Origin of the sequence: Roseateles flavus, from assembly GCF_039872765.1 — a bacterium.
GTDB classification, from domain to species: domain Bacteria; phylum Pseudomonadota; class Gammaproteobacteria; order Burkholderiales; family Burkholderiaceae_C; genus Roseateles_B; species Roseateles_B flavus.
Genome location: NZ_JBDPZC010000006.1, coordinates 111,024 through 223,214, shown reverse-complemented (window position 1 = coordinate 223,214; position 112,191 = coordinate 111,024). Strand labels below are relative to the sequence as shown.

Sequence of the window (112,191 nt, the reverse complement as noted above, 5' to 3'; positions counted from 1 at the left end):
TCCAGGTGGAAGGGGCCTTCCTCCAGCGAGACCATGCGGGCGTCGGTCCAGTCGGTGATGTAGACCTTGTGGTCGCGCAGCAGGGACTTCACCGTGTCACGCAGCAGGGTGCTGTGGTGGCCGGACAGGGGAGCGACCACTAGCACCGTCGGCTGGGTCTTCATCTTGGCCAGGACGGTCAGGTCGTCGGTGTAGCGCTTGAAGCGCAGCAGGCGGCAGAAGGGCTTCTCCAGCGGGACCAGCTCCTGCACGGCGACCTCGACGCCGTCGACGTCCACGCCGCGGATGTCGAACTCGGGCTTCTCATAGTCCTTGGCCAGGCGGTGCATCAGGTCCAGGCCGGCCGAGAAGCGGGCGGCCATGGGCGAATGTGCGAAGGGCGACAGCGGATGGCTGTAGAGCTTGGCGGCGGCGCTGGCGAACTCCGAGAACGGGCTCATCAGGGCGCGTTGGGTTTCGTAAAGCTGGTACAGCATGTGGGACCCCTTCCATGGCTGGCCGGCACCGCAGGATGCGTGGGCTCGGCGTGGTAGCTTGGATGCCTGTGAAGCATCTTGCCTTGTTTTGTGCGTTGCAGCATTGTAGGGACGCAATGCTGACGGGCAGCTTGGTGAAATACCCCGCACAAACCCGGACTTTGGGCCATGACGGCCGTCACAGGGTCGACAAAAAGGCGCCGCCGGTGACCCGGACGGCGCCTTGGCGCAGGCTGGTGACGGGGATCAGCCCTTGATCACGGCGGCCATTGCTGCTGCCACGGCCTTCAGGTTGCCCGGGTTCAGGGCGGCCACGCAGATGCGGCCAGAGTCCACGCCGTAGATGCCGAATTCGCCGCGCAGGCGCTGCATCTGGGTGGCATTGAGGCCGGAGTAGCTGAACATGCCCTTCTGGCGGGTCACGAAGCTGAGGTCCTGCTCGACGCCGGCTGCCTTCAGCTCCGTCACCAGGGCCTCCCGCATGGCGCGGATGCGAGTGCGCATGCCCGCCAGCTCTTCCTCCCACAGGCTGCGCAGGGCGGGGGTGGACAGCACGGTGGCCACGACCTGGGCACCATGAGTCGGCGGATTGCTGTAATTGGTGCGGATGACGATCTTCAGCTGGCTCAGCACGCGGCCGGCTTCTTCGCTGCTGGCGCAGACCACGCTCAGCGCGCCCACGCGCTCACCGTACAGCGAGAAGCTCTTGGAGAAGCTGGTGGAGACGAAGAAGTCCAGGCCGGCGGCCAGGAACTGCTGAATCACGGCGCCGTCCTCGGCGATGCCTTCGCCGAAGCCCTGGTAGGCCATGTCCAGGAAGGGCACCAGGCCGCGGGCCTTGACCACCTCAACCACCTGGGTCCACTGGGCCGGCGTCAGGTCATAGCCGGTGGGGTTGTGGCAGCAGGCGTGCAGCACGACCACGGTGCCGGCCTTGGCCTCCTGCAGATCGGCCAGCATGGCCTCGGCCTTGATGCCGCGGTTCTCGGCGTCGTAGTAGGCATAGGTGCCGACCTGGAAGCCGGCATTGGTGAACAGGGCGCGGTGGTTCTCCCAGCTGGGATCGGAGATCAGCACGCGGGCCGAGGGGTTCAGGCGCTTCAGGAAGTCGGCGCCGATCTTCAGGCCGCCGGTGCCGCCCAGGGCCTGCACCGTGGCGACGCGCTTGCCCTTCACCACCTCGGAATCCGCACCGAAGACCAGGCCCTGCACGGCGAGGTCGTAGGCGGCGATGCCGTCGATGGGCAGATAGCCGCGCGCCTTGGGCGCCTCCAGCATCTGGCGCTCGGCTTCAGCCACGCAGCGCAGCAGGGGCAGCTTGCCGTTCTCGTCGTAGTAGACGCCGACGCCGAGATTCACCTTCTTCGGGTTGGTGTCGGCATTGAATTGCTCGTTGAGACCCAGGATGGGGTCGCGGGGGGCCATTTCGACGGCGGCGAACAGGGACATGGGGCTTTCCTGACAGGACGGTGGCATGAGGCTCGCGGGTGCTTCGCTGCGAGCGGAAGCGGTCTGCGCTACGCTGTCGGGTTCGAGGCGCTGCCAGACCCTGGAATTCTAGGGGCCGCGGGCGTCCAATCTCAGGGAATCCCCGATGTCCAGCTCCGCCATTGCCCCCGACGCCCCCGAGGAAAACGACGACTTGCCCAAGGGTGAATTCGTCACATTCGAAGGCTCGCCGTTCCAGCTCTTCCAGCCTTTCCCGCCAGGCGGGGACCAGCCCACGGCGATCGCACAACTGGTCGAAGGCATACACGATGGCCTCAGTTTCCAGACCCTGCTCGGGGTGACAGGGTCGGGCAAGACCTTCACGATGGCCAATGTGATCGCCCGCCTGGGGCGGCCGGCCATCGTCTTCGCCCACAACAAGACCCTGGCGGCCCAGCTCTACAGCGAGATGCGGGAGTTCTTCCCCAGGAACGCCGTCGAGTACTTCGTCAGCTACTACGACTACTACCAGCCCGAGGCCTATGTGCCCCAGCGCGACCTTTTCATCGAGAAGGACAGCGCGATCAACGAGCAGATCGAGCAGCTGCGCCTGTCCTGCACCAAGAGTCTGCTCGAGCGGCGGGACGTGGTGATCGTGGCCTCGGTCTCGGCGATCTACGGCATCGGCAACCCCAGCGACTACCACCAGATGGTCATGACGCTGCGCGTGGGGGACACCATGGGCCAGCGTGACGTCATCGCCCAGTTGATCCGCATGCAGTACCAGCGCAACGAGATGGAGTTCCAGCGCGGGCACTTCCGTGTGCGCGGCGACACCATCGACGTCTTCCCGGCCGAGCATTCCGAGCTGGCGCTGCGCATCGAGCTCTTCGATGACGAGGTCGAGACCCTGCAGCTCTTCGACCCGCTCACCGGCCAGATCCGGCAGAAGATCCCGCGTTTCACCGTCTACCCCTCCAGCCATTACGTGACGCCCCGCGAGCGGGTGCTGGCTGCGGTGGAGACCATCAAGGAGGAGCTGCGCGAGCGCGTGGGGCAGTTCATTGCCGACGGCAAGCTGGTGGAGGCTCAGCGCATCGAGCAGCGCACCCGCTTCGACCTGGAGATGCTCACCGAGGTGGGCCATTGCAAGGGCATCGAGAACTACACGCGGCATCTGTCCCAGGCCGCGCCGGGGGAGCCGCCGCCCACGCTGGTCGACTACCTGCCGCCCGACGCCATCATGTTCGTCGACGAGAGCCACGTGACCCTGGGCCAGTTCGGCGGCATGTACAACGGCGACCGTGCACGCAAGACCACGCTGGTGGAGTTCGGCTTCCGCCTGCCCTCGGCCCTGGACAACCGCCCGCTGAAGTTCCAGGAATTCGAGCGCAAGATGCGCCAGGCCGTCTTTGTGTCCGCCACGCCGGCGGACTACGAGAAGCAGCATGCCGGCCAGGTGGTCGAGCAGGTGGTGCGCCCCACGGGCCTGGTGGACCCCATCGTCGAGGTGCGCCCCGCGACCCATCAGGTGGATGACGTGCTGCAGGAGATTCGCGACCGGGTCGACGTCGGCGAGCGGGTGCTGATCACCACCCTGACCAAGCGCATGGCGGAGCAGCTCACCGACTACCTCAGCGACAACGGCGTCAAGGTCCGCTACATGCACTCGGACGTGGACACCGTGGAGCGCGTGGAGATCCTGCGCGACCTGCGCCTGGGCGCCTTCGACGTGCTGGTGGGCATCAACCTGCTGCGGGAAGGCCTGGACATCCCCGAGGTGTCCCTCGTGGCCATCCTGGATGCCGACAAGGAAGGCTTTCTGCGCTCCGAGCGCAGCCTGATCCAGACCATCGGCCGTGCGGCACGCAACCTGAACGGCAAGGCCATCCTGTATGCGGACAGGATCACCGACTCCATGCGCCGGGCCATCGACGAGACCGAGCGCCGCCGCGCCAAGCAGGTGGCCTTCAACACCGAGCACGGCATCGTGCCGCGAGGCGTGCGCAAGCGCATCCGCGACCTCATCGACGGTGTCTACTCCGACAAGGGCGGCAAGGACGACCAGAAGCTGGGCATGGTGGAGGAGCTCGAGGAACTGAGCGAGAAGGATCTCAGTAAGCGCATCACCCAGCTGGAGAAACAGATGCTGGAGCACGCCCGCAACCTCGAGTTCGAGAAGGCCGCCCGCGTGCGCGACCAGCTGGCGCAGCTGCGCGAACAGGTCTTTGGCGGGGCCCACCACGACAACGTCGTGCCCATCGACACCGGGCGCAAATGAAGGCGGGGCAGCAGCGAGGGCTGTCAGTGCTGATGGTCTGCACAGGCAACATCTGCCGCTCGCCGACGGCCGAGGGCGTGCTGCAGCACCATCTGCAGGCGCTGGGCCTGGCGCACAGGGTGCGGGTGGATTCGGCCGGCATCCAGGCTTGGCACACGGGTGAGGCCCCCGATCCGCGCAGTCAGGCTCACGCCAGTCGGCGCGGCTACGATCTCTCCGCTCAGCGCGCCCGGGCCGTGCAGGCGCTTGATTTCGAGCAAGCCGACCTCATCCTGGCCATGGACCGCGGCCACCTCCGGGCGCTGCAACAGCGTTGCCCGACGGGCCAGCGGCACAAGCTGGAGCTGCTGCTGGACCATGCGCCGGGCCTTGGCGGGCAGGACGTGCCGGACCCGTACTACGGGGGCGCTGACGCCTTTGAGGCAGTGCTGGACCTGGTCGAGGCAGCCTGCGAGCCTTTGGCCAGGGCGCTGGCTGAACGGCTGCCACAAGGCTGCTGAGCACAGGGCCAGGGCACTGAAAGCCCTTCAAAGCCAGGGCTTTTCTGCTGCAGTGCAGCGACCGGCGGATGAAGCTCCCGATAATTGAGTAAAATGCTCGGAAATAGGCCAGGGTTAACCCAGAATTCCTTTGGGTTCTGCCTGGTGTCCGAGCAGGCTCATGGTCGAAAGGCCGAAGGAGAGTTGCATGCGTCTTACCACCAAAGGTCGTTTCGCCGTCACCGCGATGATTGACTTGGCTCTGCGTGAAAACAGCGGCCCGGTCGCCTTGGCGGCCATCAGTCAGCGGCAGCAGATTTCCCTCTCCTACCTGGAGCAGCTGTTCGGGAAGCTGCGCCGGCATGAGCTGGTCGAGAGCACCCGCGGCCCCGGCGGCGGCTATTCCCTCGGTCGCAAGTCCGACGAGATCACCGTGGCGGACATCATCGTCGCCGTGGACGAACCCATCGATGCCACCGGCTGCGGTGGCAAGGAAAACTGTATGGGAGAGGACACCGGCCGCTGCATCACGCACGAGCTCTGGACCAGCCTCAACGCCAAGATGATCGAGTACCTGGATTCCGTCTCGCTGCGCAAGCTGGTGGACGACCAGCTCGCCAAGGGCGTGACCATCGAGGAAGCGCCGATCAAGCGTGCCATCTCCTCGGCGCCCGTGGTGAAGCCCATCCGCATCACCGCCCCGAATTCCGTCTTCGCCCTGGGCAACAGCGCCCTGACGAAGTAAGCCATTTCCCGAAATTTCCTGCTAGCCAGCCCCCGTCGCCAGCCCCTCACCATGGACATGACCCCTCATTTCCCCATCTATCTGGACTATGGCGCGACCACCCCGGTCGATCCGCGCGTCGTGGACGCCATGATCCCCTGGTTGCGCGAGCATTTCGGCAATGCCGCCTCGCGCAGTCATGCCTGGGGTTGGGAAGCCGAGGCGGCCAATGAGAAGGCCCGCGAGCAGGTCGCGGCCCTGATCGGCGCCGACCCTCGCGAGATCGTCTGGACCTCCGGCGCGACGGAGTCCAACAACCTCGCGCTGAAGGGCGCCGCCCACTTCTACCAGTCCCGCGGCAAGCACATCATCACCGTGAAGACCGAGCACAAGGCCGTGCTGGATGTGTGCCGCGAGCTGGAGCGCCAGGGTTTCGAGGTGACGTACCTCGATGTCCAGGAAAATGGCCTGGTCGACCTGGAGGCCTTCAAGGCCGCCCTGCGCCCGGACACCATCCTGGCCTCGGTCATGTTCGTCAACAACGAGATCGGCGTGATCCAGGACATCCCCACGCTCGGCGCCCTGTGCCGTGAGCGGGGCGTGATCTTCCACGTCGACGCCGCGCAGGCCACCGGCAAGGTGGACATCGACCTGGCCACGCTCCCCGTGGACCTGATGAGCCTGGCTTCGCACAAGACCTACGGTCCCAAGGGCATCGGCGCCCTTTATGTGCGCCGCAAGCCGCGCATCCGTATCGAGGCGCAGATGCACGGTGGCGGGCATGAGCGCGGCATGCGCTCCGGCACCTTGCCCACGCACCAGATCGTGGGCATGGGCGAGGCCTTCCGCATCGCCAAGGAAGAGATGGGCGCCGAGCGCGAGCGCATTCGCGGCTTGCAGCAACGCCTGCTGCGCGGCCTGTCGGACGTCGAACAAGTGTTCGTCAACGGCGATCTCGAGCGCCGTGTGCCGCACAACCTGAACATGTCCTTCAATTTCGTGGAGGGTGAGTCCTTGATCATGGGCATCAAGGGCATCGCCGTGTCCTCGGGCTCGGCCTGCACTTCGGCCAGCCTCGAGCCCAGCTATGTGCTGCGCGCTCTGGGTCGCAGCGACGAGCTGGCCCATTCCTCCCTGCGCATGACCTTCGGCCGCTTCACGACCGAGGCGGACATCGACTACGCCATCGACACCATCCGCCAGAACGTGGCCAAGCTGCGCGAACTCTCGCCGCTGTGGGAGATGTACCAGGACGGCGTGGACCTCAGCACCATCCAGTGGGCCGCCCACTGAGCGCTGCACCGAGGCAGTTCCAGACATACAGATCGTTGGAGAGATACCATGGCATACAGCGAAAAGGTCGTTGACCACTACGAAAACCCCCGCAACGTCGGCTCCTTCGAGAAGGGCGATGACACCGTGGGCACCGGCATGGTGGGCGCACCTGCCTGCGGCGACGTGATGAAGCTGCAGATCAAGGTCAACCCGGCCACGGGCCTGATCGAGGACGCCAAGTTCAAGACCTACGGCTGCGGCTCCGCCATTGCCTCCAGCTCCCTGGTGACCGAGTGGGTCAAGGGAAAGAGCCTGGACCAGGCCCTGTCCATCAAGAACACGCAGATCGCCGAGGAACTGGCGCTGCCGCCGGTGAAGATCCATTGCTCCATCCTGGCCGAGGACGCCATCAAGGCAGCCGTGGACGACTACCGCGCCAAGCACGGCAACTGAGCAAGGACGAGCGACGATGGCAGTCACCCTGACCGAAGCCGCCGCACGCCATGTGACGCGCTACATCTCCAAGCGTGGCAAGGGCGTGGGCGTGCGACTGGGCGTCAAGACCACGGGCTGCTCGGGCCTGGCCTACAAGCTGGAATATGCCGACGAGATCGCCCCTGAAGACGTGATCTTCGAGGGCCACGGCGTGAAGGTGCTGGTCGATCCCAAGAGCCTGCCCTACCTTGACGGCACGGAGCTGGACTTTGTGCGCGAGGGCCTCAACGAAGGCTTCAAGTTCCGCAACCCGCGCGAGAAGGATCGCTGCGGCTGCGGTGAATCCTTCCGGGTCTGAGCACCCGGGCAGGTTGGCAAGGGCGCGGGCGATCTCGCGCCTTTTGTGCTTCAGGTGCCAGGCACGGCGCGGGCTGCTGGCAGGGCTGATGGAAGGAATGGATGCATGAATCTCGCTGACGACGATTTCGCGCTGTTCGGCCTTGTGCCGCGCTTTGCGCAGTCCCGCGATGAGATCGAGTCGCGCTGGAAGGCCTTGGCCGCCCAGGTCCACCCGGACCGCTATGCCAGCGAAGGCGCGGCCGCCCAGCGCCGCGCCATGCAGTGGGCGCTGAGGGTCAACGAGGCCCATCAGCGCCTGCGCGATCCGCTCAAGCGTGCCGCCTATCTCTGCGAACTGCGCGGCGCAGCCCTGAAGGAACATGAGAACACCCGCATGCCGGCCAGCTTCCTGATGGAGCAGATGGCATGGCGTGAGGCCCTCGATGAAGCCCAGACGCTGGAGGCCGTGCAGTCCCTGGATGCCGAGGTCGCGGATCGCGAGACCGAGCTGCTGCGCGAGGCGGGCCGCCTGCTGGACGAGCAGGGCGATGCCGAGGCCGCCGCCCACTGCGTGCGTGCCCTGATGTTCGTCGCCCGCTTCCGCTCCGATATCGACCGCCGGCTCGAAGCCCTGGAACAATACTGAGTCGGCCCTCGCCCCCGTGCCTCACGTGCATTGCTGTCCACAACAAGAACAAACCTGATCCCCTGACCTCCATGGCCCTGCTGCAGATCTCCGAACCCGGCGCCTCGCCCAATCCGCACGAGCGTCGCATCGCCGTGGGCATCGACCTCGGTACCACGCATTCCCTGGTGGCCGCCGTGCGCCACGGCGTGGCGGAGTGCCTGCCAGATGACGAAGGGCGCGTGATCCTGCCCTCGGCCGTGCGCTACCTCGAAGGCGGCCGCCGCCAGATCGGTGCGGCGGCCTTGGCGGCACAGGCGGAGGATCCGCTCAACACCATCGTCTCGGTGAAGCGTTTCATGGGCCGCGGCGTCCAGGACGTCCAGGGCCGCGAGAAGCTCCCCTACCAGTTCGAGGACACGCCGGGCATGCTCAGCCTGCTGACGCGCGAAGGTCCCAAGACGCCGGTGGAGGTGTCCGCCGAGATCCTTGCCACCTTGCGCTACCGGGCCGAGGACACGTTTGCGGACGACCTCTTCGGCGCCGTGATCACCGTCCCCGCCTATTTCGACGACGCCCAGCGTCAGGCCACCAAGGACGCCGCACAGCTGGCCGGCCTCAAGGTGCTGCGCCTGATCAACGAGCCCACCGCGGCCGCCATCGCCTACGGCCTGGACAACGGCGCCGAGGGCCTCTATGCGGTCTATGACCTGGGCGGCGGCACCTTCGACATTTCCCTGCTGCGCCTGACCCGCGGCGTCTTCGAGGTGGTGGCCACGGGCGGCGATGCAGCTCTGGGCGGCGACGACTTCGACCATGCGCTGGCCGACTGGGCTCTGGCCCAGGCAGGCTTCAAACTCAGCACCCCCCATGACAAGCGTGCCGTGCTGGTGGCCGCGCGAGCGGCCAAGGAGCAGCTCTCTGCCGAGACCCAGGTGCAGCTGCAGGCCACCCTCGACGCGGGCCAACTGGACGTGGCGGTGAGCCGCGAGCAGTTCCAGTCCCTCACCAAGCCTCTGGTCGACCGCACCCTGGCTTCCGTGCGCCGCGTGCTGCGCGACGCCCGCGTCAAGCCGGATGAAGTGCAGGGCACGGTGATGGTGGGCGGTTCCACCCGCATGCCGGCGGTGCGCGCCGCGGTGAGCCAGCTCTTCGGTCGCGAGGTGCTGACCAACCTGAACCCGGACGAGGTCGTGGCCCTCGGTGCGGCCGTGCAGGCCAACCAGCTGGCCGGCAACTCTGCCGATGGCGAGATCCTGCTGCTGGACGTGATTCCCCTGTCCCTGGGTCTCGAGACCATGGGCGGCCTGGTGGAGCGCGTGATCGAGCGCAACGCCACCATCCCCATCGCCAAGGCCCAGGACTTCACGACCTTCAAGGACGGCCAGACCGCCATGGCCATCCACGTGCTGCAGGGCGAGCGCGAGCTGGTGAGCGAGTGCCGCTCGCTGGCGCGCTTCGAGCTGCGCGGCATCCCGCCGATGGCAGCTGGTGCGGCGCGCATCCGCGTCAGTTTCCAGGTGGATGCCGACGGCCTGCTGAGCGTCTCGGCCAAGGAGCTGGGCTCCGGCGTGGAGGCGGCCGTGCAGGTCAAGCCCAGCTATGGCTTGGCGGACGAGCAGATCGCCCAGATGCTCAAGGACGGCTTCGCCAGCGCCGAGGCCGACATGCAGGCCCGCAGCCTGCGCGAGGCCCAGGTGGAGGCCGAGCGCATGCACCTGGCGACGCTGTCCGCGCTGGCGGCAGACGGTGACCTGCTCCATGCGGGCGAGCGTGTCGAGATCGAGGCCCTGCTCGCGGCCCTTCAGACCCTGGCGGCCGGTGACGATGCCGCGGCCATCACCGAGGGCGTGGAGCGGCTCGCCAAGGGCACCGAGGCCTTTGCGGCCGCCCGCATGAACCGTGGCATCCAGCAGGCCCTGGCCGGCCGCAGCATCGACCAGATGTGAGTGCTGCGCCTGCCCCCTGAACAGAACATCGAGAGACCGTCATGCCCATCATCAAGATCCTGCCCCATGCCGAGTACTGCCCCGAGGGCGCCGAGGTGAGCGCGCCTGCGGGCACGTCCATCTGCGAGGCCCTGCTGGACAACGGCATCGAGATCGAACATGCCTGCGACCAGGTCTGCGCCTGCACCACCTGCCATGTGATCGTGCGTGAGGGCTTTGCCTCGCTGTCCGAGATGGAGGAGGGCGAGGAGGACATGCTGGACCGTGCCTGGGGTCTGGAACCCAATTCGCGACTGTCCTGCCAGGCCATCCTGGGCCAGAAGGACGTGTCGGTCGAGATTCCCAAGTACTCGATCAACCACGCCAAGGAAAAGCACTGAGCATGCGGGTCCTGGGCTTTGAATCCTCCTGCGACGAGACCGGGGTGGCCCTGGTCGAGCTCCCTCCGGCCGGGCAGCCTGGCATGCCGAAGCTGCTGGCCCAGGCGCTGCACAGCCAGATCGCCATGCATCAGGCCTATGGCGGCGTGGTGCCTGAGCTGGCCTCGCGGGACCATATCCGCCGCGTGCTGCCGTTGAGCCGCGAGGTCCTGGCGCAGGCCCAGCTGGGCCTGCAGGACGTGGACGTGATCGCCTACACCGAGGGGCCAGGTCTTGCTGGGGCTCTGCTGGTGGGGGCGGGCGTGGCCGTGTCGCTGGCCGCGGCGCTGGGCAAGCCCGCCGTGGGCGTGCATCACCTGGAGGGCCACCTGCTGTCGCCCTTTCTCTCGGCCGATCCGCCGGAGTTCCCTTTCGTCGCACTGCTGGTTTCGGGCGGGCATACCCAGCTGATGCGGGTGGACGAAGTCGGCCAGTACGAAATCCTGGGCGAGACGATCGACGACGCCGCGGGGGAAGCCTTCGACAAGAGCGCGAAGCTGCTCGGGCTGCCCTATCCCGGCGGTCCGCATCTCTCGAAGCTGGCGGAGCAGGGCAGGGCGGATGCCTTTGAGCTGCCGCGCCCCCTGCTGCACAGCGGCAAGCCGGACTTCAGCTTCGCCGGTCTCAAGACCGCCGTGCTGACACAGGTCAAGAAGCTGGGCGACGCCCCCAGCGAGCAGCAGCGCGCCGATCTGGCGGCCAGCACGCAGGCCGCCATCGTCGAGGTGCTGGTGAAGAAGTCGCTGCTGGCGCTGCGGAACACCGGCCTCAAGCGCCTGGTGGTGGCGGGCGGCGTGGGTGCCAACGCCTTGTTGCGGACCGAGCTGAATACGGCCTGCGTGAAGCGCGGCGTGCGGGTGCATTACCCGGAGCTGAGCCTGTGCACCGACAACGGCGCCATGATCGCCATGGCCGCCGCCATGCGGCTGCAGCGCGGCACGGCTCGCCTGCGCGAGGACGGCGGCTTCGGCGTGCGGCCACGCTGGGACTTGTCGGCTGCCTGAGCCTGGGGCCCGGCAGCCGCGCTCATCCCCGCATCAGCTGACCGTCAGGCGGGCACCGCCCTTGGCCTGGCGCTTGGCCAGGGTCAGCGTCAGCACGCCATGCTCCATGCGTGCGCTGGAGTCTGACTCGCTGATCTCCTGCGGCAGGCTGAAGCTGCGCGAGAAGCGGGACACCGAACGCTCACGGTACAGCACGCGCTCGCCGTCCTTCTTCTCCTCATCCTTGTTCTGTTCGGCCTCGACACTGATGCGACGACCATCCACGGTGATCTTCACCGCTTCCTTGGGCACACCCGGCATCTCGAGCTTCACGGTGTAGGCACTGTCGGTTTCGCTGACGTCCAGCGCGGGGCTGCGCAGCGCCTGACTCAGTTCGCGAGCGTCCTGGCCGAAGACATTGCCGAAGCTGTCGTCGAACAGGCGTTCCAGGCTGCGGGACAGGTCATGGGCTTGGCGGGAAGTGGGCACGAGAAACATAGGGCCTCCTGATGGCTGGGTTCAAGGTTCGGGGGCTGTCCCCATGCAGCCAACTTATGAGTCCTGGCCGTGCTTTCAAGGGCCTGGCGCGTTGCGCACAACGATTTTTTGAGCTGCGGCAGCAAAGGCTGGCGAAGCCCTTGAAAAGGCAGGAATGGCGCTCACATGCGCCAGCTTAGCCATGATGAAAGCGGCGGCATGCAAGGGCCGCCAATGCCTGCCAGGGTGCATGGGCACGCGTTCGTGGCCTCGCGGCGACTTCTGAATGTTTGAAGCTGCAAGCCTTGCCAGATCGGGCAGTGCTTGCGGCAACAAGAGGCACGCACGGCGCTTCGAGGTGCATGGGAACGCAGGCATAGGCATTGCCCGAGGAGGGCGTCGGCAGTCGCCGATTCCCTCAACTTCACAGGAGTACGACCATGCCCACGCAAACCCCGAACCCCTCAGGCCAGCGCAATGACGCGGGCGCTTCGCGAGGCCAGGACCCGCAGCGCAAGCAGGACGACCAGCGCGGCCACCAGGCCAGCCGTGACGAAGAGAGCAGCCGTCGCCAGGAAAGCCCCAGCCGTGACAAGGGCGTGACGCGCGACGACGCCAATCGCCAGCGCTGATCCCGCACAGGCCGCGGCCCGGCACTTGGCGGCCTGCGGCCTTTTGGCCTTCTTCTTGCCTGCGATTCCATGTGCCATAGGTCCTCTTGCGCTTCTTGACCCATCCCCGACGCCTTGAAGTCGCGGACCTGTCGCTCGAACAGTGCGTCATCGACCCAAGGGGCGTCGGCGCGTTGCGGGCGGCCGAGTTTTTCTGAGGCGGGCTTCCCGTCCGATCGGAGCAATGATGCCGAGCGCGTCCGCCCCGGCTTGGCCGACCTCACCCGCGGCGCCTGAGCCGCCACGGCGCTGGAAGCTGGGGCGCAACGGCTCCCTGCGGCCCCTCCAGCTGCTCGCGGGCTGTGCGCTGCCTTGCGCCCTCGGCCTGGTGGCCGGCCTCGGCTTCGCGGCCTATGGCAGCCCTTGGCCCCTGGTCTTTGCCCTGCTGCAGACGGTAGCGATGGCCCTGGCCTTTGCGCAGCATGCGCGCCATGGAGCGGATCGTGCAGTGCTGACGCTGCGGCATGGCTGGCTGGAGGTGGCCAAGAGACGCGGGTCGCGACTGAGCGTCGTCAACCTGCCACTGGCCTGCTTGGGAATGCAGGTGGATGCGCGAGGCTTGCGCCTCGAATGCGGCACGGCGAGGGTCCGGATCCAGGGCTATGCGACACCGGCCGCCTGTGCGGCGGTGCTGCGCGAGCTGGAGCAGGCCCGCAGTGCCGCCGCGAACGTCGCCTCACGGGGTCAGAGCAGGGCGCCTGCAGGCCCGCAGCGCCGGCCCGTTTCCCCGGCGCTCTAGAAAGCCCCCTGGGCCTCGCCGCGCCGAGCACCGCACCGCCTGCTCCAGGGCCGAGGCGCGGGTGGCCGGCTCGCTCTTCGCGTTGTTCGCTGGCTTCCACGGCTGGGTGCCAAAGTGGACGGGGTTGACGGACTGCGCGCGGCATGGCCAGGGTCACTTCAGGGGCTCACTGCTGAGCTTCAGTGCAGTTCTGCGCGGCGCCCCCGCCCTGCTGTGCCCCTGGGGAGGGGCGGAGCGGCTGCCGTGAGCGCCGCCGTCACCGGCCCCTGGCGTGGCTTCGAGACGCTGCCCGTGCCGGACGCACCGGTCGTGCGGGTGCCGGGCTCGCCGCTGATGCACGGGCGGGTGGCTGGCTTGCCCCTGCTCAAGTGCGCTATACTCCGGCGGTTTCGCGTCTTCCCTTTGCCTTTTGTGGAAGAGGAGAGGCGGAATCTCAGCACGGCATGGGTAGGTTTCACCTGTGTCCGCAAGTCCAGAACCGGAAACCGTCTGCGTGGGTCTGTCCTGCCAGCGGCTTCCCCTTTGAAGGAACGCATCATGGCAGTCGCCGATCTGAACAAGGCCGAAATCGTCAAGGCCAACGCACGCAGCGCCAACGACACGGGCTCCCCCGAAGTCCAAGTGGCCCTGCTGACCGCTCGCATCAACGAGCTGACCCCCCACTTCAAGACCCACGCCAAGGACCACCACGGCCGTCGCGGTCTGCTGAAGATGGTCAACCAGCGCAAGAGCCTGCTGGCCTACCTGAAGAACAAGGACGCGGCTCGCTACACCGCCCTGATCCAGAAGCTGGGCCTGCGCAAGTAATTCGCCCATGACACCAAAGAGCCTGTCTGGACTTTCAAGCCAGCACAGGCTCTTTGTTTTTTGTTGTTCGCTGTTGGAGTCGAGCTGACGTGGCGGATGTGTCATTCCAAGGCGGTTTGCAGGGCTGAAGCCCTGAGCAAATCACCCTGGAATGGCATCGCGCCAGACTCAGCCCCACTCCCGGTTTCGCAGTGCGCCGCAAGCACTGTTTTGTAATCCAGGAGATGCACATGAGCATGTTCAACAAGGTCACCAAGACCTTCCAATGGGGCCCCCACACCGTCACCATGGAGACCGGCGAGATCGCCCGTCAATCCACCGGTGCCGTGCTGGTGAACATCGATGACACCGTGGTGCTGGCCACGGTCGTCGCCAAGAACGAACCCAAGCCCGGCCAGGACTTCTTCCCCCTGACCGTCGACTACATCGAGAAGACCTACGCCGCCGGCAAGATCCCCGGCAGCTTCTTCAAGCGTGAAGGCCGCCCCAGCGAGCTGGAGACCCTGACCAGCCGCCTGATCGACCGCCCCATCCGCCCGCTGTTCCCCGAAGGCTTCTTCAATGAAGTGCAAGTCGTGGTGCACGTGGTGTCCTTGAACCCCGAAGTCCAGGCCGACATCGCCGCCATGATCGCCACCAGCGCTGCGCTGGCCGTCTCCGGCATCCCCTTCAATGGCCCCATCGGTGCCGCCCGCGTGGGCTACATCAACGGCGAGTACGTGCTGAACCCGGGCAAGACCCAGCTGACCGAGTCCAAGATGGACCTGGTGGTGGCTGGCACCGAAGCCGCCGTGCTGATGGTCGAGTCCGAAGCCGACCAGCTCAGCGAAGACATCATGCTGGGCGCTGTGGTCTACGGCCACCAGCAAGGCCAGATCGCCATCAACGCGATCCACGAGCTGGTGAAGGAAGCCGGCAAGCCCGTGTGGAACTGGACCGCGCCCGCCAAGGACGAGCCCTTCATCGCCAAGGTCACCGGCCTGGCTGAAGAGGCCCTGCGTGCCGCCTACCAGATCCGTTCCAAGCAGGCCCGTACCCAGGCCTGCCGCGAGGCCTATGCCAAGGTCAAGGACGCCCTGACCGCTGAAGGCGTGGCCTTCGACAGCGTCGAAGTGGACGGCCTGCTGTTCGAGATCGAAGCCCGCATCGTGCGCAGCCAGATCCTGGCCGGCGAGCCCCGCATCGACGGTCGCGACACCCGTACCGTGCGCCCCATCGAGATCCGCTCCGGCGTGCTGCCGCGTGCTCACGGCTCCTCGCTGTTCACCCGTGGTGAGACGCAGGCCCTGGTCGCAGCCACCCTGGGCACCGAGCGTGATTCCCAGACCATCGACGCGCTGGCCGGCGAGTACAGCGAGCGCTTCATGCTGCACTACAACATGCCCCCGTTCGCCACCGGCGAGACCGGCCGCGTGGGCAGCCCCAAGCGCCGCGAGATCGGCCATGGCCGTCTGGCCAAGCGCGCCCTGGTGGCCGTGCTGCCGACCAAGGAAGAGTTCCCGTACTCCATCCGCGTGGTCTCCGAGATCACCGAGTCCAACGGCTCCTCCTCGATGGCTTCCGTTTGCGGCGGCTGCCTGTCGCTGATGGACGCCGGCGTGCCCCTGAAGGCCCACGTGGCCGGCATCGCCATGGGCCTGATCAAGGACGGCAACCGCTTCGCCGTGCTGACGGACATCCTGGGTGACGAAGATCACCTGGGCGACATGGACTTCAAGGTGGCCGGCACGACCGGTGGCATCACCGCCCTGCAGATGGACATCAAGATCCAGGGCATCACCAAGGAAATCATGCAGGTCGCGCTGGCTCAGGCCAAGGAAGCCCGCCTGCACATCCTGGGTGCCATGGTCGACGCCGTCGGCGGCGCCAAGACCGAGGTGTCGCAGTTCGCTCCGCGTCTGTACACCATGAAGATCAACCCCGAGAAGATCCGCGACGTGATCGGCAAGGGCGGCGCCACCATCCGTGCGCTGACCGAAGAGACCGGCACCCAGATCGACATCGGCGAAGACGGCACCATCACCATCGCCTCCACCGACGCCGACCGCGCTGCCGCTGCCAAGAAGCGCATCGAGGAAATCACCGCCGAAGTGGAAGTGGGCAAGGTCTACGAAGGCCCCATCACCAAGATCCTGGACTTCGGTGCCCTGGTGAACCTGCTGCCCGGCAAGGACGGCCTGCTGCACATCAGCCAGATCGCCCACCAGCGCGTCGAGAAGGTCACGGACTTCCTGAAGGAAGGCCAAGTGGTCAAGGTCAAGGTCCTGGAGACCGACGAAAAGGGCCGCATCAAGCTGTCGATGAAGGCCCTGATCGACCGCGATGCTGCTCCTGCCGCCGAGCCCGCTGGCGAGTAATTGCCAGCCGGACGACGTCCTCCTGCATTGATCGAGCCCAGCGGCATGCGCGCCATCGCCATCAGCCAGCCCGGCGGACCCGAGGTCCTGCAGCTGCAGACCCTGCCCGAGCCTCAGGCCGGGGCAGGGGAGTGCCTCATCGCGGTCGAGGCCTATGGCATCAACCGCCCTGATGTGCTGCAGCGCAAGGGTGCCTATCCGCCGCCGGTGGGTGCCAGCCCCTTGCCGGGGCTGGAGGTGGCGGGCCGCATCGTTTCGGGTGACGAGGCGGCGCTGGCCGCTGCGGGCCTGCGCGTGGGCGATGCCGTCTGCGCGCTGGTGGCCGGTGGCGGCTATGCCGAGCGCTGTGTGGCGCCCGTCGAGCAATGCCTGCCTGTGCCTGAGGGCTGGAGCATGGCCGAGGCGGCCAGCCTGCCGGAGACCTTCTTCACCGTGTGGAGCAATGTCTTCGAGCGGGCCTCGCTGAAGGCCGGCGAAAGCATCCTCGTCCATGGCGGCAGCAGCGGCATCGGCGTTACCGCCATCCAGCTGGCCAAGGCCTTCGGTGCCCGCGTCCTCGTGACCGTGGGCAGCTCGGCCAAGGCCCAGGCCTGCCTGCAGCTGGGTGCGGACGTCGCCATCAACTACCGCGAGCAGGACTTCGTCGCGGAGGTGAAGGCGGCCACGCAGGGGCGGGGTGTGGACGTCATCCTGGACATGGTCGCGGGTGATTACGTGGCCCGCGGCGTGCAGTGCCTGGCCGATGATGGCCGCATGGTCATCATCGCGGTGCAGGGCGGGGTCAAGGCTGAGTTCGATGCGGGTCAGGTCTTGCGTCGCCGCTTGACGATCAGCGGCTCGACCCTGCGTCCGCGCTCTCTGGCCTTCAAGGCGGGCATCGCCCGTGCCTTGAAGGAGCGGGTGTGGCCCCTGCTGGCCTCGCGCACGATTGCGCCGGTCATCTATCAACAACTGCCTGCCGACCAGGCGGCGCAAGCCCATGCCCTGATGGAATCGGGCGAGCATGTGGGCAAGATCGTCCTGGTCTGGTGAGTTTCACGAGGTTATTCATGCGCAAGAAGCTGGTCGTTGGCAACTGGAAGATGCATGGCAGCCGGGCCTCGAACGCCCTGTTGCTGAGCGGCCTGAAGGAAGCCGGCCCCTGGACGGCCGATGTGGCCGTGTGCGTGCCATTCCCCTACATCACCGAGACGGCCCTGGCCCTGACGGGCACGCAGATCGCCTACGGTTCGCAGGACTGCTCGGCGCATGAGCAGGGGGCCTACACGGGCGAGGTGTCCTCGGCCATGCTGGCAGACGTCGGCTGCCGCTACGCCATCGTCGGGCACTCCGAGCGCCGCGCCTATCACCAGGAAAGCGACCAGCTGGTGGCTGACAAGGCCAAGGCGGCGCTGGCCCACGGCATCACGCCCATCGTGTGCGTGGGCGAGACCCTGGCCGAGCGCGAAGCCGGCCAGACCGAGCATGTGGTCAAGCGCCAGCTGGCCGCGGTGATCCACACGCTGACGCACTGCATCGGCGAGATCGTGCTGGCCTACGAACCGGTGTGGGCCATCGGCACGGGCCTCACGGCCACGCCCGAGCAGGCGCAGGCCGTACATGCGGTGCTGCGCCAGCAGCTGCGCGCCGCCACGCAGAAGGCGGATGCCATGCGCATCCTCTACGGTGGCAGCGTCAAGGCCGACAATGCCGCGCAGCTGTTCGCCCAGGCGGACATCGATGGCGGCCTGATCGGCGGTGCCGCCCTGAAGGCGGCGGACTTCTCGGCCATCTGCCGCGCGGCGGGCTGAGGCTCAAGAGTGCTTTTCCTGTGCGCCTGCCCATGAGGGGCTGGGCGGCTGATTCGATTTGGAGATACGAATGCAAGTCCTGATGAACCTGATCCTCGTGGTCCAGCTGCTGAGCGCGCTGGTCATGATCGGCCTGGTGCTGGTGCAGCACGGCAAGGGCGCCGACATGGGCGCCTCCTTCGGCAGCGGTGCCTCCGGCAGCCTGTTCGGTGCTACCGGCAGCGCCAACTTCCTGTCGCGCAGCACGGCCATCTGCGCCACGCTGTTCTTCGTCTGCACCCTGGGTCTGGCCTATTTCGGCAGCCACCGTGACGCCGCCATGCCCCAGGACAGCCTGCTGGAGCGTGCCGCTCCCGCCAGCGCGCCTGCGCCGGCCCCCGCCGCTTCTGGCGCTGCAGCCATTCCCGAGGCCCCTGTGGCTGCCCAGCCGGCGGCATCTGCAGCCAGCCACTGAGCCCCAGTCGTGAAGGCCCGGCAGGGCAGGGAGGCAAGACCTGTCCCTCTGCCTGCCGGGAGGCGGGTGGAAAGTCTGTCGCAGATCAATCCGCCTGCATCGCAAAAATCCGCTGTTTCTCTCTGAAGGGCGAATTTTTCGGTATAGAATTCGAGGCTGTCTGGAACGCAATTCCTCACGCTACCAGACAGCAAAAACCGCCGACGTGGTGAAATTGGTAGACACGCTATCTTGAGGGGGTAGTGGCGAAAGCTGTGCGAGTTCGAGTCTCGCCGTCGGCACCAAATTCCTCAATCGAGGTCGTGCGTTAACATCCCCGGGTTGGAGCCCGATGGTGTGCAAGCGATCCTGGTTGAAGCGCCCTGTGGCAGGGGTGGTCGCAAGATCGAACCTGCTAAGGGACAAGCCGGGCGCGGTCCGTGAGCGATTTCCTATCGCCAGCGGCGCGCCCGTTGCTTTTGTCGACTCTGTCGATGCCCTTCGGCCTGGAGGCCGCGAGCATCGGCGCAACCGAGAGCAAAGCTGTGAGTCTGGAACAGTACCTCCCCGTCATCCTCTTCATTCTGGTCGGCGCAGTGGTGGGTATAGCGCCCCAGATCCTGGGCTACCTCCTCGGACCCAACCGGCCGGATCAGGCCAAGAACTCCCCCTACGAATGCGGCTTCGAGGCCTTTGAAGACGCGCGCATGAAGTTCGATGTGCGCTACTACCTCGTGGCCATTCTCTTCATCCTGTTCGATCTGGAAATCGCCTTCCTCTTCCCCTGGGCCGTGACCCTGCGTGAAATCGGGGCGACAGGTTTCTGGGCGATGATGGTTTTCCTGGGCATCCTGGTCGTGGGCTTTGCCTACGAGTGGAAGAAGGGCGCTCTCGATTGGGAGTGACTTGGCCCCTCGTCCAGCGCTCGGCGCTGGGCGGTCCTCCGAGGGGACGCCAGCCTGCGGCTGGCAAGCGGTCCGGCTTGACGACTTGTTGAGTCTGGTCCGGCGCTCGGCCCGAAGGCGGGCAGACAGAATGAAAGCAGCGTGCTATGGGTATTGAAGGCGTTTTGAAGGAAGGCTTCGTCACCACCTCGGTCGACAAGCTGATCAACTGGTCCAAGACCGGTTCTCTGTGGCCCATGACCTTCGGTCTGGCCTGCTGTGCGGTCGAGATGATGCACGCCGGTGCGGCGCGCTATGACATCGACCGCTTTGGCATGCTGTTCCGCCCGAGCCCGCGTCAGTCCGACCTGATGATCGTGGCCGGCACGCTGTGCAACAAGATGGCGCCGGCCCTGCGCAAGGTCTACGACCAGATGGCCGAGCCGCGCTGGGTCCTGTCCATGGGCTCGTGCGCCAATGGCGGCGGCTACTACCACTACAGCTATTCCGTCGTGCGCGGCTGCGACCGCATCGTGCCGGTGGACGTCTACGTGCCGGGCTGTCCGCCCACCGCCGAGGCGCTGCTGTACGGCATCCTGCAGCTGCAGGCCAAGATCCGCCGCGAAAACACCATCGCACGCTGAAGAGGGCAGGGCTCCATGACCATGAAACTCGACACCCTGCAGGCCACCCTGGAAAAGGTGCTGGGCGAGCAGATCCTCGACCTCAAGCGCGAGTTCGGTGAGATCACCATCCGCGTCGCGCCCGAGCACTACGCCGCCGTCGCCAAGACCCTGCGTGACCACTCCGAGCTGCGCTTCGAGCAGCTGATCGACCTCTGCGGCGTGGACTACAGCAGCTACGGCGAAGGCGCCTACGAAGGGCCGCGCTTCGCCGCCGTCTCGCACCTGCTGTCGGTGGCCAAGAACTGGCGCCTGCGCCTCAAGGTGCTGGCCGCCAACGACGACTTCCCCTGCGTCGCCTCGGTCACGCCGATCTGGAACTCGGCCAACTGGTTCGAGCGCGAAGCCTTCGACATGTACGGCATCATCTTCGAAGGCCACGAGGACCTGCGCCGCATCCTGACGGACTACGGCTTCATCGGCCACCCCATGCGCAAGGACTTCCCGACCACCGGGCATGTCGAGATGCGCTACGACGCCGAGCAGAAGCGCGTCATCTACCAGCCGGTGACCATCGAGCCGCGTGAGATCACGCCGCGCGTGATCCGTGAAGACAACTACGGCGGGATCTAATCCAAATGGCCGACATCAAGAACTACACCCTCAACTTCGGTCCCCAACACCCGGCCGCGCACGGTGTGCTGCGTCTGGTGCTGGAACTCGACGGTGAAGTGATCCAGCGCGCCGACCCGCACATCGGCCTGCTGCACCGCGCCACCGAGAAGCTGGCCGAGAGCAAGACCTACATCCAGTCGCTGCCCTACATGGACCGCCTCGACTACGTGTCGATGATGGCCAACGAGCACGCCTACTGCCTGGCCATCGAGAAGATGCTGGGGCTGGAGGTGCCGGAGCGCGCGCAGTACATCCGCGTGATGTTCGCCGAGCTGACCCGCATCCTGAACCACCTGCTCTGGCTGGGCTGTCACGGCCTGGACTGCGGTGCGATGAACATCCTCATCTACTGCTTCCGCGAGCGTGAGGACATCTTCGACATGTACGAGGCGGTGTCGGGCGCACGCATGCACGCGGCCTACTTCCGTCCGGGCGGCGTCTACCGCGATCTGCCGGACACCATGCCGCAGTACAAGGTCAGCAAGATCAAGAACGCCAAGACGATTGCCGAGCTCAACAAGAACCGCCAGGGTTCGCTGCTCGACTTCATCGAGGACTTCTGCAAGCGCTTCCCCAAGAACGTCGACGACTACGAGACCCTGCTGACCGACAACCGGATCTGGAAGCAGCGTACTGTGGGCATCGGCGTGGTGACGCCTGAACGTGCCCTGAACATGGGCTTCACCGGCGCCATGCTGCGTGGTTCGGGCATCCCCTGGGACCTCCGCAAGAGCCAGCCCTACGATGTCTACGCCAAGATGGACTTCGACATCCCCGTGGGCACCAACGGTGACACCTACGACCGCTACGTGGTGCGCGTCGAGGAAATGCGCCAGTCCTGCCGCATCGTCGAGCAGTGCGTGAAGTGGCTGCGTGCCAATCCCGGCCCCGTCATCACGGACAACCACAAGGTGGCCCCGCCCGCCCGCGTGGACATGAAGTCCAACATGGAAGAGCTGATCCACCACTTCAAGCTCTTCACCGAAGGCTTCCGCGTGCCTGAGGGCGAGGCCTATGCGGCCGTCGAGCACCCCAAGGGTGAGTTCGGTATCTACATCGTCAGCGATGGCGCCAACAAGCCCTACCGCCTGAAGATCCGTGCCCCGGGCTTCGCCCACCTGGCCGGCCTGGACGAAATGTCCCGTGGCCACATGATTGCCGACGCCGTCGCCGTGATCGGCACCATGGACATCGTTTTCGGTGAGATTGACCGATGAGCAGCACTCCCTACCAGCTCAGCGACGCCACCCGCGCTCGCTTCGACCGCGAGGTCGCCAAGTACCCCGCCGAGCAGCGCCAGTCCGCCGTGATGGCTTGCCTGGCCATCGTGCAGCAGGAGCAGGGCCATGTGTCCCGCGAGAGCGAGGACGCCATCGCCGAGTACCTGGGCATGCCCGCGATCGCGGTGTACGAGGTCACGACCTTCTACAACATGTACAACCAGCGCCCGGTCGGCAAGTTCAAGCTGAACGTGTGCACCAACCTGCCTTGCCAGCTGCGCAATGGCCAGCAAGCGCTGGACCATCTGCTGACCAAGCTGGGCGTGGAAGAGGGCGGCACCACTGCTGACGGCGTCTTCACCGTGCAGAAGTGCGAGTGCCTGGGCGCCTGCGCAGATGCACCGGTGATGCTGGTGAACGACCGCCAGATGTGCAGCTTCATGAGCCATGAGCGCCTCGACGAACTCGTCGACACGCTGAAGGCCCACGCCAAGAACTGAGGGCAAGCATGCTGGATCTCTCCAAGTTTCAAAGCAAGGGCGTCGAGACCTGCTTCCATAGCCGCCACCTCGGCCCGCAGATCTACGCCGACCTGAACGGCAGCAACTGGTCGATCAAGGACTACGAAGCCCGTGGCGGCTACGCAGCGCTGCGCAAGATCCTGGGCAAGGACGGCGGTGAAGGCCTGACCCCCGACCAGGTCATCGCCGAGGTCAAGACCTCCGGCCTTCGCGGCCGTGGCGGCGCCGGTTTCCCGACGGGCCTGAAGTGGAGCTTCATGCCCCGCCAGTTCCCGGGCCAGAAGTACCTCGTCTGCAACTCCGACGAAGGCGAGCCGGGCACCTGCAAGGACCGCGACATCCTCATGTACAACCCGCACATCGTCATCGAAGGGATGGCGATCGCGGCGTATGCCATGGGCATCAAGGTCGGCTACAACTATATCCACGGCGAGATCTTCGAGGTCTACGAGCGCTTCGAGGCGGCCCTGGAAGAGGCCCGTGCCGCCGGCCTGCTGGGTGACAACATCCTCGGCTCGAACTTCTCGTTCCAGCTGCACGCCCACCACGGCTTCGGCGCCTACATCTGCGGCGAAGAGACGGCGTTGCTGGAATCGCTGGAAGGCAAGAAAGGCCAGCCGCGCTTCAAGCCGCCGTTCCCGGCCAGCTTCGGCCTGTACGGCAAGCCCACGACCATCAACAACACCGAGACCTTCGCGGCGGTGCCCTGGATCATCCGCAACGGTGGCCAGCCCTACCTCGAGATCGGCAAGCCCAACAACGGCGGCACCAAGATCTTCTCGGTCTCGGGCGACGTCAACAAGCCCGGCAACTACGAGATCCCGCTGGGCACGCCCTTCGAGAAGCTGCTCGAGCTCGCCGGCGGCGTGCGCACCGGCCGCAAGCTCAAGGCCGTGATCCCGGGCGGCTCGTCCGCCCCGGTGCTGCCGGCCGAGGTGATGATGCAGTGCACGATGGACTATGACTCCATCGCCAAGGCCGGCTCCATGCTGGGCTCGGGCGCTGTCATCGTGATGGACGACTCGCGTGACATGGTGACCAGCCTGCTGCGCCTGTCTTACTTCTACGCTCACGAGTCCTGTGGCCAGTGCACGCCCTGCCGCGAAGGCACGGGCTGGATGCACCGCGTGATCGAGCGCATCGCCCACGGCCAGGGCCGCATGGAAGACATCGACCTGCTGAACTCGGTCGCTGACAACATCCAGGGCCGCACGATCTGCGCCCTGGGCGACGCCGCCGCGATGCCGGTGCGCGCCATGATCAAGCACTTCAAGCACGAGTTCGTGCAGAAGATCGAACAGGCACAACGGGCCGGCGCCAAAGCCGCCTGAACGCCAGGACACGAACCATGGTTGAAATCGAACTCGACGGCAAGAAGGTAGAGGTCCAGGAAGGCAGCATGGTCATGCATGCTGCTGAAAAGGCCGGCACCTACATCCCGCATTTCTGCTACCACAAGAAGCTCTCCATCGCGGCCAACTGCCGCATGTGCCTCGTGGACGTGGAAAAGGCCCCGAAGCCCATGCCCGCCTGCGCGACCCCGGTCACGCAGGGCATGATCGTCCGCACCAAGAGCGAGAAAGCCATCAAGGCCCAGCAGGGCGTGATGGAGTTCCTGCTGATCAACCACCCGCTGGATTGCCCGATCTGCGACCAGGGCGGGGAGTGCCAGCTGCAGGATCTGGCCGTGGGCTACGGTGGCAGCAAGAGCCGCTACACCGAAGAGAAGCGCGTGGTCTTCCACAAGAACGTGGGCCCGCTGGTCTCGATGGAAGAAATGAGCCGGTGCATCCATTGCACCCGCTGCGTGCGCTTCGGCCAGGAGATCGCCGGCAAGATGGAACTGGGCATGGCCCACCGCGGCGAGCACAGCGAGATCCAGACCTTCGTGGGCCGCACCGTCGACTCCGAGCTCTCGGGCAACATGATCGACGTCTGCCCGGTCGGCGCGCTGACCAGCAAGCCCTTCCGCTACAGCGCCCGCACCTGGGAGCTGTCGCGCCGCAAGAGCGTGTCGCCGCATGACTCCACCGGCGCCAACCTGATCGTCCAGGTCAAGAACAACCAGGTCATGCGCGTCGTGCCCCTGGAGAACGAGGACGTCAACGAGTGCTGGATCGCCGACCGCGACCGCTTCTCCTACGAGGCCCTCAACAGCGAGCAGCGCCTGACCCAGCCCATGATCAAGCAGGGCGGCCAGTGGAAGGCCGTCGACTGGACCGTGGCCCTGGAGTACGTGGCCAACGGCCTGAAGTCCATCAAGGACACGCACGGCGCCAGCAGCATCGCGGCGCTGGGCTCGGCCCACAGCACGGTGGAAGAACTCTTCCTGCTGGGCCAGCTGGTGCGCGGCCTGGGCAGCCAGAGCATCGATCACCGCGTGCGCCACGCCGCCTTTGACAACGGTGCAGGCGAAGGCAAGGCCCGCTGGCTGGGCAGCTCGATCGCCGCGCTGACCTCGCTGGACCGCGCCTTCGTGATCGGCTCCTTCCTGCGCAAGGACCACCCGCTGTTCGCGCAGCGCCTGCGCCAGGCTGCCCGCCACGGCGCCCAGATCTCGTCCCTGCATGGCTCGGCTGACGACTGGCTGCTGCCCGTCGCGAACCGCATCACGGCCGCCCCGTCGGCCTGGGTCCAGGAGCTGGCCAATGTGGCCGCCGCCGTCGCCGCTGCCAAGGGTGTGAGCGCCCCGGCCGCCGGCAGTGCCACCGCCCAAGCGCAAGCCATCGCCAGCAGCCTGCTGGGTGGCACGCGCAAGGCCGTGCTGCTGGGCAATGCCGCCGCCGAGCATCCGCAGGCCGCCAGCCTGCTGAGCCTGGCCAACTGGATCGCCCACGAGACCGGCGCCGCCGTTGGCTATCTGAGCGCCGCCGCCAACACGGTGGGTGCCCAGCTGGTCCGCGCGGTGCCGGGGCAGGGCGGTGCCAACGCTGGTGAGCTGCTCTCCAGCAAGCCCGCCAAGGCCCTGATCCTGCTGAACGTCGATCCGTCCCTGGACAGCGCCAACCCCGCCGCCGCCGTGAAGGCCGTCAACGCCGCCGAGATGGTCGTGGTGATGAGCCCCTTCAAGGCCGGCATGGACTACGCCGACGTGCTGCTGCCCACGGCCCCCTTCACCGAGACCTCGGGCTCCTTCGTCAATGCCGAGGGTCGCCTGCAGAGCTTCGTGGGCGTGGCCAAGGCCCTGGGCGAAACCCGTCCGGGCTGGAAGATCCTGCGCGTGCTGGGCAGCCTGCTGGGCCTGCAGGGCTTCGGCCAGGAGAGCTCCGAGCAGGTGCGCAACGAGGCCCTGGGCGTCGATGCCGACCTGAGCAGCCGCCTGGACAACCGCTCGACCGCCGCCGTGCAGTTCGGCACGGCTGCAGCCATCGAGCGCCTGGCAGACGTGCCCATCTACGCCACCGACGCGCTGGTGCGCCACGCCACTTCGCTGCAGCTGACGACCGACGCCAAGAACGCCGCCGTGGCTCATGTGAGCCAGGCGCTGTGGACCCAGCTGGGTCTGGGCGAGGGCGCCGAGGTGCAGGTGAGCCAGGACGGCGCCGGTTCGGCCCGTCTGAAGGCTCGCCTGGACGCCACGCTGCCCGCCAACGTGGTGCGCGTGCCCGCCGGCCTGCCGGAAACCGCCGCCCTGGGTGCCGCATTCGGCAGCCTGACCCTTGCCAAGGTGTGACGCGATGATCGAAAGCCTCTACCAATCCGGCGCCTCCCTGCTGGGCGCACTCTGGCCCGTGGTCTGGAGCCTGCTCAAGATCATCGCGGTCGTTGCTCCGCTGATGCTCTGCGTGGCCTATCTGACTCTGTGGGAACGCAAGGCCATCGGCTGGTCGCAGATCCGTCCGGGCCCCAACCGCGTGGGTCCCTACGGCCTGCTGACCCCGATCGCCGACGCGGTGAAGCTGATCTTCAAGGAGATCATCCTCCCCAGCGCTGCCAACCGCGGGCTCTTCTTCCTCGGCCCGATCATGACCATCATGCCGGCCCTGGCCGCCTGGGCTGTCGTGCCCTTCGGCCCAGACGCGGCGGTGGCCAACGTCAACGCTGGCCTGCTGTTCCTGATGGCCATCACCTCGCTCGAGGTCTACGGCGTGATCATCGCCGGCTGGGCCTCCAACTCGAAGTACGCATTCCTGGGCGCGCTGCGCGCCTCGGCCCAGATGGTGTCCTATGAAATCGCCATGGGCTTCGCGCTCGTGGTGGTGCTCATGGTCACCGGCAGCATGAACATGACGGACATCGTCACCTCGCAGGAGAAGGGCACCTTCGCCGCGATGGGCGTGAACTTCCTGTCCTGGAACTGGCTGCCCCTGCTGCCCATCTTCGTCGTGTACTTCATCTCGGGCCTGGCCGAGACCAACCGCCACCCCTTCGACGTGGTGGAAGGCGAATCGGAAATCGTGGCCGGCCACATGATCGAGTACTCGGGCATGTCCTTCGCGATGTTCTTCCTGGCCGAGTACGCCAACATGATCCTGGTGTCGGCCCTGGCCGTCGTCATGTTCCTGGGCGGCTGGAGCGCACCGATCTCCTTCAGCCTGCTGGGCATGGAGACGCCGCAGTTCATCCAGAACACCATGGCCTTCTGGAACTGGGCCTGGCTGTTCGGCAAGACCTTCTTCGTCGTCACGATGTTCCTGTGGGTGCGCGCCACCTTCCCGCGCTTCCGCTATGACCAGATCATGCGTCTGGGCTGGAAGATCTTCATTCCCGTGACCTTGATCTGGCTGGTCGTCGTCGGCCTGTGGATCCAGTCGCCGCTGAACATCTGGAAGTAAGCCGCCATGGTCAAACACTTCATCAAGAGCTTCATGCTCACCGAGCTGCTGAAGGGCATGGCCCTGACCGGCCGACATTTCCTCTCGCGCAACATCACCGTCCAGTTCCCGGAAGAGAAGACCCCGCTGTCGCCCCGCTTCCGCGGCCTGCACGCGCTGCGTCGCTACGAGAACGGCGAAGAGCGCTGCATCGCCTGCAAGCTCTGCGAGGCCGTGTGCCCGGCGATGGCCATCACCATCGAGTCCGATGTGCGTGAAGACGGCAGCCGCCGCACCACGCGCTACGACATCGACCTGACCAAGTGCATCTTCTGCGGCTTCTGCGAAGAGAGCTGCCCGGTCGATTCCATCGTCGAGACCGACATCTTCGAATACCACGGCGAAAAGCGCGGAGACCTGTACTTCACCAAGGACATGCTGCTGGCCGTGGGCGACCGCTACGAGAAGCAGATCGCAGCCAACAAGGAGGCCGACGCAAAATTCCGTTGACCCCTCGCCCAGGGCGGGTACGCCCTGGGCGGTCCCCCGAGGGGACGCCGAAGACAGCAGGCACGAGGCCTCCTGTCTTCAGCACGTGGCCGCCAGAGCACTGATCTGGAGCGGCCCGCCGGGCGGCCTCAAGACGACACCTCGGGTCAACGAATTTGTGGGAACACCATGGACATCACCACCGCACTGTTCTACCTCTTCTCAGCCGTGCTGCTGGGTTCAGCCTTCCGTGTGATCACGGCCAAGAGCACCGTGCATTCGGCGCTCTTCCTGATCCTGGCCTTCTTCAACGCCTCCTGCATCTGGATGCTGCTGAAGGCCGAGTTCCTGGCGATCACGCTGGTGCTGGTCTACATCGGCGCCGTGATGGTGCTGTTCCTGTTCGTCGTGATGATGCTCGACATCAATTCAGACCAGGTGCGGCAGGGTTTCTGGAAGCACATGCCGCTGGCCCTGCTGGTCGGTGCGCTGATCGCGCTGGAGATGGCCGCCGTGCTGATGCCGGGCTTCAACCTGCGCGCCGCACCCGAGCTGAGCGCCGAGGCCGCGAAGCTGGGCAACACCAAGATGCTGGGCATCCAGATCTACACCAACTACCTGTACCCGCTGCAGATCGCCGCCGTGCTGCTGCTGGTGGCCATCATCGCCGCCATCGCGCTGACACTGCGCCGCCGCAAGGACAGCCGTGCCCAGGATCCGTCCGAGCAGGTGAAGGTCCAGAAGGCCGACCGCCTGCGCATCGTGAAGGTGCAGGCCACGGTCGAAGCCCCGTCCGCAGCAAGCGCCGCTGAAGTCGCGGCCGACAACAAGGGAGCCGCATGATGGCAGCGCTGACTCTGGGCCATTTCCTGACGCTGGGCGCGATCCTGTTCGCGCTGTCGGTGATCGGCATCTTCCTGAACCGCAAGAACCTGATCGTGCTGCTGATGGCCATCGAGCTGATGCTGCTGGCGGTCAACCTGAACTTCGTGGCCTTCTCCCACTACCTGGGTGACATGGCCGGCCAGGTCTTCGTGTTCTTCATCCTGACCGTGGCGGCCGCCGAGTCCGCCATCGGCCTGGCCATCCTCGTCGTGCTGTTCCGCAATCGCGCCAGCATCAATGTGGAAGAACTCGACGCCCTGCAAGGCTGATCGGACACAAGGCACGGGATAACAAGATGTCTGCACAACTCTCTCAGAACATGCTGCTGGCGGTGCCCATGGCACCCCTGGTCGGAGCCGTCGTGGCCGGCCTGTTCGGCAAGCAAGTGGGCCGCAAGGGCGCGCACACGATCACCATCCTCGGGGTGGCGATCGCCCTGGCGATCTCGGTGATGACGCTGTTCAGCGTGCTGGACGGCGCGCGCTTCAACCAGACCATCTACGAATGGATGGTGCTGGGCGGCCTCAAGATGGAAGTCGGCTTCCTGGTCGACGGCCTGACGGCCATGATGATGGTCGTGGTGACCTTCGTGTCGCTGATGGTGCACATCTACACCATCGGCTACATGGAGGAGGACCCCGGCTACCAGCGCTTCTTCGCCTACATCTCGCTGTTCACCTTCTCCATGCTGATGCTCGTCATGAGCAACAACATGCTGCAGCTGTTCTTCGGCTGGGAGGCGGTGGGCCTGGTGTCTTACCTGCTGATCGGCTTCTGGTACACCAAGCCGACGGCCATCTTCGCCAACATGAAGGCCTTCCTGGTGAACCGGGTCGGTGACTTCGGCTTCATCCTGGGCATCGGCCTGCTGGTGGCCTATGGCGGCTCGCTGAACTACACCGAGACCTTCGCCAAGGCAAACGAGCTCGCGCAGATCAAGTTCCCGGCCCCGCTGTGGGGCAGCGACTGGATGATGCTGACGGTGGCCTGCATCTGCCTGTTCATCGGCGCGATGGGCAAGTCGGCGCAGTTCCCGCTGCATGTGTGGCTGCCGGATTCGATGGAAGGCCCGACCCCCATCTCCGCGCTGATCCACGCCGCCACCATGGTGACGGCCGGCATCTTCATGGTCTCGCGCATGAGCCCGCTGTTCGAGCTCTCTGATACCGCGCTGAACTTCATCCTGGTGATCGGTGCCATCACGGCCCTGTTCATGGGCTTCCTGGGCATCATCCAGAACGACATCAAGCGCGTCGTGGCCTACTCCACGCTCTCGCAGCTGGGCTACATGACGGTCGCCCTGGGCGCCTCGGCCTACTCGGTCGCGGTGTTCCACCTGATGACGCACGCCTTCTTCAAGGCCCTGCTGTTCCTCGGCGCCGGCTCGGTGATCATCGGCATGCACCATGACCAGGACATCCGCAACATGGGCGGCCTGCGCAAGTACATGCCCATCACCTGGATCACCTCGCTGCTGGGCTCGCTGGCCCTGATCGGCACGCCGTTCTTCTCGGGCTTCTACTCGAAGGACTCCATCATCGAGGCCGTGCACGCCAGCCACCTGCCGGCCGCGCACTTCGCCTACGCCGCGGTGATCATCGGCGTCTTCGTGACGGCCTTCTACAGCTTCCGGATGTACTTCCTGGTCTTCCACGGCAAGGAAAACTTCCACCACAAGCCCTTCCCGGGCGAGCACGACCACCACGATGACCACGGCGAGCACCACGAGCCGCATGAGTCGCCCTGGGTCGTGACCGCACCGCTGGTGCTGCTGGCCATCCCGTCCGTGCTGGTCGGCTTCTACACGATCGAGCCCATGCTCTTCGGCGACTTCTTCAAGGACGCCATCTTCATCAACCACGACGTGCACCACGCCCTGGGCGAGTTGAAGGAAGAGTTCCACGGCGCCGTGGCCATGGCCACGCACGGCGTGACGACGCTGCCGTTCTGGCTGGCGCTGGGCGGCGTGGTGACGGCCTATGTGTTCTACATGGTCGCTCCGCAGATCCCGGCCGCCATCGCCCGTGTGCTGGCACCGGTGATCAAGGTGCTCGAGAACAAGTACTACATGGACTGGATCAACGAGAACATCCTTGCCGCCGCAGCGCGCGCCATCGGCGTGGGTCTGTGGAAGGGTGGGGATGCCGGTCTGATCGATGGCGTGATCATCAACGGCTCGGCCAAGACCGTGGGCGGCATTGCCGGCCTGGTCCGTCGTGTCCAGACGGGTCACCTGTACTGGTACGCCCTGGTGATGATCCTGGGTGTCATCGGCCTGATGACCTGGAAGCTGTGGCCCTTCATCGCGCCGCAGTTCAAGGCCCTGACCGGTCTCTGAGCACGGAGACGGAGAAAAAGAATGTTGCTGAGTCTTTCCATCTGGCTGCCCATCGTCAGCGGTCTCATCCTGCTGGCCCTGGGTCGCGACGACCAGGCCAAGACGGTGCGCTGGCTGGCCCTGGTGGCCGCCATCGCGAGCTTTGCCGTCACCCTCCCGCTCATCACCGGCTTCAAGGTCGACACGGCTGCCATGCAGTTCGTGGAGAACTTCTACTGGATCGAGCGCTTCAACATCCACTACCACCTGGGTGTGGATGGCATCTCCATGTGGTTCGTGCCGCTCACGGCCTTCATCACCATCATCGTGGTGCTGGCGGCCTGGGAGGTGATCGAGCACCGCGTCAACCAGTACATGGGCGCCTTCCTGGTGCTGTCCGGCCTGATGGTCGGCGTGTTCTCGGCCCTGGACGGCATGCTGTTCTACGTGTTCTTCGAGGCGACCCTGATCCCGATGTACATCATCATCGGCGTCTGGGGCGGCCCGCGTCGCGTCTACGCTGCCTTCAAGTTCTTCCTGTACACGCTGGCCGGCTCGCTGCTGATGCTGATCGCGCTGCTGTACCTGTACCTGAAGAGCGGTGGCAGCTTCGACATCCAGGCCTGGCACAAGCTGCCCCTGCCGCTGGACGCACAGACCCTGCTGTTCTTCGCCTTCTTCGCCGCCTTCTCGGTGAAGGTGCCGATGTGGCCGGTGCACACCTGGCTGCCGGACGCCCACGTGGAAGCGCCCACCGGCGGTTCCGTGGTGCTGGCCGCCATCATGCTGAAGCTCGGTGCCTACGGCTTCCTGCGCTTCTCCATGCCCATCGCGCCGGATGCTGCGCGTGAGTACGCCTGGTTCATCATCGCGCTGTCGCTGATCGCCGTGGTCTACATCGGCCTGGTGGCCCTGGTGCAGAAGGACATGAAGAAGCTGGTGGCCTACTCGTCCATCGCGCACATGGGTTTCGTGACCCTGGGCTTCTTCATCTTCAACGAGCTGGGCGTCTCGGGCGCCATCGTGCAGATGATCTCGCACGGCTTCGTGTCGGGCGCCATGTTCCTGTCGATCGGCGTGCTCTACGACCGCGTGCATTCGCGTGAGATTGCGGCCTACGGCGGCGTGGTCAACACCATGCCCAAGTTCGCCGCCTTCGCCCTGCTGTTCGCCATGGCCAACTGCGGCCTGCCGGCGACCGGCGGTTTCGTGGGCGAGTGGATGGTCATCCTGGGCACGGTGAAGTACAGCTTCTGGCTGGGCGCCATCGCGGCGACCGCCCTGGTCTTCGGCGCGGCCTACACGCTGTGGATGTACAAGCGCGTCTACTTCGGCGCCGTCACCAACGACAACGTGCGTAGCCTCACCGACATCAATGGCCGTGAGTTCCTGATGCTGGCCGTGCTGGCCGTGGCGGTGCTGTGGATGGGTGTCTATCCCAAGCCCTTCACCGACGTGATGCATGCCTCGGTCACCGAGTTGCTGAAGCATGTGGCCGTGTCCAAGCTGCAATAAGAGGGCCGCTGAAAAATGAATGACATGAACTGGAACGCGGTGACCCCGGAGATCCTGCTGCTGGGCCTGTCCTGCCTGGTGGCCCTGGTGGATCTCTTCGTCAAGGACGAGCGCCGCACCCCCACCTACTGGCTGACCCAGCTGACGCTGGCCCTGGTGTCTCTGCTGCACTTCAACGCCTTCTACGGCGGTGCCGAGGTCTTCGCCATGCAGGGCATGGTGGTGGTGGATCCGCTGAGCCATCTGCTGTCGGCCGTGGCCGGCATCGCGGTGATGATCACCCTGGTCTATGCGCGACCCTATGCGGCCCCGCGCGAGATGCTCAAGGGCGAGCTGTTCACGCTGAGCCTGCTGTCCTACCTGGGCGTGAGCATCATGGTCTCGGCCAACAACTTCCTGGTCATCTACCTCGGCCTGGAACTGATGAGCCTGTCGCTGTACGCGCTGGTGGCCCTGCGTCGTGACCATGCGGTCTCGACCGAGGCTGCGATGAAGTACTTCGTCCTGGGTGCGCTGGCCAGCGGCTTCCTGCTGTACGGCATGTCCATGATGTACGGTGCCACCGGCTCGCTGACCATCCCGACCGTGCTGCAGGTGGTGGGCAGCGGCGCCCCCAATCCTTCCGTGCTGGTCTTCGGTGTGGTCTTCATCGTCGCCGGCCTGGCCTTCAAGCTGGGCGCCGCGCCCTTCCACATGTGGGTCCCCGACGTCTACCAGGGCGCCCCCACGGCCGCCACGCTGCTGATCGGTGGAGCGCCCAAGCTGGCCGCCTTCGGCATCACCATCCGCCTGCTGGTCGACGGCATGCTGGGCCTGGCCGTGGACTGGCAGCAGATGCTGCTGGTGCTGGCCGTGGTCTCCCTGGTGGTCGGTAACCTGGCCGCCATTGCCCAGAGCAACCTCAAGCGCATGCTGGCCTACTCGACCATCGCGCAGATGGGCTTCATGCTGCTGGGCCTGGCCTCGGGCGTGGTCAACGGCAATACGCTGTCGGCCGCCAATGCCTACAGCTCGGCGCTGTTCTACGTGGTCACCTATGTGCTGACCACGCTGGGCACCTTCGGCCTGATCATGCTGATGGCCCGCCAGGGGCATGAGTCCGAGCAGATCGTCGACTTCGCCGGCCTGGCCAAGCGCAGCCCCTGGTATGCGCTGGTGATGACCATCTTCATGTTCTCGCTGGCCGGCATCCCGCCGACCGCCGGCTTCTACGCCAAGCTGGCCGTGCTGCAGGCCATGATCGCCACCAATGACCCGCTGTACATCAAGCTGGCCATCGGTGCCGTGGTGCTGTCGCTGATCGGCGCCTTCTACTACCTGCGCGTCATCAAGGTCATGTTCTTCGACGAGCCCTCCGAGCGTGGCGCCCTCAGCGCCCCGGCGGACGCACGCCTGGTCATGTCCCTCAACGGCATCGCGGTGGTGCTCTTCGGCCTGATGCCCGACGGTCTGCTCACGATGTGCGCCGTGGCCGTGAAGACCCTGGCCAACTGATCGCCCGTGAACCAGTCTGCCGCCGCCTGGCTGGTGCTGCTGGTCGCCGTCCTGGCGGCCAACGCACCCTTCCTGAGCCAGCGAATCCTGATCGTGGGCCGCCCTGATCCGATGAAGTCGGGCTGGTGGCGCCTGCTGGAGCTGCTGCTGATGGCGCTGTTCACCCTGGCGCTGGGCATGGGGCTGGAGGCGCGCGTCGGCCAGCGCCAGCCGCAGGGCTGGGAGTTCTATGCCGCCGCGGCCTGCCTGTTCCTGACGCTGGCCTTCCCGGGTTTCGTCTGGCGCTACCTGAAGAAGCACCGTGAGCAAGCCTGAGGACCTGCACGCCCCCGCTGAGGGCACCGATCCCGATGCCGGCCTGCGCGAGATCCGCCTGGACGGCCGCGAGGTCTACCAGGGCGGCTTCCTCAAGGTGCAGCGCGACGTGGTGCGCCTGCCCGATGGCCGAGAGGCCGTCCGCGAATACATCCGCCATCCCGGCGCCGTGATGGTCGTGCCGCTGCTGGACGACGAGCTGCTGCTCCTGGAGCGCCAGTACCGCTATCCCATGGGCCGCGTGATGCTGGAGTTTCCCGCCGGCAAGCTGGACCCGCAGGAGAGCCCGCTGGCCTGTGCCATCCGCGAGCTGCGCGAGGAAACCGGCTACAGCGCGGCGCAGTGGGCCTATGCCGGCGTGCTGCACAACGCCATCGCCTACTCCGACGAAGGCATCCACATCTACTTTGCCCGCCAGCTGAGCGCAGGCCCGGCCCAGCTGGATGCCGGCGAGTTCGTCGAGTGCCTCGGCATGACGACGGATGCGTTGGACGAGGCCTGCCGCCGGGGTGAGGTTACCGACGCCAAGACCCTCATCGGCCTGCTGTGGCTGCAGCGCTGGCGCCAGGGCGCCTGGGCGCTGGACTGGCAGGCGGCGCCCGCCTGAGAGGCCCCCGACCATGGTGGTGCTGAACCTGGCCTGCGAGGCCGACCATGTCTTCGAAGGCTGGTTCGGCTCTTCCGCCGACTGCAGCGAGCAGCAGTCCCGCGGCCTGCTGAGCTGCCCGGTGTGCGGTTCCTCGCGCGTGGAGCGACGGCCCTCGGCGCCGCGGCTCAATGTGTCCCATCTGCGCGCCGGCAAGGCCCTCGCAAGCCCGCCGCCTGCGCCGGCCTGCCCGCCAGAAGACGCGGCCGCAGCGGCCGCTGCATGCGGGGCAGGGCGCCCGACCGAGGCCGAGGCCCGCGAGGCCCTGCAATCGCTGTGGATGGCCGCGTCCCGCGAACTCGCCCGTCACAGCGAGGACGTCGGCGAGCGTTTCGCCGAGGAAGCCCGCCGCATCCACTATGGCGAAGCCGAGGAGCGTGCGATTCGCGGACGCACCCAACCCGAGGAAGCCAGGGCGCTGAGGGAAGAGGGTATCGAGCTGCTGCCGCTGCTGCTGCCACCCGGCGCGGAGGGCGAGCTCCACTGAGCGCGGGCGGGCCCGCCGGCTGACGCCCGCCTGGCGTCGATACATGCCGGACAGGTGTCCCGACCTGCCATTCGTCGCAAGTCCGCGACGGCATGTCCCTTCTTCGGGCACCATGACCAGCGGATGTAACCCGGACCGGGCCTATGCTCCGGCGATTGATCTCCCGCAAGCCATCATGAACAAGAAGCAACGCACCGTTCCGTCCGGCCATGGCCTGGCCCTGCTCGTTCTCTCCGCCGCCCTGCTCAGCGCCTGCGGCAAGGGCCCCAAGGCCGATGTGGCCGAGCAGCGCGCCACGGCGCCCCTGCTGCTCGCCAAGGAAGACGTCCGAGACCTGGGCCTCAGCGAGCAGGCCTCGGGGCCCGTGATCACCGGATCCATCCAGCCCGAGCGCCGGGCCGACCTGCGAGCCGAGGTCTCGGCCGTGGTGCTGCAGGTCCTGAAGGAGAACGGCGAGTCGGTGCGCAAGGGTGACCTGCTGGTGCGCCTGGACGACACCGCCATCCGCGACAGCCTCACCTCCGCCGAGGAAGCGGCCCGCGCCTCCGCCCAGAGCTTCGAGCAGGCCGAACGCCAGCTGCAGCGCCAGAAGACGCTGCAGTCCCAGGGCATGACCTCCATGCAGGGGCTGGAGGACGCCGAGATGCGCCGCAACAACGCGCAGAGCGATCTGGTCGCCGCCAAGGCCCGCGTGGTCACGGCCCGCCAGCAGCTGCAGCGCACCGAGGTCCGCGCCCCCTTCGACGGCGTGGTCAGCGACCGCAAGGTCTCGCCGGGTGACACCTCCCAGATGGGCAAGGAGCTGGTCAAGGTCATCGATCCGCGCAGCCTGCGTTTCGAGGGCCTGGTCTCGGCCGACAAGCTGGCGGAGCTGAAGGTGGGGCAGGGCGTGCACTTCCGGGTGAACGGCTATGGCAACACCCAGTTCCACGGCAACATCCGCCGCATCGACGTCGCCGCCAATGCCACGACCCGTCAGGTCGAAGTCCTGGTGAACCTGGGCGAGGGCGAGAAGCCGCAGGCTGCCGGCCTCTACGCCGAAGGCAATGTCGAGGCCCGATCCTCCGAGGCGCTGATGCTCGAGGAGGCCTCCATCGTGCGAGCCGGGGACCAGGCCCATGCCTGGCGCATCCATGACGGCAAGCTGTCCAAGGTGGCCCTGAAGCTGGGCGAACGCGACACCCGCACCGGTCAGGTCGCCGTCACCGCCGGGCTCAGCAAGGGCGACAAGGTCCTGCGCAAGCCGACCAGCACGCTCAAGGATGGCCAGGCTGTCGAGCTGGCCAAGGCGCCGGCGGCGTCCGCTGCGTCGGCCGCCGTGGCAGGAGGCTGATCCATGTTCCTTTCCAACTTCAGCATCAAGAAGCCGATCGCGACCATCGTCGTGATCATCTCGCTGATGGCCCTGGGCCTGATGGCGCTGAACAAGCTGCGCGTCAACTCCATCCCCGACGTCCAGGAGCCCATGCTCTTCCTGAGCATCGCCTACCCGGGCGCCTCGCCGGACACGGTGGAGCGCGAGGTGGTCAATCGCATCGAGAAGTCCCTGCAGGGCCTCTCCGGCGTTCGCAAGGTCTACTCGACCTCCCGCGAGGGTGCGGCCGAGTTCCAGCTGATCTTCAACTTCAGCAAGAACCTGATCGAGGCTGCAGATGACGTGCGCAACGCCATCGCCACCGTGCGCTACAAGCTGCCGGTCGAGATGCGCGAGCCCGTGCTGCAGCGCTTCGACGTCTCGGCCCAGCCGGTGATGCAGGTCTCGCTCTCGTCCACCACGCAGAGCCATGCCGAGATCAGCCACATCGCCGAGGACCAGCTGGCCGACAAGTTCCGCGCCATCAACGGCGTGGCCACGGTCAACGTCAACGGCGCGCTGCACCGCGAGCTGAGCGTGCTGCTGCGCGCGGAGAAGCTGCGCGAGTTCAATGTCTCGGTGACCGATGTCGTCGCCGCCCTGCGCGCGCAGAACATCTCGGTGCCGGTGGGCAAGGTGCGCGGCGCCATGGAGGACCAGAGCATCCGGCTGCAGGGCCGCATCGAGCGCCCGGCGGACTTCCAGCAGGTGGTGGTCAAGCGCAATGGCGACGAGTCCATCCGCCTGGGCCAGCTGGCGCAGATCGAGGACGGCTTCGCCGAGCTGGCCAGCTTCAGCGTGCGCAACGGCCATCCCAATGTGGGCATCGCCGTGACGCGCTCGCGCGATTCCTCCACCGTGACCGTGGCCAAGGAGGTGCGCAAGCTGGTCGACCAGATCGCCCCGACCCTGCCCAAGGGCACCACGCTGGAGGTCACGCGTGACGAGGGCAAGGAATCGCAGGAGAACCTCAACAACGTCATCCATGCCCTGGTCTTCGGTGCGGGCCTGACCATCGCGGTGGTCTACGTCTTCCTGAACTCCTGGCGTTCGACCCTGATCACCGCGCTGAGCCTGCCCACCTCGGTGATCGCGGCCTTCATCGCCGTGTGGCTGTGCGGCTTCACGCTGAACTTCATGAGCCTGCTGGGCCTCTCGCTGGCCATCGGCGTGCTGATCGACGACGCGATCGTGGTGCGCGAGAACATCGTGCGTCACATGGAACGCGGCTCGGACCGCCGCACCGCCGCCCTGAACGGCACCGCCGAGATCGGCCTGGCGGTGGCGGCCACCACCTTCTCCATCGTGGCGGTGTTCATCCCCGTGGGCTTCATGCCCGGGGTGTCGGGCGAATGGTTCCGGCCCTTCGGCTTGACCGTCGTGGCCTCGGTGCTGGTGAGCCTGCTGATCTCCTTCACGCTGGACCCCATGCTGTCGGCCTACTGGGGTGATCCGCCGCATGCCCATGACGCGCCGCGCAAGGGCATCGGCCGCGTGCTGGAGCGCTTCAACAAGTGGTTCGACCACCAGTCCGACCGCTACGGCCAGGTCATTGCCTGGGCCCTGCATCACCGCCGCTGGATGGCCGCCTTTGCGGTGGGCAGCCTGATCGGCGCCATCGTGCTGGCCGCAAAGTTCCTGGGCACGACCTTCCTGCCTTCGTCTGACGCCGGCATGCTGATGGTCAACGTGCGCACCCCCGCCAGCGCCAACCTGGAGTACGCCAAGCTGAAGCTCGAAGCTGCGGCCGGCCTGGCCCGGACCATCCCCGAGACGGTGGCCACCAACAGCCGCGTGACGGTGAGCGGCGGCACCATCTACGTGGACCTCGGCAAGGCCAAGGACCGCAAGCGCTCCGCCGAGGAGATCGCCGTTGACCTGCGCGCCAAGATCTCGCGCCTGGTCGGCGCCGAGTACACGGTGCAGTCCAACCTCAACAACGGCGGCCAGAAGCCGGTGCAGATCCAGTTCTACGGCACGGATGCCCGCCGCCTGCTGGACATCAGCAACGACTTCATCGCCAAGCTGCGCGAGGTCAAGGGCGCGGTGGACGTGGGCCTGTCCGAGCAGGCGCCGCAGGACGAGCTGCAGATCGAGCTCAACCGCGGCCTGGCCAACTCGCTGGGCATCTCGGTGGGCGATGCTGCCCAGGCGCTGCGCGTGGCCTTCGCCGGCGTCGAGGTGGGCGACTGGGTCGATCCCACCGGCGAGACCCGTGACGTCGCCGTGCGCCTGCACCCGCAGGACCGCGTGGACCTCAGCAACATCGAGCGCCTGCCCGTGGCCGTCACCGGCACCAACCGCATGGTGCCGCTGGAGCAGATCGCCAGCATCCGCATGGGCCGCGGCCCGGCGCAGATCGAGCATGCCAACGGCAAGCGCACGATCACGGTGTCGGCCAATGCCCACGACCGCTCGCCGGGGGAGGTCACGCAGGACGCGCTGAAGATCGCCAAGGCCATCGACTTCCCGCCGGGCTTCGGACTGGAGTTGGGCGGTGACTCGGAGACGCAGGCCGAGGTCTTCGGTGCCATGTTCATTGCCCTGATCAGCGGCGTGGGCCTGATGTACCTCATCCTCGTGATGCAGATGGGCTCCTTCACCGCGCCCCTGGGCGTGATGCTGTCCCTGCCGCTGTCCCTGATCGGCGTGGTGGTGGCCCTGCTGCTGACCAAGGGCACGCTGAACCTGATGAGCTTCATCGGCATCATCATGCTCATGGGCCTGGTGGCCAAGAACGCCATCCTGCTGCTGGACGCCGCACGCCAGGAAGAGGCCGAGGGCATGGACCGCGAGGAAGCCCTGATGCACGCCGGCCGCAAGCGCCTGCGCCCCATCCTGATGACCACCTTCGCGCTGATCGCCGGCATGCTGCCGGTGGCCATCGGCGTGGGCGACGGCGGCGAGTTCTACCGCCCCATGGCCGTGGCCATCATCGGCGGCACCATCACTTCGACGCTGCTCACGCTGCTGGTGGTGCCGAGCTTCTATGACAGCATCGAGATCGCCAAGGACCGCATGTTCGCCAAGTTCGGCCGCCGTGCTGAACGCTGGAACGCCTTCGTGGCCTTTGTGCTGACCTTCATCGAGGCCCTGCTGGCCCTGGTGATGGTGCGCGCCGTCTACCGCCTGCTGCTCGTCAAGCCGCTGCAGTGGTGGCGCAACCGGGGTGCGGGCAACTTCGTGCCCGTCAAGTGACCTGTCCCGGCCGGCTCAGAGCAGTCGGCCAGGATTCAGGAGGCCCTGGGGATCCAGGGCCTTTTTTATTTGCCGCATCAGCGCCAGGGCCACGGGGTCCTTGGTCATTGCGAGCTGCTCGCGCTTGAGCTGGCCGATGCCATGCTCGGCCGAGATGGAGCCGGCCCGTTGCAGGACCCGCTCGTAGACCAGCGCATTGATGGCCGGCTCCTGCGCGCGCAGGAAGTGGGCCGGGTCCTGGCCCTCGGGCGCCTGCACATTGAAGTGCAGGTTGCCGTCGCCCAGGTGGCCGAAGCAGACCAGGCGCACGCCGGGGCAGTGGGCCTGCAGCGCGGCCCCGCAGTCCGCCACGAAGGCCGGGATGGCCGAGATGGGCAGGGCGATGTCGTGCTTGATGTTGAGGCCTTCCTCGCTCTGCGCCAGCGGGATGCTCTCGCGCAGATGCCACAGTTGCCGCGCCTGGCTCATGGACTGAGCCACCGCGGCATCCAGGGCCTCACCGGCCTCCAGCGCTTCGCCGAGGATGCGCTCCAGCAGCTGGCGGGCATGGGCCTCGTCCTCGTGGTCGGACAGCTCCAGCAGCACCGCCCAGGGCGCGGCGGCGTCGTCGGCCAGGGGCTGGGGGATCTGCGGGAAATGGCGCCGCACCAGCTGCAGGCAGAAGCGGCTGATCAACTCGAAACCGGTGAGCGTGGCACCGGCCAGGGCCCGGGCGCGGTTGAGCAGCGCGACGGCCGCGTCCAGTGTGGGGCAGGCCGCCAGCGCCGTCATGCAGGCCTGCGGGGCAGGGTAGAGCTTGACCGTGGCAGCGGTGATCACGCCCAGCGTGCCTTCGCTGCCGATGAAGAGGTCGCGCAGGTCGTAGCCGGTGTTGTCCTTGCGCAGGCCGCAGAGGCCTTGCCAGACCTCGCCCTGCGGCGTCACCACCTCCAGGCCCAGGCACAGCTCGCGCGCATTGCCGTAGCGCAGCACCTGGGTGCCGCCGGCATTGGTGGCCAGATTGCCGCCGAGGGTGCAGCTGCCCTCGGCGCCCAGGCTCAGCGGGAAGAGCAGCCCGGCGGCACTGGCCGCGGCCTGGACCTCGGCCAGCAGGCAGCCGGCCTCGGCGGTGAGGGTCAGGTTGGCCGGATCGACCTGGCGGATCTGCCGCAGGCGGCGCAGGGACAGCAGCAGCTGCTGCCCGCTGCCATCCGGCACGCCGCCGCCGACCAGGCCGGTGTTGCCGCCCTGGGGCACGAGGCTCACGCCATGCGCCGCACAGAGCCTGAGCAGCGCGGCCACCTCGGCCGTGGTGCCAGGTCTTGCCACCGCCAGGGCGCGGCCGGCGTAGCGCTTGCGCCAGTCCTTCTCGTAGCCGTCCAGCCCCTCACCGCTCAGCAGATGGTCGGCGCCGATCAGCTGGCGGGCCTGCGCCAGGAAGTCCTTGCGGTCAGGCCCGGCCATTCAGGCCTCCGGCTGGGCTCGGGCGGCCCGGGCCGCGGCCAGGCGTTGGCGCACCTGCATCGAGCAGGCCACGAAAATCAGCACGCCCAGCAGCACTTCCAGGCAGGCCAGCCAGACGGACAGCCCGCGGTCGCTGCTGGCACGCACCAGGCCCTCGGCCACATAAAGCCAGACCATGAGGCTCAGCCAGCGGAAGGTGTAGAGCCGGTAGCGCCACAGGCCGGCCAGGGGCACGAGCAGGGGCAGGGCCTTGATGGCCAGGGTGCCTCGGCCCACGGGGGCCAGCCACAGTTCCCAGGCCAGGCACAGGACGAAGAGCGCCAGCAGGCTGTAGAAGGCCAGGTTGCGCGACAGCGTCTCGGCGCCGCTGGGGGCGACGCGGTCCGTCGGGGGCAGGGGGGCGGTGGGGTGGCTTGACATGGCTGGCATCATAGCCAGCATGAGTGAAGAGAGCCGCAACGAGAGCCGCATGGCCCACCCGCAGGACGGCAGGCGCCTGGAGGGGCGCAGCCACAACCCCATCGCCCTGATCCACGAGTTCTTCGACGAACTCATCAGCTGGCCCTGGCTGCAGACCCTGCAGACCTTCAAGGTGCGTTTCAAGGAAGAGCGCCTGGGCCTCACCGCAGGCAGCCTCACGTTCACCACGCTGATCTCCCTGGTGCCCCTGCTGACGGTGATGCTGGCCCTGTTCACCGCCTTCCCCATGTTCTCGGCCTTCCAGGCGGCCCTGGAGAAGTACTTCCTCAAGAGCCTGATTCCGCCCAACATCGCCAAGCCGGTGCTGGCCTCGCTGACGCAGTTCGCGGCCAAGGCCAACAAGCTGGGCGTGGTGGGCCTGATCGCCCTGGGCTTCTCGGCCAGCGCGATGATGCTCACCATCGACCGCACGCTCAACGCCATCTGGCGGGTCAAGAAGCCGCGGCCCATCGCCCAGCGGGTGCTGGTCTACTGGGCGGCCATGACCCTGTGCCCCCTGCTGCTGGGCGGCAGCCTCACGCTTACCAGCTACGCCATCTCAGCCGGCCAGGGCCTGGTGGACAAGCTGCCCCAGGGCCTCTCGGTGGTGCTCAACAGCATGGACATCGTGGTGCTGGCCGCCGCCATGGCCGCGCTGTTCCACTACGTGCCGAACACCCATGTGCGCTGGCGCCATGCCATTCTGGGCGGCGTCTTCGTGGCGGTGGCCTTCACGCTCGCCAAGGGCCTGCTGGCCTGGTACGTCAAGCAGGTGCCGACCTTCTCCACGCTCTATGGCGCCTTCGCGACGGTGCCCATCTTCCTGATCTGGATCTACGTGGCCTGGGCCATCGTGCTGCTGGGCGCCATCCTGGCAGCCAACGCGCCGGCGCTCACGCACAAGATGCTGAGGCGAGGGGACGCCCCGGGCCTGGCCTTCGAGCTGGCACTGGAGGTGATCCGCGAGCTGCGCCGCTCCCGGGACGCCGGCGAGGGCGGCGCCAGCAGCCTGAGCCTGGCCACGGCGCTGCGCGTGGATGCGCTGCAGCTGGAGCCCGTGGTCGACACCCTCATCGGCATGAGCCTGGTCGGCCGCCTCGAGGAAGCCGGCGCCCAGCGCCTGACCCTGCTGTGCGAACCCACCCACACGCCGGCCGCGCCCCTGATCAAGGAACTGCTGGCCGAGCACAGCGAATCACTGGCCCTGCTGTGGGCCCGCAGCGACTGGACGAAGATCCGCCTGTCCGAGCTGCTCTGACTCCTCAGCCCCCGCGTGCCGACGCTCCCACGGGCCTGGCGCGCAGCGGACGCCTTCGGGGCGGTCAGGATCAGGGGTGGATGACCACCAGCAGCGCCGTCGCGGCCTGCTTGCCCGTGTTGCGGATGGCGTGCGGGCCGTCCACGGCGTAGCGTGCCGTCTCGCCCGTCTTGAGCTTCTGCGTGGTGTTGCCCGCCGAGACCTCCAGCTGGCCGCCCAGCACGCTGAGGTGCTCGCGTGAGCCGGGCTCATGCGCGCCGGACTCCAGCGCGCCGCCGGGCTGCACCGTCAGCTCGTACCACTCGAACTGGCCGGCCATGTCGATGGGGCCGAGGATGCGCAGCAGGCACTTGCCGTCGGGGCTGCTCATGCCGGGAATGCCATGCGCCGGCACCACCTCGATGGCCGGCGCGGCCGGCTTCTCACCACCCAGCAACTCCGACAGCTCCACCCGCAGCGCATTGGCCAGGCGCCAGACCACGGCCACCGTCGGGTTGGCCTGGTTTCTCTCGATCTGCGAGAGCATGCTCTTGCTCACCCCGGCCCGCCGCGAGAGCTCGTCCAGCGACAGGCTCTGGGCCTGGCGCAGCGCCTGAAGGGTGGCGCCGACGCGGGGCGGCTCAAGGCTGTCGGGATGGGGGACGGACATGGTGGCGACTCTCGGAAGGACCGGCAATGGCAGCTTGTTCACTTGACCCTGGGATGCAATTCCCAGATACTGCACGAAAGTTCGATATAGTGAACTGAATTCGATTTAACGGATTGTGCCCCAGGAGACCGAACATGGCCAATGCTGAAGACTTCTACGCCCACCTGCGCAGCGAGCTGCAGTCCATCCGCGAGGCCGGCCTCTTCAAGAGCGAGCGCATCATCACCAGCCACCAGGGGGCCGTGGTCAAGACCAGCGAGGGCCGCGAGGTGATCAACCTCTGCGCCAACAACTACCTGGGCCTGTCCTCGCATCCGAAGGTGATCGAGGCCGCCCACGAGGCCCTGCGCACGCACGGCTACGGCCTCTCCAGCGTGCGCTTCATCTGCGGCACGCAGGACATCCACAAGACCCTGGAGCAGCGCATCGCCCGCTTCCTGGGCACCGAGGACACCATCCTCTACGCAGCCGCCTTCGACGCCAACGGCGGCCTCTTCGAGCCCCTTCTGGGCGAGCAGGACGCCATCATCAGCGACGAGCTCAACCACGCCTCCATCATCGACGGCATCCGCCTGTGCAAGGCCAAGCGCTTCCGCTACAAGCACAACGACCTGGCCGACCTGGAAGCCCAGCTGCAGGCCGCCGAGGCCGCCGGCGCCCGCTTCAAGCTGGTCTTCACGGATGGCGTCTTCTCCATGGACGGCACCATCGCCCAGCTGGACAAGATCCGCGAGATCTGTGACCGCTACGGCGCGCTGCTGGGCATCGATGAATGCCATGCCAGCGGCTTCCTGGGCAAGACCGGCCGCGGCACGCACGAGCACCGCGGCGTCTTCGGCAAGATCGACATCATCACCGGCACCCTGGGCAAGGCCCTGGGCGGTGCCTCGGGCGGCTTCACCACCGGCCGCAAGGAAGTGATCGAGCTGCTGCGCCAGCGTTCGCGCCCCTATCTCTTCTCCAACACCGTGGCGCCCAGCATCGTGGGCGGTTCCATTGCCGTGCTGGACATCCTGGAAGGCTCCAACGCGCTGCGCGACAAGCTGGAGGCCAACACCGCCTACTTCCGCGAGGCCATCCAGGCCGCCGGCTTCGAGATCAAGCCCGGCACCCACCCCATCACGCCCATCATGGTCTACGACGCCGTCAAGGCCCAGCAGCTCAGCGCGCGCCTGCTGGAGCTGGGTGTCTACGCCGTGGGCTTCTTCTACCCCGTGGTGGGGAAGGGCCAGGCCCGCATCCGCGTGCAGATCTCGGCCGTGCACGAGCGCCACCACCTGGAGAGGGCCGTGGCCGCCTTCACGCAGGCCGGCCGCGAGCTGGGCCTCATCCCTGCCTGATCCCGCCGCACGACCCCGATTTCCGCAGTTCCCATCAAGAGCCCATTCATGAGCCGCCAAACCAAGATCCTCATCATCGGCGCCAATGGCCAGATCGGCACCGAGCTGGCGCAGGAGCTGGCCCTGCGCCATGGCAACGCCAACGTCATCACCAGCGACCTCGCCCCCGAAGGCCGCGTGAAGGCACTGACGCACGAGATGCTGGATGCCACCGATGGCGCGGCCGTCGCCGCCGCCGTGAAGCGCCATGAGATCACGCAGATCTACCTGCTGGCCGCCGCGCTGTCCGCCACGGGGGAGAAGCACCCCATGTGGGCCTGGGACCTCAACATGAAGGGCCTGCTGAACGTGCTGGAACTGGCCCGCACGCAGAAGCTGGACCGCATCTTCTGGCCCAGCTCCATCGCCGCCTTCGGCCCCAGCACGCCGGCCGTGATGACGCCGCAGAGCACGGTGATGGACCCCACCACGATCTACGGCATCTCCAAGCAGGCCGGCGAGCGCTGGTGCGCCTGGTACCACGCCAAGCACGGCGTGGACGTGCGCAGCCTGCGCTACCCGGGCCTGATCAGCTACAAGACGCCGCCCGGCGGCGGCACCACCGACTACGCCGTGGACATCTTCCACAGCGCGCTCAAGACCGGCGCCTACACCTGCTTCCTGGAAGAGGGTCAGGCCTTGCCAATGATGTACATGCCCGATGCGCTGCGCGCCACCATCGAGCTGATGGAAGCGCCGGCCGAGGCCATCAGCGAGCGCGGCTCCTACAACCTGGCGGGCTGCAGCTTCACGCCGGCCGAGATCGCCGCCGAGATCCGCCGCCGCATCCCCGGCTTCGAAATCAGCTATGCGCCGGACTTCCGCCAGCAGATCGCCGCCAGCTGGCCGCAGTCCATCGATGACAGCGTGGCTCGACGCGACTGGGGCTGGAAGCCGCAGTTCGACCTTTCCGCCATGGTCGACGACATGCTCGTCAACCTCAAACCACTGCTGCAGGCCTGAACCCGCCACTCCGGCATACGGCGCTCCTGGTTCGGAGCGGGGCTGCTCCGCGCAGGGCGGTCCGCTGCTGCTAAGCTGGGCCCATGGGTCAAAGCCTGTGGATCTGCGGTTTCAAGGATCAACGTTCTCGCCGGGGTGCCCCGGGCCTGGCGACGGGACTGCTTTCGGCGGCCCTGCTGGCCCTTCCGGTCCATGCCGAGGAAGCTGCCGCCAAGCCCGATGAGATGCGCTATCTGCTGGGCCTGCGGGTCTCCAGCGGGCCGGAGTACCCCGGCTCCCGGCGCCAGGAGCAAGGCCTGACCCCCTTGTGGGCGCTCTACTGGGGCCGCTGGCGCATCACCACGGCCGGCACCGGGGCCATGATGGGCTTCGGCTCTGACGCCGCCGGCCCCGGCCCCGGCGCCTCGCGTGACTGGCTGCATGGCGAGCACTGGAAGCTGGGCCTGGGCCTGCGCATTGACAGCGGCCGTGACAGCGATCAGACCGAGATCACCCGCGGCCTGCCGGACGTGCCGCGCACGCTGCGGGGGCGCCTGAATCTGCAGGTGGAGCTGGATCCGAAGTGGACCCTCAGCGCCTCCCTGTCACCCGACCTGCTGAACCGGCGCGGCGGCACCGAGCTGAGCGTGGACTTCGGCCGCAGCCTGTACCGAAGCCGCCATGCCTCGCTGACGCTGGGGCTGGGCCTGTCGGCCTCCGACCGCCGCCATCTGCAGAGCTACTTCGGCGTGCCCGAGGGCAGCGAGGCCGCCCAGCGTCTGGGCCGGCACTACGAGCCTGGCAGCGGGCTAACCGGTGCCTATGTCAACCTCAGCTACATGCAGGCCCTGACCCCTCGATGGGTGCTGGTGGCCAGCTGGAGTGAAGGCCGGCTGCTGGATGCGGCGGCCGCCAGCCCTCTCGTGGAGACCACGCGCCAGCGCAGCGCCTCCATCGGGCTGGCCTACCGGAACTGACGGGGCGGGCGCTGCGGGCGCTCAGAACGGGATGCGCCCGGTCCAGATCTCCCAGTACATGCGCCAGTCCCCCATGAAGCTCCACAGCGGGCGGCGGAAGCTGGCGGGCTTGTTCTTCTCGAAGCCGAAATGGCCGATCCAGGCAAAGCCGTAGCCGCACAGCAGTCCGGCCAGCAGCCACAGGGGCTGGCCCGTCACCAGGAGCGTGCCCAGGCACAGCAGCGCCAGTGTGGAGCCCAGGAAGTGCAGGCGCCGGCACGTGCGGTGGCGATGTTCGCCCAGGTAGAAGGGGTAGAACTCGGCAAAGCTGCTGATGGAAGCGAGGGCGTCGTGGGCCATGGGGACTCCTGCAGTGCGAGGGGCGCTGCCTGCATTGAAGCGCAGGCGGGGCCTGCCGGCATCAGGGACGGTACCGAGGCCGGCACGGCCTGTCCCGCCCATCGTGCTGTTGGTCGCCTGCGGCTCGTGCGCCAGGGCGGCGAGCGATAAGGTGGCAACATCACCTTCAACGCTTCGTGCACCATGCCGTCTTTTCAAGCTTCTTCCCGCGGCGCAGCGTCCCGCGTGGCCCGACTGGGGCTTCTGAGCCTCGGGCTGCTGCCCGGCCTCGTGCTGGCGCAGGCCTCGGCCTTCTCACGCGCGGCCGGCGTACCGGTGACACCCGGCACCGTCTGGCACTACGAGAAATCCAACCGCGACGGCAGCGACGCCTGGCACTTCGCGATCTATTTCGCCAGCCCCAGCCGCGTGGAGGTGCTCAAGTGGCTGCCGGGCGAGGACCTGGTGGAGGTCCATGCTGACCTCGACCTGGCTCGCGCCATGCCCGTGCACATGCAGCAGTGGAACCTCGTCAAGGGCGAACGCCGGCCGACGCTGAGCGCGGACGCCGCCCCCAAGGCCTCGCGCCTCAAGGTCCACTTCGCCAAGGGCGGGTCCCTCGAGCTGGACGGCGGCGCGCTGCCCCTGCATGTCTGGGGCTTCGACCTGGCCTCGCTGGCCCCCTTGCTGCCGATGCTGAAGCAACCCGCGCAGGGCTTCCGTCTCAGCATGGTCGACCCTAACAGGCCGGGACGCCACGGCGAGCCGGCCCTGGTGGACGAGGCCCGCTTCGAGTACCTGGGGCAGTGCGAATGGCAGGGCCGTCCGACGCATCACTACCGCATCGCCGGCCCGGTCTTCGACGGCAAGGCCGGCCTGCTCGTCAGCAGCCTGCAGGGCCAGCTCCTGCATGCCGAACATCCCATTCCCACCAGCACCGACTGGACCGACTGGCGCCTCAGCTTCACACGGGCCGAGCAGCTGAACGGCAACCAGTGGGAGCAGTTCAAGCTGGAACTGCAGCGCCAGCTCGCGGCCGGCGACTGAGTCTCAGCAAGCCAGCGCCGCGCGCAAGGCGGCCAGCACGGCGTCCGGCGCCTCGGCCATCATCGAGTGGCCGGCGGCCGGGATGCGGTGGACCTGGGCCTTGAGCGCCTGGCTCAGGGCCTGAGCCTGCTTGGGGGCGGTCATCACATCTCGATCGGCGGCCAGCACGTGGCTGGGGCAGGTGACGCGCGCCGCCGCTTCCAGTCCACCTGCGTAGCGGTCACACACCTGGAAGTCGTGCAGGAAGAGGTTGGCCTCGCTGGACCGGGCCTGCGTGCGCCTCATCAGTGCCAGATTGCCGCCATGCAGCCAGCTGCCCGGGCCGGGGTAGCCCGGCTTGGCCGCCTGCGTGCTGTGCGAGAAGACGTTGACCATGGCCATGGCCTTCTCGGGCGCCTCGGCGGCGGTGTTCAGCAGGGCTTCGGAGACCTTCATCGGGAAGGCCGTGCCCAGCAGCAGCAGCCGGTGGGCGCGCTCGGGCGCCTGGGCGGCGGCCTCCAGCGCGATCAGCGAGCCCATGCTGTGCCCGGCCAACGCGGCGCGCTCGACGCCCACGGCGCTGAGCAGTGCCAGCACCCAGGCGCCGGCCGCCTCCACGCTGGGCAGGGCTGGACCGCCGCTGCGGCCATGGCCGGGCAGGTCCACGGCCAGCACGCTGTGGCCATGGTGGGCGAACCAGCGCGCCAGCAGCGTGAACACGCTGTGGTCATGCAGCGCGCCATGGACGAAGACGAGACAGGGCAGGGCAGGGTCGAAGTCACGCCCGCCGGTGTAGGCATAGGCCTCGCGGCCTTGAACAGTCACTTGCATGGGGCGGCGCTCACTTGGATGCGATCTTCAGGGCGGTCTTGAGGTCGGCGATCAGGTCGTCGGCGTCCTCCAGACCGATGGACAGGCGGATGGTGCCGGGCGTGATGCCGGCCTGCGCCAGCGCGGCGTCGTCCATGCGGAAGTGGGTGGTGCTGGCGGGGTGGATCACCAGCGAGCGGCAGTCGCCCACATTGGCGAGGTGCGAGAAGATCTTGAGGCTCTCGATGAAGCGGCGGCCCTGCTCGCGGCTGCCGTTCAGGTCGAAGCTGAAGACCGCGCCCGCGCCCTTGGGCATGAGCTTCTGTGCCAGCGCATGGCCGGGGTGCGAGGTCAGGCCCGGATAGGCCACGCGGCCCACCTGCGCCTGGCCGGCCAGGAACTCCGCCACTTTCTGCGCGTTGCCCACATGGCGCTCCATGCGCAGCGAGAGCGTCTCCAGCCCCTGCAGCATCAGCCAGGCCGTGTGCGGGCTCATGCAGGCGCCGAAGTCGCGCAGGCCTTCGCGGCGGGCGCGCAGCAGGAAGGCGCCGGTGGTGCTTTCCTCGGCGAAGACCATGCCGTGGAAGCCCTCGTAGGGCTCGCAGAGCTCGGCGAAGCGGGCCAGGCCCGCGGACTTGCTGTGCTCGTAGGCCGACTGCCAGTCGAAGTTGCCGCTGTCCACCAGCACGCCGCCCACCACCGTGCCGTGGCCGCAGAGGAACTTGGTGGCCGAGTGGAAGACCAGGTCCGCGCCATGCTGCAGGGGCTTGAGCAGGGCAGGGGGCGTCAGCGTGGCGTCCACCAGCAGGGGCAGGCCGGCTTCATGGGCGATGGCGGCCACGCCGGAGATGTCCAGCACGTCCATGCCGGGGTTGCCCAGGGTCTCGCCGAAGAGCAGGCGGGTCTCGGGGCGGATGGCGGCGCGCCAGGCGTCCAGCGCATCGGGGCGCACGAAGGTGGTGCTGATGCCGAATCGCTTCAGCGTGTAGTGCAGCAGGTTGTGCGAGCCGCCGTAGAGCGCGCTGGAGGCCACGATGTGGCTGCCCGCCGGCGCCAGCGTGCTGATCGCGAGGAACAGCGCCGCCTGGCCGCTGGCGGTGGCGATGGCGCCTGCACCGCCTTCCAGGGCCGCCATGCGTTCCTCGAAGACGGCCGTGGTGGGGTTCGAGATGCGCGAGTAGACGTGCCCCGCGCGCTCCATGTTGAAGAGCGAGGCCGCGTGCTCGGCGCTTTCAAAGACGAAGGAAGTGCTGAGATGCAGAGGGACGGCCCGGGCGCCGGTGCTGGGGTCGGGTGCCGCCCCCGCGTGCAGCGCCAAGGTGTCGAAGCCGGGATCGCCGTAGCCTGACATGCTGTCTTTCGTGGTTTCAGGATGCCGGGATTGTGTGCTATGTTGGACGCAATTCTGATCTGCCCGCCTGTCGAGGAGAAAACACATGAAAGTCGCCGACATCCTGCGCGTGAAAGGCAACGCCCTGTACACCGTGCCGCCCGAGCAGCCCCTGGCCGAAGCCCTGGCCACGATGGCCGAGCGAGACATGGGCTCGCTCGTGGTGATGGAGTTCGGCGAGCTGGTGGGCATGCTGACCTTCCGCGAGGTGATCTCCGCCGTGGTCCGCAATGGCGGCAGCGTGGGCAGCAACCTGGTCCGTTCCGTGATGGACGACCACCCGCTGACCTGCACGCCAGAGACCGAGATCGACGAAGTCCGCCGCATGATGCTGGGCCGTCATGCCCGCTACATGCCCGTGCTCAATGGCCGCCAGCTGATGGGCGTGATCTCTTTCTACGACGTCGCCAAGGCCGTGGTCGACAGCCAGGACTTCGAAAACCGCATGCTCAAGGCCTACATCCGCGACTGGCCGGTCGAGGAAGAGGGCGCTTCGCACGAGCCGAAGCTTTGAGCCGTTGATCGCCAAGCCCGCCGGGCTGCGAGGCCCGGGGGCGCGCCATAGAATCCAGGGCATGCCCGGGCGCTCCTGCCGGGGACTGACCCTGGATTTTTCATGGCTGGCAGCACTTTCGGCGAACTCTTCCGTGTCACCAATTTCGGCGAAAGCCATGGCCCGGCCATTGGCTGCGTGATCGACGGCTGCCCGCCCGGGCTCGCGTTGAGCGAGGCCGACATCCAGCCCGAGCTGGACCGCCGCCGCCCTGGCACCTCGCGCCACGTGACCCAGCGCAACGAGCCCGATGCCGTGCAGATCCTCTCCGGCGTCTACGAGGGCCAGACCACCGGCGCGCCCATCTGCCTGCTGATCCAGAACACCGACCAGCGCAGCAAGGACTACGGCAACATCCTGGACACCTTCCGCCCGGGCCATGCCGACTACACCTACTGGCGCAAGTACGGCCTGCGCGACCCGCGCGGTGGCGGCCGTTCCTCGGCCCGGCTGACCGCCCCCATGGTGGGCGCCGGCGCCGTGGCCCGCAAATGGCTCAGGGCCCAGTACGGCACCGAGTTCCGCGGCCACATGACCCAGCTGGGCGAGCTGCCCATCGCCTTCGAGGGCTGGGCGCATGTGCCGAACAACCCCTTCTTCGCCGCCAACGCCAGCCAGATCGCCGAGCTGGAGGCCTATATGGACGCGCTGCGCAAGTCCGGTGACTCGGTCGGCGCACGCATCGAGGTCCAGGCCACGGGCGTGCCGGTGGGCCTGGGCGAGCCGCTTTTCGACAAGCTGGACGCTGACATCGCCTTCGCCATGATGGGCATCAACGCCGTCAAGGGCGTGGAGATCGGCGACGGCTTCGGTGTCGTGCCCCAGCGCGGCAGCGAGCATGGCGACGAGCTCACGCCCGAGGGCTTCGCCAGCAACCATGCGGGCGGCGTGCTGGGCGGCATCTCCACCGGCCAGGACCTGCGCGTGTCCATCGCCATCAAGCCGACCAGCTCCATCCGCCTGCCCAAGGCGTCCATCGACCGCGCCGGCCAGGTGACCGAGGTCGTGACCCATGGCCGCCACGACCCCTGCGTGGGCATCCGCGCCACCCCCATCGCCGAGGCCATGCTGGCCCTGGTCCTGATGGATCATGCGCTGCGCCACCGCGCCCAGTGCGGTGACGTTCGGCACACCCTGACGCCGATTCCGGCCCAGCGCGGCTGAACAAAGGCCGGGCGGCGCTCCGGCCTTGCCTTCCTGCAGTTCGTCCCCAACTGCAGCAGCAAATCCCAACGGGCGACGCCCTGACCCCTCTTTTGCGCGCTTCGTCGCAGGCGCGCTGCAAGCCTCGTGCGCTCTTCCTAGACTGCGCCGCAGTTAGACACTCGCGGTAACCCTGCAGCAATGGAGAGACACATGGACAAGAAGAAGCGCAATCGCTGGCTGGTGTGGGGAGGGGCGGCCGTCGTCGTCCTGAGTGCGGGCGCAGGCGCCGCCGTCTATGCCGGCAAGGCCGACAGCAAGGCCTCGGATGCCAAGCAGGCCGCCAAGGACGGCAAGGACGACAAGAAGAAGGAAGCCACCCTGGAGTTCGCCTCCCGCGAGGTGACCAAGCCCCAGATGGCCACCATGCCCGGCAGCATCGAGTTCTCGGGCCCCCTGGTGGCTCCCAACACGGTGGTCGTACGCAGCAAGGCCAGCGGCGTGCTGCTGAACCTGCACGTGGCCGAGGGCAGCCGGGTCCGCAGCGGCCAGAGCCTGGGCGAGCTGGACCTCGAGGAGCTGCGCTACCGCGTGGCCGAGCGCCGCGCCAGCCTGGAGGCCGCACAGGCCCAGTTCCAGCAGGCCGAGCGCAGCTACAAGGCCAACGAGGACCTGGCCGCCAAGGCCTTCATCTCCAGCACCGCACTGGACAACTTCCGCGCCAGCATGGAGGCCGCCCGTGGCCAGTGGCTGGCCGCCAAGGCCCAGCTGGAGACCGCGCAGAGCAGCCTGCGCCTGGCCTCGCTCGTGGCGCCCATCAGCGGCGTCGTGGCCAAGCGCCATGCCGTGCCGGGCGAGAAGCTCAGCGCCGAGCAGCAGGTGCTCAGCATCGTGGACCTGGGCAAGCTGGAGCTGGCCGGTCTGGTCGGCACGCATGAGGTGGCCCGCCTGAAGCCCGGCATGGCCGTGGCTGTGAAGGTGGAAGGCGACGAGCAGCCGGTGCAGGCCCGCATCTCGCGCATCTCCCCGGCCGCCGAGCCCGGCACCCGCAGCATCGGCGTGACCCTGGAGATCGCCAATGCCGAGGAGCGCTTCCGCGCCGGCCAGTACGCCGTCGCCCACGTCGAACTGCCGGACAACTCGCAACGCCTGACCCTGCCCGCCACCGCAGTGATCAACGCCTCCGGCCAGGATCATGTGTGGGTGCTGGAGAAGGGCACCCTGGTCCGCCGCGTGGTGACCACCGGCCGCCGTGACGCCCGCGAAGGCCGCATCGAGATCCTGCAGGGCCTCAAGGCCGAGGACCAGGTGCTCGCCGCCCGCTTCGACAATCTGCGCGACGGCGCCGCGGCCAAGGTCGTGGACGCCCGCGCCCCGCGCGTGGCCAGCGCCGCCGCCAGCGCCCCCGCGCTGCAGTAAGGAGACCGCATCATGTGGATGACCCGCGTCTCCATCCAGAACCCGGTCTTCGCGACCATGGTGATGGTGGCCCTGTGCGTGATGGGCCTGTTCGCCTATTCCAAGCTGGGCGTCGAGCCCATGCCCGACATCACCTTCCCCGGTGCGCAGATCGACGTCGCCTACCCCGGCGCCTCGCCCGAGGCCATCGAGCGCGAGATCCTGCGCCCGCTGGAGGAGTCCCTCAACACCATCTCCGGCGTCGACACCATCCGCTCGCGGGCCTATGAGGGCCGCAGCCAGGTCTGGGTCATGTTCAATCTGAACGCCGACATGAACCGCGGCATGCAGGAGATCCGCGACCGCGTGGGCATGGTGCAGGCCAGCTTCCCCCGTGACGTGAAGGCGCCCACCATCACCCGCTTCCAGGGCGACAACCAGCAGCCCGTGGTCGTGATGTCACTGATGAGCGAGACCCGCTCAGCGCGCGAGCTCTCGATGATGGCCGAGCTGACCGTCTCCAAGCGCCTGACGCGCGTGGAGGGCGTGGCCCTGGTGGACATCGGCGGCATGGTCTCCCGCGAGGTGCGCGTGGACCTGGACCCGCAGCGCCTGCGTGCCTACGGTGTGACCCCGGCCGAGGTGGCCACCGCGCTGCGCGAGGCCAATGCCGACCAGCCCGTGGGCCTGCTGTCCGACAAGCTCAGCGATGCCATCCTGCGTGTGGAAGGCCGTGTCAAGGACCCCAAGGAGTTCGCCAAGACCGTCGTGGCCCGCCGCGGCAACCTGGTGCTGACACTGGGCGACCTGGGCACCCTGGTCGAGCGTGAGCGCGAGGCCACCACCATTGCGCGCATCAACGGCAAGCCCGCCGTCACCTTCAGCGTCTTCAAGCAGCAGGATGCCAACGTGGTTGCCACCGGCGAGGCCGTCAAGGAGGCCATGGAGGAGTTGCGCAAGACCCTGCCCAAGGACGTGGAGCTGCGCCTGATCAATGCCAACAGCGACTGGGTCAAGGGCTCGCTGGACGGACTGCGCCACACCCTCATCGAGGGCGCGCTGCTGACCGTGGCCATCGTCTTCCTGTTCCTGCACAGCTGGCGCTCCACCATCATCACCGGGCTGACCCTGCCGATCGCTGTGATCTCCAGCTTCCTGGCCGTGCACGCCTTCGGCTTCACGCTGAACTTCATGACGATGATGGCGCTGTCCCTGTGCATCGGCCTGCTGATCGACGATGCCATCGTGGTGCGCGAGAACATCGTGCGTCACGTGGGCATGGGCAAGGACCACCACCAGGCGGCCTTCGACGGCACCAACGAGATCGGCGTGGCCGTGATGGCCACCACCTTTGCCATCTGCGCGGTGTTCGTGCCTGTGGCCTTCATGGGCGGCATCATCGGCAAGTTCTTCCATCCCTTCGGCATCACCGTGGCGGTGGCCGTGCTGGTGTCGCTGTTCGTCAGCTTCACACTGGACCCGATGATGTCCAGCATCTGGAAGGACCCGCCCAGCACCTGGCTGCGCCGCTTCTGGGGCCTGCGCCACCTGATCAACGGCACCGACCGCATGATGGACGTGCTGCACACCACGTATGAGCGCGTGATCCGCTGGGTCTTCAGCGGCCGCCGCTACCGCGTCTTCGTGCCGCCCGTGCCGGCCTATGGCCGCCCCTTCGACGCCCAGGGCCAGCGCGACCGCAGCCAGAAGCGCCGCCTGCGCTTCGCCACGCTGACGCCGCGTGGCCTCGTGATGTGGGGCGGCTTCATGAGCTTCGTCGTCGCCATCGTGCTGGCCGGCTTCGTGGGCAGCGAGTTCGTGCCCCAGACCGACCAGGGCTTCACCCAGCTGAGCCTGCGCATGCCCGTGGCGACCAGCCTGGACCGCGGCGACGCCAAGGTGGCCCAGGTCGAGGAGATCCTCAAGAGCTATCCCGAGATCAAGACCGTGTCCACCGTGGTGGGCGCCTCGGGCGACGGCATGGCCACGGGCCGCAACCAGGCGGTGCTCAACATCGCCCTGACCAGCCGCAAGGAGCGCAAGCGCACGCAGAAGGAGATCGAGAACGCGATGCGCGAGGACCTCGCCCGCATCCCCGGTATCGAGCTGTCGGTGGGCTTTGACCGTCCGGTGTGGATCAACCTGCTGGGCAATGATTCCGAGCAGCTGACCAAGGCCGCCAACGAGCTGGCCGCCGCCATCCGCAAGGTGCCCGGCGCCGTCGACGTCGACACCACGGTCAAGCCCGGCCTGCCGGCCTTCGCGGTCCGGCTGAAGGACTCGGCCGTGCGCGAGCTGGGCCTGACCGCTCCGCAGCTGGCCTCGTCCCTGCGTGCCTATGTCAATGGCGAGGTTGCAACCTACTGGACCACGCCGGACGGCAATCAGGTCGAGGTGCTGCTGCGCCTGCCGCAGTCGCAGCGTGAGCGCATCGACCAGATGCAGAAACTGCCCGTGGCCTTCGCCAAGGACGGCAGCCCGATCAGCCTGGACCAGGTCGCCACGATCGAGCCGGTGTTCAACCCCGAGGTGATCCGCCGTGAATCGCTGCAGCGCCGCGAGGCCGTCTACGCTGCGGTCAAGGACCGCAGCGCGGGCGAGGTCAATGCCGACGTGCAGAAGATCGTCAAGAACATGCAGCTGCCCCCGGGCGTGAGCTTCAAGGTGGACGGCGCCGGCAAGCAGCAGGCCGAAGCCTTCAAGGGCCTGCTCGCGGCCATGGGCCTGGCGGTGATCTTCATCTACATCGTGCTGGCCAGCCAGTTCGGCAGCTTCATCCAGCCCATCGCCATCATGGCCTCGCTGCCCCTGGCCCTGATCGGGGTGATGCTGGCCCTGCTGTTCTGGGGCTCGACGCTCAACGTCTTCTCGATGATCGGCCTGGTGATGCTGATGGGCCTGGTGACCAAGAACGCCATCCTGCTGGTGGACTTCGCCAACCATGCCCGCAAGGCCGGTGCCACGGTCAGCGAGGCGCTGCTGGAGGCCGGCCTGATCCGCATGCGCCCCATCATCATGACCACGGCGGCGATGATCTTCGGCATGCTGCCCATGGCCATGGCGCTCAACGAGGGCAGTGAGCTGCAGGCGCCCATGGGCCGGGCCATCATCGGCGGGGTGATCACCTCCACGCTGCTGACCCTGGTGGTGGTGCCGGTGCTGTACTCGTACCTGGTGCGGGACAAGCAGCGCAAGCCCGCCGCGCAGGCGGACGCAGCGGCCTCGCACAGCCCGGTGCTGACCGGCAATGCAGGCGTGGTGCCTGCCAAGTGAATCCAGGTAGCGCGGGATCGGCGGGGCCATGCGCCCCGCCTGTCACCCTTCAGGCCGCCGGCTCTGCCCGCGGCCTTTTTCATGGGCCGGTGCCGGTCAGCCCCGGCCGTGTGCGAAGCGTGCACTGTTGCCGCGCTGGCCGGATATTTGTCATCGCGTCGTCGTCAGCTTCGTGCAAGCAGGCGCAGACTTGCCTATCATCCGCGCCGCCCGTCCACGGCTTGCCCAGCCCTGCCTTCGTCCACCATGCGCGCTCTCGTCCTTGCCCTGACCCTTTGCAGCCTTGGCTGCATGCCGCGGGCATGGGCACAGGCGCCCGCCGGACCGGGGCACGAGTCGCTGCGTCTGCTCACCGAGGACTTCCCGCCCGTCAATTTCCAGCAGGATGGCGTCGTGAAGGGCCTGTCCGTGGAGATCGTCCAGGAGATTGAACGCCGCCTGGGCCTCAAGGACGAGATCACGCTGATGCCCTGGTCCCGCGCCCTGCGCGAGGTGCAGGGGCCCGGCCGCGTGGCCCTGTTCGCGATGGCGCGCACGCCGGCCCGCGAGAAGCTGTTCAAGTGGGTAGGCCCCATCGTCACCTTCTACAGCTCCTTGTATGCGCCGGCCCGGGGCGGCCTGCGCCTGCGCTCGCTGGACGACGCCAAGCGCGCTGAATCGGTGCTGGTGGTGCGCGACTGGTACACCGCCGAGCAGCTGGCCAGCGTCGGCTTCAAGAACCTGGTACCGGTGGCCGATCCTGTCACGGGCATCCGCATGGTGCTGGCCGGACGGGCCACGCTGTTCGCGACCGAGCGGCTCTCCATGCCCCAGACCATGGCGCAAGCCGGCATCCCCGAGGAAAGCCTGGAGATCGTCTACAGCTACGCCAGCTCCGAGGGCTATATCGCCTTCTCTCACGAGACACCCGACAGCCTGGTCCAGCTCTGGAACGAGAAGCTGCGTGACATGAAGCGAGACGGCAGCTTCCGCACCATCTACAAGCGCTGGCTGCCCAACGACGCGCCGCCCCAGTGAGGGGCTGGTCGACCTAGGCCAGGGCCAGGGCCATGCCGCGCAGCGCGGGCGACTCCTGGGCCGTGATGAGGTAGACCGGCATGGTCTCCAGCAGAGGCCGCATGCGTCCCTTGGCGAGGAAGCGCTCCATGAAGGCGGACTTCTGCAGGGCTCCCGCCATGCGCGGCAGCACGCCACCGCCCAGGTAGACCCCGCCGCGCGCGCCCAGGGTCAGTGCCAGGTTGCCGGCCATGGCACCGAGGAAACCGAAGAACAGCGCCAGCGCCTCGCTCGCCCGCGCATCGGCTTGCGCCAGTGCGGCATCGGCCAGTTCGGGCGGCTGCGTGAAGCGCACCGGGCAGTCGTCCACGGCGCACAGGGCCTCGTAGGTCCAGACCAGGCCGGGCCCCGACAGCACCCGCTCGGCCGAGGCATGGCCGAAGCGCCGCTGCAGCTGGCTCAGCACCCGCCATTCGCGCTCGGTGCTGGCACACAGGGTGGCATGCCCGCCTTCGCTCTCCAGCGCCCGCCAGCCGCCGCCGGGCTGGGGCAGCAGGCCCGAGACGCCCAGCCCCGTGCCCGGCCCGATCAACGCCCGCGCCGCGTCCGGCAGGGCCGGGCCTCCGCCCAGGTGCAGCAGCTCGTCCTCACGCAAGGTGGGCAGGGCCAGCGCCAGGGCGGAGAAGTCGTTGTAGATGGCCAGCTTGTGCAGGCCCAGGCCCTGCCGCAGGGCCTCGATGGAGAAGGCCCAGTGGTTGTTGGTCATCTGGATCCAGTCCCCGGTGACCGGATTGGCCAGGCCCAGGGCCGCCTGCGCCGGACGCTCGCGGCCGATGCGCTTGAGGTAGACCTCGACGGCCTGCTGCAGCTGCGGATAGTCCTGGCAGGGCAGGGTCTCGACGCACTCCAGCGGCGCCTGTGCATGGGCCTGCCAGGCGAAGCGGGCATTGGTGCCGCCGATGTCGCCCACGAGCCGGGGCCGGGCCAGAAGGGAGTCCTGCGTCATGCGATGCGCCTTTCATCCTGGCCCTGGAACAGATGGACGGCCTGGGGCGCCCATTGCAGATGGACCGTGTCCCCCACCTGGGCATGCAGCGCTCCTGGCACGCGGCTGGTGAGGCGGCCGACGGCGGTCTCGACGGTGGCGTAGGTGTCGGGGCCCGTGGGCTCGATCATGTGCAGGCGGCCCGGCAGGCCTTCGCCGGACAGGCGCACGTCCTCCGGGCGCAGGCCGTACAGCAGGTCCTGGCCGGCCAGCGGCTGCAAGGCCAGGCGCTGGGCCTCCGACAGCGGCAACACCTGACCCTGGGCCTGTGCACTGCCGCCATCGAAGCGCGCGCCGACGAAGTTCATGGTCGGCGAGCCGATGAACTCGGCCACGAAGCGGTTGGCCGGGCGGCTGTAGATGTCCTCCGGCGTGCCGAACTGCTGCACCTGCCCGTCCTTCATCACCGCGATGCGGTCGCCCAGGGTCATGGCCTCGACCTGGTCGTGGGTCACATAGACCGTGGTGGTGCGGGTGCGCTGGTGCAGCAGCTTGATCTCGGCGCGCATCTCCACGCGCAGCTTGGCATCGAGGTTGGACAGCGGCTCGTCGAAGAGGAAGAGCTTGGGGTCGCGCGCCAGCGCCCGCCCCATGGCCACGCGCTGGCGCTGGCCGCCGGAGAGCTGCCCGGGCTTGCGCTGCAGCAGGTGCTCGATCTGCAGCATCTTCGCGACGCGGGCCACGGCGGCATCCCGCTCGGCGCGCTTCATGCCGCGCATCTCCAGCGCGAAGGCGATGTTCTGGGCCACGTTCATGTTGGGGTAGAGCGCGTAGCTCTGGAACACCATGGCGATATCTCGGTCCTTGGAGGGCAGGTCGGTGACGTCGCGCTCGCCGATGTGAATGCGGCCCGTGGTGGGCTGCTCCAGCCCCGCGATCATGGCCAGCAGCGTGGACTTGCCACAGCCCGAGGGACCCACGAGGATCAGGAACTCGCCGGCCTCGATCTCCAGGTCGATGCCCTTGAGGATCTCGACGCTGCCATAGCCCTTGCGGATCTGTTGAAGGTTCAGTGCACCCATGGTGTCATCCTTTCACGGCGCCAGCGGTGAGGCCGCGCACAAAGTACTTGCCCGCCAGCACATAGACCAGCAGGGTGGGCGCGGCGGCGATGAGCGCAGCGGCCATGTCCACGTTGTATTCCTTGACCGAACTGGAGGTGTTGGCCAGGTTGTTGAGGCCCACGGTGATGGGCTTGGCGTCGGCGCCGGAGAACACCACACCGTAGAGGAAGTCGTTCCAGATGGCGGTGAACTGCCAGATCAGCGTCACCACCAGGATGGGCCCCGACAGCGGCAGCACGATGCGCCAGAAGATCTGCCAGAAGCCCGCGCCATCGAGCATGGCGGCCTTCACCAGCTCGTCCGGCAGGCCCGCGTAGTAGTTGCGGAAGAACAGCGTGGTGGAGGGCAGGCCTGCCAGCACATGCACCAGCACCAGGCCCGCCAGCGAGTTGGCCAGGCCCAGCTGCCCCAGCACCTGGCTCATGGGCAGCAGCACCACCTGCATGGGCATGAAGACGCCGAAGAGCATCAGCGCAAAGACCAGCTCGCTGCCACGGAAGCGCCACTTGGTCAGCACATAGCCGTTGATGGCGCCCAGGGCCGTGGAGATGATCACCGCCGGCACCACCATGGCGACCGAGTTCATGAAGAAGGGCTTGAGCCCGTTGCAATCGGTGCCGGTGCAGGCGCTGGACCAGGCCTTGGCCCAGGCGCCAAGCTCCGGTGCCGACGGAATGGACAGCAGGCTGCCCTGGCGCAGCTCCTCCATGCTCTTGAGCGAGGTGCTCACCATCACGTACAGCGGGGTCAGGTAGAACAGGGCCAGCAGGCCGAGGGCCGCGAAGAGGGCCAGGCGCCCGATGCTCAGGCGTGGCGCAGCGGTCATGGAAGCGCTCATGCGTGCCTCCCGCGTTGACGCAGTTCAGAGTAGAGATAGGGCACCACGATGGCCGCGATGGTGGCCAGCATCACCGTGGCGCTGGCGGCCCCGAGGCCGATCTGGCCGCGGCTGAAGGCCATGGTGTACATGAAGGTGGCGGGCAGGTCCGTCGCGTAGCCGGGGCCGCCGGCGGTCAGCGCCATCACCAGGTCGAAGCTCTTGATGGCCAGGTGGCTCACCACCATCAGCGTCGAGAAGAAGACCGGGCGCAGGCTGGGAATGAGGATGCGCCAGTAGATGCGCGGCAGGCTGGCCCCGTCGACTTGCGCGGCCTTGATGATGCTGTCGTCGATGCCGCGCAGCCCCGCGAGGAACAGCGCCATCACGAAGCCCGAGCTCTGCCAGATGGCGGCGATGACGACGCAGTAGATCGCCATGTCGGCATCCACCAGCCAGTCGAAGCGCGCGTTCTCGAAGCCCCATTGCTGCAGCAGGTGCTCGAGGCCCAGGCCGGGGTTGAGGATCCATTTCCAGGCCGTGCCCGTCACGATGAAGGACAGGGCCATGGGGTAGAGGTAGACCGTGCGCAGCACGCCTTCGGCGCGGATGCGCTGGTCCAGCAGGATGGCCAGCAGCAGGCCCATTACCGTGGCCCCGCCGACGAACAGCGTGCCGAAGACCGCCAGGTTGCGCAGGGCCAGGGTCCAGCGCTCGGACTCGAAGAGCTGCGCGTACTGCGCCAGCCCCACGAACTCGTAATTGGGCAGCAGGCGGGAGGCGGTGAGCGAGAGCACACCGTTCCAGGCCATCAGGCCGTAGATGAAGAACAGCGCCAGCAGGAAGGAGGGCGCCAGGACCAGCTTGGGCAGCCAGGGGCTGCGGGGAGGGGCATTCATGGCAGGCCTTTGAAAGGCGTCGGGAAGCAGCTCAAAAAGACCTGCACGCCGCGCCCGGCCTGGGCCGGAGGCCGCCTGCAGACGAGCGCAGGCGTGCAGGCAAGGGTCCGCAGAGGGCACCCGAGCTACAAGAGATCCTTGAGGAAGAGGGGGCCGGTGCGCTCGTCATGACGAACGCACGGGCCAAGGCGCTCAGCGCTGCTTGGCGGCGGCGACGAGGCGGTCCATGGCCTGGGCCGTGCTCATCTTGTCGCTGTTCCAGAACTGGCTGACCACGTCCTTGATCGCGCCTTCGGCGGCCGAGGGCACGGCCATGCCGTGGGCGATGGAGGGCACCAGGGTCGAGGCCTTGGCGCTGTCGGCGAAGTCCTTGGACGAGGCGCGGGCGCAGTCGTCGAACTTGTCCATCTTCATGCCCATCCGCACCGGGATGGAGCCCTTGTTCAGGTTGAACAGCTCCTGGAAGTCCGGCGACATGATGGCCGAGGCCAGGTCGCGCTGGGCCTTCTGGTTGGCCTCGCTCTTCAGCTTGAAGAAGGCGAAGGAGTCGATGTTGAAGGTGAAGGCCTTGGCCGTGCCGGGTGCGGGCAGGCACAGGAAGTCCTTGCCGGCGGTCTTGCCCGCCGCCACGAACTCACCCTTGGCCCAGTCGCCCATGATCTGCATGCCGGCCTCGCCCTTGATCACCATGGCGGTGGCCAGGTTCCAGTCGCGGCCGGGGGCGTTGCGGTCGGTGTAGTCCTTGAGGCGGCGGAAGGTGCTCAGCACCTTGTCCATGGTGGGGCTCTTCAGCGTGGCCGGATCCAGCTGGACCAGGGCCTTGCGGTAGAAGTCCACGCCGCCCAGGCCCAGGGCCACGGCCTCGAAGCTGGTGAAGTCCTGCCAGTTCTGGCCGCCATGGGCCAGGGGCACGATGCCGGCCTTCTTCAGCGCATCGGCCGCCACGAAGAACTCGTCCCAGGTGGTCGGGGCCTTGGCGCCGGCCTTCTTCAGGGCTTCCGGGTTCACCCACAGCCAGTTCACGCGGTGCACGTTCACGGGCGCGGCGATGTAGTGGCCCTGGTACTTCATGATGTCGCTGACGACCTTGGGCAGGCTCTCGTCCCACTTCTCGGTCTTGGCGAGGTCATCCATATTGGCCAGCACGCCTTCCTGCGCCCATTCCTGCAGCGAGGGGCCCTTGATCTGCGCGGCGGCCGGGGCATTGCCCGAGACCACGCGGGACTTCAGCACCGTCATGGCGGAATCACCGCCGCCGCCGGCCACGGCGAAGTCCTTCCAGCTGTGACCCTTGGCCTGCAGCGTGCCCTTGAGCGCGACGGCCGCCTTGGCCTCGCCGCCGCTGGTCCACCAGTGCAGGACTTCGACCTCGCCGGCCTGGGCCGCGGTGGCCGCGCAGGCCGTGATCAGGGCCAGGACCAGGGGGCGCACGGCGCCCTTGTTCATGCTTTGCATGCTTGTCTCCAGATTCTTTTGTGCGTTGAGCGTGATTGTGCGTTCATCTGCCGTTCAGGGACGGTCAGAACCACCATTCCACCTGGGCGCCGGCGCTGGTGCCGGAGGTCTTGTCCGCGAAGGCGGCCTGGCCGGTGACGTTGCCGGCGGCGCTGTTCCAGCGGGCATGCGTCAGGTAGACGCGGAACTCGGGACGGCTCCAGAAGTCGTTGGCGATGGACAGCGTGGGCGCGATGGTGAACTTGGTCAGCCGCGCGGTGGCCCCGCCATCGGGCTTGTACTGCGAGACGCCCAGCTCGCTGACCAGCTTGAAGTTGCGGCTCATGCCATAGGACGCGCGACCGCCGATGGACAGCGACTTGGTGCTCTTGCCCGCCGCGTCCGTCTCCTTGGCCAGCAGCAGCATGGCCTGGCCGCCAAACACGCCTTCCTGCCAGCCGATGGACTCCACCAGGCGGTAGCTCCTGGCAGACGAACCCGCGCCGAGATCACCGAAGTTGGAGTTCAGGCCGGCCGAGCCCTGGGCGTACTGCAGCCACAGGGTGTTGGACAGGCCGGTGCCGAAAAGCCTGGCCTGGTCATGGCGCAGGGCGACGCCCAGGCCCGAGGTGCCGCCGTCGAAGCTGCCCTTGGTGGCCGTGAAGAACACGTTCAGCTTGCCCTCGTCATTGGCGGCGATGTCCACCCATTCGACATTGGCGCGATGGCCCGGCTTCACAGCACTGGCCTCGGTCTTGTAGAAGGCCACGCCCAGCTTGCCGGGCCCGCCGTCCAGACCCTTGACGCCCGCGCCTACGCCGGCCATCTCGGTGAAGTAGGTGTCGACGATGTGCACGTCACCGCGGCGGCCGCGTTCCTTGCCGATCCAGAAGGTGGCGTTGGGCGCCACATCGAAGCCCTTGGCCTCGGCGAACATCTGCTCGATGGCCAGGCCCTTGCCATTGGTGTCGGTGGCGCCGGTCCAGTGGTTGGTCATCAGGGTGACGCGGTAGTCCACGCCGTCCTTCTGGAAGCCCTGGCTCAGCTGGAATTCGCCGTAGAAGTCGCACTCGTTGCCCAGGCGGTACTTGATGCCGGCGCTGCCGCCGTTGAGGGCGTAGCAGGCGCGGGAGGCGTTGTTGGAGGTGAGGCCGGGGCCGGCACGGAAGTAGCCGGTCCAGTCCAGCGCCTGGGCGCTGGCGGCGGCGAGGCCGAGGCTCAGCACGAGAGTCAGGCGCGTCAGCGCTTGCGGGGGGAACTTCATTTGCATTGTCTCCGTCGTGGGGCTCCTGAGCGCCAGCGTCCGGCCGCCGGCATTCATGAAGCATTTATGTTTTGTGCATGCGACGTTAATGTTAATGATTCATTCATGTACGTTTATCGGTGATTACCATTAGCGTGCGCCATGCCCCAGAGAAGTGCGCCAGCGGCGGCGCAGCCCGGGCATCAGGCACGGCATAGGTGGACGGGGCGCCGCCCCGGGAGAGGGCGGCAGGCGGGCACTCAGGGCGCCAGCGGCAGGATGAGATCCAGCTGCAGCCCCTGCGGCTGCACCGGGGTGGCGCTGACGCGGCCCCCATGGCGTTCCACGATTTCCTTGACGATGGCCAAGCCCAGTCCACAGCCATTGCCGGAGAGGGTGGCGCGGTAGAAGCGCTCGAACAGGCGGCCCTCGGAGCCAGGCGTGACGCCGGGGCCGTTGTCACGGATGCTGAGCCAGGCGCGGTCCGCATCGCCACTGGCCTGCACGGTGACCGTGGCGCCGCGGCCGGCGTAGCGCAGGGCGTTGTCGATCACATTGACCAGCGCCTCCTTCAGCAGCAGGGGCACGCCGTGCACCCACAGGGGCGTGGCGCCGTCACTGTCGTCCGCGCCCTCGAAGCCCAGGTCCACGCCCGCCTGCAGCGCGCGGGGCACCAGCTCGGCGGTGACCTCGCGGGCGAGGCGGGTCAGGTCCAGCTTCACGCGGGACTGCGCGCCCTGCGACTCCGGCTCCGTGCGCGCCAGGGTCAGCAGCTGGTTGACCAGGTGGGCGCTGCGGCTGGCGCTCTCATGCACGCGCTGCAGGCGCTCCTGCAGCGCGGGCTCGCCAGGCAGCTCGGCGGCCTCCTTCAGGGCCAGCTCTGTCTGGCTCTTGAGGCCGGCCAGGGGCGTGCGCAGTTGATGGGCGGCATCGCTGATGAAGCGGCGCTGGGCCTGCACATTGCTCTGCACGGCCTCCAGCAGCTCGTTGATCGCGTGGGCCAGGGTGCGCAGCTCCTGCGGTGCCACGTGCAACTCGATGGGGCGCAGGTCATTGGGCTTGCGACCCTCGACCAGGCTGCGCAACCGCGCGATCGGTGCCAGACCGGCCCGGATCCCCGCGGCCACGATCATGGTCATCAGCACCATCAGCAGGGACAGGGGCAGGACCATGTCGGTCAGCAGGCGTCGGGCCAGCTCCTCCCGGTTGGCGCTGGAGCGTGCGACCTGGACCAGCATGGTGCGCCCCTTGTCCTCGCCATCGGCGTCACCGTAGTGCAGGTACAGCGCGGCCACGCGCAGGCGGTCCGTGCTGCCGGACTGCGGGTTGGCGACCTCGCTGTCGTAATAGTAGGGCTCGCCCAGGCGCGGATGCTCGGGCACCGACTGCGGCAGGGGCAGCTGGCGGTTGCCCAGGATGAACTCGCCGGGGGGCGAGCTGACGGTGTAGAGCAGCTTGTCGGCCGGATCGGCCTCCAGCACGTCCTGGGCGGCCCGGGGGAAGTCGATCAGCAGGCCGGTGCCCATGGGCTTGACCTGGCGGGCCAGGGCGCGGCTGGCCTGGGACAGGCTGGCGTCCACCGCCTGATTGGCATAGCGCTCGGCCAGCTTGAAGGTGAAGAGGGCGCCGCCCAGCCACAGCACCAGCTGGGGCAGCAGCAGCCACAGCAGCAGCTGACGCCGCAGGGAGGTGCCGGCGCCGAACCAGCGCAGGACGCGGTGCAGCATGCTCGGGCCTGCGTGGGCCTAGGCGCCGGAGGAGGCTTCGGCCTCCAGCAGATAGCCCAGGCCGCGCACCGTGCGGATGGCCACGCCCGCGCCCTCCAGCTTGCGGCGCAGGCGGTGGATGTAGACCTCCACCGCGTTGGTGGCGCTGCCTTGGGGGTCGTTGCCGCCGCCATCGGCCGAGGCCCAGGTCTGGTTGATCTGCTCCTTGGTGACGACGCGGTCGCGGTTCGCCATCAGCAGGTCCAGCAGCATCCATTCGCGCGGGCTGAGGTCGATGGGCTCGCCATGGATCAGGGCACGGCGGGCTTCCTGGTCCAGGCTCAGGCCGGCCACCTCGGCGCGCAGGGGCTGGGCCCCCGCGCGGCTGCGGCGCAGCAGGGCGCGCAGGCGAGCTTCCAGCTCGGGGAAGTCAAAGGGTTTGGTGAGGTAGTCGTCCGCACCGGCGTTGAGGCCGGCCACGCGGTCCTCCAGGCTGTCCAGGGCGGTGAGGATCAGCACGGGCAGGGCGGGCTTGGCCACGCGCACATGCTTGAGCACGGTGAGCCCGTCCACCATGGGCAGGCCCAGGTCCAGTACCGCGACGTCAAAGGGCTGCTTGACCAGCAGGTACTCGGCCACCGCGCCATTCGGGGCGTGCTCCACGGCGAAGCCGCTGCGGCGCATCTGGGCGCACAGGGCGTCAGCGAGCAGGGGGTCGTCTTCGGCGAGCAGCAGGTTCATGAATGGCAGCTTAACAGCCGTTCAGATCGGAGGCGACAGGAGTTTCCTGCAGTTTCGGGAGATCCCCGGGGCGCCTACACGAAGAGCGCCCCGACCGGCAAGCTCCCGGAGCGCGTAGCGGCGCCGCAGCTCCGCTGAGACCAAGATCCCGCGAGGCCCTGGCCCGGCAAACGGGCGCGGGGTCGCTCAACCTCTGGAGGAACTGAACATGAAATCAGCAACCATGGCTTTCATCGGATCTGCCCTTGTCGTCGCGGCGGGACTCGCGTCTGCGGCGCCGCTGAAGTCCACCGCGGTCCCGATCCCCATCGAAGAGGAGTTCGTCGTCGCGCAGCAGCTGCACGTCGATTCCAGTCTGGACGCCATCGTCACCCAGCTCCTGGGAGCGGGGCTCGTCGACTTCGGTGCCAAGCTTCACTACGAAGGACGCTACCGCGTCCTTGAAACGTCGCCGGGCATCTTCTCCGGCAGCTACGGTGGCATCCTCTCCGGCACCTATCTCGGCGAGACCTGGTCCGTCGAATACGGGGCGGCCATGGAGACCGACGCCGCGCTGAACAAGGTGTGGAACCTGGACAGCAAGGGGACCTGGAAGAAGGGGCCGTACGCCGGGAAGAACTTCAAGGACAAGGGCAAGATCATCGAGAAGACCGACCATACGGCCGATCTGGAAATCGAGATCGAGACCGACGGCGTCACGCCGAAGATCAAGACCTCGGCGGCTGGCCTCAAGAAGGACAAGGGCGGCGGCAAGCTGAAGGTGTCCGGCGATCTCGGGGTCGTCGACGACGCCGGGAAGACGCACAAGGAGAAGGTGGCCATCGAGCTGGACCAGGCCACCAAGACCTTCACTTCCCGGGTCACCAGCAGCTTCGCGGGCTTTGGCTTCGTGGTCCTGGAGAACGAAGGCTCCTATACCGCTTCGGATTGCCTGGCGGACTGCCCCGTGGGAGAGACCTCCTTCGACATCACGGTCACCCAGGTGCCCGAGCCGGCCACGCCCCTGCTCTTCGCCGCGGGATTCGGCGGCTTTCTGGTGTCGCGCCGCCGCAAGTCAGCCTGAGCGGACATCCGCGGACGCAGCGGCAGCTTCTGGCCTTGTCAGCTGGGGCTGGTCGCAGGAGCTCCGGCGGCTGAACCGGGCCCGATGCTGAAGCAGGGCCTGGCTGGCGGGAGGGCGGCGTCCGGGGCTGGGCGTGTGAGACAGGGCATGTGAGGGGCTCGCCTCACCCGCTCCATGGTCTTCAGCACTCGACGATGTTCACGGCCAGGCCGCCGCGGGCCGTTTCCTTGTACTTGGTCATCATGTCGGCGCCGGTGTCGCGCATGGTCTTGATGACCTTGTCCAGGCTCACGAAGTGCGTGCCGTCGCCGCGCAGGGCCATGCGGGCCGCATTGATGGCCTTGACCGAGGCGATGGCATTGCGCTCGATGCAGGGGATCTGGACCAGCCCGCCCACCGGGTCGCAGGTGAGGCCCAGATGGTGCTCCATGCCGATCTCGGCCGCGTTCTCCACCTGCTCGGGCGTGCCGCCCATTACCTGGCACAGGGCGCCGGCGGCCATGGAGCAGGCCACGCCCACCTCGCCCTGGCAGCCGACCTCGGCGCCTGAGATGGAAGCGTTTTCCTTGTAGAGGATGCCGATGGCGGCGGCGGTGAGCAGGAAGTCCACCACGCCGTCTTCATTGGCGCCATGCACGAAGCGGCTGTAGTAGTGCAGCACGGCGGGCACGATGCCGGCCGCGCCGTTGGTCGGTGCCGTCACCACGCGGCCGCCGGCAGCGTTCTCCTCGTTGACGGCCAGGGCGTAGAGGTTGACCCAGTCCATCACCTGCAGCGGGTCGCGCAGGGCGGCCTCGGGGTTGGCCGTGAGGTCGCGGTAGAGCTGTGAGGCGCGGCGCTTGACCTTGAAGCCGCCCGGCAGGATGCCCTCGGTGCGCAGGCCGCGGCTGACGCAGTCCTGCATCACCTGCCAGATGCGCAGCAGGCCGTCACGCGTGTCCGCGTCGCTGCGCCAGTGGCGCTCATTGCGGCGCATCACCTCGGCGATGCTGATGCCGTGGGTCTTGGTCAGCGCCAGCAGCTCGTCACCCGTCTTGAAGGGGTAGGGCAGCACGGTGGCGTCGGGCGCGATCACCTTCTGCTTGCTGCCGTCGGCCGCCACCTCCTCGCTGACGACGAAGCCGCCGCCCACCGAGTAGTAGGTCTTCTCGGACAGCAGCGCGCCTTCTGCATCGAAGGCGCTGAAGCGCATGCCGTTGGCATGGAAGGGCAGGCTCTGGCGGCGGAAGAAGACCAGGTCCTTGACCTCGTTGAAGTCCACCCAGTGCTCGCCCAGCAGCTGCATGCGGCTGCCTTGACGGATCTCGTCCAGGTACTGAGGCACGCGCTCCACATCGACCGTGTCCGGCTCATGGCCGGCCAGGCCCAGCAGCACGGCGGTGTCGCTGCCGTGGCCCTTGCCGGTAGCCCCCAGGGAGCCGTAGAGCTGGGACAGCACACGCGCCGTGCGCGGCAGCAGGCCCTCGCTGCGCAGGCGCGAGGCGAAGAGGCGGGCGGCGCGCATCGGGCCCACCGTGTGGGAGCTGGAGGGGCCGATGCCAATCTTGAACAGGTCGAAAACGGAAACGGCCATGGTGCTCTCTCAGGTGTCGGCAGTCTCGGCGAGGCTGCTCAGGCAGATGGTGTAGAGGCCGCCGCGCGCGGGCAGCGGGCTCAGCTTGGGGGTGATGGGGCGGACATTGCCGAGCTGCCAGGCAAACATGCCCGGCGTGCCCGGCCAGGGGTCCACCGACAGTACATCGACCAGGGCGACCCCGGCCGCCTCAGGGTCTAGCTGGTCGTCCGAGGCCACCTGGCGGCGACTCTCGATGATCAGCAGGTCGCGCAGGGGCACCTGCGGCGGGCACCAGGAGCGCAGCTCCAGGCGGTGCCGGCCCTGGGCAATCAGCTTGCCCGCCGGGCTCAGCACGGCAAGAGCGGTGAAGCTTTGGTCCAACTGAGAATCACTCGGGCTGTCCATGCTGTGGGCTCCTGCCGTGGGCTGCGGGCGCTGGCCTTATGCCTGTTCGAACTCGCTCATCGGGATGCAGGAGCAGAACAGGTTGCGGTCACCGTAGACGTTGTCCACGCGACCCACCGGCGACCAGTACTTCTGGCGGCGCAGGGTGGCCACCGGGTAGGCGGCTTCCTCGCGGGTGTAGCCATGGCTCCACTCGGTGGCCAGCAGCACCTCGGCGGTGTGCGGAGCGTTCACGAGCGGGTTGTCCTCGCGGGCCCACTGGCCGGCCTCGACCTTGGCGATCTCGGCGCGGATGGCCAGCATGGCGTCGCAGAAGCGGTCCAGCTCGGCCTTGGACTCCGACTCGGTCGGCTCCACCATCAGCGTGCCGGCCACCGGGAAGGACAGCGTGGGGGCGTGGAAGCCGTAGTCGATCAGGCGCTTGGCCACGTCTTCGGCGGACACGCCGGAGCTGTCCTTCAGCGGGCGCAGGTCCAGGATGCACTCGTGGGCCACGCCACCGCCCTTCACGCCGGCGATATTGCCGCTGAAGTGGATGTCATAGGCATCCGACAAACGGGCGGCCACATAGTTGGCGGACAGGATAGCGATCTCGGTCGCGGCCTGCAGGCCGTCGGCGGCCATCATGCGGACGTACATCCAGCTGATGGGCAGCACGGCGGCGTTGCCCAGCGGGGCGGCCGAGACGGCACCCACATTGCTGGCCACGCCCACGCCGGCGCTGCGGTGCGCGGGCAGGAAGGGCACGAGGTCGGCGACCACGCAGACCGGGCCGACGCCCGGGCCGCCACCGCCGTGGGGGATGCAGAAGGTCTTGTGCAGGTTCAGGTGGGACACGTCGCCGCCGAACTCGCCAGGGGCCGCCACGCCGACCAGGGCGTTCATGTTGGCGCCGTCCACATAGACGCGGCCGCCATGGCTCTTCACGAGCTGGCAGATCTCCTTGACCTGGGTGTCGAAGACGCCGTAGGTCGAGGGGTAGGTGATCATGATGGCGGCCAGGTTGGCACTGTGCTGCTCGCACTTGGCCTTCAGGTCGGCTAGGTCGATATTGCCTTCCTTGTCGCACTTGGTGACCACCACCTGCATGCCCACCATCTGGGCCGAGGCGGGGTTGGTGCCGTGCGCGGACTCGGGGATCAGGCAGATCTTGCGATGGCCTTCGCCGCGCGACTCATGCCAGGCCTTGATGGCCAGCAGGCCGGCGTACTCGCCCTGCGAGCCGGCATTGGGCTGCAGGCTGATGCCGGAGTAGCCGGTGGCCTGGCACAGCCAGGCGGTCAGCTGTTCGTTCAGCAGCTCGTAGCCCGCCAGTTGCTCGCGCGGGGCGAAGGGGTGGATCTGGGCGAACTCTGGCCAGGTGATGGGGATCATCTCGCTGGTCGCGTTCAGCTTCATGGTGCAGGAACCCAGCGGGATCATGCTGCGGTCCAGGGCCAGGTCCTTGTCGGACAGGGCGCGGATGTAGCGCAGCATCTCGGTTTCGCTGTGGTGGGTGTTGAACACCGGGTGGTCGAGGTAGCTGCTGGTGCGCACCAGCTCGGCCGGGATCATGGCGGCCACGCCCTTCTCGAAGGCGGCGAAGCCGGGCAGGCTCTTGCCGTCGGCGAAGACGGCCAGCACGGCGCCGAGGTCTTCACGCGTGGTGGTCTCGTCCAGCGACAGGCTCAGGGACTGGGCCGAGGCGCGGCGGAAGTTCATGCCAGCCTTGACACCCGCGGCCAGCAGGGCCTCGGTCTTGGCGCCGGTCTGCACGTGCAGGGTGTCAAAGGCGGCGGCATTGTTGATGCCGAAGCCCAGGCCCTTCAGGCCTTCGGCCAGGATGGCGGTGTAGGCCGCCACGCGCTGGGCGATGCGCTTCAGGCCTTGCGGGCCGTGGTAGACGGCGTACATGCTGGCCACGACGGCCGGCAGCACCTGGGCGGTACAGATGTTGGAGGTGGCCTTCTCGCGGCGGATGTGCTGCTCGCGGGTCTGCAGGGCCAGGCGGTAGGCCTTGTTGCCTTGCGCGTCCACCGAGACACCGACCAGGCGGCCCGGCAGGTTGCGCTTGAACTCGTCCTTGCAGGCCATGTAGGCGGCGTGCGGGCCGCCATTGCCCATGGGCATGCCGAAGCGCTGGGTCGTGCCCACGGCGATGTCGGCGCCTTGCTCGCCAGGTGCCTTCAGCAGGGTCAGGGACAGCAGGTCGGCGGCGGCGATCAGCAGGCCGTTCTGGGCATGCACGGCGTCGGCGACGGGCTGCAGGCTGCGCACGTCACCGTTGACGCCGGGGTACTGCACCAGGGCGGCGAAGCACTCGGTCTTGCCGGCCTCGGCGGCGGGGCCCACGACCACGGTGATGCCGATGGGCTCGGCGCGGGTGCGCACCACTTCCAGCGTCTGCGGCAGCACGTCGTCGGCCACGAAGAAGGTCTGGCTCTTGCTCTTGCCCACGCGGGCGGCCAGAGTCATGGCCTCGGCGGCGGCGGTGGCCTCGTCCAGCATGGAGGCGTTGGCGATGGCCATGCCGGTGAGGTCGGTCACCATGGTCTGGAAGTTGACCAGGGCCTCCATGCGGCCTTGCGAGATCTCGGCCTGGTAGGGCGTGTAGGCGGTGTACCAGGCGGGGTTCTCGAGGATGTTGCGCAGGATGACGCCCGGGGTCAGGGTGCCGTAGTAGCCCTGGCCGATGTAGCTCTTGAGCACCTGGTTCTTGCTCGCGACGGCCTTCAGCTCGGCCAGCGCGGCGGCCTCGGTGGCGGCGGGCGGCAGCTGCATGCCGGCCGTGCGCTTGATGCTGGCGGGCACGATGGCCTCGATCAGGGCACGGCGCGAGGCCTGGCCGATCACGGACAGCATGGCGGCTTCATCGGCGGCATCGGGGCCGATGTGGCGGGCGTGGAATTCGGCGGCGTTCTCGAGTTCGCGCAGGGGCTTCAGGGCAGACATCAACATGGCAAATCCTTCATCGGTGACCGCGGCAGGCTCATGGCCGGCGGCGGCAGTCCGGGGCAGGGCGGTGGCAGGCAGGGGCCGCCCGGCAGATACGGAAACGGGCACGGACAGGACTGTCGGTGCCCGTTGTTCACCTCACGGCGATCAGCTGTTCTTGACCAGCTCGTCGTAGGCGGTGGCGTCCATCAGGGCGTCCAGCTCGGCCGGCTTGGACAGCTTGACCTTGAAGAACCAGCCCGAGGCCAGCGGGTCGCTGTTGGCGAGGGAAGGGTCGGCGCGCAGGGCTTCGTTGACCTCGGTGATCTCGCCGCTGACGGGCATGTAGACGTCGGCGGCGGCCTTGACGGACTCGACCACGCCGGCGACTTCCTTCTCGGCGAAGCTCTTGCCGACGTCGGGCAGGTCCACGAACACCACGTCGCCCAGCGCGTCTTGCGCATGGACGGTGATGCCCACGGTGGCGGTGCCGTCAGCGTTGATCTGGATCCACTCGTGGTCGGCGGTGTACTTGATGCTCATGGTGTGCTCCGAATGTCGGGAGAAAAGACCAGGGAAAACTGGACGGGGAAACAGGCGAGGGGCCAGTATCGGCCCCTCACACGCGGATGTCAGCCGCGGAAATAGCGGTGCGGCGCGAAGGGGGTGGCGGCCACGGTCATGGCAACGCGCTTGTCACGCACCAGGGCGAAGACTTCCGTGCCTTGCGGGGCGTAGGCCGTCTGCACATAGCCCAGGGCCACCGGCTGGTTGACCGTGGGGCCCAGGGAGCCGCTGGTCACGACGCCGATCTCGGTGCCGTCTGCGTTCACCAGCTTGGCGCCTTCGCGCACGGGCATGCGCTCGGCGGAGATCAGGCCCACGCGCTTGCGCTGCACGCCGTTGGCGAGCTGCTCGTTGACGATGTCGGCACCGGGATAGCCGCCGGCACGGGCGCCACCGGCGCGGCGCACCTTCTGGATGGCCCAGGTCAGGGCGCCTTCCACGGGGGTGGTGCTGGTGTCGATGTCATGGCCGTAGAGGCACAGGCCGGCTTCCAGGCGCAGGGTGTCGCGGGCGCCGAGGCCGATGGGCATCACTTCGGGCTGGGCCAGCAGCTTGCGGGCCAGCTCGACGGCCTGGTCGTTGTGCACCGAGATCTCGAAGCCGTCTTCGCCGGTGTAGCCCGAGCGGGTCAGGAAGGTCTCGATGCCGTCCAGATTGAAGAAGCCGCCGGTCATGAAGGTCAGCTTGGCGACTTCGGGGTTCAGGCGGGCCAGGGCCGTCACGGCCTGCGGGCCTTGCAGCGCGAGCAGGGCGCGCTCGGGGGTGGGGATCACCTCGCAGCGGCTGCCGATCTTGGCCTGCAGATGGGCCGTGTCCTGCTCCTTGCAGGCGGCGTTCACCACCACGAAGATGTCGTCGGGGCGGCGGCAGACCATCAGGTCGTCGAGGATGCCGCCCTGCTCGTTCGTGAAGAGGGCGTAGCGCTGCTTGTAGACGGGCAGGTCGATGATGTCCACCGGCACGATGGACTCCAGGGCGGCGCCGGCGTCAGCGCCCACCAGACGCAGCTGGCCCATGTGCGAGACGTCGAAGAGGCCGGCGGCCGTGCGGGTGTGCTTGTGCTCGGCCAGGATGCCGGCCTTGTACTGCACGGGCATGTCGTAGCCGCCGAAGGGCACCATCTTGGCACCGAGTTCGACGTGCAGGGCGTGCAGGGGGGTCTTCTTGAGATCGGCGGCGGGGGCGGACATGGGCAAATTCCTTCGAGGGCATTCTGGAACCCCAGCCCGGCCGTTGATCCGGGGATGGGGAGCTGCCCTCGCTGTCCGCTTTACCTGAGAGATTGGCCACCGGCGTATCGCCAGCAGCTTGCCCCTTCGGTGGACGGGCTCGAGACCCGTCTCTCTCCAGTGAGGAACGTTCCGATCGGAACGTTTTGTCAGTCCTTTTGCCTGAGCGTTCGAAGCGTGGGATCACCAATGCCTCTGCGCCTTCGGCGGCTCCCGCTAGAGAGCTCTCTCCTGACCGGGCGCATTGTAGCCATGGAATCAGCCCGCCCGGCAAGAGATTAAGGGGCTGCTAAGGCCGGGGGCTTTCTTCCGTGGAGAATTCTGCTTTTCCACCCCGACGTGCCCCGAGCCACCATGAGACTGCTGCTGGTCGAAGACGACCTGATGATCGGTGAGCCCCTGCTGGACCTGCTGCGGGCGGAAGGCTATGCGGTCGACTGGGTCCGCGACGGCGAGATGGCCGACACCGCGCTGCTGAGCCAGAACTATGACCTGCTGATCCTCGACCTGGGCCTGCCCAAGGCCGACGGCATGACGGTGCTCAAGCAGCTGCGCGGCCGCAAGCAGAGCCTGCCCGTGCTGATCGCCACGGCGCGCGATGCCCTGGAGCAGCGCATTGCCGGCCTGGACGCCGGGGCGGACGACTACGTGCTCAAGCCCTACGAGTTCCACGAGCTGCTGGCCCGCATCCGCGCCCTGCTGCGCCGGGCCCAGGGCCGTGCCGAGCCGGTCTACGAGCACAAGGGCGTGGCCATCAACCCCGCCACCCGCGAGGTGAGCAAGGACGGCCGCGAGGTCGTGCTCTCGGCGCGTGAGTGGGCGGTGCTGGAGCCGCTGCTGGCCCGGCCGGGCATGGTGCTGTCGCGCCAGCAGCTGGAGGAGAAGCTCTACGGCTGGAAGGACGAGATCTCCAGCAATGCGGTCGAGGTCTACATCCACGGCCTGCGCAAGAAGCTGGGCGCCGAGCTGATCCAGAACGTGCGCGGCGTGGGCTATCGCGTCCCCAAGGAATGAAGAGCCTCGAACGGCTGGCGGGCCTGCGGCGAGGGTTGATGCCGCGCTCGCTGCGCCAGCGCCTGATGATGTTCCTGCTGGCCGCCGTCTCGCTGGCGGCCTTCCTGCAGGCCTACAGCGCCTACCGCACGGCCCTGGCCGAGGCCGACCAGCTCTTCGACTACCAGATGCAGCAGATGGCTTTCTCACTGCGCGGCAGCATGGCGGGGCCGGGCAGCGGCACCATCTCGCTGCCCCTGGGCGAGCAGCAGAGCTTCGACTTCCATGTGCAGGTCTGGAGCCTGGACGGCGCCTCCATGTTCCGCTCACCCGGACCGTGGCTGCTGCCGCAGCGCGCGGTGCTGGGCTTCTCCGACGTCAGCGACCGTGGGCGCACCTTCCGCGTCTTCTCGGTGCAGACGCCGCTGCAGGTGATCCAGGTCGCCCAGGACCTCTCAGTGCGCCAGCGCATGGCCTCGCAACTGGCCTGGCGCACGGCCATGCCCACGCTGCTGATGCTGCCGCTGCTGGGTCTCGTCGTGTGGCTGGTCATCAGCCGTTCCCTGGACCCGGTGGAGCGCGTGCGCGCCCAGCTGGCGGACCGCTCGCCAGGCGATCTGGCGCCCGTCCCCGCGGGCGACCTGCCCAGCGAACTGCGGCCCATGGTGCAGGAGTTCAACGCCCTGCTGGGCCGCGTGCGCAGGGCCTTCGAGGACCAGCAGCACTTCGTGGCCGATGCGGCCCATGAGCTGCGCACGCCGCTGGCCGCGCTGAAGCTGCAGCTGCAGGCGCTGCAGCAGGGCAGCGCCATGAGCAGCACGGCAGGCGAGCCCGGCCTGAGGCGCCTGGAGCAGGGCATCGAGCGGGCCTCGCACCTGATCGAGCAACTGCTGTCCCTGGCCCGCCAGGAAGGCGCGGCCGCGCAGCGGGCGCTGGAGCCGGTGGCCCTGGACGCGCTCTGCCGCCAGGCCGTGGCCGATGCCAGCGAGCTGGGCAGCCTGCGCGGCGTGGACGTGGGCCTGCAGGACTGCGATGCCGCCTGGGTCCTGGGCCAGCCCGAAGGCCTGCGCGTGCTGCTGCGCAACCTGCTGGACAACGCCATCAAGTACAGCCCCGCGGGCGGCCAGGTGGACCTCAGCCTGCATGCCACGCCGGGAGAGGGTCAGGTCTTGCTGCTGGTGGAGGACAGCGGGCCGGGCATCCCCGCCGACGAGCGCCAGCGCGTCTTCGACCGCTTCTATCGCAGCAGTGCCTCGGCCTCGCAGGCGCCGGGCAGCGGCCTGGGCCTGGCCATCGTCAAGGCCATCGCCGAGCGCCATGGCGCCCAGCTGCGCCTGAGTCAGTCCAGTCGCCTGGGCGGCCTGCAGGTGGAGCTGCGCCTCCCGGCCTGCGAGCCGGGCGATGCGTCCTCAGACCGGGCTCAGCTTCGTTAAGCGGTTTCTAAGCGAGGCGTTCGAAAGTGCTGACCGTCGCGACCGTCCAGGTCGCTGCAGCCAAAAGGAGAACGCCATGACCGACCACCGCCTCAACCGCATGATCCCGGCCCGCCGCCTGGTCTGGGCCCTCGTCGCCGCTGGCGTGCTTGGTGCCGCCGGAGGTGCCGGTGCCATGCATGCCAGCAACACCCTCAAGACCAGCAACAGCGCGCCGGTGACGGCGCCTGCCGAGCCCGCTGCCACCACCAGCCCCGTGCTGGCCAGCGCCGCGCCTGCCGCCGTGAACGCGGCAGCGCCAGCGCCCATGGCCGCGGCCGCCTTGCCGGACTTCGCCACCATCGCCGCCCGCCAGGGCCCGGCCGTCGTCAACATCAGCGTTACGGGCACCGTGAAGACGCAGGCGCAGCGCCGTGGCGCCATGCCCGAGCTGGACCCCGACGATCCCTTCTACGAATTCTTCCGTCGCTTCCAGCCCCAGATCCCGCGCGGCGGCGAGATGCCCACCCGCGGCCAGGGCTCGGGATTCATCGTGTCCGAGGACGGCACCATCCTGACCAATGCCCACGTGGTGCGCGATGCCTCCGAGGTGACCGTCAAGCTGACCGACCGGCGCGAGTTCAAGGCCAAGGTGCTGGGCTCCGATCCCAAGACTGATGTGGCCGTGCTCAAGATCGAGGCCAAGGGCCTGCCTACCGTGACCCTGGGGAGCACGCGGGACCTGCGCGTGGGTGAATGGGTGCTGGCCATCGGCTCGCCCTTCGGCTTCGAGAACAGCGTCTCGGCCGGCGTGGTGAGCGCCAAGGGCCGCGCCCTGCCGCAGGAGAGCTTCGTGCCCTTCCTGCAGACCGACGTCGCCATCAACCCGGGCAACTCCGGCGGCCCGCTGTTCAATGCGCGCGGCGAGGTGGTGGGCATCAACTCGCAGATCTACAGCCAGAGCGGCGGCTATCAGGGCCTGTCCTTCGCGATTCCCGTCGAGGTGGCTCAGCGCGTGCGCCAGCAGATCGAGAAGGGCGGCAAGGTGCAGCACGCGCGCCTGGGCATCACCATCCAGGACGTCAACCAGGGCTTCGCCGATTCCTTCAAGCTGGCCCGGCCGGAAGGCGCGCTGGTGGCCAATATCGAGGAAGGCAGCGCGGGCGCGAAGGCCGGGTTGAAGTCGGGGGACGTGATCCTGAAGTTCAACGGCCAGCCCATCGTGGCCAGCAGCGACCTCCCGGCCCTGGTCGGCCAGGCCATGCCCGGCGAAACCGCGACGCTGGAAGTCTGGCGTCACGGCAAGCTCGAGACACTCAAGGCCAGGCTGGGTGATGACGGCGAGAAGAAGAGCCGCACGGCCCGGTCCGACGACGAGAGCGCGCCCCAGCAAGGCAAGCTGGGCCTGGCCCTGCGCCCGCTGGAGCCCCAGGAGCGCCGTGACAGCGGCGTGAAGGAAGGCCTGGTGATCGACGAGGTCAGCGGCCCCTCGGCCCAGGCCGGCGTGCGCCCGGGCGACGTGCTGCTGGCCGTCAACGGCACGCCGGTGAGCTCGGTCGAGCAGGTGCGCAGCGTGGTGGCGGGCGCCGAGAAGTCCGTGGCCCTGCTGGTGCAGCGCGGCAAGGACCGGATCTTCGTGCCGGTGAAGCTGGGCTGACGGGCCTGAAGCGGGCATGAAGAAGGGCGCCCCGCGGGGCGCCCTTTGTCGTTCCAGCCTGGATCGGGCCGTGGGCCGGGGCCTCAAGAGCCCCCGCGGGCCTCAATGGCCGTGATGCCCATGCCCCTCGCTCAGCGCGTCGGCATCCAGCGGCGTGCCTGCCGCATCGCCCTCGAAGAAGAAGGGCTTGCGGGCCTTCTGGCGTGGCGCGACCTCGTTCATGCTGGGCACGGCGTAGAGGCGGCCGCCCACCATCACCTGGCTGATGCGGTCGCTCTGGCGGATGTCCTTGAGCACATCGCCGTCGATGACCACCAGGTCGGCGAGCTTGCCTTGCTCCAGCGAGCCGATGTCCCTGTCCAGGCCGAGGTAGCGGGCCGGGTTCAGGGTCGCGCTGCGGATGGCCTCCAGCGAGCTCATGCCACCCAGGCCGAACATCCACATCTCCCAGTGCGCGCCCAGGCCCTCGCGCTGGCCGTGGGCGCCGATGTTGGTGCGGGTGCCGGCGCGCTCAAGCTCGGTGGCGGTCTTCGCGACCTGGATCACGTTGAAGTCCTCCTCGGGCGCGGTCTCGCGGCGCACGCTGCGGGGCTCCAGCACCGAGCGCGGCACGAACTTGGACAGGATGGGATGGCGCCAGACATCGCTGCGGGCGTACCAGTAATGCTCGCCGTCCAGGCCGCCATAGGCGACGTTGAGCGTGGGCGTGTAGCCCACGGCGGTCTGCGGCCACAGCTGCTTCACGTCCTCGTAGACCTTGGCCACGGGCAGGGCGTGCTCCACGCCCGTGTGGCCGTCCACCACCATGCTCATGTTCGTCTGGAACAGCGAGCCGCCCTCGGGCACCACCATCATGCCGGTCTCGCGTGCAGCGGCCAGCACCTGCTGGCGCTGCTCGCGGCGCGGCTGGTTGTAGCTCTTGACGCTGATGGCGCCCGCGGCCTTCATGCGCTTGAGGTGGGTGAGGGCGTCCTCGTAGCTGTTGATCAGGGCGCTGACATCGGCCTTGGCGCCGTAGAGGATGGTGCCGGTCGAGTAGATGCGCGGGCCGACCACGCGGCCGGCACGCTGCATCTCGGACTGCGTGAAGATCTCCGCCGTGCTGTTGCTCGGGTCATGGATGGTGGTGAGGCCGAAGGCCAGCGAGGCGTAGTTGACCCAGCTCTGCTGCGGGATCAGGCGTGACTCCGCCATGCCGCCGTGCCAGTGGGCATCGATGAGGCCGGGGATCAGGGTCTTGCCGCTGACGTCCACGCGGCGGGCATCGGCCGGCACGTGGACGCTGGAGGCCGCCCCCACCGCCACGATGCGGTCGCCCTCGACCAGCAGGGTGCCGTTGTCGATGACCTCGTTGCCCTTCATGGTGACGATGCGCCCGCCGGTGAAGGCGATGCGGCCTTGCGGCTTGTCGGCCTTCGCCCTGAAACCGATCGGCAGGCCCTGCTCGGCGGGCTTCCAGGCCTGGCCCTCGCCCTTGGCAAAGACCTGCTCCAGCGGCACGCTGAAGAGCTGGTCGGCCAGGGCGTAGTGCAGGGTCTTGCCGTCACCCGACCACTGCAGGTACTCGCCGGCATTGATGTCCAGCTGCTTGACCGGCACGGCGTCCATCTTGGGCGCCAGCGAGAGCGTCTTGCCCGTGGCCGGCAGCGGCACCACGTAGGCATGGAAGCGCTCGACGAAGCCCAGCCAGCGACCGTCCGGCGAGAGGCTGAATTCGCTGGCGAACTCGCTCTTGGCGACGTCCAGCTCGCTGCGGTCCTTGAGGTTCAGGCGCACCAGCTTGTGCACGCTGTCGACCTCGCTGGTCTGGGCGCTGCGGGTGAAGTAGACGGCCTCGCTGTCCCGGCCCCACTGCGGCGCCGTGCCGTCCTTGCTGATCCGCAGGGGCTCGCCCTGGCCGTCGGCGCGGGCGATGTAGAGGCCCGTCTCCAGGCCGTGCACCGGCGAGGTCAGGTAGCCGCCCCTGGACTTCTGGTAGACCACCCACTTGCCGTCCGGCGAAAGGCGCGGCGAGAGGTACTTGCCCGGCTCCTGCGTGAGGCGGGTTTCGCGGCCCGTGGCCAGGTCCAGCTTCCAGACGCTGCCAAGCGCCGCATCGTCCCAGCGCACATAGACCAGTTCGCGGCCGTCGCGGGAGAAGCTGGGGTAGTAGGCGAAGCCGCCTTCGTCCTTGCCCAGGGCGCGCGCAGCGGCCTGGCCGGTGCCGCCCTTCAAGTCCTTGATGTAGAGCCGGCCCAGGGCCGAATACACGACCTGCCCGCCGTCAGGCGAGACCGTCACCCAGCGCAGCTGCTTCACGTCGAACTCGGCCGGCGCCACCTCGTGCGCGAAGCGCAGGGCCGGGCGGATCTCCCGCGTGTCCTTGACATGGAAGGGGATCTCGGCGGCACTGCCCTTGAAGGGGTCGACGCGCCACAGCTTGCCCTGGGCCCACACCACGATGGCCTTGGCATCGGGCATCCACGCGAAAGCCGGGTAGACGCCATGCACCGACCAGCTCTCCTGCAGGTCACGCTCCAGCTGCCCCCAGGCTGCGAACTCGCGACCGCTTCGAAGGTCCTTGAGGAAGAGGGTGGACTGCGGACCCTCGGCGCCGCGCACCCGGCGCACGAAGGCCAGGTACTTGCCGTCCGGCGAGGGCGTGGGCCGCACGGCACCACCGGGGCCGGTCACGAAGGGCTCGGTCGTGCCGTCGTGCAGGTCCTGGCGGTAGATGCGGAAGATCTCGCCGTTGCCGTCCTTGTTGTACTGGAAGCTGCTGCCGGGCGTGCTGTCCTGCGAGTAGTACAGGAAGCGGCCGTCGGGGGAGATGGCCGGCTCGCCGCGGTCCTTCTGCCAGTTGGGCTTCTCGTTGAGCTGCACGCCCTTGCCTCCGTCCAGGTGGTACATCCAGATCTCGCCGGAGCCCAGGGAGCGGGTGCCCGTGAAGTGCTTGCGGGCGAGCACGTACTGGCCGTTGGGATGCCAGACGGGGTTGTTCATCAAACGGTAATCTTCGCTGGTGAGCGCGCGGGCGCCGGTGCCGTCGGCGTTCATCACCCAGATGTTGTCGCCACCGCCGGCATCGGACATGTAGACGATCTTCTTGCCGTCTGGCGAGAAGCGGGCCTGCATGTCCCAGGCCAGGCCGCGGGTCAGGGGGCGGGCCTCGCCGCCGGCCAGGGGCAGGGTGTAGAGGTCACCCAGCAGGTCGAAGACCAGGGTCTGGCCGTCGGGGCTCACGTCCACGCTCATCCAGGTGCCGCTGCGCACGTCGATGGAGACGGTCTGTGCCTCGCCAGGCGGATGGTTGACGTCCCAGGCCGGCTTCTTCGCCGTGGCGGCAGTGGAGACGGGGGCGGCCGGGGATGCCGGCGCCTCGGCGGCCTGGGCCATGCTGCTGCACAGCAGGGCGCTGGCCAGGGCCAGCAGGGCAGGGGCAAAAGGGTGGGGTGCGGGCTTTTTCATGGCGCGCGAGCATAGCCCCGGCCTCCGTGGCCGCCATTGGGGCCACCGCGAACGGCGGTTTTCGAGGGCTGAACGCCGGTCGGCGGCGCGCCTGGGGCGCCCCTCGCACAGGCGCTCGCGGGTTCAGACCGCCTCGTCCTGCGCCTCCAGCTCCCCCGTGGGCAGGCGCAGCAGGCCCGTGTGGAAGTCGTATTCGAAGACCTCGCCGTGCCGCGCCCAGGAGATGGCGGTATTCAGCACGGCGTCCGCCTCGCCAGGGTCCAGCTGCTCGCTGAGCAGACGCAGGAAGGGCTTCTCCGGCAGCTGGCCACTGCTCTCCTGCTCCAGGCTGTGGCGGATGTGGGCGATCAGGGGGACGCGGTCCAGCAACTGCTGCCCGAAGAGCTCCTGGCGCAGGGCGTGGCCGCCGTCCACATAGCGCTGGCCCAGGGCGCTGAGCTGCAGGTCGCCGCTTTCCAGCCAGGCCAGGCCCAGCAGGGCCAGGGCGTGGGCCACGGGCAGCATCTGGGCGTCGGTCAGCTCGGAGGCCTCGGCCAGCTGCGGCAGGTCGGCCCGGCCGGCGAAGGGGGGCGCCGCCAGCAGCTCCAGCAGGCCGTCCATGCGGGCCACGTCAGCCTCGGGCAGTCGCTCGGTGAGGGGGGCGGGCTCGGTGGCCGCCTCGGCACCGACGCGTACAGGCCGGCCGGCGCCGGCCGTCATCAGGGCATAGACCTCGTCGACGAGCGAGCGCACATCAGCGCTGTCCGGGTTGCGGGGCCGGGGCAGCTGGATGGACAGCTGGCAGCGGATGCGGCCGGGGTCGCTGGCGAAGACCAGCACGCGGTCCGCCATCAGCACGGCCTCCTCGATATTGTGCGAGACCACCAGCATGGCCTTGGTCGGCATGGTGCCGCCTTGCCAGAGTTCGAGGATGTCCTCGCGCAGGCGCTCGCCGGTCAGCACGTCCAGGGCGGAGAAGGCCTCGTCCATCAGCAGGACCTCGGGCTCCGTCACCAGGGCGCGGGCAATGCCCACGCGCTGGCGCATGCCGCCCGAGAGCTCGCGCGGCAGCGCGCCCTCGTAGCCGGCCAGGCCGATCAGCTCGATGGCCGCCTCGGCCCTGGCCGCGCGTTCAGCCTTGGCCAGGCCGCGCGCCTCCAGCCCCAGCTCGACGTTCTGCTGCACCGTCAGCCAGGGGAAGAGGGCGAAGGACTGGAAGACCATGCTGATGGCTCGCGCCGGTCCGTACAGAGGCTGGCCGCGGTAGCGCACCTCGCCGCGATCGGCCTCGATGAGCCCGGCCATGAGGCGCAGCAAGGTGCTCTTGCCCGAGCCCGACTGGCCCAGCAGCGCGACGATCTCGCCCTCGCGCAGGCTGAAGTCCACACCTTCCAGCACGGGGCGCACATGCCCGTCGGAGGAGCGGAAGGTCTTGCCCACGCCGTTGAGTTCGATGATGGCTTGTGCCATGAGAGTCCTCCGTGATCGTTCAGAAGTGCAGGCGCTCGCCGGCCAGTCGGTAGAGGCGGCGCCAGACAAAGTGGTTGAGCCCCATGACGAAGACGCACATGACGCCGATGCCCAGCGCGATGCGCGGGAAGTCCCCGCGGGCCGTCATCTCGGCGATGTAGCTGCCCAGGCCCTGGGCGCGCAGGGTGGTGTCACCCCAGCTGACGTACTCGGCCACGATGCTGGCGTTCCAGGAGCCGCCGCTGGCGGTGATGGCGCCGGTGACGAAGCTGGGAAAGACCGCCGGCAGCAGGAAGCGCCGCCAGCGCAGCCAGCCCCTGAGCCCCAGGTTCTGCGCCGCAAAGCGCAGCTCGCCGGGAATGCTGGACGCTCCAGCGATCACGTTGAAGAGGATGTACCACTGCGTGCCGAAGATCATCAGCGGAGACAGCCACCAGTCCGGGTCCAGGTGCCAGTGCACGATGCCCAGCACCACCAGCGGGAACAGCAGATTCGCCGGAAAGGCAGCCAGGAACTGCGCCACCGCCTGCAGCCGCCCGGCCCAGCGCGGGTTCAGGCCGATCCACACGCCCAGCGGCACCCATGCCAGGGCGGCCAGTGCGATCAGCACCAGCACGCGCGCCAGGGTGTAGCCGCCGAGCAGGAAGACGTGCCCCACCTCGGCCCAGCCGACCTCGGCATGCACAAAGCGGAGCAGACGCCACAGGGCGAGCATGACGGCGGCCAGCAGCAGGGCGTCCCAGGCCCTGCGCGCCAGCGGGGACGGCGGCACCGGGCGGGCACGCGCCGAGGTGCCATCGTGACGACGGCGGAACAGCGTCAGGCTGCGCTGCAGCTGGCGCCCGGCCCAGCCCGCGACGGCCTGCACACCCTGCGTGCGGCGCAGCCAGCTGAGGAGCCAGGATTGGGGCGCCTGGTCGGTGCTGTTTTCCTCGAAGCGGAACTTGTCGGCCCAGGCCACGAGCGGCCGGAAGAAGAGCTGGTCATAGAGCAGGATGCCCACCAGCATGGCGCCGATCGCCCAGCCGATGGCGGACAGGTCACGCGCCTCGATGGCCAGGGCGATGTAGGAACCCACCCCCGGCAGCTTGATGCTCTGGTCCGACACGGTGATGGCCTCCGAGGCCACCACGAAGAACCAGCCGCCGGACATGGACATCATCATGTTCCACAGCAGCCCCGGCATGGCGAAGGGCAGCTCCAGGCGCCAGAAGCGCTGCCAGCCGGAGAGCTGGAACACCCGGGCGGCCTCCTGCAGTTCCGATGGCACGTTGCGCAGGGACTGGTAGAGGCTGAAGGCCATGTTCCAGGCCTGGGACGTGAAGATGGCGAAGATGGCCGCGCACTCCACGCCCAGCAGATTGCCCGGGAACAGGGCGATGAAGCCCGTCACCGTGATCGAGAGAAAACCCAGGATGGGAATGGACTGCAGGATGTCCAGCAGCGGCACCAGCACACGTTCGGCCGCGCGGTACTTGGCCGCCAGCACCGCGAAGACGCCGCTGAAGACCAGGGCGGCGGCCAGGGCCATGAACATGCGCAGGGTCGTGCGCAACAGGTAGTAGGGCAGCTGGATGGGGTCCAGGCTCAGGGGCAGCACATCGCCCATCTCGAAGGGCCGGGCCATCTGTGCGGTGCCATAGCCCAGCAGGACGAGGGCGGCCAGCACCAGGGGCAGCAAGGCCCAGTCCCAGCGGTTGATGCCGGCTTCGACGGCCGGGCGGGCAAAGAATTCGCGCGTGTTCTTGCTCATGGGCGAGCGCTCATGCAGGGCACGTGCCGATCGGCCGCAGCTGGCGCCCCCGGGCACACAGAGGCGCGGGGGGGCTCAGCCGGCCCACAGGCAGCGGGCGGACTTGGAGAATACGGGGCGAGGCGTGCCGCCGGAAGTGAGGGCGCTGTTCAGGCCGGTTCCGGGGCGGCGGTGGCAGCGGCTGAAGCGCCGGGCCGCCGGTCAACGGGGCTCAGTGCGTCAGCGCTGCGAAGGCCGTTGCGGCACGCTTCGCGAATGGGCGTTGAGGACTGGGACTGTCCACGTGGGACTCCGTTGTTGAGACGGGCGCGATTGTTGCATTGCACAAATTGCGCCGTCAACGGTGCGTGGGGCCCTCGGCCTCACTTCACGAAACTTCACCTGCGGCCGCCGGGCTGCTTCGCATTTCTTGACCGGGCGGACATGCACAGGCCCCGCGCCTGCGCTGCAATGGCGCCGGAGCCCTCGCCGTGCCTGGCCCGTCCGATCAAGGACAATGCCCTGCACCGCCTTCACGCAGGCGCTTCACCCAGAGATCGACCATGACCCAAGTCTCCAAATTCCTGCCCCAGGGCCAGGGCCTGGCCGCCGTGCTGCTCAAGCGCGCCAGCCAGGTCAGCCTGGACGCCAGCCAGACCGCCACGTCCCGTTTCCAGGCCACGGACAGCCTTGGCCGCACGCTGACGGTGCAGCTGCCCGAAGGCACGCTGCTGCACGACGGCGACGTGCTCGTGGGCGAGGACGGCTCCCTGGTCCGCGTCCTCGCGCCGCATGCGCCGGCGCCGCACGTGCACGGGCCCGGCTGTGGTCACGACCACGGCCACGACCATGGGCATCACCATCACGACGATGGCCACGTGCACGGCCCTGGCTGCGGCCACGACCATGGCGCAGAGGCCACGCAGCGCGGCAAGCCCGTCGGCGTGGCGGTGAAGGCCGAGACCCATGTGCACGGCCCGGGCTGCGGCCACGAGCACCACGAAGGGCATGAAGGGCACGGCCATTCCCACAGGCACTGAGGCCCGGCGCAGGCCCGGGCGCGAGGAGAACGCGCATGATCCTGTCGGCTTCCGGGCGTCGCATGGCGCTGCTCAGCGGGCTGATGGCCACCCTGCTGCTGGGCCCCACGCCCGCGGTCGAGGCCCAGCAGGGCACGCTGCGAGAACGCATCCGCGAGCGCATCGCCGAACGCCGCGAGGGGCGCGATGGCCGCAAGGGAGATCCCGCCAGCGACGCCGCGCTGGCCAGCCCGGGCACCCACAAGGGCCGGCTCGAGGTGATGGGCAAGGATCGGCTCTTCATGGTCCATGTGCCGCCGAGCTACCGCGCCGGCCAGCCCATGCCCGTGCTGCTGGCCTTCCATGGCGGGGGTGGCAGCATGGAGCTGCAGGCCGATGACAGCCGCTACGGCCTCATCAGCAAGTCCGACAGCGCCGGCTTCATCGCCGTGTTCCCCAACGGGCACAGCAGCATGCCAGGCCATCACCTGGCCACCTGGAATGCCGGCGGCTGCTGCGGTCCTGCGCGGGACGGCGGCAGCGAGGACGTCGCCTTCGTCCGTGCCTTGATCGAGCACCTCAAGCAGCAGCTGTCGGTGGACGCGCGGCGCATCTACGCCACCGGCATGTCCAATGGCGGCATGATGAGCCACCGTCTGGCCTGCGAGCTCAGCGAGCAGCTGGCCGGCATCGCCGCCGTGGCCGGCACAGACGCGACCAGCAGCTGCCAGCCGCGCCGGCCCATCCCCGTGCTGATGATCCACGCCCTGGATGATGACCACGTGCTCTACAACGGCGGCGCCGGCCCCGAAGCCTTCCGGGACAGCAGCAAGGTGATGGACTTCGTCTCCGTGCCCGAGACCACGCAGCGCTGGGTGCAGCGCAACCGCTGCAGCGGCACGCCCCAGAAGGTGCTGGACAAGCCCGGCGCCTGGTGCGAGCGCTACAGCGGCTGTGCCGACGGCGTGCAGGTCCAGCAGTGCACCACCGAGACCGGCGGCCACAGCTGGCCGGGCGGTCGCAGCCGACCCGGCAAGGGTCAGCCCTCGCAGGCCCTGGATGCCACTGACACGCTGTGGGCATTCTTCCAGGCCCAGTCCCGGCGCTGATCGTTCCTGCTGCGCTTGGCCAGACGAAGAAAAGCGCCCTGCATCGTGAGACGCAGGGCGCTTGCAGGGGTCAGGTCTTGCGGCCGGCGACGCCTCGCCAGCCGCAGGGGCCCCGAGGGCCTTACTTCGGCAGGGTGTAGTTCAGCGTGAAGCTGCCGCTGCCCGAGTACGAGTAGACCTCGATGTAGTAGTAGCCCGCCGTGCCGTTGTAGTTGATGGCCTCGGTGGAGGTGGAGCCCTCCGACTTCGCCACCACGGCCCAGTAGCTGCCGTTCCACTTGTACAGGTACAGGTCGAAGTCAGCGCCGGCAGGGCCGGTCAGGTTCATCTTGAAGGCGCCGCCGCCGGTGCTCTGGTGGTAGCCCGGGCTGCCGCTCGGGTAGGTCGCAGAGCCGCCGTCGACCAGGCTGCCCGTCACCGTCGTGCCGCCGGTGCCGCCGCCATTGACGGTCAGCGTGGCGTTGCCGCTGGTGGTGCTGCCGTTGGCATTGGTGACGACCACGCTGAACAGCGCACCGTTGTCAGCCGTGGTGGTGGCCGGCGTGGTGTAGCTGGCCGAGGTGGCACCGCTGATGGCGCTGCCATTCTTGCGCCACTGGTAGCTCATGGCGCTGCCGCTGGTGGCCGTGACCGAGAAGGTCGCGGGGCTGCCTGCGTTGACGGTCACGCTGGCCGGCTGGCTGGTGATCACCGGCAGGGTGGTGTCGCTGCTCTTGACGGTCAGGGTGGCGTTGGCGCTGGTCACGCTGCCCTTGGCATTGGTCACCACGACGCTGAACAGCGCGCCGTTGTCAGCGGTGGTCGTCGCCGGCGTGGTGTAGCTGGCTGAGGTGGCGCCGCTGATGGCGGTGCCGTTCTTGCGCCACTGGTAGCTCAGGGTCGTGTCGCTGGTGGCCGTCACGCTGAAGGTGGCGGTGGAGCCCACCGTCACGGTCGCGCTGGCCGGCTGGCTGCTGATGGCGGGCAGGCCGTCCGAGGGCGGGTTCGGGCAGGTCACGCCGACCACGTTGAAGGCGCTGATGACGTTGGCGACCGAATAGCCACGGCTCTGCGCGGCCTTCATGACGCCGCAGGAGCCGTTGTTGAAGGTCTCGTTCTGGCCCCAGTAGAGACGGTTGGCGTCAGCGAAGACCTCGAAGGCCTTGCGCGTGTCCCAGCCGGCGGTCTTGGCCAGGGTGTAGAAGGCCTTGTTGTAGACGCCCGAGGTCAGGTGCACGTCCAGCGAGTCGCTGTACCTGGAGGCATGGGCGATGGAGCGGCCGTCCTTGGTCGGGTCGTCCATGTAGCGCAGGGCGCCGGATCCCTTGAAGATCTCATAGCCCACCAGCCAGTCATTGCTGCCGCGGTCGTAGAACTCGGCCGCTTCGCCGGCCATGTCCGAATAGGCTTCGTTCATGCCGCCGGACTGCTTGGAGTAGACCAGGCCGGAGTTCTGCTCGGTGAAGCCGTGGCTGACTTCGTGCGAGGCCACGTCCAGCGAGACCAGGGGGTAGAAGGTCGAAGCGCCGTCACCGAAGTGCATGGCGGTGCCGTCCCAGAAGGCGTTCTCGTAGCTCGAGCCGTAGTGCACGCGCATCTGCAGCTTCTGGCTGATGGGGCGCACGCCCAGCCAGTCGCGGTACATGCGGAACACCACATTGCCGAAGTGATGGGCATCGTTCATCGGCGAGTAGGCGCCGTTGATCTGCTTCACGGTGTTGCGGGGGCAGGTGAAGCTGTGGGCCGTGCTGCCGGAGGTGCCGCCATTGAGGTTGACCGTCACCACGTCCGTGCTGTTGAGCGTGCAGGTGGAGCCGCTCTGGGTGACGTCCAGGTAGGGCCGGCCGTTGCTGCCGTACTCGTACGAGCCCGTCTTCTGGTTGCCGCCGGGGCCGGTGCCGTTGGCGTGGTTCAGGCCTTCCCAGCGGTCGATCACCGCGCCGGTGTTGGCATCGATCAGGAAGTGGGGGCGGCTCAGGGACTTGCCCTCGCCGGACAGCAGGGACACCTGATAGACCAGGTGAGCCTTGTCCTTGTCGTCCAGACGGACGAAGAGCTGGGCCTGCTCATTGCGCGAGTCGATCGCGCGGGCCAGGCCGCGGGCCTGGGCCAGCACGTCGGCCTGGCTCAGCGCGGGGCGTGCGCTGGCGAGGTCCTGCTCGATCTTGTTGACCATCACGCCAGTGAAGTGCGAGCTTGCAGCGGCCAGGCCGCGGGCAGCGCTGCGGTGCTCGACGATGCCATGGCCCCAGACGGGAACCCCCTGGAAGAGCTGCTGGTGGCGCGTCACCACCAGGCCGTCGGCATAGGACTGGCTGCGGCTGGCGCGCAGGTCTTCTGCGCGCAGGCCCAGGGCCGCGGCGCCCTGGGCGCCAGGGGCCAGGGTCTGGCCGGGGGCAACGCCCTTGGCGCGCCCCAGCTCGACACGCTCGGCCGCCAGCACCTGCGTGGCCGAGGCCACTGCGGCCAGTGCGAACAGCGTTCGCAGGGTCTTGTTGGATGTCTTGTTCATCGCTTGTCTCTCTCGCTCTAAGGATGGAAGTGCTGGCCATCGGTGGACGGCCAGGGAGGTACTTCGTTCAAACACCGGAGCGCCTCGGGCGCCGTGGCAGCCCTGTCCGGCCGGACTCCCGACTGCGGAGTCCTGGCCGGTCCAGGCGGCATCCGGTTCCTGCAAATGCAACGCGTCGCTGGCGCGTATCCCTCGTCGCCGGCCGCCGGGTAGGCGCCGGCTTCTTCGGCTCATCGGCTCTTCTTCCACACCTGGCCCCGTGGCCGCGGGTGCTTCCTCGCCGGGCCTCGTGCGGTGTGCCGGGCTCGGCTCTTTTTTGTCTGGCCGGACTATTTCGCCATTCGCCCGCATTCACTTGTACGAATCACAGGGGAGGGCACCCAAATACGTACAAGAGGCGGGCAAGGCAGGGATACCTCGCCCCCCCGGATTACCCGCAGCACCACGGGTTTCTCCGGGCAAAAAAAGAGCGCCGATGGGGATCGGCGCTCAAAGAGAGAGCAAGCCAGGGCATGTGCTTCAACGGACAGAGGCCCATTCAAGGCGCTGTCCCCGGCTGCACCCATATTGCACCGCCTGGGTGCACCTGGCTTGTATGCAAGTCAGGGCCAAATCTGAATGCCGCACAAATAAACGGTTAATGAAGGTGTCATTGCTTGCGCCTGACTTCGTCGATCACGGATATATCGAGTACTTCAAGGTGTAGCTCCCGCTGCCCGAGTAGGACTTGAGCTGCAGGTAGTAGTAGCCGGCCTCGCCTACATAGCTGATGGCCTCCGTCGAGTTGGGACCCTCGGACTTGGCGACCACCGTCCAGCTGCCGTTCACGTACTTGTAAAGGTAGAGGTCGAAGTCCGCGTTGCTGGGGCCGCTCAGATTGAAGCGGAAGTTGTAGCGGGTGCTGACCTGCCACCAGCCCGGGCTGCCGCTCGGCAGGCGGGTCGAGCCTCCTGCGCTGAGCGTGCCGGTGACCGTGGTCCCGGAGTCGGTCGGGCCGTTGACGATGACCGTGGCCTGGGCGCTGCGGCTGGGGTCGGCCACGCTGGTGGCCTTGACGTGGTAGGTGCCCAGCCTGGCCGGTGCCGTGTAGAGGCCGCTGCTGCTGATGCTGCCGCCGTCGGCCTCCACCACGGACCAGGTGACGGTCTTGTTGCTGCTGCCGGTGACCGTGGCCGAGAAGGCCTGGGTCGCGCCCATGTTCAGCGTGACGTTGGCCGGGCTGAGGCTGATCTGCACGGCCGCGGGATTGACCGTGAGACTGGCCGCGCTGCTGCTCACCGAGCCCAGGCTGTTGCTGACCACGACGTTGTAGCTGCCGGCGTCAGCTGCCTGCGCGCTGGCGATGCTGAAGGTGGCGGCATTGCCGTTGGCGGGCACATTGCTGCCGTTCTTGCGCCACTGGTAGCTCAGACCGCCACCGCTGGCCGTCACGCCGAAGCTCGCCGCCTGGCCGGCCGTCACCACCACGTTCTGCGGCTGGCTGCTGATCACGGGCGCGGTGTTGGTGCTGGAGCCCATGCAGGTGTCGCTGATGCGCGTGGGGAACTTGTAGCCGCTGAAGTCCTCCAGGATGGCCAGGTTCTCCGGCGCATAGACCCGGTTGATCAGGGCCGGCACCTTGCTGCTGCCCAGCTTGTTGGCGTAGGCATCGGACTGGTTGATGAAGTAGGCCGTGCGCAGGAACTGCACCAGCACGTACTTGCGCCAGGTGGCGTCACTCTTGAGCTTGGCGTAGTAGCCCGCGTGGCTGGACTTGGCCACGCGCAGGTAGAGCTGCAGGTAGTTCAGGTTGGTCAGCGCGATGTCGCGGGCATTGCTGGCGCCGATGCCGTCGATGAACTCGGCCACGGCCAGCGAGGCGGGCAGGCCCATCAGACCGGCATTGAGCTCGGCCGTCACGCCCTGCAGGTGGTAGTCGCCCTGGGCGCTGTCCTTCAGGTAGAGGTTGTCCATGTCGGAGGAGGCGTCGTCCTTGATCAGGGCGAGGATCTCCTTGCGGGGGAAGCCGCCGTCCGCGTCATAGAGCGGGAACTTCAGGAACTGCGTCGTGTCGTCGATCCAGGAGGAGCTGTAGCTGTTCCATTGCGTGCGGCTGCCGTCGAGGTCCCACATATGGGTCTCCTCGTGGATGGCCACCATGAGGGACTCGGCCAACTTGTTGAAGCTGCCGGTGTCCACGAAGCCCTTGAAGTACTGGTCGTTGGCCTGTGCCTGCGCCAGCGCCTTGCCACTGGGCCAGCGCCGGCCGTAGACGCCGGTGATGGTCGTGAGCCAGTTGCTGGCGGTGAACGCCGCCTTGATGTCGCTGACATCGGCGCGCAGGTTGAGCGGCTCGCTGTAGCAGAAGGTGCCCTTGTCGATATCGCCGAGCGCGATGCTGGTGGGGCCGGCACGGCCGGGCTGGGGGCAAAGAAGGGCACCGGCCAGCAGGCCGGCGCCAAGGAGTCGAGCAAACATGAAAGCAGTCTCCATGGAGTTCAGAGAGGTCATCGCAGCACCGGATCGCGGCGCTGCACGGGGGATCCCCTCTCTGGCGGTTCCGTCCAAGAAGGGCCGCTTGCCTGGAGGGCCTGCGTCGGGCCCTCTTTCTGTGCCGCGGATGATGCCGCCCGGGCCCCTCGATGGCTTGTACGCATTTGTGCGCCAGGCAGGCAGTGCGCACAAGAGTGGTCCGGCACGCTTCTTGCGCCAGGCCCTGCATGGACCGTCAAGGAAATGCAGGGCAGGGTGAGGAGGCGCGCAAGCCGCCGGAGGGCATGCGCGGCATCCGCGTGCTGCTGATCGAGGATGGCGTGGCCAGCCCGCAGCTGCTGCGCCAGGAGCTGCAGCAGCTGGGCTGCGAGGTGCTGGGCACGGTGGACAACGCCGCCCTGATCCACGACTGCGTGCAGCGCCTGCAGCCCGATGTGGTGATCGTCAACGCCGAGTCGCCCACGCGGGACACCTTGGAGAACCTGGCCGCCCTCAACGACGCGCTGCCGCGCCCGGTGGTCGTCTTCGCCGAGGACCCGGCGGACGCGCCCATGCGGCGGGCCCTGCAGGCCGGTGTCAGCGCCTACGTGGTCGCGGGCCTGCAGCCGCAGCGCCTGGCGCCGGTGCTGCAGGTCGCCATCGCCCGCTTCGAGCAAGACCTGGCCCTGCGCCAGGAGCTGGACCGCGCCCAGGCCCAGCTGGCCGCGCGCAAGACCATCGAGCGCGCCAAGGGCATCCTGATGCAGGAGGCCGGACTGGACGAGGAGGCCGCCTACCAGCGCCTGCGCAAGCTGGCCATGGACCGCAAGCTGCCCATGGCAGAGCTGGCGGCGCGCATCATCGAGGCGCAGTCCCTTCTGCGCCCCACATGAGGCGCCCCACATGAGCCCCGCCCGCACCAAGGCGATGCACGAAGGGCTTGTTGCGGTGCATCAAGCCACACCGGAGGCCCTGAACACCGCGGAAAGGCCCTGGCACGCTTCCTGCTGAATGCTTCATGAAGGCCACAAAGGCGTGGCCCTCGACGAGAAGCCGGGTCCCTCGGCCTCCCATTTCCGGACAAAGGCGTCCGACCCCTGAGCCGTGCGTTCGCGCATGCCGCCAGGTGGTCGCGACGCCTTTTTTGTTTTCAGCCATCAGGAGCACACGCATGTCCCGCAGTCACAAGGAGGGTTTGATGAGCCAGGAGAGACGCCAGATGCTGGGAGCCGCCGTCGGCACCGCCGCCAGCCTGAGCCTGCCGCAGGCCTGGGCCGCCGGTTCGGACAAGCCCGAGAAGGAGGAGGTCCGCATCGGCTTCATTCCGCTCACCGACTGCGCCTCCATCGTGATGGCCTCGGTGCTGGGCTTCGACCGCAAGTACGGCATCCGCATCGTGCCCAGCAAGGAGGCCTCCTGGGCCGCCGTGCGCGACAAGCTGGTCAACGGGGACCTGGACATGGCCCACGTGCTCTACGGCCTGGTCTACGGCCTGCACCTGGGCGTCTCCGGCCCGAAGAAGGACATGGCCGTGCTGATGACGCTGAACCGCAACGGCCAGGCCATCACGCTCTCGAAGAAGCTGGCCGACAAGGGCGCGGTGGACGGCACCTCGCTGGCCAAGCTGATGGCCACGGAGAAGCGCGAGTACAGCTTCGCCCACACCTTCCCCACGGGCACGCATGCCATGTGGCTCTACTACTGGCTGGCCACGCACGGCGTGCACCCCTGGGGCGGGGCCAAGGTCATCACCGTGCCGCCGCCCCAGATGGTGGCGAACATGCGGGTGGGCAATATGGACGGCTACTGCGTGGGCGAGCCCTGGAACCACCGCGCCATCATGGACGGCATCGGCATCACCGCGGCCACCAGCCAGGAGATCTGGCCGGACCACCCGGAGAAGGTGCTGGGCTGCTCCGGCGACTTCGCGAAGAAGTACCCCAACACCGCCCGCGCCGTGATCATGGCCGTGCTGGAGGCCAGCCGCTGGATCGACGCCGGCCTGCAGAACAAGCTGAAGATGGCCGACACCATCGCCGACAAGAGCTACGTCAACACCAGCGTCGACGCCATCAACCAGCGCATCCTGGGCCGCTATCAGAACGGCCTGGGCAAGACCTGGGACGACCCCAAGCACATGAAGTTCTTCGACGACGGCGCGGTGAACTTCCCCTACCTCTCCGACGGCATGTGGTTCCTCACCCAGCACAAGCGCTGGGGCCTGATCAAGGAGCATCCGGACTACCTGGCCGTGGCGAAGCAGATCAACCAGGTGGACCTCTACCGCGAGGCCGCCTCGCAGCTGAAGGTCAGCGTGCCCAAGGAACCGATGCGCAGCAGCAAGCTGATCGACGGCACGGTCTGGGATGGCAAGGAGCCCGCGCGCTACGCGGACGGCTTCAAGCTCAAGGCGTGAGCCACACCGCGCTCAGATTGATTTCAAGGAGTTCCCATGGTGTCTGCCGTCTTCCATTCCCCGGGCGAGGCCAAGGCGAGTGCTGCGCCGCTGCCGGTCAACAAGCCCTTGCCGGCCCGGCCCAAGGCCCCGCGCCAGCCGCTGGACGTCTCGGCCCTGCTCGCCCGGGTGCTGCCGCCGGTACTGGGCCTGGCCCTGCTCATCGGCCTGTGGGCCCTGCTGACCTTCAAGGGCGGGCCCATCCCCACGCCGGCCGCGACCTGGGACTCGGCCGTGCAGCTCTTCAGCGACCCCTTCTATCGCAAGGGGCCCAATGACGTGGGCATCGGCTGGAACGTGCTGAACTCCCTGCAGCGCGTCGCCCTGGGCTTCGGGCTGGCGGCTGCGGTGGGCATCCCGCTGGGTTTCGTGATCGGGCGCTTCGAGTTCGCGAACCGCATGGTCTCGCCGCTCATCAGCCTGCTCAAGCCGGTTTCGCCGCTGGCCTGGCTGCCCATCGGCCTGCTGGTCTTCAAGAGCGCGGACCCGGCCGCCATCTGGACCATCTTCATCTGCTCGATCTGGCCCATGGTGGTCAACACGGCGGTGGGCGTGCAGCGCGTGCCGCAGGATTACCTCAACGTGGCCCGCGTGCTGAACCTGTCCGAGTGGAAGCTGCTGACGCGCATCCTCTTCCCTTCGGTCCTGCCTTACATGCTGACCGGCGTTCGATTGTCCGTGGGCACGGCCTGGCTGGTGATCGTCGCGGCCGAGATGCTGACCGGCGGCGTGGGCATCGGCTTCTGGGTCTGGGACGAGTGGAACAACCTGAACGTGCAGCACATCATCGTTGCCATCTTCGTGATCGGCATCGTGGGGCTGCTGCTGGAAACCGCCTTGGTCACCCTGGCCAAGCGCTTCACCTTCGAGGAATGACCACCCCGTACCGGCTTCGCCGGCCCCCTCAAGGGGGCTCGCCCGGTGGCCTGGCAGAGCCAGTTCCACGGGCTCTGCTGGACGTGTCGGGCCCGATGGGGCCCTCTGCAAGGAGGACGCAATGGCGCCGTTTATTCAAGTGCAACAAGTAGACATGGTCTACAAGACCCGCAAGGGCCCGTTCAAGGCCCTGGAAGGCATCAACCTGGACATCCGCCGCGGCGAGTTCATCAGCCTGATCGGCCATTCGGGCTGCGGCAAGAGCACGCTGCTGAACCTCGTCGCTGGCCTGCTGCAGCCCAGCCAGGGCGCGCTGCTGTGCGACCAGCGCGAGATCGCCGGCCCGGGCCCGGAGCGCGCCGTGGTCTTCCAGAACCATTCCCTGCTGCCCTGGCTCAGCTGCCTGGACAACGTACTGCTGGCCGTGGAGACCGTCTTCGCCGCCAAGGAGGCCCGGCCCCGCCTCGTGGCCCGTGCCCAGGCCGCGCTGGAGCTGGTGGGCATGGCCCATGCGGCCTACAAACGCCCGCATGAGATCTCCGGCGGCATGAAGCAGCGCGTGGGCATTGCCCGTGCCCTGGCCATGGAGCCCAAGGTGCTGCTGATGGACGAGCCCTTCGGTGCGCTCGACGCGCTGACCCGTGCCCATCTGCAGGACGAGCTGCTGAAGATCGTGGCCACCACGCGCAGCACCGTGCTGATGGTGACGCATGACGTGGACGAGGCCGTGCTGCTCTCGGACCGCATCGTGATGATGAGCCCGCCCACGCCGGACGGCCGTGCGGCGACCCTGGCTCAGGTCCAGCCGGTGCCGCTGCCCCGGCCCCGCAGCCGGGTGCAGCTGGCCGAGGACCCGGTCTACCTTCAATGCCGCAAGGCGGTGATCGACTTCCTCTACGCCGGGCACGCCCAGGCCGAAGCGGCACTGGAAGCCTGACCCCCGATTCACGCCCGATTCACGACCTGCATGCCTGCATCCGCCGCGGGCAGGGTCAGGTCTTGCCTGGAGCACGCATGAACAAGATGAAGCTGGTGATGGTGGGCAACGGCATGGCCGGTGTCCGCACCCTGGAAGAGCTGCTGAAGATCGCACCGGATCTGTACGAGATCACCGTCTTCGGCGCGGAGCCGCACCCCAACTACAACCGCATCCTGCTGTCGCCCGTGCTGGCGGGCGAGCAGACGCTGGATGAGATCGTCCTGAACCCGCTCAGCTGGTACGAGGAGCAGGGCATCACCCTGCACCTGGGCAAGGCGGTCACCGAGATCGACCGCCGCCGCCGCGTGGTGCGTGCCGCCGATGGCACCGAGGCCGCCTACGACCGCCTGCTCATCGCCACCGGATCCACGCCCTTCATCCTGCCGGTGCCGGGCAAGGAACTCGACGGCGTGATCGCCTACCGCGACATCGCGGACACCCAGGCCATGATCGAGGCCGCCACCCGCTACCGCCACGCGGTGGTCATCGGCGGCGGCCTGCTGGGGCTGGAGGCGGCCAACGGCCTGATGCTGCGCGGCATGGACGTCACCGTCGTTCATCTGGGCGACTGGCTGCTGGAACGCCAGCTGGACGAGCAGGCCGGCAGCCTGCTGCGCGAATCGCTGATCCAGCGCGGCCTCAAGTTCCGCCTGGGCACCCAGACCGAGGCGCTGATCGGCGACGAGAACGGGCGCGTCAGCCAGGTCCGATTCAAGGACGGCACGGTGATCCCCGCCCAGCTGGTGGTGATGGCCGCCGGCATCCGCCCCAACACGGCGCTGGCCGAGTCCGCCGGCCTGCTGTGCCAGCGCGGCGTGGTGGTCAGCGACACCCTGCAGACCGTCACCGACCCACGCATCTACGCCGTGGGCGAGTGCGCGGCGCATCGGGGCATCGCCTACGGCCTCGTCGCGCCGCTGTTCGAGCAGGGCAAGGTCTGCGCCACGCACCTGGCGCAGTTCGGCATCGGCCGCTATCAGGGCAGCCAGACCAGCACCAAGCTCAAGGTCACGGGCATCGACCTCTTCTCGGCCGGCGACTTCATGGGCGGTGAGGGCAGCGAGGAGATCCTGATGAGCGACCCGCACGCCGGCGTCTACAAGAAGCTGGTGATCAAGGATGACAGGCTGGTCGGCGCCTGCCTCTACGGCGACACGGTCGACGGCAGCTGGTACTTCAAGCTCCTGCGCGAGGGCCGCAGCATCGCCGACATCCGCGAGCGCCTGATGTTCGGCGAGTCCAATATCGGGGACGTCGGCCATGAGGGCCACAGCAAGGCCGCCGCCATGGCCGATGGGGACGAGGTCTGCGGCTGCAACGGCGTCAGCAAGGGCGCCATCTGCAAGGCCATCAAGGACAAGGGCCTGTTCACGCTGGAGGAGGTGCGCAAGCACACCAAGGCCAGCGCCTCCTGCGGCTCCTGCACGGGGCTGGTCGAGCAGCTGATCATGTTCACCGCGGGCGGCGACTACTCGGCCACGCCGCGCAAGAAGGCGATGTGCGGCTGCACGAGCTTCAGCCACCAGGAGGTGCGCGACGCCATCCGCGACCGCCACCTCACCCGCCGGGAGGCCGTCATGAAGGCGCTGGAATGGGCCAGCCCTGACGGCTGCCCGACGTGCCGCCCGGCCCTCAACTACTACCTGATCAGCACCTGGCCGCAGGAGGCGGCGGACGATCCGCAGTCCCGCCTGATCAACGAGCGCAGCCACGCCAACATCCAGAAGGACGGCAGCTACAGCGTGATCCCGCGCATGTGGGGCGGGGAGACCACGGCCGCTGACCTGCGCCGCATCGCCGACGTCGTTGACAAGTACGCCATCCCCACGGTCAAGGTGACCGGCGGCCAGCGCATCGACCTGCTGGGCGTGAAGAAGCAGGACCTGCCGGCCGTCTGGCAGGACCTCGGCATGCCCTGTGGCCACGCCTATGCCAAGGCCCTGCGCACGGTGAAGACCTGCGTGGGCAGCGAGTGGTGTCGCTTCGGCACCCAGGACTCCACGCAGATGGGCAAGGACCTCGAGCGCGCGCTGTGGCGCATGTACGCGCCGCACAAGGTCAAGATCGCCGTCAGCGGCTGCCCGCGCAACTGCGCCGAGGCCGGCATCAAGGACGTGGGCGTGATCGGCGTGGACTCCGGCTGGGAGATCTACATCGCCGGCAACGGCGGCATCAAGACCGAGGTGGCCGAGTTCCTGTGCAAGCTGCGCACGGCCGAGGAGGTGCTGGAGTACAGCGGCGCCTTCCTGCAGCTCTACCGCCTGGAGGGCTGGTACCTGGAGCGCACCGTGCACTACGTTGCCCGCGTCGGCATGGACCACGTCCGCCGCCGCATCCTGGAGGACGCCCCTGGGCGCCAGGCCCTGTGGGCCGAGCTGCAGGCCGCGTTGGCGAATGAACCCGACCCCTGGTTCGAGCACGACAAGGCGCGCGTGGACCTGCGCCAGTTCGAGACCCTTTGAGGAGCCGCCATGCACACAACATCCAACGACGGCTGGATTCCGGTCTGCCACCTCGACGACATCCCGCCCCTGGGCTCGCGCCGCATCCAGCGCCCCGAGCTGCCGGACGCAGCGCCCGTGGCCCTGTTCCGCACCTCGGACGACGAGGTCCATGCCCTGCTGGACCGCTGCCCGCACCAGGGAGGGCCGCTGAGCCAGGGCCTGGTCTTCGGCAAGGCTGTGGCCTGCCCACTGCACAACTGGACCATCGAGCTGCGCACCGGCTGCGCCCGGGAGCCGGACGAAGGCCGCACGCCGCGCTTCGAGGTGAGGCTGGTCGGGGGTCAGGTCTTGCTGCTGGCCAGCGAACTGGCCAGCCTGGGCACCGAAGCGCTCGCCCCAAGCACCTGCGGCCGCCGCTGCTGACACCATGATGGAGACGCGAAGCACCTGTGCCTACTGCGGCGTGGGCTGTGGCGTGATCATCCAGAGCGATGGCCGCCACATCACCGGCGTGCGGGGCGACCCCGAACATCCGGCCAACTACGGCCGGCTCTGCAGCAAGGGCGCCAGCCTGCACCTGACGGCGCGTCCCGAGGTGCTGGCCAGCCGCCGCCTGCTGACGCCGCGCTGGCGTGAGGACCGTTCGCTGCCCTGGCAGGCGTCGAGCTGGGACGGCATCCAGCAGCGCCTGGTCGAGCGCCTGCTGGCCCTGCGAGCGGCCCATGGCCCGGAGGCTCTGGGCTTCTACATCTCCGGCCAGCTGCTCACCGAGGACTACCACGCCTTCAACAAGCTGGCCCGCGGCCTCTGGGGCACGCCCCACATCGACAGCAACTCGCGCCTGTGCATGAGCTCGGCCGTGGTGGGCTACAAGAAGGCCCTGGGCGCCGACGCGCCGCCCTGCAGCTACGAGGACATCGAGCAGGCGTCCTGTCTCTTCATCGCCGGCTCCAACACCGCCTGGGCGCATCCCATCCTGTTCCGCCGCATCGAGGCGGCCAAGGCCGCGAACCCGGCGCTGCGCATCATCGTGGTGGACCCGCGCCGCACCGAGACCGCCGAGTTCGCCGACCTGCACCTGGCCCTGCGCCCGGGCAGCGACGTTGCGCTGTTCCAGGCCATGCTGCACCAGATGATCTGGCAGGGCTGGATCCGCCCCGACTTCATCGCCGCCCACACCGAGGGCTTCGAGGCCGTGCGAGCGCAGGTGCAGGCCATGAGCCCGGCCCGCGCGGCTCAGCTTTGCGACCTGCCCGAGGCGCAGATCATCGAGGCCGCGCGGCTGTTCGCGCAGAGCCCGGCCACGCTGTCGCTGTACTGCATGGGTTTGAACCAGAGCAGCGCCGGCACCGACAAGAACCAGGCCCTGATCCAGCTGCATCTGGCCAGCGGCCAGATCGGGCGGCCAGGCTGCGGGCCCTTTTCGCTGACCGGCCAGCCCAATGCCATGGGCGGGCGCGAGGCGGGCGGCATGGCCACCTTGCTGCCGGGGCACCGCGATCCCGCATGCCCCGCCGATCGAGCCGAGGTGGCGGCGCTGTGGGGCGTCGACTCGCTTCCTGCGGGCCCGGGAAAGACCGCCGTCGAGCTGTTCGAGGCGGCCGAGGCCGGAGAGATCAAGGCGCTGTGGATCGCCTGCACCGACCCCGCCCAGTCACTGCCGCACCAGGCCCTGGTGCGGGCCGCGCTGAAACGCTGCGAGCTGGTCGTGCTGCAGGACGCCTTCAGCGGCAGCGCCACCGCCGAGTTCGCCCATGTGCTGCTGCCGGCGGCGACCTGGGGCGAGAAGGAGGGCACGGTCACCAACAGCGAGCGCCGCATCAGCCGCGTGCGTGCGGCCGTGCCGCCGCCGGGCGAGGCCCGCAGCGACTGGCAGATCGTCCGCGACATCGCCCGCCGTCTGGAACCCTTGCTGCGCCCCGGCAAGCCCAGCCTCTTCGCCTGGGACGGTCCCGAGCAGGCCTGGCTCGAGCACCGCGAGGCCACGCGAGGCCGGGACCTGGACATCGGAGGCCTCAGCTACGCCCGCCTGGAGCAGGCGCCGCAGCAGTGGCCTTTCCCTGACGGGGAGGCGGCGGGCCAGGCACGGCTCTATCTCGACCACCGCTTCGCCACGCCCTCGGGGCGTGCGCGCTTCCATGCCATCGGCTGGCGTCCGCCCGTGGAATGGCCCAGCGTCGAGCGGCCGCTGCAGCTCTCCAGCGGCCGTCTGCGCGACCAGTGGCACAGCCTCAGCCGCAGTGGCACGGTGCCCGCCCTGTTCGGCGGTGCGCCCGAGCCACGCCTGGCCCTGCATCCGGATGAGCTGGTCCGCCAGGGCCTGGCCGAGGGCGAGCTGGCCACGGTGAGCTCGGCCCGGGGCCGCCTGCACGTCAGGGTGACGGCCGATGCGCAGCTGGGCCCCCGTCAGGCCTGGCTGCCCATGCACTGGGGCAGCGAGTACCTGCTGGGCCGGGACGAGGCGGGCGCGGCGCTTCAGGGCGTCAACGCCTTGAGCCAGGACCGCTGCTGCCCGGACTCGGGCCAGCCCGAGCTGAAGTACGCGACCGTGGGCCTGCAAGGCCTGGCCTTGCCCTGGCAGGTCCTGGGCGCTGCCCATGTGCCGGACGCACAGTCCGAGCTCCTGCACCAGGCCTTGCTGGCGCTGGGACGCGAGGCGGGCTATGCCTGCTGCGTGCCGGTGGCCAGCCCGGCGCCGGGCGAGACCGGCTGGCTGCTGGAGGCCGCCTTCGCGCAGGCGCCAGGCGCCGACTGGCTGCAGTCGCTCACCCAGGCCCTGGCGCTGCATGCTCCCGGCGCGCTGCGCTATGCCGACGGCCGCCGGGGCCATCTACGCCTGCTGCGACTGCAAGGGGAGGGCGAGGCGGCCCGGCTGCAGGCCTGGCTGCGCCTGGGCGAGGTCCGAGCAGGGCAGGGCGATGGCGCCTGGCTGGACGCCTGGTGGCGCGAGGGCCGCCCGGTCGCCGGCCTCGGCCGCCAGCTGCTGGCGCCCCAGGCGGCCGGCCCCAGCGCCCCGGGCAGCCCGGTCATCTGCCAATGCCTGGGCGTGCGCGAATCGCAGATCCAGGGCCGGTTGCGGCAGTGTCAAGACCTGACCCCGACCGACCGCCTGCAGGCCCTGCAGTCGACCTTGCGTTGCGGCACCCAGTGCGGTTCCTGCCTGCCGCAGCTGCGGCGCCTGGCCCAGTCCACCCCAACTTCCCTGGAGACCTCGTCATGAATGCACCCGCTTCCCCGCGCGGCCGCGTCAGCCTCGTCGGCGCCGGCCCGGGCGATCCCGAGCTGATGACTCGCAAGGCCTGGACCCGCCTGATGCAGGCCGATCTGGTCCTGGTGGACGAGCTGGTGGACCGCCGCATCCTGGCCGAGCTGCCGACCCACACGCGGGTGTTGCAGGTGGGCAAGCGTGGTGGCTGCGCGTCCACCGAGCAGGGCTTCATCCACGGGCTGATGATCCGCTCGGCACGCCAGGGCCTGCACGTGGTGCGGCTCAAGGGGGGCGATCCCTTCATCTTCGGGCGCGGCGGCGAGGAGATGGACGCGCTGCAGGCTGCGGGCATCGAGGTCGAGGTGGTCAACGGCCTCAGCGCGGGCCTGGCCGGGCCCAGCAGCGTGGGCATCTCGGTGACGGACCGCCGCTGTGCGCCCGGCGTGGCCCTGGTGACCGGCCACAACGGCGACGGCGGCCGCGCGCCGGACTGGGCGGCCCTGGCGCGCTCGGGCCTGACGCTGGTCGTCTACATGGGCGTGAGCCGTTGCGCCGGGATCGTGGCAGCGCTGATGGAAGGCGGGCTGGCCGCCAGCACGCCGGTGGCGGTGATCAGCGCCGCCCACACCGAGCAGCAGCGCGAGGCCTTCGGTGTGCTGGCCCTGCTGCCGGCCCTGGTCGCCCGCGAAGGCCTGGGCTCGCCAGCGGTGCTGGTCATCGGCGAGGTCACCGCGATGGCGCAGGCCCGCCAGTTCCTGAACGCCCATGCACAAGCGGACAGCCGCGCTCAGGCCTCCGGCGCCCGGTAGTCCTTCAGCCAGGCCGGGAACTGCTCCGCTGGCATCGGCCGTGCGATGAAGTAGCCCTGGCCGACGTCGCAGCCCATGCCCAGCAGGCGCCGCCAGTGCTCGTGGGACTCGATGCCCTCGGCCACGGCCCGGCGCCCGAGGTCATGCACCAGGTCGATGGTGGAGCGAACGATGGTGGCCGAGTGCTGGCTCACGGTCATGTCGAAGACGAAGGACTGGTCGATCTTGATGTAGTCCACCGGCAGGCGCTGCAGATAGGCCAGCGACGAATAGCCGGTGCCGAAGTCGTCCACGTACAGCGGAATGCCCGCTTCGCGCAGGCCGTGCAGGATGCCCAGCGCGAAGCTGGCGTCGTCCATGACGGTACTCTCGGTGATCTCCAGCTCCAGCGCACCCGGTGCGATGCCCCACTGCTGGTGCAGGCGCAGCACGGTGGGCAGCAGGTCCTCGTCCCGCAGATTGCGAGCCGAGAGGTTGACGGCCAGCGGCAGCCGGGGCCCCTCGGGCTGCCAGGCCTTGAGCTGCGCCAGCGTGCGGCCCAGCACCCATTCTGTGAGCGGCTTGATGAGGCCCGTCTGCTCGGCCAGGTCGATGAACTCGCCGGGCCCCAGCAGGCCATGCTCCGGGTGCTGCCAGCGCACCAGCACCTCGGCGCCGGACACCCGCCCTTCACGCATGTCCACCTTGGGCTGCACGAAGAGCCGCAGCTCGTCGCGCTCGATCGCCCACTTCAGCTCGCCGGCCCGCTTGAGCTTGCCGGGGTCGATGCGATCCATGCTCAGCTCGAAGGGCGCGCAGGGCAGGCCTTTGCGACGCGCATGCTGCATGGCGATGTCGACGCGGCGGAAGAGGTCATGCAGGTTCGTGCCGTCCTGCGGGCACAGCACGAGGCCCATGGTGACGTTGATGTGCAAAGGGATGTCCGCCACCACCACGGGCCGGGCCAAGGCCGGCTGCAGGGCGTCGATCACCCCTTGGGCCTGGGCCCGGTCACAGTCATCCAGCAGCAGTGCGAACTCGTCGCCGCGCAGTCGCGCCACCAGGGCCGAGCCGGGCGCCACGGCGCGCAGGCGGGCGCCGATCTCGCGCAGCAGCGCGTCACCCTGCTTGAAACCCAGGGTGTCGTTGATGTCCTTGAGCCGCTCGACATTGCATTGCAGCAGGGCGAAGCCCGGCTGTGCGGCATCCGCATGCCGCCGTTCCAGCGCCGCGGCCAGCGCTTCGTCGAGCGAGGTGCCATTGGGCAGGCCGGTCAGTGCGTCGGTACGCTCCAGCCGGTGCATGGCCGCGAGCGCCTGCTGACGTTCGGCGCGGGCGCGAAGGGTGTCCAGGCCGAAGGCCAGATCCTCGGCAGCCTCGGCCAGCAGGCGGCCCTCTTCCTGGTCAAAGGTCGAGGGCCGGCGGTCGTAGATGGCCAGCACGCCAACGCAGCGCCCGGCGGTGATCAGCGGGCAGGCCATCGCACAGGCCACGCCGCCCAGGCTGCGGTGCCACAACGCCTCGGCCGGGTCCTCGGCGACATTGCCCACGAAGGTGGCCAGGCCTAGGCGCATGGCGCGTGCCGGGGCGCCCTGGCCCTCGGGCGTGTCGGCCAGGATCCAGTCCTGGTGGCGCAGGAAGTCGAGGCCGGCAGCCAGGCCGCTCTGCGCCACGGCCTGCAGCCGTGCCGGGTTGTCGGGATGCGGCTGCCACACGATGGCGAGCTGGTAGCCACCGGCACTGACCACGGCGTCGCACATGCCGTCCAGCAGGGTCTGCTCGTCCTGAGCGCGCAGCAGGATCTTGTTGCCCGCGCTGAGGGTGCGCAGGGCCCGGCTGACGCGCTGCAGCTCGTCGACATGGTCCGCCAGGTGCTGATTCAGGACCTGGATGCGATGCTCGGCCTCCTTGCGCGGGGTGATGTCGGTGCCCAGCACGTAGTAGCCTTCCACCGTCCCGTCGGCCAGTCGGCGCGGCGCATGGCTGATGGCCTGCCAGACGCCGGGGAAGGGCTCCCAGTCGTAGTCCTGCGGCTCGCCGGCCAGCACCTTGGCAATCATGGGGGCGGCCAGCTGGTAGCGGTCCTCGCCCAGCACCTCCTGCACGGTCAGGCCGGTGAGGTCGGCCAGGGCCGGCGCAAAGCAGTCCAGGTACTGGCGGTTGACGTAGACATAGCGCAGGGTCTTGTCCACGTAGGCAATCATGGCCGGCACACTGCTGAGGACGTTGCGCAGATGGTCCTTGCTCTCCAGGAGCTGGTCGTTGCGCTCCTGGGCCGCGCGGTCGGACTGCGCCTTCTGCTCGCGCAGCAGGGCCTGCAGGGCCAGTTCGTCGGTGGTGTCACGGACCACGTACACCAGGCCCAGGAACTGCCTCTTGCGGCTCCATAGCGGCGCCGCCATCACATTGACCGCGCACAGGCTGGCGTCGGGACGCTGCAGCCGGGCCTGCAGGCCGCTGGCACGGACGGCCTCCGCCAGGCGCGTCAGTGGCATGGGCGAAGGGGGCTCGGAGTCGGCATCCACGAGGCTCAGCAGCTCGCCGACGTCGCGGCCCTGCGACTGGTCCAGCGGGCTGTCCAGCAGGTGCTCGGCCGCGGGGTTCATGCGCCGGACGCGGCCTTCGGTGTCGGTGACCAGCACGGCGTCGCCGATGGAGCGCAGGGTGACGTCCAGGTGCTCCTCGCGTTCCGCAAGGTCCTGCTGGTGCTCGTTGGCCGCTGCCAGCTGCCGGCGGATCAGCCCGTGGCTCGCGGCCAGCAGGGCCAGCATCGCGGCGGAGACCACCGCACCCGCCCAGCTCAGCTGCTCGCGGGTGCGGGTCTGGCGCTGGCTGTACAACTGCTGCTGGCGCACGGCCTCGCCCTCCATGGCGTCCAGCAGCGCGTGCATGCGCGCCCGGGTGGCCTGCAGCGGAGCCGACGCGGCAAAGGCCGATGCCGCGGACTGCCCTTGTTCCTCACGGAGCCTGACGATTTCGTTGGCGATGGCCATGCGCTCGTCGACGACCTGGCGCAGCTGCTGCCAACGGCCCAGCTGCGCGGCATCGTCCTGGAGCAGGCGCTGGATGCCGGCCAGGGCGGCCTCGCGGCGCACCATCTGGAGGTCCCGGGAACGGCGGTAGGCCGGCTGGCCGGTGAGGCGAAAGTTCTGGGTGTCCAGCTCGGACTGCAGCGTGCTGTTGCGCACCAGCGAGACCTTGGCGAGCAGCTGATGGGTCTGCGTCACCAGGCCCACGGCTTCATCGGCGTCGAGGTTGAGCTTGTAGAGGGCGGCGCACAGGATCAGGGTCGTTGCCAGCGCGGCTGCGAACACCCGGCGCACCGTCCGATCGAATCTGGTTGGCAATATCGGCCGCTCCATGGAAACAAGCACGCGAGTATGCGCTGTCACGCGCACCGATCCGGGAATTCGTCGGCAGCAGTGGGGTTATGCGCGCGGGCGATCAGCGCACCGTATGCGCGTGCCGCGGGCCCAATTCGCGCAGCGCAGGCGGCCATTGCGCGGGGGGCAGGGCCTGCAGGTGCTGCCAGGGCCACAGCTCGCCGCCATGGGCGACCTGCACGCGGCGGGCCTGGGTCGCATCCGGGAAGGCGGGCAGGGCGCCCCGCCGCATGGGCGTGCTGGCAGCGGGGGGCCAGGCGCTGTCCAGGATCAGCGTGCTGCTGTCCGCAGGGAGCCAGGCGACACCGGGGGCCGAAGCGTCGGCCAGATAGATGCGGGCGATGTCCGGCCGGCCGTAGCCCGGCGCATGGCGGCCGGGGTCCTGCAGATAGAGCAGCAGGTCCAGGGCGGCGTCGAAGAAGTGCGCGGCGCCGTCCCGGTAGATCAGCTGGCAGGCCCAGCGGGGCTGGCGGGCGGGGTACATGCCGCAGACCGGGCAGCGAGCCTCGGGCGGCGGCAGGCGGGCGGCCAGTGGGTCGCTGCCCAGGGCCGGCGTCCAGGCCTGCAGAGGGGCGACGCGGCAGATGTCCTGCGCATCGGCGGGCGCCTCGGCCCGGTCCTGTCGCCAGGCCGCGAAGGCGCCGTAGCTGCCGGCCAGGGCAGGCAGGCCCAGGCCCAGCAGCAGCCAGCGGCGGCTGAGGGGCAGGGGGCGCTGCGTAGCCATGGCGGGACTCACATCCGGCTGTCCTGCTGGGCGCCGCCGCTGAGATCCACCATGTCGGGCTTCAGCGCGGCAAAGGCGAGCACCTTGCCCCCGAAGGCCTGGGCGAAAGCCTGGGCCGCGGCCTGCTCCTTGAAGCTGGCGATGGTCGGGCCCATGGACCCCTGGCGCTTGCTGCCCAGCACGTAGAAGCCCTGGCGGACGTCAAACCAGTGGCCCCGCGGGATCTCCCAGTCGGCTTGTGCCATGTCCTGGGTGTAGGCGACGCGCACGGCGCGCTGCTGCTCGGGCTTGAGCAGCACGTTGAAGAGCTCGACGGTGTCGCAGAACCAGTGCGGCTTGCTCTCGCCCACGTAGAGGATCTGGCCCTTGGGGCCCGGGTAGTCGGCGAGCAGCATGCCGTCGAGGTCACAGCTGAGGCCGGCGATGATGTCGCTGGGCGCGGGCGGCGCCTCGTCCTGCTTGCCGCAGGCACTGAGGGTGCCGACCAGGCCGAGAAGTCCCAGGGCAAGACCCTGGCGACGGGTCAGCGCAGGCAGGCGGGTGGGCCGGGTGTTCATGGCTTGAATCTCCAGGAGGCAAGGGCCAGCGGGGCGAAAATCCAGCCCAGCATGGCGGTGGCCAGCAGCCAGGGCTGGCCCAGGCTGGGCGGCACCACCGCCGCCAGGCCGTAGAGGCGCCGGACATCGTCCAGCGCAAAGACGTTGAGGATGCGGAACAGGTCTGCCGGGTTCAGCAGCAGCACGTAGGCCAGGGCCTCGCCGCCCACCTGACCCTGGCTGGCCACCAGCAGGCCCATCAGCGCCAGGTCGAAGACCAGCACCAGCACGAACCACAGGCTGATGGCCAGGCCCGAGGCCCGGGTGCGGTCCCGCGCCAGCACCGAGATCAGCATCGCCAGGCTCAGGAAGGCCAGGCCCAGCAGCACGGAACTCAGCACGAAGCCGCTGTAGTGGTAGAGCGCGGACTGCCCGAAGCGCTGCCACAGCAGCACGCCCACCAGCGCGAAGCCGATCAGCGTTGACAGGCTCAGCGCCGCGGCCAGGCCCAGGTACTTGCCCAGCAGCAGCTCCAGCCGCGTCAGCGGATGGGCCAGCAGCAGGTCCAGGGAGCCGCGTTCACGCTCGCCCACGACGGCATCGAAGCCCAGCAGCAAGGCGATCAGCGGGATCAGGTAGATCACCAGGCTCACCAGGCTGGCGATGGTCAGCTCGATGGAGCGCGGCCCCACCACGCCCTGCGCGGCGCTGCCGAAATAGGTGATGGCCAGAGAAAAGGCGGTGAAGACCAGGGCCACCGCCAGCACCCAGCGGTTGCGCAGACGGTCGCGGAATTCCTTGCCCGCCAGGGTGGCCAGGGCATGCCATTGCAGTGCGGCGCTCATGCGGCCTCCCGGAGCTCGAAGTACACGTCTTCCAGGCTGGGCTCCTGGATGCTCAGGTCCGCCAGCGCCAGCGCGGACAGGCGCTGCAGCACGGGCATCTTCAGCTCGCGCGGGCAGCGCAGGCAGGCCTGCCCGGTGCCCACGCACTGCAGCTGCAGGCGCTCCATGAGGCCCGACAGCTGCTGGGGCAGTGCGTCCAGCTGGGCCGGCGTCCCGCTGAGCAGGAATCGAAGCGGCATGGCTGAACGCTCGCGCAGGGCCTGCACCGTGCCTTGGGCCTTGAGCCGGCCGGCGCTGAGCATGGCCAGCGCGTCCACGCGGCCCTGCAGCTCGGCCAGGATGTGGGAGCTGATCACCAGCGTCACGCCGCGCGCGCGCAGGGCGTCCAGCTGCTGGTAGAAGTCGCGGATGGCGGCGGGGTCCAGGCCGGTGGTGGGCTCGTCCAGCAGCAGCAGGCGCGGCTCTCCCAGCAGGGCCTGCGCAAAGCCCAGGCGCTGGCGCATGCCCTTGGAGTACTCGCGCACGGCACGGCGGCCGGCCGTGGCCAGGCCGACCTGATCAAGCAGAGGTTCGCACTGGGCCAGCGGCGCGCCCTTGAGCCGTGCGAAGAACTGCAGGGTTTCCAGGCCACTGAGGTTGTCATAGAGCACCAGGTTCTCGGGCAGATAGCCCAGCAGGCGGCGCAGCTCGCGAAAGCGCGGGCCGTCCACCGGCTCGCCCAGCACGCGCAGGCTGCCTGCGGTGGGGCGGATCAGGCCGAGCAGCAGCTTGAACAGCGTGCTCTTGCCGGCGCCGTTGTGGCCGATCAGGCCGAAGAGCTGGCCCGGCGTCACGTCGAGGTCCACGCCGTCCAGGGCCTTCAGCAGAGTGGGGCCGGCACCGTAGTGCTTGCAGAGGCCGCGCAGCTGCAGCACGGCCCCGCTGTCATTGTGCGAGCTTGTCACGCCAGGTACTCCAGTCGCGGTGTTGAGGGGTCATGCGCGGGGCGGCGTCGACGACGCTGGGCACCCGCAGCACGGGAAACTGCTGGCCCAGCACGCGCAGGGCCTGCACGGCGGGGCTGCCGCTGAGCAGGGCCATGGCCGGGTGCTGGTATTGCAGACGGTCGACCACGTCGTTGGCCTCGTAGGGCAGGTCGCCCAGGCCGTCGCCGTCGCGATCCCAGCCCTGGTAGTTGCTCCAGTGATTGCCCTGGCCCCGGCTGCCCTTGCCGTCACCCCAGGCCTCGTCACGGCTGCCCACGTAGCGCACCTGCTCGCGGTTGCCGATGAAGTCGTTGCCCTGCACGGTGTTGCGGGTCGAGCCGGCGCTGAGGTGCACGCCCACGGCGTTGTCCAGCACCAGGTTGTTGCGCAGGGTCGCGTACTCGACGTCGTAGATGAAGAAGCCGCGGCCATTGCCCACGACCACATTGCCCTCGATCACCGAGTCCTGCAGGGTGCGCAGCATGATGCCGTGGTCGGTGTTGGCCCAGGTGCGGTTGTTGCGCACGGTCTGGTCCCGCACTTCCATCAGGGCCAGGCCGCCGCGGTTGTGATGGCTGTCATTGCCCTCCCACAGGTTGTAGTAGGAGTTCATGTAGTGGGTGCCATAGCGGCTGTGGTGCAGCTCGTTGTCCTTGAACTCGGCATGGTGGGAGACGTCCACATAGAGTGCGTCCCGCACGAAGCTGATGCGGTTGCCCAGGATGCGTGCGCCCTGCGTGTTGTAGAGCTGCACGCCGTTGCCGCGCTGCGAGGTGTTGAGGTCGCGCAGGCCGGTGATGTTGTTGCGCTCGACGCGGACATCGTCGGCCTTCTCGATCCACAGGCCAAAGAGGTTGTAGACGAGCTCGCAGTCCTTCACCACGGCGCGGTGCGAGCCCGGCTGCAGGTAGATGCCGGCGTGCTGGTCCTTGAGGCTGTGGCCGCTGTCGCGCACGATCAGCCCTTCGATGCGCACATCGGGCGCCGTCACGCGGATGGTGTCGCCGCGCCGACCGCCGCTGAGGGTGGGGCGGTCGAGGCCACGCAGGGTCAGGGGCTTGGTGACGCGAAGGGACTCGTCGTGAAAGGCCCGCTCGATCTCCACCACGTCGCCCGCCGCGGCGCGGTCCAGCACCGGCTGGATGGCCTCGCCGGGCTTGACGCGCCAGGTGGCCGCCCACGTCGCGCCACTGAGCAGCAGGCCCAGCAGCGCCGCGATCCACCTTGCAGTAGGAGGCTTCATGGCAGCAGCACTCCCATCGCCTTGAGCAGCAGGAAGCAGCTGGCGCCCAGCAGCAGGTTCTTGAAGCCCACGTAGCTGAGCATGTCCATCACGCTGGCGCGGCGGTAGTTCGCCTGCCACCAGGGGCCGTCCTTGACGTAGCGGCGGCCCTGCAGGCGGATCAGCACCTCGTAGACGCTCCAGCCGAACCACCAGAGGATCAGCGCGGGGCCGGACAGCCGCCCGGTCGCTGCCAGCACCCAGGCCACGCTGGCCGCGAGCGCGAAGGCCACGCCGGCGAGCAGCAGGGCACGAGGGCCGCGCAGGCTCTGCGGGCTCCAGGGCCAGAGGTGGTCGCGCAGCTCCAGCAGCAGCCAGCGCAGGCCGGTGGCATCGGCCTTGTGGGGCGGCTGCTGCGGCTCGGTGGGCATGCGCGGGTCCGGTCCCTGGGCCACCTTGGCCGGCAGTTCCGGTGCCACGGGGGTGAGGGGGATGAAGTAGCCGTCGCGGCCGATGGGCGTGATCAGCAGACCGTCGCGCTCGCGGCGCTTGCGCTCCCTGGCCAGCGGCGGGCAGCCGGCGGCGTCGGTGTAGAGCACCATGCAGTCCAGGCAGTGCAGGCACTCGCGGTGGTCGATGCGGCCGGCCGCATCGATGGCCTGGGCGCCGCAGCCCACGGCGCAGGCCTTGCAGCTGTTGCAGTCCATCTTGCGGCGCAGGCCGAACCAGCGGAAGGTGCTGGGCATGGCCAGGGCGGCGCCCAGGGGGCAGATGTACTTGCAGTAGGGCCGCTCGACGAAGAGCGAGACGCCCAGCAGCGTGCAGACGAAAAGCCCGTAAGGCCATGCCCGGTGCAGGATGCCGACGAGGAAGGTGGTCTTGAAGGGCTCGACCTCGGCCAGCATCTCGGCCGTGCTCATGGACACCATGGACACCGCCAGCAGGCCGAAGAAGATGCCGTACTTGAGCCACTTCAGCCGGTCATGCACGGCCTGCGGCACGCGGCGCTGCCAGCGCTTCAGGCCCAGCTTGCCGCCGATCTTGTACAGCGCTTCCGAGAGCGAGCCGAAGGGGCACATCCAGCCGCAGAAGAGCCCGCGGCCGAACAGGAAGACGGTCAGGATGATGAAGATCCAGAAGACGAAGATGAAGGGGTCGGAGAGGAACAGCGACCAGGTCCACTGGAACAGCAGCGCATGGAACCAGGTCAGCACCTGCGTGATGGAGGGCTGGGCCATCACGCCGAA

The 112,191-nt window shown here is 68.2% G+C and carries 94 protein-coding genes, 1 tRNA gene and 2 riboswitches (2 of these 97 running past the window's edge); of the genes, 61 read left to right on the top strand and 34 right to left on the bottom strand.

Features of this window, described 5'->3' with window-relative positions; all coding sequences use genetic code 11:
- Both ABDJ40_RS14295 and ABDJ40_RS14290 read right to left on the bottom strand, forming a co-directional pair.
- On the bottom strand, positions 1-476 hold the start of the coding sequence (locus tag ABDJ40_RS14295; protein WP_347610782.1) for a polyhydroxyalkanoate depolymerase. It extends 841 nt beyond the left edge of the window; 476 of the gene's 1,317 nt are visible here — the first part of the coding sequence; the start codon lies at positions 474-476; the stop codon falls past the left edge of the window.
- Positions 477-722: 246 nt separating this feature from the next.
- Positions 723-1,925: an amino acid aminotransferase gene (locus ABDJ40_RS14290; RefSeq protein WP_347610780.1), complete on the bottom strand. Its 1,203-nt coding sequence runs from the start codon at positions 1,923-1,925 to the stop codon at positions 723-725.
- A gap of 145 nt (positions 1,926-2,070) precedes the next feature.
- Between ABDJ40_RS14290 and uvrB the strand changes: the two genes are divergently transcribed.
- From uvrB to tsaD, 10 genes are all read left to right on the top strand, one after another.
- On the top strand, positions 2,071-4,185 hold the full coding sequence (gene uvrB, locus ABDJ40_RS14285) for an excinuclease ABC subunit UvrB (RefSeq protein WP_347610778.1): 2,115 nt from the start codon (positions 2,071-2,073) through the stop codon (positions 4,183-4,185).
- 32 nt (positions 4,186-4,217) lie between these two features.
- Positions 4,218-4,685, top strand: a complete 468-nt coding sequence (locus ABDJ40_RS14280) for a low molecular weight protein-tyrosine-phosphatase (RefSeq protein WP_347611081.1) — start codon at positions 4,218-4,220, stop codon at positions 4,683-4,685.
- 187 nt (positions 4,686-4,872) lie between these two features.
- Entirely contained in the window at positions 4,873-5,409 is a 537-nt protein-coding gene (gene iscR / locus ABDJ40_RS14275; protein WP_269633040.1) for a Fe-S cluster assembly transcriptional regulator IscR, read from the top strand.
- A 51-nt stretch (positions 5,410-5,460) separates the two neighbouring features.
- On the top strand, positions 5,461-6,681 hold the full coding sequence (locus ABDJ40_RS14270; protein ID WP_269633039.1) for an IscS subfamily cysteine desulfurase: 1,221 nt from the start codon (positions 5,461-5,463) through the stop codon (positions 6,679-6,681).
- Between the two features lie 48 nt (positions 6,682-6,729).
- Entirely contained in the window at positions 6,730-7,116 is a 387-nt protein-coding gene (gene iscU, locus ABDJ40_RS14265) for a Fe-S cluster assembly scaffold IscU (RefSeq protein ID WP_183104587.1), read from the top strand.
- A gap of 16 nt (positions 7,117-7,132) precedes the next feature.
- The gene (gene iscA / locus ABDJ40_RS14260) at positions 7,133-7,456 is read left to right on the top strand and encodes an iron-sulfur cluster assembly protein IscA (RefSeq protein ID WP_183104588.1); all 324 of its coding nucleotides are present in this window, start codon (positions 7,133-7,135) and stop codon (positions 7,454-7,456) included.
- A gap of 105 nt (positions 7,457-7,561) precedes the next feature.
- Positions 7,562-8,083, top strand: a complete 522-nt coding sequence (gene hscB, locus ABDJ40_RS14255) for a Fe-S protein assembly co-chaperone HscB (protein ID WP_347610774.1) — start codon at positions 7,562-7,564, stop codon at positions 8,081-8,083.
- A gap of 71 nt (positions 8,084-8,154) precedes the next feature.
- Positions 8,155-10,011, top strand: coding sequence for a Fe-S protein assembly chaperone HscA (gene hscA / locus ABDJ40_RS14250; RefSeq protein WP_347610772.1), 1,857 nt, complete (start codon positions 8,155-8,157; stop codon positions 10,009-10,011).
- A 41-nt stretch (positions 10,012-10,052) separates the two neighbouring features.
- Complete coding sequence (fdx, locus tag ABDJ40_RS14245; RefSeq protein WP_183104591.1) at positions 10,053-10,391, top strand: ISC system 2Fe-2S type ferredoxin; 339 nt, start codon at positions 10,053-10,055, stop codon at positions 10,389-10,391.
- Between the two features lie 2 nt (positions 10,392-10,393).
- Entirely contained in the window at positions 10,394-11,434 is a 1,041-nt protein-coding gene (gene tsaD / locus ABDJ40_RS14240; RefSeq protein ID WP_347610769.1) for a tRNA (adenosine(37)-N6)-threonylcarbamoyltransferase complex transferase subunit TsaD, read from the top strand.
- A 33-nt stretch (positions 11,435-11,467) separates the two neighbouring features.
- On the opposite strand, the gene ABDJ40_RS14235 is transcribed toward tsaD, so the two are convergent.
- Positions 11,468-11,911 carry an Hsp20/alpha crystallin family protein gene (locus tag ABDJ40_RS14235; protein ID WP_347610767.1) on the bottom strand — a complete coding sequence of 148 codons (444 nt, stop codon included), beginning with the start codon at positions 11,909-11,911 and terminating at the stop codon, positions 11,468-11,470.
- Positions 11,912-12,330: 419 nt separating this feature from the next.
- Between ABDJ40_RS14235 and ABDJ40_RS14230 the strand changes: the two genes are divergently transcribed.
- From ABDJ40_RS14230 to ABDJ40_RS14100, 27 genes are all read left to right on the top strand, one after another.
- Positions 12,331-12,522 carry a hypothetical protein gene (locus ABDJ40_RS14230; RefSeq protein ID WP_347610765.1) on the top strand — a complete coding sequence of 64 codons (192 nt, stop codon included), beginning with the start codon at positions 12,331-12,333 and terminating at the stop codon, positions 12,520-12,522.
- Between the two features lie 226 nt (positions 12,523-12,748).
- Positions 12,749-13,300, top strand: a complete 552-nt coding sequence (locus ABDJ40_RS14225) for a DUF2244 domain-containing protein (protein WP_347610763.1) — start codon at positions 12,749-12,751, stop codon at positions 13,298-13,300.
- Between the two features lie 537 nt (positions 13,301-13,837).
- Positions 13,838-14,107 carry a 30S ribosomal protein S15 gene (rpsO, locus tag ABDJ40_RS14220; protein WP_183104596.1) on the top strand — a complete coding sequence of 90 codons (270 nt, stop codon included), beginning with the start codon at positions 13,838-13,840 and terminating at the stop codon, positions 14,105-14,107.
- 230 nt (positions 14,108-14,337) lie between these two features.
- On the top strand, positions 14,338-16,464 hold the full coding sequence (gene pnp, locus ABDJ40_RS14215; RefSeq protein WP_347610760.1) for a polyribonucleotide nucleotidyltransferase: 2,127 nt from the start codon (positions 14,338-14,340) through the stop codon (positions 16,462-16,464).
- A gap of 45 nt (positions 16,465-16,509) precedes the next feature.
- Positions 16,510-17,496, top strand: coding sequence for an NAD(P)H-quinone oxidoreductase (locus tag ABDJ40_RS14210; protein WP_347610758.1), 987 nt, complete (start codon positions 16,510-16,512; stop codon positions 17,494-17,496).
- A gap of 17 nt (positions 17,497-17,513) precedes the next feature.
- Positions 17,514-18,254 (top strand): triose-phosphate isomerase, encoded by a 741-nt coding sequence (gene tpiA, locus ABDJ40_RS14205; RefSeq protein WP_347610756.1) that lies wholly within the window; start codon positions 17,514-17,516, stop codon positions 18,252-18,254.
- Between the two features lie 70 nt (positions 18,255-18,324).
- Positions 18,325-18,708 (top strand): preprotein translocase subunit SecG, encoded by a 384-nt coding sequence (secG, locus tag ABDJ40_RS14200; protein ID WP_347610754.1) that lies wholly within the window; start codon positions 18,325-18,327, stop codon positions 18,706-18,708.
- A gap of 199 nt (positions 18,709-18,907) precedes the next feature.
- Positions 18,908-18,992 (top strand) — tRNA-Leu (locus ABDJ40_RS14195).
- 240 nt (positions 18,993-19,232) lie between these two features.
- The gene (locus ABDJ40_RS14190) at positions 19,233-19,592 is read left to right on the top strand and encodes an NADH-quinone oxidoreductase subunit A (RefSeq protein WP_183104601.1); all 360 of its coding nucleotides are present in this window, start codon (positions 19,233-19,235) and stop codon (positions 19,590-19,592) included.
- A 146-nt stretch (positions 19,593-19,738) separates the two neighbouring features.
- Positions 19,739-20,215, top strand: coding sequence for a NuoB/complex I 20 kDa subunit family protein (locus tag ABDJ40_RS14185; RefSeq protein ID WP_046113908.1), 477 nt, complete (start codon positions 19,739-19,741; stop codon positions 20,213-20,215).
- 15 nt (positions 20,216-20,230) lie between these two features.
- Positions 20,231-20,827 (top strand): NADH-quinone oxidoreductase subunit C, encoded by a 597-nt coding sequence (locus tag ABDJ40_RS14180; RefSeq protein WP_347610751.1) that lies wholly within the window; start codon positions 20,231-20,233, stop codon positions 20,825-20,827.
- A 5-nt stretch (positions 20,828-20,832) separates the two neighbouring features.
- Positions 20,833-22,086 (top strand): NADH-quinone oxidoreductase subunit D, encoded by a 1,254-nt coding sequence (locus tag ABDJ40_RS14175; protein WP_183104603.1) that lies wholly within the window; start codon positions 20,833-20,835, stop codon positions 22,084-22,086.
- Positions 22,083-22,589 (top strand): NADH-quinone oxidoreductase subunit NuoE, encoded by a 507-nt coding sequence (gene nuoE / locus ABDJ40_RS14170; protein ID WP_347610748.1) that lies wholly within the window; start codon positions 22,083-22,085, stop codon positions 22,587-22,589. Before ABDJ40_RS14175 ends, nuoE begins: the two co-directional genes overlap by 4 nt.
- A gap of 8 nt (positions 22,590-22,597) precedes the next feature.
- Entirely contained in the window at positions 22,598-23,941 is a 1,344-nt protein-coding gene (nuoF, locus tag ABDJ40_RS14165) for an NADH-quinone oxidoreductase subunit NuoF (protein WP_347610746.1), read from the top strand.
- A 17-nt stretch (positions 23,942-23,958) separates the two neighbouring features.
- Complete coding sequence (gene nuoG / locus ABDJ40_RS14160; protein ID WP_347610744.1) at positions 23,959-26,283, top strand: NADH-quinone oxidoreductase subunit NuoG; 2,325 nt, start codon at positions 23,959-23,961, stop codon at positions 26,281-26,283.
- A gap of 4 nt (positions 26,284-26,287) precedes the next feature.
- Positions 26,288-27,385, top strand: a complete 1,098-nt coding sequence (gene nuoH / locus ABDJ40_RS14155; RefSeq protein ID WP_347610742.1) for an NADH-quinone oxidoreductase subunit NuoH — start codon at positions 26,288-26,290, stop codon at positions 27,383-27,385.
- A gap of 6 nt (positions 27,386-27,391) precedes the next feature.
- The gene (gene nuoI / locus ABDJ40_RS14150) at positions 27,392-27,874 is read left to right on the top strand and encodes an NADH-quinone oxidoreductase subunit NuoI (RefSeq protein ID WP_183104608.1); all 483 of its coding nucleotides are present in this window, start codon (positions 27,392-27,394) and stop codon (positions 27,872-27,874) included.
- A 168-nt stretch (positions 27,875-28,042) separates the two neighbouring features.
- Positions 28,043-28,696 carry an NADH-quinone oxidoreductase subunit J gene (locus ABDJ40_RS14145; protein WP_347610739.1) on the top strand — a complete coding sequence of 218 codons (654 nt, stop codon included), beginning with the start codon at positions 28,043-28,045 and terminating at the stop codon, positions 28,694-28,696.
- Positions 28,696-29,007, top strand: coding sequence for an NADH-quinone oxidoreductase subunit NuoK (nuoK, locus tag ABDJ40_RS14140; RefSeq protein WP_183104610.1), 312 nt, complete (start codon positions 28,696-28,698; stop codon positions 29,005-29,007). The genes ABDJ40_RS14145 and nuoK overlap by 1 nt, the downstream gene beginning before the upstream one ends.
- Positions 29,008-29,033: 26 nt before the next feature.
- A complete protein-coding gene (gene nuoL, locus ABDJ40_RS14135) occupies positions 29,034-31,076 on the top strand; it encodes an NADH-quinone oxidoreductase subunit L (RefSeq protein ID WP_347610736.1) in 2,043 nt (680 codons plus the stop codon).
- A gap of 21 nt (positions 31,077-31,097) precedes the next feature.
- Positions 31,098-32,570 (top strand): NADH-quinone oxidoreductase subunit M, encoded by a 1,473-nt coding sequence (locus ABDJ40_RS14130; RefSeq protein WP_347610734.1) that lies wholly within the window; start codon positions 31,098-31,100, stop codon positions 32,568-32,570.
- Positions 32,571-32,585: 15 nt separating this feature from the next.
- The gene (gene nuoN, locus ABDJ40_RS14125) at positions 32,586-34,064 is read left to right on the top strand and encodes an NADH-quinone oxidoreductase subunit NuoN (RefSeq protein ID WP_347610732.1); all 1,479 of its coding nucleotides are present in this window, start codon (positions 32,586-32,588) and stop codon (positions 34,062-34,064) included.
- Positions 34,065-34,070: 6 nt separating this feature from the next.
- Positions 34,071-34,379 carry a DUF2818 family protein gene (locus ABDJ40_RS14120; RefSeq protein ID WP_347610730.1) on the top strand — a complete coding sequence of 103 codons (309 nt, stop codon included), beginning with the start codon at positions 34,071-34,073 and terminating at the stop codon, positions 34,377-34,379.
- Entirely contained in the window at positions 34,366-34,986 is a 621-nt protein-coding gene (locus ABDJ40_RS14115; RefSeq protein ID WP_430765642.1) for an NUDIX domain-containing protein, read from the top strand. Before ABDJ40_RS14120 ends, ABDJ40_RS14115 begins: the two co-directional genes overlap by 14 nt.
- Before the next feature lie 13 nt (positions 34,987-34,999).
- Complete coding sequence (locus ABDJ40_RS14110) at positions 35,000-35,512, top strand: DUF1178 family protein (protein ID WP_347610728.1); 513 nt, start codon at positions 35,000-35,002, stop codon at positions 35,510-35,512.
- Positions 35,513-35,687: 175 nt separating this feature from the next.
- On the top strand, positions 35,688-36,845 hold the full coding sequence (locus tag ABDJ40_RS14105; RefSeq protein ID WP_347610726.1) for an efflux RND transporter periplasmic adaptor subunit: 1,158 nt from the start codon (positions 35,688-35,690) through the stop codon (positions 36,843-36,845).
- A 3-nt stretch (positions 36,846-36,848) separates the two neighbouring features.
- Positions 36,849-40,064, top strand: coding sequence for an efflux RND transporter permease subunit (locus tag ABDJ40_RS14100; RefSeq protein WP_347610724.1), 3,216 nt, complete (start codon positions 36,849-36,851; stop codon positions 40,062-40,064).
- 15 nt (positions 40,065-40,079) lie between these two features.
- On the opposite strand, the gene ABDJ40_RS14095 is transcribed toward ABDJ40_RS14100, so the two are convergent.
- Positions 40,080-41,507 carry an FAD-binding oxidoreductase gene (locus ABDJ40_RS14095; RefSeq protein ID WP_347610722.1) on the bottom strand — a complete coding sequence of 476 codons (1,428 nt, stop codon included), beginning with the start codon at positions 41,505-41,507 and terminating at the stop codon, positions 40,080-40,082.
- Positions 41,508-41,927 carry a DUF2069 domain-containing protein gene (locus ABDJ40_RS14090; RefSeq protein WP_347610720.1) on the bottom strand — a complete coding sequence of 140 codons (420 nt, stop codon included), beginning with the start codon at positions 41,925-41,927 and terminating at the stop codon, positions 41,508-41,510.
- Between the two features lie 19 nt (positions 41,928-41,946).
- Between ABDJ40_RS14090 and ABDJ40_RS14085 the strand changes: the two genes are divergently transcribed.
- Positions 41,947-43,224, top strand: coding sequence for a YihY family inner membrane protein (locus ABDJ40_RS14085; protein WP_347610718.1), 1,278 nt, complete (start codon positions 41,947-41,949; stop codon positions 43,222-43,224).
- Positions 43,225-43,294: 70 nt separating this feature from the next.
- On the opposite strand, the gene ABDJ40_RS14080 is transcribed toward ABDJ40_RS14085, so the two are convergent.
- On the bottom strand, positions 43,295-43,873 hold the full coding sequence (locus ABDJ40_RS14080; protein WP_347610716.1) for a helix-turn-helix domain-containing protein: 579 nt from the start codon (positions 43,871-43,873) through the stop codon (positions 43,295-43,297).
- Positions 43,874-44,007: 134 nt separating this feature from the next.
- Here ABDJ40_RS14080 and kbl point away from each other — a divergent pair, with 134 nt between their 5' ends.
- The 3 genes from kbl to ABDJ40_RS14065 all read left to right on the top strand — a co-directional run bounded on the left by kbl (position 44,008) and on the right by ABDJ40_RS14065 (position 47,171).
- Entirely contained in the window at positions 44,008-45,213 is a 1,206-nt protein-coding gene (gene kbl / locus ABDJ40_RS14075) for a glycine C-acetyltransferase (protein WP_347610714.1), read from the top strand.
- 48 nt (positions 45,214-45,261) lie between these two features.
- Complete coding sequence (locus ABDJ40_RS14070) at positions 45,262-46,215, top strand: NAD-dependent epimerase/dehydratase family protein (RefSeq protein WP_347610712.1); 954 nt, start codon at positions 45,262-45,264, stop codon at positions 46,213-46,215.
- Positions 46,216-46,298: 83 nt separating this feature from the next.
- Positions 46,299-47,171, top strand: a complete 873-nt coding sequence (locus ABDJ40_RS14065; protein ID WP_347610710.1) for a MipA/OmpV family protein — start codon at positions 46,299-46,301, stop codon at positions 47,169-47,171.
- A 21-nt stretch (positions 47,172-47,192) separates the two neighbouring features.
- On the opposite strand, the gene ABDJ40_RS14060 is transcribed toward ABDJ40_RS14065, so the two are convergent.
- Entirely contained in the window at positions 47,193-47,510 is a 318-nt protein-coding gene (locus ABDJ40_RS14060) for an Mpo1-like protein (protein ID WP_269633004.1), read from the bottom strand.
- 183 nt (positions 47,511-47,693) lie between these two features.
- Here ABDJ40_RS14060 and ABDJ40_RS14055 point away from each other — a divergent pair, with 183 nt between their 5' ends.
- On the top strand, positions 47,694-48,536 hold the full coding sequence (locus ABDJ40_RS14055) for a hypothetical protein (protein ID WP_347610707.1): 843 nt from the start codon (positions 47,694-47,696) through the stop codon (positions 48,534-48,536).
- A gap of 3 nt (positions 48,537-48,539) precedes the next feature.
- Here the strand turns inward: ABDJ40_RS14055 and ABDJ40_RS14050 are convergent, their stop codons facing one another.
- Together ABDJ40_RS14050 and ABDJ40_RS14045 are read right to left on the bottom strand one after the other, a co-directional pair.
- On the bottom strand, positions 48,540-49,346 hold the full coding sequence (locus ABDJ40_RS14050) for an alpha/beta fold hydrolase (protein WP_347610705.1): 807 nt from the start codon (positions 49,344-49,346) through the stop codon (positions 48,540-48,542).
- 10 nt (positions 49,347-49,356) lie between these two features.
- Entirely contained in the window at positions 49,357-50,676 is a 1,320-nt protein-coding gene (locus ABDJ40_RS14045) for an O-acetylhomoserine aminocarboxypropyltransferase (protein WP_347610701.1), read from the bottom strand.
- Positions 50,677-50,761: 85 nt separating this feature from the next.
- Between ABDJ40_RS14045 and ABDJ40_RS14040 the strand changes: the two genes are divergently transcribed.
- The 5 genes from ABDJ40_RS14040 (at position 50,762) to ABDJ40_RS14020 (ending at position 58,099) form a co-directional block, all read left to right on the top strand.
- Entirely contained in the window at positions 50,762-51,229 is a 468-nt protein-coding gene (locus ABDJ40_RS14040) for a CBS domain-containing protein (protein ID WP_347610699.1), read from the top strand.
- 102 nt (positions 51,230-51,331) lie between these two features.
- Complete coding sequence (gene aroC / locus ABDJ40_RS14035; RefSeq protein WP_347610697.1) at positions 51,332-52,432, top strand: chorismate synthase; 1,101 nt, start codon at positions 51,332-51,334, stop codon at positions 52,430-52,432.
- Positions 52,433-52,624: 192 nt separating this feature from the next.
- Positions 52,625-53,830, top strand: coding sequence for an efflux RND transporter periplasmic adaptor subunit (locus ABDJ40_RS14030; RefSeq protein ID WP_347610694.1), 1,206 nt, complete (start codon positions 52,625-52,627; stop codon positions 53,828-53,830).
- A 12-nt stretch (positions 53,831-53,842) separates the two neighbouring features.
- Entirely contained in the window at positions 53,843-57,082 is a 3,240-nt protein-coding gene (locus ABDJ40_RS14025; protein ID WP_347610692.1) for an efflux RND transporter permease subunit, read from the top strand.
- Positions 57,083-57,373: 291 nt separating this feature from the next.
- Positions 57,374-58,099, top strand: coding sequence for a substrate-binding periplasmic protein (locus ABDJ40_RS14020; protein WP_347610690.1), 726 nt, complete (start codon positions 57,374-57,376; stop codon positions 58,097-58,099).
- Positions 58,100-58,112: 13 nt separating this feature from the next.
- On the opposite strand, the gene glk is transcribed toward ABDJ40_RS14020, so the two are convergent.
- From glk to ABDJ40_RS13980, 8 genes are all read right to left on the bottom strand, one after another.
- The gene (gene glk, locus ABDJ40_RS14015; protein ID WP_347610688.1) at positions 58,113-59,084 is read right to left on the bottom strand and encodes a glucokinase; all 972 of its coding nucleotides are present in this window, start codon (positions 59,082-59,084) and stop codon (positions 58,113-58,115) included.
- On the bottom strand, positions 59,081-60,145 hold the full coding sequence (locus ABDJ40_RS14010) for an ABC transporter ATP-binding protein (RefSeq protein WP_347610685.1): 1,065 nt from the start codon (positions 60,143-60,145) through the stop codon (positions 59,081-59,083). Before ABDJ40_RS14010 ends, glk begins: the two co-directional genes overlap by 4 nt.
- A gap of 4 nt (positions 60,146-60,149) precedes the next feature.
- A complete protein-coding gene (locus tag ABDJ40_RS14005; protein WP_347611076.1) occupies positions 60,150-61,013 on the bottom strand; it encodes a carbohydrate ABC transporter permease in 864 nt (287 codons plus the stop codon).
- Between the two features lie 8 nt (positions 61,014-61,021).
- Positions 61,022-61,903, bottom strand: coding sequence for a carbohydrate ABC transporter permease (locus ABDJ40_RS14000; protein WP_347610683.1), 882 nt, complete (start codon positions 61,901-61,903; stop codon positions 61,022-61,024).
- A gap of 192 nt (positions 61,904-62,095) precedes the next feature.
- The gene (locus ABDJ40_RS13995) at positions 62,096-63,358 is read right to left on the bottom strand and encodes an ABC transporter substrate-binding protein (protein WP_430765641.1); all 1,263 of its coding nucleotides are present in this window, start codon (positions 63,356-63,358) and stop codon (positions 62,096-62,098) included.
- 64 nt (positions 63,359-63,422) lie between these two features.
- Entirely contained in the window at positions 63,423-64,601 is a 1,179-nt protein-coding gene (locus ABDJ40_RS13990; protein ID WP_347610681.1) for a maltoporin, read from the bottom strand.
- A gap of 239 nt (positions 64,602-64,840) precedes the next feature.
- Positions 64,841-66,307: a sensor histidine kinase gene (locus ABDJ40_RS13985; protein ID WP_347610679.1), complete on the bottom strand. Its 1,467-nt coding sequence runs from the start codon at positions 66,305-66,307 to the stop codon at positions 64,841-64,843.
- Positions 66,308-66,325: 18 nt separating this feature from the next.
- Complete coding sequence (locus tag ABDJ40_RS13980) at positions 66,326-67,027, bottom strand: response regulator transcription factor (RefSeq protein WP_347610677.1); 702 nt, start codon at positions 67,025-67,027, stop codon at positions 66,326-66,328.
- 208 nt (positions 67,028-67,235) lie between these two features.
- Here ABDJ40_RS13980 and ABDJ40_RS13975 point away from each other — a divergent pair, with 208 nt between their 5' ends.
- A complete protein-coding gene (locus ABDJ40_RS13975; RefSeq protein ID WP_347610675.1) occupies positions 67,236-68,090 on the top strand; it encodes a PEP-CTERM sorting domain-containing protein in 855 nt (284 codons plus the stop codon).
- Positions 68,091-68,271: 181 nt separating this feature from the next.
- On the opposite strand, the gene ABDJ40_RS13970 is transcribed toward ABDJ40_RS13975, so the two are convergent.
- The 5 genes from ABDJ40_RS13970 to gcvT form a co-directional block, all read right to left on the bottom strand.
- Positions 68,272-69,663 carry an L-serine ammonia-lyase gene (locus ABDJ40_RS13970; protein ID WP_347610673.1) on the bottom strand — a complete coding sequence of 464 codons (1,392 nt, stop codon included), beginning with the start codon at positions 69,661-69,663 and terminating at the stop codon, positions 68,272-68,274.
- A gap of 9 nt (positions 69,664-69,672) precedes the next feature.
- Positions 69,673-70,050, bottom strand: a complete 378-nt coding sequence (locus ABDJ40_RS13965) for a hypothetical protein (RefSeq protein WP_347610671.1) — start codon at positions 70,048-70,050, stop codon at positions 69,673-69,675.
- A gap of 36 nt (positions 70,051-70,086) precedes the next feature.
- Entirely contained in the window at positions 70,087-72,987 is a 2,901-nt protein-coding gene (gene gcvP / locus ABDJ40_RS13960) for an aminomethyl-transferring glycine dehydrogenase (RefSeq protein ID WP_347610669.1), read from the bottom strand.
- Positions 72,988-73,131: 144 nt separating this feature from the next.
- Positions 73,132-73,506, bottom strand: coding sequence for a glycine cleavage system protein GcvH (gene gcvH / locus ABDJ40_RS13955; RefSeq protein ID WP_183104644.1), 375 nt, complete (start codon positions 73,504-73,506; stop codon positions 73,132-73,134).
- A gap of 89 nt (positions 73,507-73,595) precedes the next feature.
- The gene (gene gcvT / locus ABDJ40_RS13950; protein ID WP_347610666.1) at positions 73,596-74,720 is read right to left on the bottom strand and encodes a glycine cleavage system aminomethyltransferase GcvT; all 1,125 of its coding nucleotides are present in this window, start codon (positions 74,718-74,720) and stop codon (positions 73,596-73,598) included.
- Between the two features lie 61 nt (positions 74,721-74,781).
- Positions 74,782-74,890, bottom strand: a riboswitch (glycine riboswitch).
- Positions 74,891-74,899: 9 nt separating this feature from the next.
- Positions 74,900-75,003, bottom strand: a riboswitch (glycine riboswitch).
- Between the two features lie 110 nt (positions 75,004-75,113).
- Between gcvT and ABDJ40_RS13945 the strand changes: the two genes are divergently transcribed.
- From ABDJ40_RS13945 to ABDJ40_RS13935, 3 genes are all read left to right on the top strand, one after another.
- Positions 75,114-75,773, top strand: a complete 660-nt coding sequence (locus tag ABDJ40_RS13945; RefSeq protein WP_269632984.1) for a response regulator — start codon at positions 75,114-75,116, stop codon at positions 75,771-75,773.
- Positions 75,770-77,185 carry an ATP-binding protein gene (locus ABDJ40_RS13940; RefSeq protein WP_347610664.1) on the top strand — a complete coding sequence of 472 codons (1,416 nt, stop codon included), beginning with the start codon at positions 75,770-75,772 and terminating at the stop codon, positions 77,183-77,185. The genes ABDJ40_RS13945 and ABDJ40_RS13940 overlap by 4 nt, the downstream gene beginning before the upstream one ends.
- Positions 77,186-77,261: 76 nt before the next feature.
- Positions 77,262-78,821, top strand: a complete 1,560-nt coding sequence (locus tag ABDJ40_RS13935) for a DegQ family serine endoprotease (protein WP_347610662.1) — start codon at positions 77,262-77,264, stop codon at positions 78,819-78,821.
- Between the two features lie 102 nt (positions 78,822-78,923).
- Here ABDJ40_RS13935 and ABDJ40_RS13930 read toward each other — a convergent pair whose 3' ends face one another.
- From ABDJ40_RS13930 to ABDJ40_RS13920, 3 genes are all read right to left on the bottom strand, one after another.
- A complete protein-coding gene (locus ABDJ40_RS13930; protein ID WP_347610660.1) occupies positions 78,924-82,268 on the bottom strand; it encodes an amidohydrolase family protein in 3,345 nt (1,114 codons plus the stop codon).
- A gap of 123 nt (positions 82,269-82,391) precedes the next feature.
- Positions 82,392-83,717, bottom strand: coding sequence for an ABC transporter ATP-binding protein (locus ABDJ40_RS13925; protein ID WP_347610657.1), 1,326 nt, complete (start codon positions 83,715-83,717; stop codon positions 82,392-82,394).
- 19 nt (positions 83,718-83,736) lie between these two features.
- Entirely contained in the window at positions 83,737-85,470 is a 1,734-nt protein-coding gene (locus ABDJ40_RS13920; RefSeq protein WP_347610655.1) for an ABC transporter permease, read from the bottom strand.
- Between the two features lie 542 nt (positions 85,471-86,012).
- On the opposite strand from ABDJ40_RS13920, the gene ABDJ40_RS13915 reads away from it, so the two are divergent.
- Positions 86,013-86,489: an urease accessory protein UreE gene (locus ABDJ40_RS13915; protein WP_347610653.1), complete on the top strand. Its 477-nt coding sequence runs from the start codon at positions 86,013-86,015 to the stop codon at positions 86,487-86,489.
- A 35-nt stretch (positions 86,490-86,524) separates the two neighbouring features.
- Positions 86,525-87,577 carry an extracellular catalytic domain type 1 short-chain-length polyhydroxyalkanoate depolymerase gene (locus ABDJ40_RS13910; protein ID WP_347610651.1) on the top strand — a complete coding sequence of 351 codons (1,053 nt, stop codon included), beginning with the start codon at positions 86,525-86,527 and terminating at the stop codon, positions 87,575-87,577.
- A gap of 121 nt (positions 87,578-87,698) precedes the next feature.
- Here the strand turns inward: ABDJ40_RS13910 and ABDJ40_RS13905 are convergent, their stop codons facing one another.
- A complete protein-coding gene (locus ABDJ40_RS13905) occupies positions 87,699-90,068 on the bottom strand; it encodes a M4 family metallopeptidase (protein ID WP_347610649.1) in 2,370 nt (789 codons plus the stop codon).
- A gap of 675 nt (positions 90,069-90,743) precedes the next feature.
- The gene (locus ABDJ40_RS13900) at positions 90,744-92,525 is read right to left on the bottom strand and encodes an immunoglobulin domain-containing protein (RefSeq protein ID WP_347610647.1); all 1,782 of its coding nucleotides are present in this window, start codon (positions 92,523-92,525) and stop codon (positions 90,744-90,746) included.
- A 242-nt stretch (positions 92,526-92,767) separates the two neighbouring features.
- Here ABDJ40_RS13900 and ABDJ40_RS13895 point away from each other — a divergent pair, with 242 nt between their 5' ends.
- The 8 genes from ABDJ40_RS13895 (at position 92,768) to cobA (ending at position 103,290) form a co-directional block, all read left to right on the top strand.
- The gene (locus ABDJ40_RS13895) at positions 92,768-93,412 is read left to right on the top strand and encodes an ANTAR domain-containing response regulator (RefSeq protein WP_269632974.1); all 645 of its coding nucleotides are present in this window, start codon (positions 92,768-92,770) and stop codon (positions 93,410-93,412) included.
- A 326-nt stretch (positions 93,413-93,738) separates the two neighbouring features.
- Positions 93,739-94,935 carry a CmpA/NrtA family ABC transporter substrate-binding protein gene (locus tag ABDJ40_RS13890; RefSeq protein WP_347611073.1) on the top strand — a complete coding sequence of 399 codons (1,197 nt, stop codon included), beginning with the start codon at positions 93,739-93,741 and terminating at the stop codon, positions 94,933-94,935.
- A gap of 36 nt (positions 94,936-94,971) precedes the next feature.
- Positions 94,972-95,850 carry a nitrate ABC transporter permease gene (gene ntrB, locus ABDJ40_RS13885; RefSeq protein ID WP_347610644.1) on the top strand — a complete coding sequence of 293 codons (879 nt, stop codon included), beginning with the start codon at positions 94,972-94,974 and terminating at the stop codon, positions 95,848-95,850.
- Between the two features lie 121 nt (positions 95,851-95,971).
- A complete protein-coding gene (locus ABDJ40_RS13880) occupies positions 95,972-96,787 on the top strand; it encodes an ABC transporter ATP-binding protein (protein WP_347610642.1) in 816 nt (271 codons plus the stop codon).
- A gap of 77 nt (positions 96,788-96,864) precedes the next feature.
- A complete protein-coding gene (nirB, locus tag ABDJ40_RS13875) occupies positions 96,865-99,291 on the top strand; it encodes a nitrite reductase large subunit NirB (RefSeq protein WP_347610640.1) in 2,427 nt (808 codons plus the stop codon).
- 9 nt (positions 99,292-99,300) lie between these two features.
- Positions 99,301-99,696: a nitrite reductase small subunit NirD gene (nirD, locus tag ABDJ40_RS13870; RefSeq protein WP_347610638.1), complete on the top strand. Its 396-nt coding sequence runs from the start codon at positions 99,301-99,303 to the stop codon at positions 99,694-99,696.
- 4 nt (positions 99,697-99,700) lie between these two features.
- Complete coding sequence (locus tag ABDJ40_RS13865) at positions 99,701-102,493, top strand: nitrate reductase (RefSeq protein WP_347610636.1); 2,793 nt, start codon at positions 99,701-99,703, stop codon at positions 102,491-102,493.
- Positions 102,490-103,290 carry a uroporphyrinogen-III C-methyltransferase gene (cobA, locus tag ABDJ40_RS13860; protein ID WP_347610634.1) on the top strand — a complete coding sequence of 267 codons (801 nt, stop codon included), beginning with the start codon at positions 102,490-102,492 and terminating at the stop codon, positions 103,288-103,290. The genes ABDJ40_RS13865 and cobA overlap by 4 nt, the downstream gene beginning before the upstream one ends.
- Here cobA and ABDJ40_RS13855 read toward each other — a convergent pair.
- The 7 genes from ABDJ40_RS13855 to ABDJ40_RS13825 all read right to left on the bottom strand — a co-directional run.
- Complete coding sequence (locus ABDJ40_RS13855) at positions 103,269-106,616, bottom strand: EAL domain-containing protein (protein ID WP_347610632.1); 3,348 nt, start codon at positions 106,614-106,616, stop codon at positions 103,269-103,271. The two genes, cobA and ABDJ40_RS13855, sit on opposite strands and share 22 nt — an antisense overlap.
- Positions 106,617-106,713: 97 nt before the next feature.
- The gene (locus ABDJ40_RS13850) at positions 106,714-107,376 is read right to left on the bottom strand and encodes a nitrous oxide reductase accessory protein NosL (protein WP_347610630.1); all 663 of its coding nucleotides are present in this window, start codon (positions 107,374-107,376) and stop codon (positions 106,714-106,716) included.
- Positions 107,377-107,384: 8 nt separating this feature from the next.
- Complete coding sequence (locus ABDJ40_RS13845) at positions 107,385-107,933, bottom strand: nitrous oxide reductase accessory protein NosL (RefSeq protein ID WP_347610628.1); 549 nt, start codon at positions 107,931-107,933, stop codon at positions 107,385-107,387.
- Positions 107,930-108,757 carry an ABC transporter permease gene (locus tag ABDJ40_RS13840; RefSeq protein WP_347610626.1) on the bottom strand — a complete coding sequence of 276 codons (828 nt, stop codon included), beginning with the start codon at positions 108,755-108,757 and terminating at the stop codon, positions 107,930-107,932. The genes ABDJ40_RS13845 and ABDJ40_RS13840 overlap by 4 nt, the downstream gene beginning before the upstream one ends.
- Positions 108,754-109,701: an ABC transporter ATP-binding protein gene (locus ABDJ40_RS13835; RefSeq protein ID WP_347610624.1), complete on the bottom strand. Its 948-nt coding sequence runs from the start codon at positions 109,699-109,701 to the stop codon at positions 108,754-108,756. The genes ABDJ40_RS13840 and ABDJ40_RS13835 overlap by 4 nt, the downstream gene beginning before the upstream one ends.
- Positions 109,682-110,965, bottom strand: a complete 1,284-nt coding sequence (locus ABDJ40_RS13830; RefSeq protein ID WP_347610622.1) for a nitrous oxide reductase family maturation protein NosD — start codon at positions 110,963-110,965, stop codon at positions 109,682-109,684. Before ABDJ40_RS13830 ends, ABDJ40_RS13835 begins: the two co-directional genes overlap by 20 nt.
- Positions 110,962-112,191: the end of a 4Fe-4S binding protein gene (locus ABDJ40_RS13825; RefSeq protein ID WP_347610620.1), read on the bottom strand. 1,434 nt of this gene lie beyond the right edge of the window; the window shows 1,230 of its 2,664 coding nt (coding positions 1,435-2,664); its start codon lies off the right edge, out of view; its stop codon occupies positions 110,962-110,964. The genes ABDJ40_RS13830 and ABDJ40_RS13825 overlap by 4 nt, the downstream gene beginning before the upstream one ends.

What these genes read in the sequence shown, in the direction of transcription:
- ABDJ40_RS14290 (WP_347610780.1), bottom strand. Translation starts at nt 1,925, where the DNA reads ATGTCCCTGTTCGCCGCCGTCGAAATGGCCCCCCGCGACCCCATCCTG.
- uvrB (WP_347610778.1), top strand. Translation starts at nt 2,071, where the DNA reads ATGTCCAGCTCCGCCATTGCCCCCGACGCCCCCGAGGAAAACGACGAC.
- ABDJ40_RS14280 (WP_347611081.1), top strand. Translation starts at nt 4,218, where the DNA reads ATGGTCTGCACAGGCAACATCTGCCGCTCGCCGACGGCCGAGGGCGTG.
- iscR (WP_269633040.1), top strand. Translation starts at nt 4,873, where the DNA reads ATGCGTCTTACCACCAAAGGTCGTTTCGCCGTCACCGCGATGATTGAC.
- ABDJ40_RS14270 (WP_269633039.1), top strand. Translation starts at nt 5,461, where the DNA reads ATGGACATGACCCCTCATTTCCCCATCTATCTGGACTATGGCGCGACC.
- iscU (WP_183104587.1), top strand. Translation starts at nt 6,730, where the DNA reads ATGGCATACAGCGAAAAGGTCGTTGACCACTACGAAAACCCCCGCAAC.
- iscA (WP_183104588.1), top strand. Translation starts at nt 7,133, where the DNA reads ATGGCAGTCACCCTGACCGAAGCCGCCGCACGCCATGTGACGCGCTAC.
- hscB (WP_347610774.1), top strand. Translation starts at nt 7,562, where the DNA reads ATGAATCTCGCTGACGACGATTTCGCGCTGTTCGGCCTTGTGCCGCGC.
- hscA (WP_347610772.1), top strand. Translation starts at nt 8,155, where the DNA reads ATGGCCCTGCTGCAGATCTCCGAACCCGGCGCCTCGCCCAATCCGCAC.
- fdx (WP_183104591.1), top strand. Translation starts at nt 10,053, where the DNA reads ATGCCCATCATCAAGATCCTGCCCCATGCCGAGTACTGCCCCGAGGGC.
- tsaD (WP_347610769.1), top strand. Translation starts at nt 10,394, where the DNA reads ATGCGGGTCCTGGGCTTTGAATCCTCCTGCGACGAGACCGGGGTGGCC.
- ABDJ40_RS14235 (WP_347610767.1), bottom strand. Translation starts at nt 11,911, where the DNA reads ATGTTTCTCGTGCCCACTTCCCGCCAAGCCCATGACCTGTCCCGCAGC.
- ABDJ40_RS14230 (WP_347610765.1), top strand. Translation starts at nt 12,331, where the DNA reads ATGCCCACGCAAACCCCGAACCCCTCAGGCCAGCGCAATGACGCGGGC.
- ABDJ40_RS14225 (WP_347610763.1), top strand. Translation starts at nt 12,749, where the DNA reads ATGCCGAGCGCGTCCGCCCCGGCTTGGCCGACCTCACCCGCGGCGCCT.
- rpsO (WP_183104596.1), top strand. Translation starts at nt 13,838, where the DNA reads ATGGCAGTCGCCGATCTGAACAAGGCCGAAATCGTCAAGGCCAACGCA.
- pnp (WP_347610760.1), top strand. Translation starts at nt 14,338, where the DNA reads ATGAGCATGTTCAACAAGGTCACCAAGACCTTCCAATGGGGCCCCCAC.
- ABDJ40_RS14210 (WP_347610758.1), top strand. Translation starts at nt 16,510, where the DNA reads ATGCGCGCCATCGCCATCAGCCAGCCCGGCGGACCCGAGGTCCTGCAG.
- tpiA (WP_347610756.1), top strand. Translation starts at nt 17,514, where the DNA reads ATGCGCAAGAAGCTGGTCGTTGGCAACTGGAAGATGCATGGCAGCCGG.
- secG (WP_347610754.1), top strand. Translation starts at nt 18,325, where the DNA reads ATGCAAGTCCTGATGAACCTGATCCTCGTGGTCCAGCTGCTGAGCGCG.
- ABDJ40_RS14185 (WP_046113908.1), top strand. Translation starts at nt 19,739, where the DNA reads ATGGGTATTGAAGGCGTTTTGAAGGAAGGCTTCGTCACCACCTCGGTC.
- ABDJ40_RS14180 (WP_347610751.1), top strand. Translation starts at nt 20,231, where the DNA reads ATGACCATGAAACTCGACACCCTGCAGGCCACCCTGGAAAAGGTGCTG.
- ABDJ40_RS14175 (WP_183104603.1), top strand. Translation starts at nt 20,833, where the DNA reads ATGGCCGACATCAAGAACTACACCCTCAACTTCGGTCCCCAACACCCG.
- nuoE (WP_347610748.1), top strand. Translation starts at nt 22,083, where the DNA reads ATGAGCAGCACTCCCTACCAGCTCAGCGACGCCACCCGCGCTCGCTTC.
- nuoF (WP_347610746.1), top strand. Translation starts at nt 22,598, where the DNA reads ATGCTGGATCTCTCCAAGTTTCAAAGCAAGGGCGTCGAGACCTGCTTC.
- nuoG (WP_347610744.1), top strand. Translation starts at nt 23,959, where the DNA reads ATGGTTGAAATCGAACTCGACGGCAAGAAGGTAGAGGTCCAGGAAGGC.
- nuoH (WP_347610742.1), top strand. Translation starts at nt 26,288, where the DNA reads ATGATCGAAAGCCTCTACCAATCCGGCGCCTCCCTGCTGGGCGCACTC.
- nuoI (WP_183104608.1), top strand. Translation starts at nt 27,392, where the DNA reads ATGGTCAAACACTTCATCAAGAGCTTCATGCTCACCGAGCTGCTGAAG.
- ABDJ40_RS14145 (WP_347610739.1), top strand. Translation starts at nt 28,043, where the DNA reads ATGGACATCACCACCGCACTGTTCTACCTCTTCTCAGCCGTGCTGCTG.
- nuoK (WP_183104610.1), top strand. Translation starts at nt 28,696, where the DNA reads ATGGCAGCGCTGACTCTGGGCCATTTCCTGACGCTGGGCGCGATCCTG.
- nuoL (WP_347610736.1), top strand. Translation starts at nt 29,034, where the DNA reads ATGTCTGCACAACTCTCTCAGAACATGCTGCTGGCGGTGCCCATGGCA.
- ABDJ40_RS14130 (WP_347610734.1), top strand. Translation starts at nt 31,098, where the DNA reads ATGTTGCTGAGTCTTTCCATCTGGCTGCCCATCGTCAGCGGTCTCATC.
- nuoN (WP_347610732.1), top strand. Translation starts at nt 32,586, where the DNA reads ATGAATGACATGAACTGGAACGCGGTGACCCCGGAGATCCTGCTGCTG.
- ABDJ40_RS14110 (WP_347610728.1), top strand. Translation starts at nt 35,000, where the DNA reads ATGGTGGTGCTGAACCTGGCCTGCGAGGCCGACCATGTCTTCGAAGGC.
- ABDJ40_RS14105 (WP_347610726.1), top strand. Translation starts at nt 35,688, where the DNA reads ATGAACAAGAAGCAACGCACCGTTCCGTCCGGCCATGGCCTGGCCCTG.
- ABDJ40_RS14100 (WP_347610724.1), top strand. Translation starts at nt 36,849, where the DNA reads ATGTTCCTTTCCAACTTCAGCATCAAGAAGCCGATCGCGACCATCGTC.
- ABDJ40_RS14095 (WP_347610722.1), bottom strand. Translation starts at nt 41,507, where the DNA reads ATGGCCGGGCCTGACCGCAAGGACTTCCTGGCGCAGGCCCGCCAGCTG.
- ABDJ40_RS14090 (WP_347610720.1), bottom strand. Translation starts at nt 41,927, where the DNA reads ATGTCAAGCCACCCCACCGCCCCCCTGCCCCCGACGGACCGCGTCGCC.
- ABDJ40_RS14085 (WP_347610718.1), top strand. Translation starts at nt 41,947, where the DNA reads ATGAGTGAAGAGAGCCGCAACGAGAGCCGCATGGCCCACCCGCAGGAC.
- ABDJ40_RS14080 (WP_347610716.1), bottom strand. Translation starts at nt 43,873, where the DNA reads ATGTCCGTCCCCCATCCCGACAGCCTTGAGCCGCCCCGCGTCGGCGCC.
- kbl (WP_347610714.1), top strand. Translation starts at nt 44,008, where the DNA reads ATGGCCAATGCTGAAGACTTCTACGCCCACCTGCGCAGCGAGCTGCAG.
- ABDJ40_RS14070 (WP_347610712.1), top strand. Translation starts at nt 45,262, where the DNA reads ATGAGCCGCCAAACCAAGATCCTCATCATCGGCGCCAATGGCCAGATC.
- ABDJ40_RS14065 (WP_347610710.1), top strand. Translation starts at nt 46,299, where the DNA reads ATGGGTCAAAGCCTGTGGATCTGCGGTTTCAAGGATCAACGTTCTCGC.
- ABDJ40_RS14060 (WP_269633004.1), bottom strand. Translation starts at nt 47,510, where the DNA reads ATGGCCCACGACGCCCTCGCTTCCATCAGCAGCTTTGCCGAGTTCTAC.
- ABDJ40_RS14055 (WP_347610707.1), top strand. Translation starts at nt 47,694, where the DNA reads ATGCCGTCTTTTCAAGCTTCTTCCCGCGGCGCAGCGTCCCGCGTGGCC.
- ABDJ40_RS14050 (WP_347610705.1), bottom strand. Translation starts at nt 49,346, where the DNA reads ATGCAAGTGACTGTTCAAGGCCGCGAGGCCTATGCCTACACCGGCGGG.
- ABDJ40_RS14045 (WP_347610701.1), bottom strand. Translation starts at nt 50,676, where the DNA reads ATGTCAGGCTACGGCGATCCCGGCTTCGACACCTTGGCGCTGCACGCG.
- ABDJ40_RS14040 (WP_347610699.1), top strand. Translation starts at nt 50,762, where the DNA reads ATGAAAGTCGCCGACATCCTGCGCGTGAAAGGCAACGCCCTGTACACC.
- aroC (WP_347610697.1), top strand. Translation starts at nt 51,332, where the DNA reads ATGGCTGGCAGCACTTTCGGCGAACTCTTCCGTGTCACCAATTTCGGC.
- ABDJ40_RS14030 (WP_347610694.1), top strand. Translation starts at nt 52,625, where the DNA reads ATGGACAAGAAGAAGCGCAATCGCTGGCTGGTGTGGGGAGGGGCGGCC.
- ABDJ40_RS14025 (WP_347610692.1), top strand. Translation starts at nt 53,843, where the DNA reads ATGTGGATGACCCGCGTCTCCATCCAGAACCCGGTCTTCGCGACCATG.
- ABDJ40_RS14020 (WP_347610690.1), top strand. Translation starts at nt 57,374, where the DNA reads ATGCCGCGGGCATGGGCACAGGCGCCCGCCGGACCGGGGCACGAGTCG.
- glk (WP_347610688.1), bottom strand. Translation starts at nt 59,084, where the DNA reads ATGACGCAGGACTCCCTTCTGGCCCGGCCCCGGCTCGTGGGCGACATC.
- ABDJ40_RS14010 (WP_347610685.1), bottom strand. Translation starts at nt 60,145, where the DNA reads ATGGGTGCACTGAACCTTCAACAGATCCGCAAGGGCTATGGCAGCGTC.
- ABDJ40_RS14005 (WP_347611076.1), bottom strand. Translation starts at nt 61,013, where the DNA reads ATGACCGCTGCGCCACGCCTGAGCATCGGGCGCCTGGCCCTCTTCGCG.
- ABDJ40_RS14000 (WP_347610683.1), bottom strand. Translation starts at nt 61,903, where the DNA reads ATGAATGCCCCTCCCCGCAGCCCCTGGCTGCCCAAGCTGGTCCTGGCG.
- ABDJ40_RS13995 (WP_430765641.1), bottom strand. Translation starts at nt 63,358, where the DNA reads ATGCAAAGCATGAACAAGGGCGCCGTGCGCCCCCTGGTCCTGGCCCTG.
- ABDJ40_RS13990 (WP_347610681.1), bottom strand. Translation starts at nt 64,601, where the DNA reads ATGAAGTTCCCCCCGCAAGCGCTGACGCGCCTGACTCTCGTGCTGAGC.
- ABDJ40_RS13985 (WP_347610679.1), bottom strand. Translation starts at nt 66,307, where the DNA reads ATGCTGCACCGCGTCCTGCGCTGGTTCGGCGCCGGCACCTCCCTGCGG.
- ABDJ40_RS13980 (WP_347610677.1), bottom strand. Translation starts at nt 67,027, where the DNA reads ATGAACCTGCTGCTCGCCGAAGACGACCCCCTGCTCGCTGACGCCCTG.
- ABDJ40_RS13975 (WP_347610675.1), top strand. Translation starts at nt 67,236, where the DNA reads ATGAAATCAGCAACCATGGCTTTCATCGGATCTGCCCTTGTCGTCGCG.
- ABDJ40_RS13970 (WP_347610673.1), bottom strand. Translation starts at nt 69,663, where the DNA reads ATGGCCGTTTCCGTTTTCGACCTGTTCAAGATTGGCATCGGCCCCTCC.
- ABDJ40_RS13965 (WP_347610671.1), bottom strand. Translation starts at nt 70,050, where the DNA reads ATGGACAGCCCGAGTGATTCTCAGTTGGACCAAAGCTTCACCGCTCTT.
- gcvP (WP_347610669.1), bottom strand. Translation starts at nt 72,987, where the DNA reads ATGTTGATGTCTGCCCTGAAGCCCCTGCGCGAACTCGAGAACGCCGCC.
- gcvH (WP_183104644.1), bottom strand. Translation starts at nt 73,506, where the DNA reads ATGAGCATCAAGTACACCGCCGACCACGAGTGGATCCAGATCAACGCT.
- gcvT (WP_347610666.1), bottom strand. Translation starts at nt 74,720, where the DNA reads ATGTCCGCCCCCGCCGCCGATCTCAAGAAGACCCCCCTGCACGCCCTG.
- ABDJ40_RS13945 (WP_269632984.1), top strand. Translation starts at nt 75,114, where the DNA reads ATGAGACTGCTGCTGGTCGAAGACGACCTGATGATCGGTGAGCCCCTG.
- ABDJ40_RS13940 (WP_347610664.1), top strand. Translation starts at nt 75,770, where the DNA reads ATGAAGAGCCTCGAACGGCTGGCGGGCCTGCGGCGAGGGTTGATGCCG.
- ABDJ40_RS13935 (WP_347610662.1), top strand. Translation starts at nt 77,262, where the DNA reads ATGACCGACCACCGCCTCAACCGCATGATCCCGGCCCGCCGCCTGGTC.
- ABDJ40_RS13930 (WP_347610660.1), bottom strand. Translation starts at nt 82,268, where the DNA reads ATGAAAAAGCCCGCACCCCACCCTTTTGCCCCTGCCCTGCTGGCCCTG.
- ABDJ40_RS13925 (WP_347610657.1), bottom strand. Translation starts at nt 83,717, where the DNA reads ATGGCACAAGCCATCATCGAACTCAACGGCGTGGGCAAGACCTTCCGC.
- ABDJ40_RS13920 (WP_347610655.1), bottom strand. Translation starts at nt 85,470, where the DNA reads ATGAGCAAGAACACGCGCGAATTCTTTGCCCGCCCGGCCGTCGAAGCC.
- ABDJ40_RS13915 (WP_347610653.1), top strand. Translation starts at nt 86,013, where the DNA reads ATGACCCAAGTCTCCAAATTCCTGCCCCAGGGCCAGGGCCTGGCCGCC.
- ABDJ40_RS13910 (WP_347610651.1), top strand. Translation starts at nt 86,525, where the DNA reads ATGATCCTGTCGGCTTCCGGGCGTCGCATGGCGCTGCTCAGCGGGCTG.
- ABDJ40_RS13905 (WP_347610649.1), bottom strand. Translation starts at nt 90,068, where the DNA reads ATGAACAAGACATCCAACAAGACCCTGCGAACGCTGTTCGCACTGGCC.
- ABDJ40_RS13900 (WP_347610647.1), bottom strand. Translation starts at nt 92,525, where the DNA reads ATGTTTGCTCGACTCCTTGGCGCCGGCCTGCTGGCCGGTGCCCTTCTT.
- ABDJ40_RS13895 (WP_269632974.1), top strand. Translation starts at nt 92,768, where the DNA reads ATGGACCGTCAAGGAAATGCAGGGCAGGGTGAGGAGGCGCGCAAGCCG.
- ABDJ40_RS13890 (WP_347611073.1), top strand. Translation starts at nt 93,739, where the DNA reads ATGCTGGGAGCCGCCGTCGGCACCGCCGCCAGCCTGAGCCTGCCGCAG.
- ntrB (WP_347610644.1), top strand. Translation starts at nt 94,972, where the DNA reads ATGGTGTCTGCCGTCTTCCATTCCCCGGGCGAGGCCAAGGCGAGTGCT.
- ABDJ40_RS13880 (WP_347610642.1), top strand. Translation starts at nt 95,972, where the DNA reads ATGGCGCCGTTTATTCAAGTGCAACAAGTAGACATGGTCTACAAGACC.
- nirB (WP_347610640.1), top strand. Translation starts at nt 96,865, where the DNA reads ATGAACAAGATGAAGCTGGTGATGGTGGGCAACGGCATGGCCGGTGTC.
- nirD (WP_347610638.1), top strand. Translation starts at nt 99,301, where the DNA reads ATGCACACAACATCCAACGACGGCTGGATTCCGGTCTGCCACCTCGAC.
- ABDJ40_RS13865 (WP_347610636.1), top strand. Translation starts at nt 99,701, where the DNA reads ATGATGGAGACGCGAAGCACCTGTGCCTACTGCGGCGTGGGCTGTGGC.
- cobA (WP_347610634.1), top strand. Translation starts at nt 102,490, where the DNA reads ATGAATGCACCCGCTTCCCCGCGCGGCCGCGTCAGCCTCGTCGGCGCC.
- ABDJ40_RS13850 (WP_347610630.1), bottom strand. Translation starts at nt 107,376, where the DNA reads ATGGCTACGCAGCGCCCCCTGCCCCTCAGCCGCCGCTGGCTGCTGCTG.
- ABDJ40_RS13845 (WP_347610628.1), bottom strand. Translation starts at nt 107,933, where the DNA reads ATGAACACCCGGCCCACCCGCCTGCCTGCGCTGACCCGTCGCCAGGGT.
- ABDJ40_RS13840 (WP_347610626.1), bottom strand. Translation starts at nt 108,757, where the DNA reads ATGAGCGCCGCACTGCAATGGCATGCCCTGGCCACCCTGGCGGGCAAG.
- ABDJ40_RS13830 (WP_347610622.1), bottom strand. Translation starts at nt 110,965, where the DNA reads ATGAAGCCTCCTACTGCAAGGTGGATCGCGGCGCTGCTGGGCCTGCTG.